This is a genomic window from Prochlorococcus sp. MIT 1011, from assembly GCF_047305235.1.
Taxonomy (GTDB): domain Bacteria; phylum Cyanobacteriota; class Cyanobacteriia; order PCC-6307; family Cyanobiaceae; genus Prochlorococcus_B.
This window is the reverse complement of the sequence record NZ_CP138983.1, coordinates 1,570,491-1,685,833: the sequence shown is the minus strand read 5'-3', so window position 1 is coordinate 1,685,833 and position 115,343 is coordinate 1,570,491. Positions and strand designations below refer to the sequence as shown.

At 35.5% G+C, this 115,343-nt stretch carries 118 protein-coding genes and 3 tRNA genes (2 of these 121 cut by a window edge); 54 read left to right on the top strand and 67 right to left on the bottom strand.

Annotation, left to right across the window (positions count from 1 at the left end):
- Together SIB75_RS10035 and SIB75_RS10030 are read right to left on the bottom strand one after the other, a co-directional pair.
- Window positions 1–1,125 carry the 5' portion of a citrate synthase gene (locus SIB75_RS10035; RefSeq protein ID WP_413683183.1) on the bottom strand. The gene continues 3 nt to the left of window position 1, outside the view, so the window shows 1,125 of its 1,128 coding nt (coding positions 1–1,125); it begins with the start codon at window positions 1,123–1,125; its stop codon lies beyond the left edge, outside the window.
- A gap of 153 nt (window positions 1,126–1,278) precedes the next feature.
- Entirely contained in the window at window positions 1,279–2,844 is a 1,566-nt protein-coding gene (locus SIB75_RS10030) for a DUF3352 domain-containing protein (protein ID WP_413683181.1), read from the bottom strand.
- Between the two features lie 76 nt (window positions 2,845–2,920).
- Here SIB75_RS10030 and SIB75_RS10025 point away from each other — a divergent pair, with 76 nt between their 5' ends.
- Window positions 2,921–3,277, top strand: coding sequence for a rhodanese-like domain-containing protein (locus tag SIB75_RS10025; protein WP_413683179.1), 357 nt, complete (start codon window positions 2,921–2,923; stop codon window positions 3,275–3,277).
- A 12-nt stretch (window positions 3,278–3,289) separates the two neighbouring features.
- Here SIB75_RS10025 and trpB read toward each other — a convergent pair whose 3' ends face one another.
- Complete coding sequence (trpB, locus tag SIB75_RS10020) at window positions 3,290–4,543, bottom strand: tryptophan synthase subunit beta (protein WP_413683177.1); 1,254 nt, start codon at window positions 4,541–4,543, stop codon at window positions 3,290–3,292.
- 40 nt (window positions 4,544–4,583) lie between these two features.
- On the opposite strand from trpB, the gene SIB75_RS10015 reads away from it, so the two are divergent.
- Both SIB75_RS10015 and cysC read left to right on the top strand, forming a co-directional pair.
- Window positions 4,584–4,907, top strand: coding sequence for a translation initiation factor (locus SIB75_RS10015; protein WP_413683175.1), 324 nt, complete (start codon window positions 4,584–4,586; stop codon window positions 4,905–4,907).
- 52 nt (window positions 4,908–4,959) lie between these two features.
- Window positions 4,960–5,598, top strand: a complete 639-nt coding sequence (gene cysC / locus SIB75_RS10010; RefSeq protein WP_413683173.1) for an adenylyl-sulfate kinase — start codon at window positions 4,960–4,962, stop codon at window positions 5,596–5,598.
- 24 nt (window positions 5,599–5,622) lie between these two features.
- On the opposite strand, the gene purE is transcribed toward cysC, so the two are convergent.
- Complete coding sequence (gene purE / locus SIB75_RS10005; protein ID WP_413683171.1) at window positions 5,623–6,159, bottom strand: 5-(carboxyamino)imidazole ribonucleotide mutase; 537 nt, start codon at window positions 6,157–6,159, stop codon at window positions 5,623–5,625.
- A gap of 78 nt (window positions 6,160–6,237) precedes the next feature.
- Here purE and SIB75_RS10000 point away from each other — a divergent pair, with 78 nt between their 5' ends.
- Window positions 6,238–7,398, top strand: coding sequence for an N-acetylglucosamine-6-phosphate deacetylase (locus SIB75_RS10000; protein WP_413683169.1), 1,161 nt, complete (start codon window positions 6,238–6,240; stop codon window positions 7,396–7,398).
- A 28-nt stretch (window positions 7,399–7,426) separates the two neighbouring features.
- On the top strand, window positions 7,427–8,128 hold the full coding sequence (gene bchM, locus SIB75_RS09995) for a magnesium protoporphyrin IX methyltransferase (RefSeq protein ID WP_413683168.1): 702 nt from the start codon (window positions 7,427–7,429) through the stop codon (window positions 8,126–8,128).
- A 31-nt stretch (window positions 8,129–8,159) separates the two neighbouring features.
- Here the strand turns inward: bchM and SIB75_RS09990 are convergent, their stop codons facing one another.
- Window positions 8,160–8,888, bottom strand: coding sequence for a response regulator transcription factor (locus tag SIB75_RS09990; protein WP_413683167.1), 729 nt, complete (start codon window positions 8,886–8,888; stop codon window positions 8,160–8,162).
- A gap of 77 nt (window positions 8,889–8,965) precedes the next feature.
- On the opposite strand from SIB75_RS09990, the gene SIB75_RS09985 reads away from it, so the two are divergent.
- Window positions 8,966–10,111 (top strand): cysteine desulfurase family protein, encoded by a 1,146-nt coding sequence (locus SIB75_RS09985; RefSeq protein ID WP_413683165.1) that lies wholly within the window; start codon window positions 8,966–8,968, stop codon window positions 10,109–10,111.
- Between the two features lie 10 nt (window positions 10,112–10,121).
- Here SIB75_RS09985 and rsmH read toward each other — a convergent pair whose 3' ends face one another.
- Window positions 10,122–11,036: a 16S rRNA (cytosine(1402)-N(4))-methyltransferase RsmH gene (gene rsmH / locus SIB75_RS09980; protein ID WP_413683164.1), complete on the bottom strand. Its 915-nt coding sequence runs from the start codon at window positions 11,034–11,036 to the stop codon at window positions 10,122–10,124.
- 41 nt (window positions 11,037–11,077) lie between these two features.
- On the opposite strand from rsmH, the gene SIB75_RS09975 reads away from it, so the two are divergent.
- Both SIB75_RS09975 and SIB75_RS09970 read left to right on the top strand, forming a co-directional pair.
- Window positions 11,078–12,262 carry an NAD(P)H-quinone oxidoreductase subunit H gene (locus SIB75_RS09975; RefSeq protein ID WP_413683163.1) on the top strand — a complete coding sequence of 395 codons (1,185 nt, stop codon included), beginning with the start codon at window positions 11,078–11,080 and terminating at the stop codon, window positions 12,260–12,262.
- Window positions 12,263–12,266: 4 nt separating this feature from the next.
- Entirely contained in the window at window positions 12,267–12,719 is a 453-nt protein-coding gene (locus SIB75_RS09970) for an acyl-CoA thioesterase (protein WP_413683162.1), read from the top strand.
- On the opposite strand, the gene SIB75_RS09965 is transcribed toward SIB75_RS09970, so the two are convergent.
- Genes SIB75_RS09965 through menA form a run of 3 tightly spaced genes read right to left on the bottom strand, consistent with a single transcriptional unit; the run spans window position 12,716 to window position 15,862 of the window.
- Complete coding sequence (locus SIB75_RS09965) at window positions 12,716–13,951, bottom strand: AMP-binding protein (protein ID WP_413683160.1); 1,236 nt, start codon at window positions 13,949–13,951, stop codon at window positions 12,716–12,718. The genes SIB75_RS09970 and SIB75_RS09965 overlap by 4 nt on opposite strands.
- Window positions 13,948–14,919: an o-succinylbenzoate synthase gene (locus tag SIB75_RS09960; protein ID WP_413683159.1), complete on the bottom strand. Its 972-nt coding sequence runs from the start codon at window positions 14,917–14,919 to the stop codon at window positions 13,948–13,950. The genes SIB75_RS09965 and SIB75_RS09960 overlap by 4 nt, the downstream gene beginning before the upstream one ends.
- A gap of 19 nt (window positions 14,920–14,938) precedes the next feature.
- Window positions 14,939–15,862, bottom strand: coding sequence for a 2-carboxy-1,4-naphthoquinone phytyltransferase (menA, locus tag SIB75_RS09955; RefSeq protein ID WP_413683158.1), 924 nt, complete (start codon window positions 15,860–15,862; stop codon window positions 14,939–14,941).
- Between the two features lie 99 nt (window positions 15,863–15,961).
- Here menA and SIB75_RS09950 point away from each other — a divergent pair, with 99 nt between their 5' ends.
- Window positions 15,962–17,362 (top strand): isochorismate synthase, encoded by a 1,401-nt coding sequence (locus SIB75_RS09950; protein WP_413683157.1) that lies wholly within the window; start codon window positions 15,962–15,964, stop codon window positions 17,360–17,362.
- Here the strand turns inward: SIB75_RS09950 and gshB are convergent.
- Entirely contained in the window at window positions 17,340–18,269 is a 930-nt protein-coding gene (gene gshB / locus SIB75_RS09945) for a glutathione synthase (RefSeq protein WP_413683156.1), read from the bottom strand. The genes SIB75_RS09950 and gshB overlap by 23 nt on opposite strands.
- 3 nt (window positions 18,270–18,272) lie before the next feature.
- On the bottom strand, window positions 18,273–18,563 hold the full coding sequence (gene grxC, locus SIB75_RS09940; protein WP_413389685.1) for a glutaredoxin 3: 291 nt from the start codon (window positions 18,561–18,563) through the stop codon (window positions 18,273–18,275).
- A gap of 58 nt (window positions 18,564–18,621) precedes the next feature.
- Between grxC and prfB the strand changes: the two genes are divergently transcribed.
- The 5 genes from prfB to SIB75_RS09915 all read left to right on the top strand — a co-directional run bounded on the left by prfB (window position 18,622) and on the right by SIB75_RS09915 (window position 21,627).
- Window positions 18,622–19,732, top strand: a protein-coding gene (gene prfB / locus SIB75_RS09935) for a peptide chain release factor 2 (RefSeq protein WP_413684857.1) whose coding sequence is annotated in 2 segments (ribosomal slippage) — window positions 18,622–18,696 and window positions 18,698–19,732 — 1,110 coding nt in all. Because the reading frame shifts where the segments join, the coding sequence is not laid out codon by codon here.
- Window positions 19,733–19,743: 11 nt separating this feature from the next.
- Complete coding sequence (locus SIB75_RS09930; RefSeq protein ID WP_413683155.1) at window positions 19,744–19,935, top strand: DUF3285 domain-containing protein; 192 nt, start codon at window positions 19,744–19,746, stop codon at window positions 19,933–19,935.
- Between the two features lie 4 nt (window positions 19,936–19,939).
- The gene (ybeY, locus tag SIB75_RS09925; protein ID WP_413683152.1) at window positions 19,940–20,488 is read left to right on the top strand and encodes an rRNA maturation RNase YbeY; all 549 of its coding nucleotides are present in this window, start codon (window positions 19,940–19,942) and stop codon (window positions 20,486–20,488) included.
- 70 nt (window positions 20,489–20,558) lie between these two features.
- Window positions 20,559–21,017, top strand: a complete 459-nt coding sequence (locus tag SIB75_RS09920) for a diacylglycerol kinase family protein (RefSeq protein ID WP_413683150.1) — start codon at window positions 20,559–20,561, stop codon at window positions 21,015–21,017.
- 13 nt (window positions 21,018–21,030) lie between these two features.
- Window positions 21,031–21,627 carry an anthranilate synthase component II gene (locus SIB75_RS09915; protein ID WP_413683148.1) on the top strand — a complete coding sequence of 199 codons (597 nt, stop codon included), beginning with the start codon at window positions 21,031–21,033 and terminating at the stop codon, window positions 21,625–21,627.
- A gap of 39 nt (window positions 21,628–21,666) precedes the next feature.
- On the opposite strand, the gene SIB75_RS09910 is transcribed toward SIB75_RS09915, so the two are convergent.
- The 4 genes from SIB75_RS09910 to mnmE all read right to left on the bottom strand — a co-directional run bounded on the left by SIB75_RS09910 (window position 21,667) and on the right by mnmE (window position 27,237).
- Window positions 21,667–22,782 (bottom strand): pyridoxal phosphate-dependent aminotransferase, encoded by a 1,116-nt coding sequence (locus tag SIB75_RS09910; RefSeq protein ID WP_413683147.1) that lies wholly within the window; start codon window positions 22,780–22,782, stop codon window positions 21,667–21,669.
- Window positions 22,782–24,605 (bottom strand): arginine--tRNA ligase, encoded by a 1,824-nt coding sequence (gene argS, locus SIB75_RS09905; RefSeq protein WP_413683146.1) that lies wholly within the window; start codon window positions 24,603–24,605, stop codon window positions 22,782–22,784. Before argS ends, SIB75_RS09910 begins: the two co-directional genes overlap by 1 nt.
- A gap of 67 nt (window positions 24,606–24,672) precedes the next feature.
- Complete coding sequence (gene nadC, locus SIB75_RS09900; protein ID WP_413683144.1) at window positions 24,673–25,536, bottom strand: carboxylating nicotinate-nucleotide diphosphorylase; 864 nt, start codon at window positions 25,534–25,536, stop codon at window positions 24,673–24,675.
- A 306-nt stretch (window positions 25,537–25,842) separates the two neighbouring features.
- Window positions 25,843–27,237 carry a tRNA uridine-5-carboxymethylaminomethyl(34) synthesis GTPase MnmE gene (gene mnmE / locus SIB75_RS09895; RefSeq protein WP_413683142.1) on the bottom strand — a complete coding sequence of 465 codons (1,395 nt, stop codon included), beginning with the start codon at window positions 27,235–27,237 and terminating at the stop codon, window positions 25,843–25,845.
- Window positions 27,238–27,310: 73 nt separating this feature from the next.
- Here mnmE and SIB75_RS09890 point away from each other — a divergent pair, with 73 nt between their 5' ends.
- Entirely contained in the window at window positions 27,311–27,766 is a 456-nt protein-coding gene (locus tag SIB75_RS09890) for a DUF2062 domain-containing protein (RefSeq protein ID WP_413684855.1), read from the top strand.
- Window positions 27,767–27,826: 60 nt separating this feature from the next.
- Here the strand turns inward: SIB75_RS09890 and SIB75_RS09885 are convergent, their stop codons facing one another.
- Window positions 27,827–30,163: a RelA/SpoT family protein gene (locus SIB75_RS09885; protein WP_413683140.1), complete on the bottom strand. Its 2,337-nt coding sequence runs from the start codon at window positions 30,161–30,163 to the stop codon at window positions 27,827–27,829.
- 55 nt (window positions 30,164–30,218) lie between these two features.
- Between SIB75_RS09885 and SIB75_RS09880 the strand changes: the two genes are divergently transcribed.
- Window positions 30,219–31,823, top strand: a complete 1,605-nt coding sequence (locus SIB75_RS09880; RefSeq protein WP_413683138.1) for an ABC transporter ATP-binding protein — start codon at window positions 30,219–30,221, stop codon at window positions 31,821–31,823.
- Here SIB75_RS09880 and SIB75_RS09875 read toward each other — a convergent pair.
- Window positions 31,795–32,787, bottom strand: a complete 993-nt coding sequence (locus tag SIB75_RS09875; RefSeq protein WP_413683137.1) for an RluA family pseudouridine synthase — start codon at window positions 32,785–32,787, stop codon at window positions 31,795–31,797. The genes SIB75_RS09880 and SIB75_RS09875 overlap by 29 nt on opposite strands.
- Window positions 32,787–33,650: a ribosome biogenesis GTPase YlqF gene (gene ylqF / locus SIB75_RS09870; RefSeq protein WP_413683135.1), complete on the bottom strand. Its 864-nt coding sequence runs from the start codon at window positions 33,648–33,650 to the stop codon at window positions 32,787–32,789. The genes SIB75_RS09875 and ylqF overlap by 1 nt, the downstream gene beginning before the upstream one ends.
- A gap of 480 nt (window positions 33,651–34,130) precedes the next feature.
- Here ylqF and SIB75_RS09865 point away from each other — a divergent pair, with 480 nt between their 5' ends.
- Window positions 34,131–35,336, top strand: a complete 1,206-nt coding sequence (locus SIB75_RS09865) for a phosphoglycerate kinase (RefSeq protein WP_413683134.1) — start codon at window positions 34,131–34,133, stop codon at window positions 35,334–35,336.
- A 38-nt stretch (window positions 35,337–35,374) separates the two neighbouring features.
- Here the strand turns inward: SIB75_RS09865 and SIB75_RS09860 are convergent, their stop codons facing one another.
- Window positions 35,375–36,040 (bottom strand): hypothetical protein, encoded by a 666-nt coding sequence (locus SIB75_RS09860; RefSeq protein WP_413683132.1) that lies wholly within the window; start codon window positions 36,038–36,040, stop codon window positions 35,375–35,377.
- A 109-nt stretch (window positions 36,041–36,149) separates the two neighbouring features.
- Here SIB75_RS09860 and SIB75_RS09855 point away from each other — a divergent pair, with 109 nt between their 5' ends.
- Window positions 36,150–37,208: a UDP-N-acetylglucosamine--N-acetylmuramyl-(pentapeptide) pyrophosphoryl-undecaprenol N-acetylglucosamine transferase gene (locus SIB75_RS09855; RefSeq protein WP_413683131.1), complete on the top strand. Its 1,059-nt coding sequence runs from the start codon at window positions 36,150–36,152 to the stop codon at window positions 37,206–37,208.
- Here SIB75_RS09855 and SIB75_RS09850 read toward each other — a convergent pair.
- From SIB75_RS09850 to SIB75_RS09805, 10 genes are all read right to left on the bottom strand, one after another.
- Entirely contained in the window at window positions 37,201–38,283 is a 1,083-nt protein-coding gene (locus SIB75_RS09850; RefSeq protein WP_413683130.1) for a pyridoxal phosphate-dependent aminotransferase, read from the bottom strand. The genes SIB75_RS09855 and SIB75_RS09850 overlap by 8 nt on opposite strands.
- Window positions 38,284–38,345: 62 nt before the next feature.
- A complete protein-coding gene (locus SIB75_RS09845) occupies window positions 38,346–39,503 on the bottom strand; it encodes a quinone-dependent dihydroorotate dehydrogenase (RefSeq protein ID WP_413683129.1) in 1,158 nt (385 codons plus the stop codon).
- Window positions 39,493–39,975: a ribonuclease HI gene (gene rnhA / locus SIB75_RS09840; RefSeq protein WP_413683127.1), complete on the bottom strand. Its 483-nt coding sequence runs from the start codon at window positions 39,973–39,975 to the stop codon at window positions 39,493–39,495. The genes SIB75_RS09845 and rnhA overlap by 11 nt, the downstream gene beginning before the upstream one ends.
- 67 nt (window positions 39,976–40,042) lie before the next feature.
- Complete coding sequence (rplL, locus tag SIB75_RS09835) at window positions 40,043–40,438, bottom strand: 50S ribosomal protein L7/L12 (RefSeq protein ID WP_413683126.1); 396 nt, start codon at window positions 40,436–40,438, stop codon at window positions 40,043–40,045.
- A 51-nt stretch (window positions 40,439–40,489) separates the two neighbouring features.
- Window positions 40,490–41,017 carry a 50S ribosomal protein L10 gene (gene rplJ / locus SIB75_RS09830; protein WP_413389706.1) on the bottom strand — a complete coding sequence of 176 codons (528 nt, stop codon included), beginning with the start codon at window positions 41,015–41,017 and terminating at the stop codon, window positions 40,490–40,492.
- Between the two features lie 223 nt (window positions 41,018–41,240).
- Entirely contained in the window at window positions 41,241–41,948 is a 708-nt protein-coding gene (rplA, locus tag SIB75_RS09825) for a 50S ribosomal protein L1 (RefSeq protein WP_413683125.1), read from the bottom strand.
- A 70-nt stretch (window positions 41,949–42,018) separates the two neighbouring features.
- Window positions 42,019–42,444, bottom strand: a complete 426-nt coding sequence (gene rplK, locus SIB75_RS09820; protein ID WP_413683124.1) for a 50S ribosomal protein L11 — start codon at window positions 42,442–42,444, stop codon at window positions 42,019–42,021.
- A 103-nt stretch (window positions 42,445–42,547) separates the two neighbouring features.
- Window positions 42,548–43,156, bottom strand: coding sequence for a transcription termination/antitermination protein NusG (gene nusG, locus SIB75_RS09815; RefSeq protein WP_413684853.1), 609 nt, complete (start codon window positions 43,154–43,156; stop codon window positions 42,548–42,550).
- 101 nt (window positions 43,157–43,257) lie between these two features.
- On the bottom strand, window positions 43,258–43,500 hold the full coding sequence (gene secE, locus SIB75_RS09810; protein WP_413683123.1) for a preprotein translocase subunit SecE: 243 nt from the start codon (window positions 43,498–43,500) through the stop codon (window positions 43,258–43,260).
- Window positions 43,501–43,572: 72 nt separating this feature from the next.
- The gene (locus SIB75_RS09805; protein ID WP_413683122.1) at window positions 43,573–46,341 is read right to left on the bottom strand and encodes an ATP-dependent Clp protease ATP-binding subunit; all 2,769 of its coding nucleotides are present in this window, start codon (window positions 46,339–46,341) and stop codon (window positions 43,573–43,575) included.
- 187 nt (window positions 46,342–46,528) lie between these two features.
- On the opposite strand from SIB75_RS09805, the gene eno reads away from it, so the two are divergent.
- Window positions 46,529–47,830 (top strand): phosphopyruvate hydratase, encoded by a 1,302-nt coding sequence (gene eno / locus SIB75_RS09800; protein ID WP_413683121.1) that lies wholly within the window; start codon window positions 46,529–46,531, stop codon window positions 47,828–47,830.
- Between the two features lie 6 nt (window positions 47,831–47,836).
- On the opposite strand, the gene SIB75_RS09795 is transcribed toward eno, so the two are convergent.
- Together SIB75_RS09795 and SIB75_RS09790 are read right to left on the bottom strand one after the other, a co-directional pair.
- Entirely contained in the window at window positions 47,837–49,516 is a 1,680-nt protein-coding gene (locus SIB75_RS09795) for an ABC1 kinase family protein (protein ID WP_413683120.1), read from the bottom strand.
- The gene (locus tag SIB75_RS09790) at window positions 49,513–49,791 is read right to left on the bottom strand and encodes a hypothetical protein (RefSeq protein WP_413683119.1); all 279 of its coding nucleotides are present in this window, start codon (window positions 49,789–49,791) and stop codon (window positions 49,513–49,515) included. The genes SIB75_RS09795 and SIB75_RS09790 overlap by 4 nt, the downstream gene beginning before the upstream one ends.
- 302 nt (window positions 49,792–50,093) lie before the next feature.
- Between SIB75_RS09790 and SIB75_RS09785 the strand changes: the two genes are divergently transcribed.
- Entirely contained in the window at window positions 50,094–51,050 is a 957-nt protein-coding gene (locus SIB75_RS09785) for an NAD(P)/FAD-dependent oxidoreductase (protein WP_413683118.1), read from the top strand.
- A gap of 20 nt (window positions 51,051–51,070) precedes the next feature.
- Here the strand turns inward: SIB75_RS09785 and SIB75_RS09780 are convergent, their stop codons facing one another.
- The 3 genes from SIB75_RS09780 to SIB75_RS09770 are packed head-to-tail and all read right to left on the bottom strand — an operon-like array spanning window position 51,071 to window position 54,070.
- Window positions 51,071–51,352: a P-II family nitrogen regulator gene (locus tag SIB75_RS09780; RefSeq protein WP_413683117.1), complete on the bottom strand. Its 282-nt coding sequence runs from the start codon at window positions 51,350–51,352 to the stop codon at window positions 51,071–51,073.
- A gap of 9 nt (window positions 51,353–51,361) precedes the next feature.
- Window positions 51,362–52,357 (bottom strand): sodium-dependent bicarbonate transport family permease, encoded by a 996-nt coding sequence (locus tag SIB75_RS09775; protein WP_413683115.1) that lies wholly within the window; start codon window positions 52,355–52,357, stop codon window positions 51,362–51,364.
- A 45-nt stretch (window positions 52,358–52,402) separates the two neighbouring features.
- A complete protein-coding gene (locus SIB75_RS09770; protein WP_413683113.1) occupies window positions 52,403–54,070 on the bottom strand; it encodes a SulP family inorganic anion transporter in 1,668 nt (555 codons plus the stop codon).
- Window positions 54,071–54,213: 143 nt separating this feature from the next.
- On the opposite strand from SIB75_RS09770, the gene SIB75_RS09765 reads away from it, so the two are divergent.
- The 6 genes from SIB75_RS09765 (at window position 54,214) to SIB75_RS09740 (ending at window position 60,432) form a co-directional block, all read left to right on the top strand.
- Entirely contained in the window at window positions 54,214–55,149 is a 936-nt protein-coding gene (locus SIB75_RS09765; RefSeq protein WP_413683112.1) for a DnaJ C-terminal domain-containing protein, read from the top strand.
- A 49-nt stretch (window positions 55,150–55,198) separates the two neighbouring features.
- Window positions 55,199–56,200 (top strand): porphobilinogen synthase, encoded by a 1,002-nt coding sequence (gene hemB / locus SIB75_RS09760; protein WP_413683111.1) that lies wholly within the window; start codon window positions 55,199–55,201, stop codon window positions 56,198–56,200.
- 47 nt (window positions 56,201–56,247) lie between these two features.
- Entirely contained in the window at window positions 56,248–56,652 is a 405-nt protein-coding gene (locus SIB75_RS09755; RefSeq protein WP_413683110.1) for a VOC family protein, read from the top strand.
- 15 nt (window positions 56,653–56,667) lie between these two features.
- Window positions 56,668–59,082, top strand: a complete 2,415-nt coding sequence (locus SIB75_RS09750) for an endonuclease MutS2 (RefSeq protein WP_413683109.1) — start codon at window positions 56,668–56,670, stop codon at window positions 59,080–59,082.
- A gap of 100 nt (window positions 59,083–59,182) precedes the next feature.
- Window positions 59,183–60,172, top strand: coding sequence for an Obg family GTPase CgtA (gene cgtA / locus SIB75_RS09745; protein WP_413683107.1), 990 nt, complete (start codon window positions 59,183–59,185; stop codon window positions 60,170–60,172).
- A 77-nt stretch (window positions 60,173–60,249) separates the two neighbouring features.
- Window positions 60,250–60,432: a hypothetical protein gene (locus SIB75_RS09740; RefSeq protein ID WP_413683106.1), complete on the top strand. Its 183-nt coding sequence runs from the start codon at window positions 60,250–60,252 to the stop codon at window positions 60,430–60,432.
- A 73-nt stretch (window positions 60,433–60,505) separates the two neighbouring features.
- Here SIB75_RS09740 and SIB75_RS09735 read toward each other — a convergent pair whose 3' ends face one another.
- From SIB75_RS09735 to SIB75_RS09725, 3 genes are all read right to left on the bottom strand, one after another.
- Complete coding sequence (locus tag SIB75_RS09735; protein WP_413677231.1) at window positions 60,506–60,724, bottom strand: CP12 domain-containing protein; 219 nt, start codon at window positions 60,722–60,724, stop codon at window positions 60,506–60,508.
- A gap of 167 nt (window positions 60,725–60,891) precedes the next feature.
- Window positions 60,892–61,554 (bottom strand): DUF2301 domain-containing membrane protein, encoded by a 663-nt coding sequence (locus SIB75_RS09730; protein ID WP_413683105.1) that lies wholly within the window; start codon window positions 61,552–61,554, stop codon window positions 60,892–60,894.
- 9 nt (window positions 61,555–61,563) lie between these two features.
- A complete protein-coding gene (locus tag SIB75_RS09725; protein ID WP_413683104.1) occupies window positions 61,564–62,538 on the bottom strand; it encodes a glutathione S-transferase C-terminal domain-containing protein in 975 nt (324 codons plus the stop codon).
- A 42-nt stretch (window positions 62,539–62,580) separates the two neighbouring features.
- On the opposite strand from SIB75_RS09725, the gene SIB75_RS09720 reads away from it, so the two are divergent.
- The 3 genes from SIB75_RS09720 (at window position 62,581) to aroC (ending at window position 66,122) form a co-directional block, all read left to right on the top strand.
- On the top strand, window positions 62,581–63,498 hold the full coding sequence (locus SIB75_RS09720) for an aspartoacylase (protein ID WP_413683103.1): 918 nt from the start codon (window positions 62,581–62,583) through the stop codon (window positions 63,496–63,498).
- Between the two features lie 323 nt (window positions 63,499–63,821).
- Window positions 63,822–64,904 carry a photosystem II q(b) protein gene (gene psbA, locus SIB75_RS09715; protein WP_413683101.1) on the top strand — a complete coding sequence of 361 codons (1,083 nt, stop codon included), beginning with the start codon at window positions 63,822–63,824 and terminating at the stop codon, window positions 64,902–64,904.
- 129 nt (window positions 64,905–65,033) lie between these two features.
- On the top strand, window positions 65,034–66,122 hold the full coding sequence (gene aroC / locus SIB75_RS09710; protein WP_413683099.1) for a chorismate synthase: 1,089 nt from the start codon (window positions 65,034–65,036) through the stop codon (window positions 66,120–66,122).
- A gap of 35 nt (window positions 66,123–66,157) precedes the next feature.
- Here aroC and SIB75_RS09705 read toward each other — a convergent pair whose 3' ends face one another.
- The 5 genes from SIB75_RS09705 to coaBC all read right to left on the bottom strand — a co-directional run bounded on the left by SIB75_RS09705 (window position 66,158) and on the right by coaBC (window position 72,292).
- Window positions 66,158–66,793, bottom strand: coding sequence for a bifunctional 4-hydroxy-2-oxoglutarate aldolase/2-dehydro-3-deoxy-phosphogluconate aldolase (locus SIB75_RS09705; protein ID WP_413683098.1), 636 nt, complete (start codon window positions 66,791–66,793; stop codon window positions 66,158–66,160).
- 17 nt (window positions 66,794–66,810) lie between these two features.
- Window positions 66,811–68,658: an ATP-dependent zinc metalloprotease FtsH gene (gene ftsH, locus SIB75_RS09700; protein WP_413683096.1), complete on the bottom strand. Its 1,848-nt coding sequence runs from the start codon at window positions 68,656–68,658 to the stop codon at window positions 66,811–66,813.
- 42 nt (window positions 68,659–68,700) lie between these two features.
- Entirely contained in the window at window positions 68,701–69,873 is a 1,173-nt protein-coding gene (gene sat, locus SIB75_RS09695) for a sulfate adenylyltransferase (RefSeq protein WP_413683094.1), read from the bottom strand.
- A 132-nt stretch (window positions 69,874–70,005) separates the two neighbouring features.
- Complete coding sequence (locus tag SIB75_RS09690) at window positions 70,006–70,809, bottom strand: photosystem II manganese-stabilizing polypeptide (protein WP_413683092.1); 804 nt, start codon at window positions 70,807–70,809, stop codon at window positions 70,006–70,008.
- Window positions 70,810–71,035: 226 nt separating this feature from the next.
- Entirely contained in the window at window positions 71,036–72,292 is a 1,257-nt protein-coding gene (coaBC, locus tag SIB75_RS09685) for a bifunctional phosphopantothenoylcysteine decarboxylase/phosphopantothenate--cysteine ligase CoaBC (protein ID WP_413683091.1), read from the bottom strand.
- Between the two features lie 207 nt (window positions 72,293–72,499).
- On the opposite strand from coaBC, the gene SIB75_RS09680 reads away from it, so the two are divergent.
- Window positions 72,500–72,841 (top strand): DUF565 domain-containing protein, encoded by a 342-nt coding sequence (locus tag SIB75_RS09680; RefSeq protein WP_413683089.1) that lies wholly within the window; start codon window positions 72,500–72,502, stop codon window positions 72,839–72,841.
- Window positions 72,842–72,847: 6 nt separating this feature from the next.
- On the opposite strand, the gene SIB75_RS09675 is transcribed toward SIB75_RS09680, so the two are convergent.
- On the bottom strand, window positions 72,848–73,867 hold the full coding sequence (locus tag SIB75_RS09675; RefSeq protein WP_413683088.1) for an aspartate carbamoyltransferase catalytic subunit: 1,020 nt from the start codon (window positions 73,865–73,867) through the stop codon (window positions 72,848–72,850).
- Entirely contained in the window at window positions 73,864–74,433 is a 570-nt protein-coding gene (locus SIB75_RS09670; protein WP_413683086.1) for a DNA-3-methyladenine glycosylase, read from the bottom strand. Before SIB75_RS09670 ends, SIB75_RS09675 begins: the two co-directional genes overlap by 4 nt.
- 243 nt (window positions 74,434–74,676) lie before the next feature.
- Here SIB75_RS09670 and gatC point away from each other — a divergent pair, with 243 nt between their 5' ends.
- On the top strand, window positions 74,677–74,964 hold the full coding sequence (gene gatC / locus SIB75_RS09665; protein ID WP_413683084.1) for an Asp-tRNA(Asn)/Glu-tRNA(Gln) amidotransferase subunit GatC: 288 nt from the start codon (window positions 74,677–74,679) through the stop codon (window positions 74,962–74,964).
- Between the two features lie 9 nt (window positions 74,965–74,973).
- Here the strand turns inward: gatC and crtR are convergent, their stop codons facing one another.
- Window positions 74,974–76,008, bottom strand: coding sequence for a beta-carotene hydroxylase (gene crtR / locus SIB75_RS09660; RefSeq protein ID WP_413683082.1), 1,035 nt, complete (start codon window positions 76,006–76,008; stop codon window positions 74,974–74,976).
- Window positions 76,009–76,057: 49 nt separating this feature from the next.
- A tRNA-Leu gene (locus tag SIB75_RS09655) sits at window positions 76,058–76,140 on the bottom strand.
- Window positions 76,141–76,342: 202 nt separating this feature from the next.
- Here SIB75_RS09655 and SIB75_RS09650 point away from each other — a divergent pair.
- Together SIB75_RS09650 and ileS are read left to right on the top strand one after the other, a co-directional pair.
- Window positions 76,343–76,861 (top strand): hypothetical protein, encoded by a 519-nt coding sequence (locus SIB75_RS09650; RefSeq protein WP_413683080.1) that lies wholly within the window; start codon window positions 76,343–76,345, stop codon window positions 76,859–76,861.
- Between the two features lie 51 nt (window positions 76,862–76,912).
- A complete protein-coding gene (gene ileS, locus SIB75_RS09645; RefSeq protein WP_413683078.1) occupies window positions 76,913–79,816 on the top strand; it encodes an isoleucine--tRNA ligase in 2,904 nt (967 codons plus the stop codon).
- A gap of 19 nt (window positions 79,817–79,835) precedes the next feature.
- Here ileS and SIB75_RS09640 read toward each other — a convergent pair whose 3' ends face one another.
- Window positions 79,836–80,447, bottom strand: a complete 612-nt coding sequence (locus SIB75_RS09640) for a DUF3177 family protein (protein ID WP_413683077.1) — start codon at window positions 80,445–80,447, stop codon at window positions 79,836–79,838.
- A 247-nt stretch (window positions 80,448–80,694) separates the two neighbouring features.
- On the opposite strand from SIB75_RS09640, the gene trmB reads away from it, so the two are divergent.
- Together trmB and SIB75_RS09630 are read left to right on the top strand one after the other, a co-directional pair.
- Entirely contained in the window at window positions 80,695–81,339 is a 645-nt protein-coding gene (trmB, locus tag SIB75_RS09635) for a tRNA (guanosine(46)-N7)-methyltransferase TrmB (RefSeq protein ID WP_413683075.1), read from the top strand.
- An 82-nt stretch (window positions 81,340–81,421) separates the two neighbouring features.
- On the top strand, window positions 81,422–81,997 hold the full coding sequence (locus SIB75_RS09630; protein WP_413683074.1) for a thioredoxin domain-containing protein: 576 nt from the start codon (window positions 81,422–81,424) through the stop codon (window positions 81,995–81,997).
- Here SIB75_RS09630 and thyX read toward each other — a convergent pair.
- Genes thyX through SIB75_RS09615 form a run of 3 tightly spaced genes read right to left on the bottom strand, consistent with a single transcriptional unit; the run spans window position 81,994 to window position 83,825 of the window.
- On the bottom strand, window positions 81,994–82,632 hold the full coding sequence (thyX, locus tag SIB75_RS09625) for an FAD-dependent thymidylate synthase (protein ID WP_413683073.1): 639 nt from the start codon (window positions 82,630–82,632) through the stop codon (window positions 81,994–81,996). The genes SIB75_RS09630 and thyX overlap by 4 nt on opposite strands.
- A 2-nt stretch (window positions 82,633–82,634) precedes the next feature.
- Entirely contained in the window at window positions 82,635–83,228 is a 594-nt protein-coding gene (gene dcd / locus SIB75_RS09620) for a dCTP deaminase (protein ID WP_413389744.1), read from the bottom strand.
- Window positions 83,229–83,234: 6 nt separating this feature from the next.
- Complete coding sequence (locus SIB75_RS09615) at window positions 83,235–83,825, bottom strand: cob(I)yrinic acid a,c-diamide adenosyltransferase (RefSeq protein WP_413683071.1); 591 nt, start codon at window positions 83,823–83,825, stop codon at window positions 83,235–83,237.
- A 304-nt stretch (window positions 83,826–84,129) separates the two neighbouring features.
- Between SIB75_RS09615 and ntcA the strand changes: the two genes are divergently transcribed.
- The 3 genes from ntcA to SIB75_RS09600 are packed head-to-tail and all read left to right on the top strand — an operon-like array spanning window position 84,130 to window position 86,277.
- Window positions 84,130–84,861, top strand: coding sequence for a global nitrogen regulator NtcA (ntcA, locus tag SIB75_RS09610; RefSeq protein WP_413683070.1), 732 nt, complete (start codon window positions 84,130–84,132; stop codon window positions 84,859–84,861).
- Window positions 84,862–84,912: 51 nt separating this feature from the next.
- On the top strand, window positions 84,913–85,839 hold the full coding sequence (locus SIB75_RS09605; protein WP_413683068.1) for a DUF3084 domain-containing protein: 927 nt from the start codon (window positions 84,913–84,915) through the stop codon (window positions 85,837–85,839).
- Window positions 85,840–86,277, top strand: a complete 438-nt coding sequence (locus SIB75_RS09600) for a hypothetical protein (RefSeq protein WP_413683066.1) — start codon at window positions 85,840–85,842, stop codon at window positions 86,275–86,277.
- Here SIB75_RS09600 and SIB75_RS09595 read toward each other — a convergent pair.
- From SIB75_RS09595 to psbH, 4 genes are all read right to left on the bottom strand, one after another.
- Complete coding sequence (locus tag SIB75_RS09595) at window positions 86,261–86,518, bottom strand: DUF3146 family protein (protein WP_413683065.1); 258 nt, start codon at window positions 86,516–86,518, stop codon at window positions 86,261–86,263. The two genes, SIB75_RS09600 and SIB75_RS09595, sit on opposite strands and share 17 nt — an antisense overlap.
- A complete protein-coding gene (gene pth / locus SIB75_RS09590; protein WP_413683064.1) occupies window positions 86,511–87,140 on the bottom strand; it encodes an aminoacyl-tRNA hydrolase in 630 nt (209 codons plus the stop codon). Before pth ends, SIB75_RS09595 begins: the two co-directional genes overlap by 8 nt.
- 63 nt (window positions 87,141–87,203) lie before the next feature.
- Entirely contained in the window at window positions 87,204–87,419 is a 216-nt protein-coding gene (locus tag SIB75_RS09585; RefSeq protein WP_413683062.1) for a TatA/E family twin arginine-targeting protein translocase, read from the bottom strand.
- Between the two features lie 33 nt (window positions 87,420–87,452).
- On the bottom strand, window positions 87,453–87,650 hold the full coding sequence (gene psbH / locus SIB75_RS09580; protein WP_011294251.1) for a photosystem II reaction center phosphoprotein PsbH: 198 nt from the start codon (window positions 87,648–87,650) through the stop codon (window positions 87,453–87,455).
- Between the two features lie 402 nt (window positions 87,651–88,052).
- On the opposite strand from psbH, the gene SIB75_RS09575 reads away from it, so the two are divergent.
- Entirely contained in the window at window positions 88,053–88,181 is a 129-nt protein-coding gene (locus tag SIB75_RS09575; protein WP_011294252.1) for a photosystem II reaction center protein I, read from the top strand.
- Window positions 88,182–88,261: 80 nt separating this feature from the next.
- The gene (locus SIB75_RS09570; protein ID WP_413683060.1) at window positions 88,262–90,247 is read left to right on the top strand and encodes a DUF3769 domain-containing protein; all 1,986 of its coding nucleotides are present in this window, start codon (window positions 88,262–88,264) and stop codon (window positions 90,245–90,247) included.
- On the opposite strand, the gene SIB75_RS09565 is transcribed toward SIB75_RS09570, so the two are convergent.
- The 5 genes from SIB75_RS09565 to SIB75_RS09545 all read right to left on the bottom strand — a co-directional run bounded on the left by SIB75_RS09565 (window position 90,244) and on the right by SIB75_RS09545 (window position 95,033).
- Entirely contained in the window at window positions 90,244–90,864 is a 621-nt protein-coding gene (locus SIB75_RS09565) for a 3-isopropylmalate dehydratase small subunit (RefSeq protein WP_413683058.1), read from the bottom strand. The genes SIB75_RS09570 and SIB75_RS09565 overlap by 4 nt on opposite strands.
- Window positions 90,865–90,888: 24 nt before the next feature.
- Window positions 90,889–92,298, bottom strand: a complete 1,410-nt coding sequence (gene leuC / locus SIB75_RS09560; protein WP_413683057.1) for a 3-isopropylmalate dehydratase large subunit — start codon at window positions 92,296–92,298, stop codon at window positions 90,889–90,891.
- A 23-nt stretch (window positions 92,299–92,321) separates the two neighbouring features.
- Window positions 92,322–93,614, bottom strand: coding sequence for a competence/damage-inducible protein A (locus tag SIB75_RS09555; RefSeq protein WP_413683056.1), 1,293 nt, complete (start codon window positions 93,612–93,614; stop codon window positions 92,322–92,324).
- Window positions 93,601–94,836 carry a serine hydroxymethyltransferase gene (gene glyA / locus SIB75_RS09550; RefSeq protein ID WP_413684851.1) on the bottom strand — a complete coding sequence of 412 codons (1,236 nt, stop codon included), beginning with the start codon at window positions 94,834–94,836 and terminating at the stop codon, window positions 93,601–93,603. Before glyA ends, SIB75_RS09555 begins: the two co-directional genes overlap by 14 nt.
- A gap of 123 nt (window positions 94,837–94,959) precedes the next feature.
- Window positions 94,960–95,033, bottom strand: a tRNA-Arg gene (locus SIB75_RS09545).
- A 182-nt stretch (window positions 95,034–95,215) separates the two neighbouring features.
- On the opposite strand from SIB75_RS09545, the gene SIB75_RS09540 reads away from it, so the two are divergent.
- Both SIB75_RS09540 and SIB75_RS09535 read left to right on the top strand, forming a co-directional pair.
- Window positions 95,216–95,512 carry a DUF3181 family protein gene (locus tag SIB75_RS09540; RefSeq protein ID WP_413683055.1) on the top strand — a complete coding sequence of 99 codons (297 nt, stop codon included), beginning with the start codon at window positions 95,216–95,218 and terminating at the stop codon, window positions 95,510–95,512.
- A 40-nt stretch (window positions 95,513–95,552) separates the two neighbouring features.
- A complete protein-coding gene (locus tag SIB75_RS09535; RefSeq protein ID WP_413683054.1) occupies window positions 95,553–95,801 on the top strand; it encodes a cytochrome-c oxidase in 249 nt (82 codons plus the stop codon).
- Here the strand turns inward: SIB75_RS09535 and murJ are convergent.
- Window positions 95,788–97,395: a murein biosynthesis integral membrane protein MurJ gene (murJ, locus tag SIB75_RS09530; protein ID WP_413683053.1), complete on the bottom strand. Its 1,608-nt coding sequence runs from the start codon at window positions 97,393–97,395 to the stop codon at window positions 95,788–95,790. The two genes, SIB75_RS09535 and murJ, sit on opposite strands and share 14 nt — an antisense overlap.
- Before the next feature lie 63 nt (window positions 97,396–97,458).
- Between murJ and sfsA the strand changes: the two genes are divergently transcribed.
- From sfsA to SIB75_RS09510, 4 genes are all read left to right on the top strand, one after another.
- A complete protein-coding gene (sfsA, locus tag SIB75_RS09525) occupies window positions 97,459–98,223 on the top strand; it encodes a DNA/RNA nuclease SfsA (protein WP_413683052.1) in 765 nt (254 codons plus the stop codon).
- A 263-nt stretch (window positions 98,224–98,486) separates the two neighbouring features.
- Window positions 98,487–99,977: an ammonium transporter gene (locus tag SIB75_RS09520; protein ID WP_413683051.1), complete on the top strand. Its 1,491-nt coding sequence runs from the start codon at window positions 98,487–98,489 to the stop codon at window positions 99,975–99,977.
- A 119-nt stretch (window positions 99,978–100,096) separates the two neighbouring features.
- Window positions 100,097–101,302: a 4-hydroxy-3-methylbut-2-enyl diphosphate reductase gene (locus tag SIB75_RS09515; protein ID WP_413683050.1), complete on the top strand. Its 1,206-nt coding sequence runs from the start codon at window positions 100,097–100,099 to the stop codon at window positions 101,300–101,302.
- A gap of 62 nt (window positions 101,303–101,364) precedes the next feature.
- On the top strand, window positions 101,365–101,898 hold the full coding sequence (locus SIB75_RS09510) for a DoxX family protein (protein WP_413389764.1): 534 nt from the start codon (window positions 101,365–101,367) through the stop codon (window positions 101,896–101,898).
- Between the two features lie 28 nt (window positions 101,899–101,926).
- Here the strand turns inward: SIB75_RS09510 and purH are convergent, their stop codons facing one another.
- Window positions 101,927–103,483 (bottom strand): bifunctional phosphoribosylaminoimidazolecarboxamide formyltransferase/IMP cyclohydrolase, encoded by a 1,557-nt coding sequence (gene purH, locus SIB75_RS09505; RefSeq protein WP_413683049.1) that lies wholly within the window; start codon window positions 103,481–103,483, stop codon window positions 101,927–101,929.
- 64 nt (window positions 103,484–103,547) lie between these two features.
- Here purH and SIB75_RS09500 point away from each other — a divergent pair, with 64 nt between their 5' ends.
- Window positions 103,548–104,153 carry an alpha/beta hydrolase gene (locus tag SIB75_RS09500; RefSeq protein WP_413683048.1) on the top strand — a complete coding sequence of 202 codons (606 nt, stop codon included), beginning with the start codon at window positions 103,548–103,550 and terminating at the stop codon, window positions 104,151–104,153.
- Here SIB75_RS09500 and SIB75_RS09495 read toward each other — a convergent pair.
- The gene (locus SIB75_RS09495; protein ID WP_413683047.1) at window positions 104,150–104,518 is read right to left on the bottom strand and encodes a DUF3155 domain-containing protein; all 369 of its coding nucleotides are present in this window, start codon (window positions 104,516–104,518) and stop codon (window positions 104,150–104,152) included. The genes SIB75_RS09500 and SIB75_RS09495 overlap by 4 nt on opposite strands.
- 310 nt (window positions 104,519–104,828) lie before the next feature.
- Between SIB75_RS09495 and SIB75_RS09490 the strand changes: the two genes are divergently transcribed.
- Entirely contained in the window at window positions 104,829–105,950 is a 1,122-nt protein-coding gene (locus tag SIB75_RS09490) for a sensor histidine kinase (RefSeq protein WP_413683045.1), read from the top strand.
- Here SIB75_RS09490 and SIB75_RS09485 read toward each other — a convergent pair.
- On the bottom strand, window positions 105,931–106,614 hold the full coding sequence (locus SIB75_RS09485) for an adenosylcobinamide-GDP ribazoletransferase (protein WP_413684849.1): 684 nt from the start codon (window positions 106,612–106,614) through the stop codon (window positions 105,931–105,933). The two genes, SIB75_RS09490 and SIB75_RS09485, sit on opposite strands and share 20 nt — an antisense overlap.
- A 172-nt stretch (window positions 106,615–106,786) precedes the next feature.
- Between SIB75_RS09485 and tgt the strand changes: the two genes are divergently transcribed.
- The gene (gene tgt, locus SIB75_RS09480) at window positions 106,787–107,917 is read left to right on the top strand and encodes a tRNA guanosine(34) transglycosylase Tgt (protein WP_413683044.1); all 1,131 of its coding nucleotides are present in this window, start codon (window positions 106,787–106,789) and stop codon (window positions 107,915–107,917) included.
- Window positions 107,918–107,951: 34 nt separating this feature from the next.
- Entirely contained in the window at window positions 107,952–108,095 is a 144-nt protein-coding gene (locus SIB75_RS09475; protein ID WP_413683043.1) for a photosystem II reaction center protein K, read from the top strand.
- Window positions 108,096–108,229: 134 nt separating this feature from the next.
- Here the strand turns inward: SIB75_RS09475 and SIB75_RS09470 are convergent, their stop codons facing one another.
- The 3 genes from SIB75_RS09470 to SIB75_RS09460 all read right to left on the bottom strand — a co-directional run bounded on the left by SIB75_RS09470 (window position 108,230) and on the right by SIB75_RS09460 (window position 110,628).
- On the bottom strand, window positions 108,230–109,252 hold the full coding sequence (locus SIB75_RS09470; RefSeq protein ID WP_413683042.1) for a Gfo/Idh/MocA family oxidoreductase: 1,023 nt from the start codon (window positions 109,250–109,252) through the stop codon (window positions 108,230–108,232).
- A 20-nt stretch (window positions 109,253–109,272) separates the two neighbouring features.
- A complete protein-coding gene (locus tag SIB75_RS09465) occupies window positions 109,273–110,541 on the bottom strand; it encodes a hemolysin family protein (RefSeq protein ID WP_413683040.1) in 1,269 nt (422 codons plus the stop codon).
- A 14-nt stretch (window positions 110,542–110,555) separates the two neighbouring features.
- Window positions 110,556–110,628: transfer RNA gene (locus SIB75_RS09460), tRNA-Ile, on the bottom strand.
- A 111-nt stretch (window positions 110,629–110,739) separates the two neighbouring features.
- Between SIB75_RS09460 and pyrE the strand changes: the two genes are divergently transcribed.
- Window positions 110,740–111,318 carry an orotate phosphoribosyltransferase gene (gene pyrE, locus SIB75_RS09455; protein WP_413683039.1) on the top strand — a complete coding sequence of 193 codons (579 nt, stop codon included), beginning with the start codon at window positions 110,740–110,742 and terminating at the stop codon, window positions 111,316–111,318.
- Window positions 111,318–112,166 carry a tRNA-modifying protein YgfZ gene (locus tag SIB75_RS09450; protein WP_413683037.1) on the top strand — a complete coding sequence of 283 codons (849 nt, stop codon included), beginning with the start codon at window positions 111,318–111,320 and terminating at the stop codon, window positions 112,164–112,166. The genes pyrE and SIB75_RS09450 overlap by 1 nt, the downstream gene beginning before the upstream one ends.
- Window positions 112,167–112,181: 15 nt before the next feature.
- Here SIB75_RS09450 and SIB75_RS09445 read toward each other — a convergent pair whose 3' ends face one another.
- Complete coding sequence (locus SIB75_RS09445; protein ID WP_413683035.1) at window positions 112,182–113,636, bottom strand: TM0106 family RecB-like putative nuclease; 1,455 nt, start codon at window positions 113,634–113,636, stop codon at window positions 112,182–112,184.
- A 52-nt stretch (window positions 113,637–113,688) separates the two neighbouring features.
- Here SIB75_RS09445 and SIB75_RS09440 point away from each other — a divergent pair, with 52 nt between their 5' ends.
- Both SIB75_RS09440 and rdgB read left to right on the top strand, forming a co-directional pair.
- Window positions 113,689–115,149 carry a phosphoglucomutase/phosphomannomutase family protein gene (locus SIB75_RS09440; RefSeq protein ID WP_413683034.1) on the top strand — a complete coding sequence of 487 codons (1,461 nt, stop codon included), beginning with the start codon at window positions 113,689–113,691 and terminating at the stop codon, window positions 115,147–115,149.
- Window positions 115,142–115,343: the beginning of an RdgB/HAM1 family non-canonical purine NTP pyrophosphatase gene (gene rdgB, locus SIB75_RS09435; protein WP_413683032.1), read on the top strand. It continues 389 nt past the right edge of the window; the window shows 202 of its 591 coding nt (coding positions 1–202); its start codon is at window positions 115,142–115,144; its stop codon lies off the right edge, out of view. Before SIB75_RS09440 ends, rdgB begins: the two co-directional genes overlap by 8 nt.

Genomic DNA, 115,343 nt, shown 5'->3' with positions numbered 1-115,343 from the left:
TCTGCTCTCAAGAGGCTGCCAATTTCTAATTTTTGATCCTTCATAAATTTGTGATGGTCTGAAAATTCTATTTGCTCCAAGTTGCTCTCGCCAGTGAGCCAACCAACCAGCAACTCTGGAAATCGCAAAAACAGGCGTAAACAAATCTCGAGGAATACCAAGCTTTCGGTAAACAAGTCCGGAATAAAAGTCAACATTTGGGAATATACCTTTTGGCCCCAGCTTGGAAATAGCCTCTTCTTCGAGTGCTTTGGCTACTTCATACATTTCATCTTTACCAAATTCCAAGAAAAGTTCTTCTGCGAAGGCTTGTAAAATTGTTGCTCTAGGGTCTTTGACACGATACTCCCTATGCCCAAAGCCCATGATTTTCCTTTTTTTTGCAATTGCATCATTGAGGAATGAAGTGGCTCTATCAGGTCTTCCAATCTCTTCCAGCATTGCTATCACATCTTCATTGGCCCCTCCATGAAGAGGTCCAGCTAATGTGCCAACGGCAGATGCCACAACAGCATACGGATCAGTTAGTGTGCTTGCAGTTACTCTTGCGCTAAATGTACTTGCGTTGAGGCTGTGCTCGGCATGAAGGATTAAACATCTGTCGAAAACTCTTGCTGCAAGAGGATTTGGTTCCTTCTCAGTGAGCATGTATAGGAAATTGGAGGAATAAGGTAAATCATCCTGGGGTTGAATGGGATCATCTCCTTTTCTTATTTGCTCAAAAGCAGCAACCATAGTTGGGATTTTTGCAATTAACCTCACTACTGCGTCGTAGATATATTTTGGATCATCAATTGCCCTTCGAGAATAAAAAAGACCCAGCGATGCAGCACTTGCCTGTAGAGCATCCATAGGATGCCCAGATTCTGGAAAACACTTCAACATATCTCTAATTCGAAAGCTAACTCGTCTATGCATTTGAACGTCTTCTTCAAATTTTCGGAGCTCTTTTGGAGTAGGAAGTTCCCCCCATATCAATAAAAAAGCAGTCTCTAGAAAACTACTTTTTTGGGCTAGTTCAGATATTGGATAACCTCTGTAATTAAGCTTTCCTTCTGATCCATCGATTTCACATATTCCTGATTTCGTCACAGGGACTCCTTCTAAGCCTGGTTTCAGAGCCAAATGTGTTGTTTTTTCTTGTGCGTTATCTATGGCTTTAGCTCCTGCAAAATAATTTTTCTGTTCAATAGGAAAAAATAATTTTCTTTTTGAACTTCATTTTATAGAATTAAGCTAGCTGGTAAATATAATACTTTCAACTTTTTATTAACTTGGTTATAAGTTGATTTTAAATTTAACGAAATCCGGATAATTAATTGTAGGTGTTGCAACCGATATATCAATATTCTTAGGAAAGTCTAATTTATTTCCTAGCATCGTTTTAAGTAAGACATATGGATAAAAATTATTTAAAAATACTTCAGTTTTCTCTTTCCCTAAGTGTATTCTTATGATTTCATTGAAATCGTTAATTTCTTCTTCTCTATCATTGTTCTTTTTATTATCTGCCAGATAATCTTCCTTAGTAAAATTTGAAATAGATGACAGATTTTGACTCCAAAGATATATATCTTTATTCTCTTGGATAATTGCCTCAATACTTTCTTTTAGCTCAACTTTTTCATTCTCAACTGTAGTAAATTTTGACCAAATTTCTAGATTCTTATTTTGAAAATCAAGATTTGAACTTATAAATTTGTCTTGTTTTAAGATATCATTGATCTCTTTTTTATTTGTATCTGATTTGTTCGTCAAAGTTAACCATTCTTTATCGTTTAGCCAAATTAAATTTCCTGTAGTATTTTGGAGAATGATTTTGAATAAATTAGAATAATCATTTGTTATTGCGTTTTGAATAACTGATGTTACTAGCTTTTGAAAAGGATGTTTTGAACTTGATCCGAAATATTGTTTAGGATTATCAATTAATATATAATCATTAAATGATTGCAATTGTTTTTCTTTGTCAATAAAATAATCGTCGAGACCATTGCCTATATTCTCTTTTTTAATATCAAAAGAAAGAATCCCCTCTATAGATAATTGTTTATTTTCAACGTTCATTGATGAAATTAATTTGTTTGCTTTATTTAATTCAAAAATATCTTTTTCCTGACCTATTAGATCAAAAATTTTATTTGGAGACGTTTCAAATAATAAAATACCATCATTCAGATTATCTTTTAACTTTAGATCTTCATACTTTTCTTTTGTGCTTAATTTGTTCATTGCTATTTTATTGATTGACAATTTTAGTATTTCTGGGTTAGATGAAACTAGAATATGATTTTTATTATTCAAAAAGTAAATTGATTGATTTGAATTAATTATTTTTGATTTTGAGATATTTAATTTATTAGAGTAATCAATATTTTCATTAATATTTTTTTCTATTGAAATTGTTTCTAATACATCTTCAGGATTTAAATTTTTGTTTATATCTAAAACTATAAGCCAATCATCAAGAGAACGATTTTTGGTATTAAATAATGCAAAGCTTCCATATTCTCCAACCCATTTTGAAATATCTCTTTCAAAATCAAGACTTATTAATTTTAAGGAGGAATCTCTGATTAAACTTACTTTTTTACTAGTAAGATTTTTATTTATTTTTCCTTGGAAACTAGCTACATAGCTTGGTAGAATTGTTGGATTTATTTTCCAGTGAAAAACTAGTTCAGCATTTTCTGGTATATATTTTGCGGAAATTGGAGTACTATAAGAATTTTGATTTAGTTGACTAACTTCATTAATTTTTTTATTACGCCAGATGAATATTCCTACTGAAAATGATGTAATGATGATCGCAGATATTAGAAAAAATGATAGACGTGATTTCATTTCTTATTATTTGTGCATTTGCATGTTTTTTGAGCTTTGATGTGAGAAAGTTTAGTCTTTATTTTGAATTTTAATTATGAATCAGCATATTCCTTTAAATATATCTCCAAAAGAGTTAAAAAAATTATTAGATGATGATTCTTCTCAAAAACCATTCATTGTAGATGTGAGGGAAGACGATGAAATTACTATTGCTTCATTTTCTTTTTCAGTATTGCATCTACCTTTAAGTAAGGCTGAAAATTGGTCAGGGAAAATAGAAGAACTTTTACCTAAGAATGCTCCTATTGTTGTCGTCTGCCATGCAGGTGTAAGAAGTCTCAATTTTGGTATTTGGCTACTTGAGCAAGGAATCAGAAAAAACGTTTGGAACCTCGCAGGTGGAATCGATGCTTGGAGTAGTGATGTGGATCAATCTGTACCAAGGTACTAATGGTTTTTCAATTTATATTTTTGATCCTAATTTTTCCGCAACTGTATTGACATCTTTATCTCCTCTGCCAGAGCAGTTAATTACTATTTCGGAATTATCATTGAGAGTTGGGCAAAGTTTCTCGAGATATGCAAATGCATGAGAAGTTTCGAGAGCAGGGATAATCCCCTCTAATTGACTAACCAATTGCAGAGCTTCTATTGCTTCACTATCGGTAACAGCTGCATATTCAGCACGTCCTATTTCTTTTAAGTAACTATGCTCTGGCCCTACACCTGGATAATCAAGACCTGCGCTAATGGAATGGGCCTCTTCAACCTGACCATCTTTGTCCTGTAGTAAGAGACTCATGGCTCCATGAAGAACTCCTATCCTTCCTTGAGTGATTGTTGCTGCATGTCGACCAGTTTCAACTCCATCCCCAGCAGCTTCAACTCCAATCATTCGTACACTTTTGTCTTCAATAAAAGAATGAAAAAGGCCCATCGCATTCGATCCGCCACCAACACAAGCTAAAAGGATATCTGGAGACCTGCCAAAAGCTTGGTTGCATTGTTGCTTTGTTTCTTCCCCAATAACTGCATGAAAATCTCTGACCAACATTGGATATGGATGTGGACCAGCAACAGATCCGAGAATATAGTGAGTCGTTTCAACATTGGTAACCCAATCCCGAATAGCTTCGCTTGTCGCATCTTTGAGTGTCGCAGTTCCACTTGTTACTGGTCTAACTGAGGCTCCAAGTAATTGCATTCGGAATACGTTTAATGCTTGTCTTCTCATATCTTCTTTGCCCATATAGATAATGCATTCCAATCCAAAACGAGCGCAAACTGTCGCAGTTGCAACTCCATGTTGACCAGCTCCAGTTTCAGCAATAATTCTTTTTTTTCCCATCCGTATGGCAAGAAGAGCTTGGCCAAGTGCATTATTTATTTTGTGAGCACCTGTGTGATTTAAATCTTCTCTTTTCAGCCAAATACGAGGTCCTTGTAATGTATTTTTTCTATAATGTTCAGATAATCTTTTAGCTTCATAAAGAGGAGTGGATCTTCCTACGTATGTTTGTAGTAAATGATTCAGTTCTGAATTGAATGAAGAGTCTTTCCATGCCTCCTTGGCAGCTTGCTCTAATTCAATAAGCGCAGGTATTAAAGTTTCTGGAACATATTGCCCCCCGTACTTACCAAAACGACCAAGAGCATTTGGCCTTGTTAATGGAGATAAATCCGAATCTTTAAATTGTGTTGGGAGTGTACCTGTCACCTTAGATTAAGAAAATAGTTCCCAGCCTGTAAGAAAGAAAATGTCCAAAGGAGGCTGGAGTGAATTTAATGACCCTTTAAAGACAATAGGGAATGACACTCAAAATAGTGTTACTCCTAAAGGAAAGCGACAAGTTCGTTTAGAAAGAACTCGATCTGGAAAGAAAGGAAAACTTGTTACTGTTATTAAAGGATTGGAATTAAAGCAAGAAGAGGCAAAGACAATTCTTAAGAATCTAAAAATAGCTTGTGGGACAGGAGGCGCTTTGAAAGGTGATTTTCTAGAGTTACAAGGTGATCAAATATCAAAAGCTCAAGATTTTCTTTTCAAAGAGGGTTTTCGACCAAAACAGAGCGGAGGTTGACAATAAACTGTGTCGATCAACATGGAGAATAGTAAACAATTAGTTTGAATTCATGGAACAAAACTCTAAAAGTCCTCTATCAAAAGCCACCAATATAGTTTGGCATCAATCTTCAGTTAATAGAGAAGCTAGATCTCAGCAAAGAGGACATCGCAGCGCAATACTTTGGTTTACAGGTCTATCTGGTTCTGGGAAAAGCACACTAGCCAATGCAGTAAATGTAGCGCTACATGAAAATGGTTATTCAACTTACGTGTTAGATGGTGACAACATCAGACATGGTTTGTGCAAAGACTTAGGTTTTTCAGATCTCGATAGAGAAGAAAATATTAGAAGAATTGGTGAAGTCTCTAAACTTTTTCTTGACGCTGGAATAATTGTTTTAACTGCATTTGTTTCACCATTTAGAGTCGATCGCGACAATGCAAGATCATTAGTTGGAGAAAATGATTTTATAGAAATATATTGTTCAGCTGATTTAAGGATTTGTGAAACAAGAGATACTAAAGGACTTTATGCCAAGGCAAGAAATGGAGACATTAAAGATTTTACTGGGATCTCAAGTCCTTATGAAGATCCTCAGTCTCCAGAATTGAAAATCGATACTGGCAATCTAGAGATTGATCAATGTGTAAATATTGTTATTAATTTGCTTGTTGAAAGAAAGATTATTTCAAAAATTTCTAAGTAAATTAGTAAGTTAATGGAAAATTAATTACATTTTTTCTAGATAAGTTTTAGCTCCAATCTCTTTAAGTGTGTGATCTTTTTTTACGACAAGGTCGTGCAGCTCACATCTGTAGGCGTTTAATTTATTTTTTAATTCAGTATTGTTGATGGCCAAAATTTGAGTAGCTAAAAGGCCAGCATTTAGGCCACCTTCTATGGCAACTGTTGCTACGGGGATGCCTGAGGGCATTTGCAAGATTGAATACATAGAATCTATCCCTGAAAGTGCCTTGCTTTTAACTGGAACGCCTATTACAGGAAGGGTTGTAAGAGATGCGATCATTCCTGGTAGATGAGCAGCCCCGCCAGCCCCAGCAATAATCACTCCAAAACCATTTGATTCTGCCATTTGAGCAAAATCCATCATTTCTTTTGGAGTCCTATGAGCAGACAGAATCCTTACTTCATTAGATATGCCAAATTGATCTAGAATTGCCACCGCAGGCTTAAGAGTTTTAAGATCTGAATCACTACCCATTACTACAGCTACTTGCTTAAATGTATTAGCTTCAGTTAAAGACAATTGTCAATTCTATAAATCTCATTTTTATAATGCCAATTATTTAAGAATTCTGCATTAATTATTTTTAGTTTTTAAGAAATGAGAAAAATTACAAACATTAAAGTACCTCAACCAGATAAAAGCGGAGATGAAAATAATTTATTTTCACTAGTTTTAGATGAACATGGAATTATTCTTTCTATTGATAAAACTTGCAAGAGGGAATCAAGTTATGACGAAGATTGGCATGGAGATTGGCTAAGTCCTAGAGCGATTGATCTTCAAATGAATGGAGGTTTAGGGATCTCATTTACAGATTTAAATTTTAATAAAATACCTAAATTATTAACATTGCTTGATCAACTTTGGCTAGATGGAGTTGAAGGAATTTGTCCAACTTTTGTTAGTTGTTCTCTAGATCAATTTCAATTAGGAATGGAGGTCTTAAAGGAAACGAAAAAATATACTTCAATAAATCGATGTCGACTTCTTGGTGCCCATATGGAAGGACCTTTTTTATGTGAAACATATTCTGGAGCACATGACAAAGGTAGTATTTGTAGACCTAGTATTTCTGCTTTAAATGAGAGGATAAAGGGATTTGAAGACGACATAGCACTAATGACATTGGCACCAGAATTAAAAGGTTCTTTGGATGTAATTTCTCGTCTAAGAGAATTAAATATCGTTGTTTCACTGGGACATTCTTCAGCTGATTTTGATTCAGCGATAAAAGCTTTTAATCATGGTGTGAGCATGATTACGCATACTTTTAATGCAATGAAAGGTTTACATCATCGAGCTATTGGACCTATAGGAGCGGCTGCAAGAAGAGACGATATTTTCCTAGGATTGATAGCTGATGGTGTTCATGTTCATTCAGATATGATTAGGCTTTTAAAGATACTTGCACCAAAGCAAATTGTGTTAGTTAGCGATGCAATATCAGCTTATGGTTTAGGAGATGGATCGTTTAATTGGGATAAACGCTCCATAACAGTAGAAAATGGTTTATGCAGACTTCCAAATGAAACAATTGCAGGATCCACTTTGCCTTTACTTGACGCATGCAAAAAAATAGCAAATTGGATTAATGATCCTTCTGCTGCTATTTGGATGGCAACACTTGCTCCACGTATGGTCTTAAGTCAGAACAAAATGACTGCAAAATCTTTTTTTATTGGAAAAAATATTAAGTCTTTACTTAGATGGAAAATGAATTCTTGTAATCATCAGTTGTCTTGGCAGTTGGCTGCGTAAGATTGGTAAGAGGTAATTATCTGATTAAATGACAACGCAAATTGAGAACAATGAAAAGGCGGAAGTTACTGAATATTTTAATGGGACTGGGTTTGATAGATGGAATCGAATATATAGCGAAAGTGATGATGTAAATAAAGTGCAAAAAAATATAAGGATAGGTCACCAAAAGACAGTTGATGATGTCATTAGTTGGTTGAAAGAGTATGACAATATCAAGGATCAAAGTTTTTGTGATGCTGGCTGTGGTGTTGGTAGTTTAAGTATCCCATTGGCAAAATTGGGTGCTAAATCAATACATTTAAGTGATATTTCTGAAGCCATGATAAACGAGACAAAAAGTAGGGCAAAGGAAGAAGGTTTGGACTTCAATAAGCTGAATTTTCGAACATCTGATTTAGAAAATTTAAAAGGTTCATTTAATACAGTTATTTGCTTAGATGTTTTCATTCACTACCCTCAACAGGAGGCTGAGGCAATGGTGAAACATCTATGTGAATTATCTGATGAGAGATTAATTGTTAGCTTTGCTCCATATACTCCTTTACTAGCCCTTTTGAAAGGTATTGGTCAGCTATTCCCTGGACCAAGTAAAACTACTAGGGCCTATACATTAAGGGAGTCCGGAATTATCGAAGCTGCAAAGCAATCTGGCTTTGAAGTTGTCAAAAGCAAGTTGAATCAAGCTCCTTTTTATTTTTCAAAATTAATAGAATTTGTTAAATCCTAGAGAACTAAAATTTTAATTTATCAAAACACATTTAGGTAACTAAATGATTTTCAAGTGCATATCTAACTAGTTCTGTTCTACTGGAAGTACCGGTTTTAATAAATAATCGACTCACATATTTCTCTACATTGCGGATAGAAGTCTCAAGTTGTCTTGCAATTTCTTTGTTCATTAAACCTTCCGCTACTAGTTGCAAAACGCTTGCCTCTCTTGGGGTGAAATTAGGAATCGAATCATCTTTGCGTGAGTTATTTTTATCCCCATGGCTAAGCATGGATTTTATTTCTGTAATTTGTTTTGCCATTTGGCCAACATCAGCATTCGCAAATCTGGCTGCTTCACTTAATAGTCGCTCTTGCCGCTGAACTACATTCTTAACTCTTGCAACTAGCTCATCTGGATCAAATGGTTTTGGCATGTAGTCGTCTACGCCTGCTTGATACCCCTGAGTCCTATCAGCAGTCATACCTTTAGCAGTAAGGAAAATGACAGGTGTACCTCCAAGTCTTTCATCTTCTCTAATCCTTTTTAAAAGTCCATAACCATCACATCTAGGCATCATGACGTCACTGATAATTACATCAGGGATCATTTCTTGAGCTTTTTCCCATCCCTCTTCTCCATCGACAGCGGTTGTAACTTGAAATCCTTCATCTTCAAGATAAGCCTGAACAGCAGTTCTTAAACCAGGCTCGTCATCGACAAGTAGTATCCTTGGAGTTTGAGAAACTTCTTGTGTTGATGGATTTGGGTCACTCATAAAATTGGACTTCTAGAGCTTTCAGGAGGATATTAACCTTTATTCCTCTCTTATTATTTAGCTTAACGAATGAATCAATGGATAATAAACACCTAATTTTTGATTTTCAGTCTTCAACACCATGTTGTACGAAGGTTGTTGAGGAGATGGCTCCTTATTGGAATGAGTTGTGGGGGAATCCCTCTAATACTAATAATCGATTCGGTGTTTTTGCTTCAGCTGCAGTAGAAGTATCTCGTGAAAAAATAGCTTCATATTTGAATATCAATCCGAAAAGATTAATTTTCACTAGTGGGGCAACAGAGGCGAATAATTTGGGTTTAGTTGGACATGCAAGAGCTAAAGCACAACTGATTGGAAAACCTGGACACATAATTACTGTTTCAACTGAACATCATGCAGTCCTTGATCCGCTTAGGCAGCTTCAAAAAGAAGGGTTTCGCTTGACAGAATTACAACCGAATAAAGAGGGTTTAATTAATGTTGAACAACTTTCTGAAGCTTTTGAAAAAGATACTTTTCTGGTTAGCGTCATGGCTGCAAATAATGAGATAGGGGTTTTGCAACCTATTGGTGAAATTGGGTCTTTTTGTAAGAGAAAGGGAATCGCTTTTCATACTGATGCCGCTCAAGCCTTTGGATACTTAGATTTAGACCCCGATAAATTTCGCATTGATTTGATGAGTTTGAGTGCTCACAAAATCTATGGACCTAAAGGTATTGGGGCTTTGGTGATTAGTGAAGGATTCCCTCTTGAACCATCTCAATATGGAGGAGGTCAGGAGCTTGGATTAAGATCTGGCACGCTCCCTGTCCCGTTAATTGTTGGCTTTGCAAAGGCAGTCGAAATAACAAAAAATGATCAGGATCAGAGGAACAAGAGACTTTTGTTTTTTAGAAACTTATTGTTGAGTGGATTAAAAAAGAATATTTCCGGATTGATAGTTAATGGATCTATTGATCAAAGATTGCCTCATAATCTCAATATCACTTTCCCTGGCGTGAAGGGAAGTCAATTACATGCTCAATTAAGAAGGTTTATTTTTTGTACTAGTGGTTCAGCTTGTAGTAATGGTGATGCTTCTCATGTTCTGCAGCAGATAGGGCTCTGCAAAAAAGATGCTGAAGCATCGATAAGGATGAGTATTGGGAGAAATACTACTGAGAAAGATATCAATAAGGCTATTGATATTATTACAAATATAGTGATTAATCTTAGATAATAATTTAAGCCTAAGTTAAGAGTTTCTTTGCGGAAATTCTTAACTTTGCACTTTTACTTCTTGGATTTAATTCTATCTCTTCTGGGCTTGCTCTGATAGGCTTTTTAGATAGTACTTTCAATCTATTGTCTGTTTTAAAGTTCGATTTTACTCTTCTATCTTCTAGTGAATGAAAACTCATTACCATTAATAATCCACGCTCTAACAACCAGTTTGGAGCTTTTAAAAGTAAACTTTCTAGAGAGTCTAATTCATTATTTACAGCTATTCTTAAAGCCTGAAAAGTTCTTGTTGAGGGATGAATTCGACCATATCTTTGCTTGGGGGGGAAGCATCCTGCAATTGCATAAGAAAGGTCTTGAGTTCCAGAGTATGGCCCATTTTCAGCTAGATCATTTTTTATTTTTCTTGCAATACGCCTAGAGCGTTTTTCTTCGCCTAATTCATATATTAAATCAGCTAGATTTTGCTCAGAGAGAGTTTCAATAAGTTCGGCTGCACTTGAACCCTCTTTGGGATTCATGCGCATATCTATTGGACCATTTAAACGAAAGCTAAAACCTCGTGAAGGCTCATCAAGTTGATGACTACTAACTCCAAGATCCGCTAGGACACCAATAGCTTGTTCGTGAGGTGAAAAGTCTGCGAAGTTTGTAGAGATTATTTCTATTCTTGTCCCGAATTTAATTAATTTTTTTGATGCTGCTTTTATAGCCATTGGGTCTTGATCAAGACCAATAATTTTGATTCCAGGGAAATTTTCGAGTATTTGAGCTGAATGTCCCCCGCCTCCAATGGTGGCATCAATAATTAATCCTTTTTTTGTTAATTCACTTGGTAATTCCTTTAATGATCGAATTATTTCTTTCCCCATTACAGGGATATGATTAAAGTTAGAACTTGAACTAATTGGCACTTCTTTCATAAGTTTTTATTAGTATTTAGACATTGCTTTGTTTGGGCCCTATGACGCAGCTTGAAACGCGTACGGAGCCAATGGTGGTCAACTTTGGGCCACATCATCCATCAATGCATGGGGTATTGCGATTAGTAGTAACCCTTGATGGAGAGGATGTTGTTGATTGTGAACCAGTTATTGGTTACTTGCATCGAGGGATGGAGAAAATTGCTGAGAATAGAACAAACGTTATGTTTGTTCCTTACGTGAGTCGCATGGATTATGCGGCTGGTATGTTTTATGAAGCCATTGTTGTTAATGCCCCTGAGCGTTTAGCAAATATAAAGGTACCCAAGAGAGCAAGTTATATCAGAGCGATAATGCTTGAGTTGAATAGGATCGCTAACCATTTGCTATGGTTAGGTCCATTTTTGGCTGATGTCGGAGCTCAAACTCCTTTCTTTTATATTTTTAGAGAAAGAGAGATGATTTACGATTTATGGGAGGCTGCAACTGGTCAGAGATTGATTAATAATAATTATTTTCGTATTGGTGGCGTTGCATGCGATTTGCCTTGGGGTTGGTTAGAAAAATGCAAAGATTTTTGTGACTGGTTTGGTCCCAAAATTGATGAGTATGAAAAATTGATTACTAATAATCCTATTTTTCGTAGACGTATAGAAGGTTTAGGAGTTATAGGAAAAGAGCAAGCGATTAACTGGAGTCTTTCTGGCCCAATGCTTCGGGCTGCAGGTGTCCCGTGGGATTTGAGAAAGGTAGATCACTATGAATGCTATGACGATTTTGAATGGGATATTGCATGGGAGAAAGAGGGTGATTGTTATGCAAGATATAGAGTTCGTATTGAAGAAATGAGACAATCATTAAAAATATTACGACAAGCTTGTGAGATGATTCCTGGAGGGCCAACAGAAAACCTTGAGGCACAAAGAACAGTTGAGGGAAAAAAAGGTGAATTATCGGGATTTGATTATCAATATGTAGCTAAGAAAGTTGCACCGACTTTTAAGATTCCTAATGGTGAATTATATACACGCCTTGAGTCTGGGAAAGGAGAGATAGGAGTATTTATTCAAGGTAATAATGATGTAACCCCTTGGCGGTTTAAAATTAGAGCAGCTGACTCAAATAATTTGCAGATACTTCCTCACATACTGAAGGGAGCCAAGGTCGCTGACATAATGGCTATCTTAGGTTCGATTGATGTGATTATGGGTTCTGTTGATAGATAGGTTTTTGGACAAGCGTAATCCTAGAGAATGGTTATGTTTGAAACGAACAGTTCGTTTTGGTGAGACAGATGCTGCTGGTGTGGTTCACTTTCTTGAATTATTTAGATGGTGTCATGAAACTTGGGAAGAAAGTTTAGAAAAATATGGAATAGCTTTGAAAGATATTTTTCCTACAAACGAAATCAATACAAGCCAACTAGATGTAGCTTTACCAGTTGTTCATTGTGAAGCAAATTATTTTCAACCACTTTATGTTGGAGATACTATAAATATTGAACTGAATACAGAGAAGATAAATGAGTCTTCATTCATACTTCGATTTAAATTTAAAAAGAATGGAGAGCAAATCGGTACGACAAATATAAAACATGTATCGATAAATCCAATTACTAGAAAAAAATGTGCATTATCTAAGCAAATAAATTTGTGGCTTTATGAATCTAGTTTGAATTTTTAGTTAATAGGTCTATTAAAGGCTATCCAATCTTGCCATTTTTTTATTTCCCATTTTTTATTGATATTTCTTGAAAGTTTTGGACAATCGTACCATTTCATTGGTTTTTTGGATGGTTGCCAGTCTTCTATGAGATCATTCAGAAGTGAGATTATTGGATATCTGTTGAGTTCTTTCTTTTTGAATTTTGTTAAGGCAACTAAACGTTGTCCCCATTTCTTGTCACTAACTCCTAGTACAAAAATGTCTTTAATTGGGATTTGATTTTTCGAGATTATTTTCATTAATTCCATTTCGATATCTTCTGGAAAAATCGTTTCACCGCCCGAATTTATAGCTGAATCTTTTCTACCTAGGATTTGTATTGCTTTTCTATTGTCGAGAGTGATGTATTGCGCTAGATCGCCTGCTTCCCACCATCCATTTGAGTCTTTAATTGATTCGAATTTATCATTCTTCCATTTTGAAGTTGCAAGTCTACTGGTTTTAATTTTAAGTGAATTTCTTTTGTTGATTTCTATCTCAACATCTTCGAGAGGGAATCCAACACTATTACTTCCATTTAAAAAGTCTTTAGGACTCAGACAAGTCACCATTGCTACTGTTTCGGTGGCCCCATAACAAGGAGCTATATTAATAGACTTTCTGCGTGCTTTTTCAGCAAGGTCTATAGGGATGGAAGCTCCTCCAACCCATATTATAGCAAGGGATTGAAGCCATTTCAAACCATCAGTATTATTAATTAAAGATAATAATTGGGTTGGAACTAGGGATGTAATCAATGGACGTCTATATTTCTTAGTTAACTCTTCACTAAACTGCTTAAGTTGAAGTGGTTTATGCATTATAGAATTTGAAATCCAGTAATACCCAGATCCCCAAGTCTTATGTCTCCACCAAGGCATGAAACCACTTATATGGTGCAAAGGTAGTGAATTGAGAATGATGCATTCATTTGGCTTAAGGTCATGATTTTTTAACCACTTTCCGGTTGATAAAGCCGAATTAGTTAGATTTTTAAGTGATTGTAAACAAAGATTTGGCCCTCCAAGGCTGCCCCCGCTTGAAATGATTATTCCTTCTCCTTCAGGTAAGGTTGACGATGTGGGGATTTTCGTATGATCTTTTGGAGGCGCTAGATATACCCAGTTATGTTTTTCAAAATTCTTTAAAATTTCTTTTGAACAGTCCAGGTTTTTTTCAGGAATACATTCTACAACTGCAATTTTGGTCATACGGCTTCCCAGACTAATTTTGGATTGTTGTTAAAGAGTGGGCCTTTGGGGCACCATCCAGGTGCAAGTCCAGGTGCACAAGGATTTCCTCCTTTGACTTGCCTGGCAGCGAGGTGATTAACCCACCTTCTCCCAATACCAGTTTCAAAAGCTGTGCTTATGACTGTTTGACTATTTTCTTGTTCTATTTCTTTTAACAGTAATCTCGGATCACCATCTAATGCAGGGCGACGTATTTGCCAACTTTTCCATGTTTTTCGTAAATATGGAAATTCAACTAAAGATTCATCTAGTGCGATTGGAATTTGATTGGCTAATGAAAATAAACCTTCAATATCTTTTGATGGGAGTGGCTGTTCAATCCATTCCAAACGAGGTTCGTTTTTGAGTTCGTTAATCCATTCTTGTGCTTTTTGGCGACTCCAACCTCCATTTGGATCAATTCTAAGTTTAAAATTATTTGGTAAAATGTCTAAGATTTTTTGTAATGTTTTTTCTTCCTTAAAGTTATTTTCTAGGTGAGATACTTTCCATTTTATTGTACAAGAACTTTTCTTGTCATTTGATTCATCTACATATTTAATTATTGACTCTAATGGATCAATATCTGTCGGTAAAAGATAAGCTGATTTTACGACGTCAAAACCTTCAAGATTTAACTTCCTTTGAGTGAGATTTTCTAAATCGGCTAAGCAGGATCCTAATCCGAAAGCAAGGGCTCCTGGTAATTCAAATAAATAATTTTCTATTGAATCTTTTGTAGTTTGTTTCCCAATAAAATCAAGACTTTCTATACTTTTTTGTAATTCCTTTTTCTCAATAGGTGAAACTTCCCCCCATCCGTAATTTCCATTTGAGTCTTTTATTTGCAACAATAAACCTACCTTGTTATGAATAATTCCTTGCGAGGTTGTTAACTTTCTTGTTAGTTGAAATGTAAATGGCTTGATATTAATTATTAATTTCATGATTCAATAAAATCAAAAATTAATTATAAAAAAATGAGGATATCGCAAAACCTATACTCAAGCATAAACCATTAATTGTCTGAAAGCGTAAAGCTAAAAACTTACTGTTTTTAATACGCTTAGGTTGGTTGTGATGTCTTTTAATTAATTTAATAAGATCTATACCTGAAGGAAGGCTAATTAAACATATAAGAGTCGTTATTGGCCATAATCCAAGTAGTACAGGTAATAATTCTAATAAAAATATTAGACCAACAAACCACGGTAAAAATTCTGCCGCTCGATGAGTGCCTAAAATAACTAAGGGTGATTTTTTACCGACAGCAGCATCTTGATTGATTTGATGAAAATGCGAACAGAATAGAACTAAAGTGGTCGCCATCGCTGGACCTGCTCCAACCATCAGTGCTGTTCCCCAGGGGATGGTATGAAAATTGGATTTTGGAGAAACAACAATTAGTGCTGCAGCTGTAGCAAGTGGGCCAAAGGCAATCCAGCAGAGGGGTTCTCCCAACCCCTTATATCCCAGCCTAAATGGTGGCCCTTGATATAAATATCCAAGGAAACAACAAAGTAAGACCAAAAAAAGTACTGTTATTTTACTTTTTAGAGCAAGGATAAATATGATAAATAAACCAAAAAAAAGAGAAAAATATGCAACTCGACTTACAGTGGTTTTATTACCTGTTAAAGCTACTACAGAGTGGAATTTGTATTTGTCAACTCCAGTTTCATCGTCAAAAAGATCATTGGTAAGATTCTCCCAAAGCAAAATCAAGATAGAGGCAATTAGAAAACCGATGAATTGCCCCAGACGAATATTGTCGCTATTCCCTAGTACCCATGCTGCAGATAAAATTACAGGCATTATTGCGACTGAATATAATGGCCACTTTATTGCGGCTTGCCAAAGCTGTTTCTTTTCAGTTCTAGAAGATTTCACTGATAAAATAACCTGTTCTGTTTTTTTCTTGTTTCCTTCCTTAAGCCTAGGCAGCAGTTCATGTATTGGTTTATTTGTGTCTAAAGGCTCTAATTGGTTATGAATTTAGAACCCGTCTTTAGTGAGCTTTTAGTTAGTTCTCTTCGGAACTGGAGTGAACGAAATGTTGATGAATGTATCTTGAGCATTTCTGTTCCTGTAAGCCAAGCAGACCCTTTAACGACATTACCTTTAATTGCTGAAAAACATCAGTTTAGATTTCTTTGGGATCTATCTCCCGGATTGTGCATTTCTGCTGGAGGACATTGTCAATCTTTGGATTTATCTGGACCAAAGAGGTTTGAAAATGCACAAAGGTTTAGTGATGAGATTTTTACTCGATTGATAGATATTTCTCCAAGTCCAGAATTTTCAGCATCAAAGATTCTATTTTCATTCTCTTTTTTTGATCAAATTAAGAGTAATGAAAAATCAATTGATGATCAATTTTCCCTGCAGGCGGTTTTGCCTAAGTGGCAATTAACTGCAAAAGATGGATTGACATGGTTACGTTTGAATTCAGTTGCCCTAAATCCTTCAGATGTTCGTGAATCAGTAGAAAGATTATGGTCAATTCGAGAAAAGATAAATAGATCACCAGTCCGAATTTCCCATGATGTAAAAGAAAATTTCTTAGTCGATAATTGTTCTAATGATTGGAAATCTCAATATCGAGATGCCTTGGCTAAAGGGATCGAATTAATCAATGCAGGTGATTTGGATAAGCTTGTATTGGCTACAAGACAACGCCTTTTACTCGGGAAACCATTAGATCCGCTGAACTTACTTGCTCGCCTAAGAGTTCAGCAAACTAATAGTTGTCGATTCCTATGGCAAAAAAATCATGATGAGTCATTTTTTGGGGCATCACCTGAGAGATTGATAAGTCTCAATCATAATCAATTACTAATCGATGCTTTGGCTGGTACTGCAAAAAAGGGTGATGATGGGAAAGAATTACTTGCATCTTCTAAAGATTTAAGAGAACACCATTTTGTAGTTAACTCTATTGTCGAACAACTTTTAAGAAAAGGTATTAAAGCAAGTTATTCCCCTCAACCAAAATTAATGACTCAGGGCCATTTAATTCATTTGCATACTCTTATTCAAGCGTGTGTCAAAGAAAAATCTCCTCTTGACTTAGTTGAAGCTCTTCATCCAACTCCTGCAGTTGCCGGATTACCTTTGAGTAAATCTTTGAGTTGGTTGCGAGCTTTGGAACCATTTGACCGTCAAACATATGCTTCTCCAATTGGATGGATAGATAAAAATCAAAATTCAGAATTTAGGGTGGCCATTCGTTACGGACATGTGAAAGGCTATGAACTTAAATTATTTGCTGGTGCTGGTCTAGTAAAAGGCTCAACTGTTGAGGGTGAACTGCAAGAGGTGGCTTTGAAATTTGAAGTTTTAAGAAATCAATTAAACTTAGATCGGGTTAATTGTTCAAATGATCTATAAGATAATTAATTACTTGATCTGCTAAGGGAATATCCATTAGATTTTCTACTTCTTTAATGCCAGTTGGACTCGTAACATTAATCTCACTAAGCATCCCTCCAATAACATCTATACCAACAAAAAAGAGCCCTTCATCTTTTAAAGCAGGCTTTATATGATCGCATATCTCTATTTCTTTAGGAGTTAATTTAGTTATCTCAGCTTTTCCACCTAAAGCGAGGTTGCTTCTAAAGTCTCCTTTTTTGGGACGTCTATTAATTGCACCTAATGGCTCTCCATTAACCAAAAGTATTCTTTTGTCACCATTTATTACTTCTGGTAAAAATTGTTGCATCATCACTGGTAAATGTTCTTGTGAAGTAACCAGTTCGAGTAATGCCTCTAAGCCTGGAGCATCTTTTGCAATTCGTATAACTCCTTGTCCACCTTTCCCTCCTAGTGGCTTCAAAACAACTTCTCCGTACTCTTTTGCAAATGTAATGAGTTGTTCCACCCTACTCGCCACAAGAGTGGGAGCCATTAAATCACTAAACCTTAAAGCTCCTAACTTTTCATTCCAAGCTCTCAGTGATGCAGGTTTATTAATTACATTGACACCATCTCTTTCTGCAACTTCTAATAAATGAGTTGCATATAAGAAAGCCTCATCAACAGGAGGATCTTTGCGCATCCAAATGCATGAGAAATCTCTTAAAGGAAGGCTTTGAGATGAATGGACAGTGATCCATGGTTCACAATTGACTTTATTAGCAACTACCCATGCATCGTCCCCTCGGGCTTGCAGGTCCGAGGGAGTACAAATCCAAACATCTATGTTGGCTCTAGATGCGGCTTGCATAAGTGCTGCTGATGAATCCTTGTTGGGATTAATATTTTCAATTGGATCTAGAACAAATAGTTGCTTCATGAATCAATTCCCAATTCCAATCAGTTCATTTAATTTGTTATTACTCTCAAGTTCATAGAGTTCGTCGCAACCTCCAATACTTTCTCCATTAATAAAAATTTGTGGAACAGTTCTGCGACCTCCTGCTCTTTCAGACATTTTTGTTCTTGCATCATTGTCTCCATCAATAGAATATTCTTTGAACTGGACTCCTTTTTCATTTAGCAGTGCTTTTGCACGTAGGCAAAATGGGCAAAATCTCCAAGTGTATATTTCCACTGTAGGGATGCCTGAATCGTGAATTGATCTGTTCATTTATAGTTTTTGGGTTGATATGCTGATAACTTTTAATGTATTGATTCTATTACCTCGTTTGCAAGACCTGACAGATTTTAAAAGAGACCTTTCTTTATTGACTGATCGCCTGGGTGCAGCCCAGGATTGTCTTTGACGAAACTGCATTGCTAGCTAGAAAAAAGGATTTAGAGCAAGTTGCATCGCAACCTGAATTTTGGAACGATCCCAAAAATGCACAAAAACAGATGCGTCAACTTGATGAGGTTAAAGCAGAGTTAGAAAAACTCATTACATGGAGAGGTGCTATTGAGGATGCACATCTTTCGTTAGAGCTTTATGAGTTAGACCCTGATGAAGAAATGCTTGCGGAGGCTCACCATGGACTTGAGAAATTAAAGCAAGAACTTGAACGTTGGGAGATGGAGCGTCTCTTGAGTGGCACCTATGATAAGGAGGGTGCAGTTCTCTCAATTAATGCTGGTGCTGGCGGAACTGATGCCCAAGATTGGGCCCAAATGCTTCTACGGATGTACACCCGTTGGGCTGAAAACAATGGTATGAAAGTAATTATTAATGAACTTTCTGAGGGAGAGGAAGCGGGAATCAAAAGTGTCACCATCGAGATAGAGGGTGTATACGCATATGGTTTTTTACAAAATGAAAAAGGGACCCATCGTTTAGTAAGAATTTCCCCTTTCAATGCAAATGGAAAGCGACAAACCAGTTTTGCTGGAGTTGAAGTCATGCCTAAACTTGATGAAGAGGTTGAACTTGAAATCCCTGAAAAAGATTTAGAAATCACGACAAGTCGCTCAGGTGGTGCAGGAGGACAAAATGTAAATAAAGTTGAGACTGCAGTTCGGATTCTTCATGTGCCTACGGGTATTGCCGTTCGATGTACACAAGAAAGATCTCAGCTTCAAAATAAAGACAAAGCAATGGCTCTACTAAAATCAAAATTGATGGTAATAGCAGTTGAGCAAAGGGCTGCAGAGATTGCTGATATTCGAGGGGATATTGTTGAGGCTGCGTGGGGCAATCAAATTAGGAATTATGTTTTTCACCCATACCAAATGGTAAAAGACTTACGCACTGAACAAGAGACAACAGATGTAGATTCAGTCATGAATGGGGAAATAGATATTTTTATTCAGTCTCTTTTAAGGCAAAATATTGAAGAAGCATAAATCAACTAGATATGAATAAGAAAAATATTTCTGATGACGTCACCAAGAAAGCAACTCCACCTCCAAGCTTTGTCAAACTTGCGATGAAAAATATGGTTCGGAAAGGTAGTCAAAGCCTTTCTCACTTTGGGTTAACAGCTTTGGGTTTCCTTGGATTTATTTTATTAGTTGCTCTTCTTGGGAAACCTCATATCCCTCAATAACTTTATGGAGAATTTTTCGACTAGCTCTTCTAAATTGGATGTTGATCTTTCTTTTACACCCTTCCCGGTTCAAGATTTAGATGTCTTTGTGAACAGTGAGTCTTTGGAGTTGATGAAAAATCCAAGTCAATGGATTGAGGGAATAGGAAGCTGGATTAGATTCATACAAGTAAATTCAACACTTAAGTGTCCGGAAATTGTCCTAAATGCGTCTCAATTTAGCCTGGGGTTGGAATTAACAAATGATAAGAAAATTCTTGATTTGAATCAGGCCTGGCTCGGGCAATCAAAAAGTACAGATGTACTTTCATTCCCCATAATTGATGAAACATTTTTTGATGTAAGTAATGAATGTATTGAATTGGGTGACATAGTTATTTCAGTCCCGACAGCAATCAGGCAAGCCAAAGATAATAAAATTGATTTATTTCGAGAACTTAGATGGCTGGCAACTCATGGCCTTTTACACCTTTTGGGGTGGGACCATGGTGACGAAGAGAGTCTTGAAAAAATGCTTTTAATTCAAGAACAACTTATAGACTTAAATTGTTAATGAAGAGAAAATCTACTCTAGCTAGAATAGCTAGCTGTTATTCTTTAAATAGGAATGAATAGTGATAAGAATGGCTCCTAAGACTCCTAGTGAATCTGAGAGAGAAGTTTGGGGTAGGGCTAAAACTCTTACAAGACCAAATAAAAGGTCATCATGGAAGATCGCTAATGATCTTCCAGCAAGCTTTTTATATGCAGCCAAAGGAATTGGATATGCTTTCTCGACTCAGAGGAATTTTCGGATTCATGTTGGTTTTACATTAGGTGCGTTTGGCTTAAGCTTTTTTCTAGGCCTTAATAAAACTGATTTAGCAATAATGGCCCTTACAGCTACTAGTGTGTTAATAGTTGAATTGCTGAATACAGCGATTGAATCTGTTGTTGATTTGGCTATTGGGAAACGATTTCATCCTCTCGCGCAAATCGCTAAAGATTGTTCGGCTGGGGCGGTTTTATTAGCTTCAATTAGCTCGGTGCTGATTGCTGTTTTATTATTATTACCACCATTACTTAAACAGTTAGGAATTTAATGGCTTAAAAATTATGTTTTTGGTGATCGACAATTATGACAGTTTCACTTATAACCTCGTTCAATATTTGGGCGAATTGGCTTCTCAGCATCCAATTGCATCAGAAGTAAGAGTCGAACGTAATGATGCTCTGACGATTAGTGAGATTAAAGAGCTAAATCCTGATGCCATTTTGTTATCTCCTGGACCAGGAGATCCTAATCAATCTGGAGTTTGTTTGGATATTTTATCTGAGTTATCAATTGAAATACCAACTCTTGGAGTCTGTCTTGGTCATCAAGCTATTACTCAAGCGTTCGGTGGAAAAATAATTAGGGCTAAAGAATTAATGCATGGTAAAACATCTAATGTTTTGCATAGTGGTACTGGAATATTCAAAGATTTGCCTAATCCCTTAGTAGCAACTAGATACCATAGCTTAATTGCGGAGAGAGAGGGGTTTCCAGAATGCTTAGAGGTTATAGCCTGGTTAGAAGATGAAACGATTATGGGGATAACTCATAAAGATTATCCGCACATATACGGGGTACAGTTCCATCCGGAGAGTGTATTGACTGAAGCTGGTCATAAGTTACTCTCTAATTTCTTGGAGATAGCACAAGCTACCTAGATTGTCTCAAGTTGTACAGACGTAATAAATTAATCTAAACTAAACTTCATCGACAATCTTGAAAGCTGACCAGAATTTTTTCATCTGCTCAATTGTTCCAATACTCACTCTTATAGATCCTTTTAAATTTTTTTTCTTATCCATATTTCTAATTAGAATGCCATATGACTTTAACTTTTGCTCAACTTGTTTTGGGTTTGATTTTGGCCAAAGTAGAAAATAGTTTCCTCCATCAATATGATGCTTAACGTGGTACTTATCGAATTGATCTTTGATCCAATTACGAGCCTCAAGTACTTCGTTCACATACGAATCAATATAGGATTGATCTTTAAGTGCTGCAAAAGCAGCAATCACAGCAAAGCTATTGACGTCATAAGGACCAGTAACTCTATTAACTATATTAATTACTGTAGAATGACCAATGGCAAACCCAATTCTTAAACTTGCTAAACCAGCAGTTTTAGAAAGCGATCTTAATACAACAAGATTAGGTGTCTTTTGGAAATTTATAATTGGTAGAACACTATCACCTGTAAACGCCTCATAAAGTTCATCGACGACAACTAGTGTTTCAGATGAAAGTTTAGCGATCTCTATAATTCTTTCTGGACTTAACCTTGTTCCAGTGGGATTATTGGGGTTGCAGATGAGTAAAATTTTTGGATGATTTTCAGTAATGAATTCGCAAATGCTATCAAATGGATATTGAAAATTTTTCCCCTCATAAGGTATTGAGTTGATTTTCATTCCTCGCATTTGTGCGCAAGGAGTGTAATATCCAAAAGTAGGCGATGTTGTTAGCATTACATCATCAAAGTCGCCATAGGCATGAAAAATAGCATTTATTGCTGCATCTACACCATTAAAAATACCAATTTCAGATGATTTTATATTCACTCTTGAATTTTGTTTAGTGAGAGCTTCTACTACTTTTTCTGTTAAACCTGAGTATTCAGGATAAATAGAGATTTCATCTCTGCTTATTTCTCTGAGAGATTTAAGTACTAGTGGGCTTGGTCCAATAGTGTTTTCATTAAAGTCTAGTCTTAGTAAATTTCGTCTTCCTTCCAGTGGTGCTGAATATGGCTGTAAATCCTCGATATCTTTCCTGGGATTTGGTAGATCAATAAATGAATTTTCTGTTTTTTCCATTACATTCTTTCCAGAGTGGGGATGCCTAGCAAAGTCATCCCAAGTTTAAGTGTATCTGCAGTGATAGAGCATAACGCAAGTCTACTAGTTCTTAAAGGTTCACTTGCTTTTAAAATAGGAACTTGATCATAGAATCTGTTAAAGACCTGACTTAATTCAAATAAATACCCGCATAGACGATTAGGAAGCAGTTCTTTTTCGACTTCAGCGATAGTACAATCAAGTTCCAATAGTTTGCGAATCAAGGCCCACTCTTGTGGTTCATTGAACTGAATATTCTGATCCAATACATTTAAATCTCCACCTTTGCGAGATATTCCCGCTATTCGTACCAATGCATAAAGTAAATATGGTGCTGTATTCCCCTGCAAAGAGAGCATCTTATCAAAACTAAATTGGTAATTAGAAACTCTATTTTGACTTAGATCCGCATACTTGATGGCTGCAATCCCGACAGTCGTAGAAACTTTATCTATAAAACTTTCATTCTCTGATCTACTTTCAGTGTTGAGACGATTTTTTAGATCTTCTCTTGCTCGTTGAATTGCTTCATCTAGAAGATCTACTAATTTAATTGTTTCTCCAGAACGAGTTTTTAACTTCTTACCATCTTCTCCTTGGACAAGACCAAAGGGGACATGCTCGATTTGGCAATCTGTAGGAATCCAATTTGCAAGCTTTGCAATTTGAAAAACTCCAGAGAAATGTGATGCTTGCCCGGCATCTGTGACATAAATCAATCGGAATGCTCCATCTCCATGCGGGGGAGTAGTTACTCTGTATTTAATGGCTGCTAAATCAGTGGTTGCATAATTAAAACCCCCGTCACTTTTTTGAATAATTATTGGTTGAGGTTTTCCGTCTTTTCCTACTACTCCATCAAGGAAAATACATTGAGCTCCTTGATCATTTACTAATAAATTTTTAGTTTTTAAATCATTAATAACATCTACTAAAAATTTATTATAAAAGGATTCACCTCTTTCAGTCAGCTTGATATCAAGTCGATCGTAGATCTTTTGAAACTCTTTTCTGGATTGATTGCAGAGCAATTGCCACGCTATTAGACTTTTTTGATCACCTGCTTGTAAATTAACAACCTCACTTCTAGATTTATTTTGAAAGATTTGATCTTCATCAAATCTTTTTTTTGCTTGACGATAGAAATTTACAAGATCACTTATTTCTACGACATCTTTTGTATGTAGAGCCTCTGGTACAACCTCTTTCAGATGAGTGATGAGCATGCCAAATTGTGTACCCCAATCTCCCACATGGTTGAGTCGTAAGACTTCATAACCGCAGAATTCAAGAACCCGAGCTAAGGAGTCTCCAATAATTGTTGATCGTAAGTGCCCAACATGCATTTCTTTAGCAATATTTGGACTGGAAAAATCAATAATCACGCGGTTATTGCTTTTCCCATCTTCTATTTTTTCACTATTGAATTGTTTTAGAGGGACTCCCAATCTTTTATCATTTAGACGAAAATGGATTTCCGATATAAGTGTTTTTGAATTTATAGATAGGTTTATAAAACCTGGACCTGCAATGAGTGGTGGATTACATATTTTAATAAAATCATTATCTTTTTGTAGTTGATCAGCTATTTGTTGTGCAATATTACGAGGAGGTTGTTTTATTTCTTTTGCGAGTGCTAAAGCACAATTTATTTGAAAATCTCCAAATTCCGGCTTGGATGCGGGGACTAAATTAGGACCTGTGAGTATTGAAGAAGTTTTTGAACTTCGACCCTCTTTTGGGAATACTTTAATGAAAGCTCTATTCAGGGCTTCTTCTAATCTGGTGGATATTTCAAGCATGATATTTATGGTTAGGTAGATACGTTTAAGATTTTTTGGATAATGTCAGAAAACTGTTTTTCATTTTTTAGTCAAAGCGCATACTAAAATCTATCCATTTGCTTTTAGTGATTGGTGCACTAGTTGAGATTAGATCAATACCTGTAAAAATATAGTCTGACAAATTATTTGCGTTGATTCCAGAAACTTCAATCACAATATTTTGTGAGACGTATTTGGAATTAATATTTTTTGAAAGTTGACGTAATTCTGGTACTAATCTCGATATGGTTTGAATAGACATTTCATCAAGTAAAACACCATCAGCGCCTGCCTCTACAGCTTCTTTTGCTTGGGTGGGAGTTTCTGCTTCGACAATTATTTTTTTTGTCCATGGAATAGTATTTCTTAAAATTTTGATACTCTCGCTAATCCCCTGAGACCACTCAATATGATTCTCTTTCAACATGGCAGCATCATCTAATCCAAGTCTATGATTGACTCCACCACCACAATGGAAAGCATATTTTTCGAATATTCTTAGGCCTGGAGTGGTTTTACGGGTGTCTGCTAACTTCACATTGGATCCTGATAGTTTAGTTACCAGTAAAGCTGTAGATGTAGCAATACCAGAAAGATGCATGGCTACATTTAAAGTTACTCGCTCACCTGCTACTAAGGAAGAGGATGACCCCTTTAATTCTAGGAGTCTTTGATTCTTTTCAAACTTCTGACCATCCTTTATTAGCAGTTGAATATTAACTTGTGGATCAATCTTTCTAAAAATTAGTTTGACTAGATCTCCACCACAAAAAGTTCCATCCTCTTTTGCAACCCAGTGAGCTGATGCACTTCTGTCGTTGAGGACAAATCTTGTGAGATCTCCATCACCGAGATCTTCCTCAATCCAGGTGTCTAATATTTTATGTAGCTTTGGTGAGCGAAGATCCACAATACAATAAATACATTTATTACTATACCAATGCTAAAACCATTTATAAAAAATATTTTTTTCTATTTTTTAAATTTCTTAAGCTAATTTTGTTTTAAATATTTTTAAGAAAATAGAAACTTTTTAATATTTTTTCTTTGTTATATGTTAACCATATGCTTTAATTAACTTAATCTTTGCTCTTTGGATCAAGTGGACGTTGTTCATAGTGTAAATATTATGGTTGCATTATTGATTGGAGGAGTTTGCTATTACTTATATTATATTTTTACAATCGACAATAATTAGTAGATAGAAATTGCTTGATTATTTACCAATACAGAATTTTGAAAATATATTATCAAGTAAGTTTTCTGTTAAATCTTCACCTGTTAGCTCTCCTAAATAATTAATAGCTTGTCTTAAGTCTATGGTCCAGAAATCCCATGGAAGATTTTCATCGAAAACTTTATTAATATTTTCCAATGATTCCATTGTTGATTTTGCTAGATCAAGTTGTCTTTCATTTAGAGCAATATCCAATCCATGGGTTTGAGAAGAACCACATTTCTTTAAGAGGTAATTAATTAGATTTTCTTCTCCATTTCCAGTTTTTGCACTTATAATAACTAGATTTTCTTTTTCTAATATATTTTTTGGAACTTTTTTAAAAGATTGATTACTCTTTAAATCAGATTTATTTCCAACAATCAAGAGTGGAATATTAACGGGTAATTGTTTTAGTATTGATTCATCTTCACTAGTCCATCCGTTTGAATAATCAAAGATTAATATGATGAGGTCAGCTTGAATTAAAGTTTTTTTTGTTCTAGAAATACCAATTTTTTCGATGATATTTTTAGTCTCTCTTAGACCTGCTGTATCAATAAAAGTTACTGGTATTCCCTCTAAGACAATCTCACTTTCCAAAAGATCTCTAGTAGTTCCAGGTAGGTCAGTCACAATGGCTTTTTCTTGTTTGGAAAGCCTATTCAATAAGGAGCTTTTCCCTACATTAGGCTTCCCAGTTAGTGCAACTTTTAAGCCAGAGCGAACCCAAGATCCTCTTTTTGCATTATCTATTAGGTCGTTGATTTCTTTTTTGATTGCGATGATTTCATTCTTTACATGTTGTTCATCTAGGATTGGAAGATCTTCTTCAAAATCTATTCTTGCTTCAATTTCCGTTAGTTGCTCAATCAATCGTTGCCTGATTGATTGAATCGTAGTTTGAATATTTCCTTCAATTCCATTAATCGCGAGTTCTGCTGCTTTTCGACTTCTTGCTGACACCAGTTCACTAATTGATTCTGCTTGAGTAAGGCTAATGCGACCATTAAGCACTGCTCTTTGACTAAACTCACCTGGTTCTGCTCTTCGAACGCTTGGGATATCCAGTATTCTTTCAAGGATCTTTTGGACTGCAATGATTCCACCATGGCAATGTATTTCTACTACATCCTCACCCGTGAAGCTTCGTGGCCCTTTCATTATTAATATTAATACTTCATCGATATACATTGTTTGATCTGCTTCGGTTACATATCCGTAAAGCACTGTGTGAGTGCTCCAATCATGCGTTCCTGGAATATGAACAATAGCTTTAGTTATCTCAATTGCTGAGGAGCCAGAAATCCTAATGACAGCGACGCTTCCTTGGCCGGGTGAAACGGCCGTCGCAATTGCAGCAATAGTATCTTCAGTAGGGGAAAACGAATTCATTAATCAATAATCACGCAATCTTCACTAAGATCAAATCTAGGTTTCTTTTTTGGACCAAGATTTTTTTAAAAATATGAAAAAAATCTTTCTAAATCTAATACAAAGAATTCGTAATTTTATCTCTTGGCTCTGGAATCAGGAAGGTTCTCCTTCTAAGAGAGCGTTAGGGTTTGGCGTGGGGATATTTAGTGGTTGCTTTCCATTCTTTGGTTTGCAAACCTTGATGGGTGTGTTTTTAGCAAAAATCTTAAAAGGAAATAGTATTTTAGCGGCTGTTGGAACCTGGATTAGCAACCCATTTACTTATGTGCCTCTTTATTATTTTAATTATAGACTAGGTTCTTTAATGCTTAATAAAGACAAAATAATTGTAGATTTTAGCCATATAACTACCAATGAGTTGTGGTATCAAGGTTGGTATTTGAGTTCTCGACTGATATTAGGCTCGATATGTATGGGGCTACTGACTGGAGTAGTTGGTGGGCTTGGTTTATATTTTTTACTCAAAAAACTTTCTAATAAAATTTAAATTTTTAGACATTATATATTATTTATTTGTTTTCAATAGTCTTTCGGATGATTTGAAATGCTAATTAATTCCTGTTCTGGCGATATCTAAGACATCAACCATTGAACGTATTTGATTGATAGTAATTTCTAATTGATTAACACTTTCAAGTTCAACTCTAAGGTCTATACATGCAGGTTTGCCATGAGATGTCTTAACTCTTGCATCGATTACATTAATACTTCTATCAGAAAGTCTCATTAATATATCTTTAAGCACTCCGACCCTATCAATAACTTCAATTCTTAATTGAATAGGAAATTTCTCTTCTTTGATATGTGTATTGCTATTCCACTTAACCGATAATCTTCGATTGTTAGGTACTGATTGTATATTGACACAATTAGTTCGATGTATCGTGATCCCATGATTACCAAGTGCAACTGTCCCAACTATTGATTCTCCTGGTAAAGGGCTGCAACACCCCCCTAGTCGATAGTCAAGCCCTTCTAAACCGGCTATTGGCGAATATTTTGTTTTAGATATTTTTGATTTATTTGAAGCTGGATTTGCTTGTGACCCAATTTGGCTCGCTAGCTCAATATCGCTTAATTCAGCCTCGGGTGGCTGGTTTTGTATTTTTATCTCTTCTTTAAATTTATTAATTACTTGATGTAGGGTTAATGCTCCAAATCCAAGTGAAGCTAATAAATCTTCCGTAGACTTTAGATGACATCTCTCGGTAACTTTTGTTATTGCTTCACCTTTTAGTAAATTATCAAATCCTTTACGACCAAACTCTTGTTCTAGTAGTTCCTTCCCTCTTAATATTGTTTCTTGACGATGACTTTTTTTATACCATTGTCTAATGCGATTTCTAGCTGTGGGTGTGGCTACATAATTTAACCAATCTAAGCTTGGATGAGAGCTCTTATGAGTGAGGATCTCAACGAAATCCCCATTTTCAAGAGGTGTTGATAGCACACAAAGACGATCATTAATTCTTGCACCATTGCAATGATTCCCTACTTCAGAGTGAATACGATAAGCAAAATCGATTGCTGTTGAACCATTTCTTAGTCCCAAAACATCTCCTTTTGGAGTAAAAACAAATACTTCTTCATCAAATAAGTCCTCTTTTATTGATGCAAGATAGTCATTGTGATCATTAACCCCATCTTCTTGCTGCCATTCAACTAATTGGCGTAACCAATTGAATTTTTCCGAATCCGGATTAGCAGGAGATCCTCCCTCTTTATACTTCCAGTGAGCTGCGATTCCAAATTCTGAAACTCTATGCATTTCAGGAGTTCTGATTTGCACCTCAATAGGCCTATGGCTACCTATTACGGCTGTATGTAGAGATTGGTAGCCATTTGGTTTTGGGAGGCCTATATAGTCTTTAAATCGACCAGGTATAGGCCTGAATGTGTCATGGACAACAGCAAGAGCTCGATAGCATGTCTCGACATCTGAGACAAGAATTCTAAGAGCAGCAACATCAAAAATTTCATGGAATTCTTTTTGTTGTCTTTGCATTTTGCTCCATATTCCGTATAAATGCTTTGGTCTTCCACTAACTTCGCATTGGCTAAGCCCTGCTGAGTTCAAGCGATCTCTTAGCAATTGAACAGTTATATTTAATCTCTCTTCTCTTTCACTACGTTTACTAGCTATTTGTTGTTGGATTTCTCTAAAGGGATCTGGCTCTAAAAGTTTAAATGCTAGGTCCTCTAGTTCCCATTTGAAGCGTCCTATTCCTAAACGGTTTGCGAGTGGAGCATAAATTTCTCTCGTTTCTTTTGCTATTCGAGTTTGCTTCTCTTTCTCTAAGAAACTAATAGTTCTCATATTGTGAAGCCTATCTGCAAGCTTCACAAGTACAACACGAATATCGCTAGCCATAGCTAGAAACATTTTACGGAGGTTTTCTGCTTGAGCTTCTGTTCGATTATTAAAATGAATTCCGCCTAATTTAGTAACACCTTCAACTAGATATCTAACTTCATTGCCAAAATAACCCTCAAGTTGTTCTGGTGTTATTTCTGTATCTTCGACGACGTCATGTAAAAAACCTGCTGCAATCACACTAGCGCTTGCACCTATCTCTCTTAGTAAGTCAGCTACTGCAACTGGATGTGTTATGTAAGGTTCACCACTTTTTCTGTATTGCCCTTTATGCAATTGAAATGCAAGATCAAAAGCGGCAACTAAAAGTGCTTCAGAATCTCTTGGGCAACTTGCTCCTATCCCCGGCGGAATATTTTCAATGCAATTTTTTAACCACTCTGGCAAAATAATTTCATAATCATCAATATTTTTGATCTGATGAGTTCTAAGTGCCGGTTGGCCATCAAAAAAATCATCACAGACGTTATGTGTCTGGTTTGAATTGTGTGCAGAGGTGACTTTAGGCATCAGCACCGGAGCTTAATTTATTTTATTCAAACTCAACATTTCTTGCTACCTTTTTATGAATAATTCATCAAAAGAAGTTCTAAAGATAAATAAACTAAATGCTATCTATCCAAATAGTACAACTTCCGTGTTGAGAGGCTTAAATCTGAATATTAATCGTGGCGATAGGCTTGCATTAGTTGGTAGTTCTGGATGTGGTAAAAGTACTGTTGCTAAGGCTGTAATGCAGCTTCTTCCTAAAGGATGTTTTTGTGATGGTGAGATTCTTCTAAATGGAAAAAATGTATTAGATCTAGACAAGGTTGCTTTACAAGCTATTCGAGGGAAAGAGGTTGGATTGATATTTCAAGATCCAATGTCACGTTTAAATCCTTTGATGACTGTTGGTGATCATTTGGTTGATACTTTTAAAGCTCATTACAACTCTGAACCAATTTACAACTTAGTAACAAAAGCTAAAAACTTATTAGAAAAAGTTGGAATAGATCCTTTAAGATTTAATTCTTTTCCACATGAATTTAGTGGAGGGATGCGACAACGTGTAGCAATAGCTTTGGCAATTTGTTTAAGACCTCCTTTGATAATTGCTGATGAACCTACAACTAGCTTGGATACAATAGTTGCTGATCAGATCATGAGCGAATTGAGTTTACTTTGTGATGAGATTGGGACTGCTTTACTATTAATTAGTCATGATTTATCTATGGTATATAAATGGTGTAATAAAATTGCAATACTTGATTATGGGCAAATAGTGGAATCTGGTAATATTAAAGATATTGTTGGTAATCCAAAAACTGATATTGCTCAAAGATTAGTTAATTCAGGAAGAATTTTAGAGGGTTCTGAGAGAGAAATAATTAATAAAAGTACTGTATTATTGAGAGTGAATAGATTACGTTGCTGGCATAATTTAGGCTTTTGGCCCTTAAATTCTTTTTGGTTGAAAGCTGTTAATGAAGTTACCTTTTCTCTGTATGAAGGCGAAACTCTTGGTATCGTAGGCCCATCAGGATGTGGTAAGAGTACTCTATGTAGAGCGTTGACTGGTTTATTGCCTACGAGAGGTGGAAGTGTTTTTTTCCTTGGAGAGAATATTTCAACTATCAATAGGAAATCTTTAAAACAATTACGTAAGTATATTCAAATTATTTTTCAAGATCCTTCAGCTTCTTTGAATCCTAAGATGTCAGTAATGGATGCAATTATAGATCCAATCCTTATCCATAAATTGTCAAGTAGATCTCAAGCTAGAGAAAAAGCTCGTAATCTTTTACAACTAGTAGGTTTAACGCCCACAGCAATGTATGAACAACGCTTACCTACACAACTTTCAGGAGGACAACAGCAAAGAGTTGTTATCGCAAGAGCACTTGCAGTTGCTCCCAAAATACTTATCTGTGATGAAAGTGTCAGTATGTTAGATGCAGAAATTCAAGCAGAAGTTTTGGAGTTGCTACGCTCGCTGCAAGAAAGATTAAAACTGTCCATGCTATTCATAACTCATGACTTGTCAGTTGCGGCAGGCTTTTGTCACAGAGTATTAGTGTTTGATAAGGGAAAAATTATCGAAGAGAATTCTGGTAAGAATTTGTTAAATAATCCTCAAAAATACTTAACAAAAAAGATGGTTAAGGCATGTCCAAGACTTCCGAAATAATATTATTTTTAGGTTGTAATACTTTTAAAAGTCGTTCAAAATCTTTTGGCAATGGAGCTGTGAATTTCATTTTCTCTAATGTTATTGGGTGTATTAAACCCAATTCAATTGCATGTAATGCTTGGCCACTAAGTTTAATAGGCAATTTTTTGCACCTACTGTAAGTTTGGTCTCCAATAATAGGGTGACCAATATGTGCACTATGAACACGAATTTGATGCGTTCTACCTGTATCAAGTTTGAATTTAAGTAGAGAAAAACTTCCTAGATTTTCAATTAATTTCCAATGTGTACAAGCATATCTACCAGAGTCCTCATCAACCACAGCATATTTTTTTCTATCTTTTGGATGGCGGCCAATACACCCGACAATCATGCCTTCATTGTCTTTAACAGCACCATGGACAACAGCCATATAATTTCTTGAGGCTACTCTTTTTTGTATTTGAATTTGTAGTTTAACTAAGGCTTCTTGAGTCTTTGCTACGACGATGCATCCAGTTGTGTCTTTATCTAAGCGATGAACTATTCCAGGTCTTAATTTACCTCCGATGCCAGGTAAGTCTGGACAATGATTGATTAATCCATTGACTAAAGTTCCTGATTTGTTCCCTGGCGCAGGATGCACTGCTATTCCTGCTGTTTTATTAATGACTATTAAATGATTATCTTCATATAAGATATCTAAATCAATTTCTTCTGGTTTTAAGTAAGGAAGAGGCTCAGGCGGCGGGACCCAAAGTTGAATTATGTCACCTGGCCTGACGGGTGTTTTAGCTTTTCCCGTTTTACCGTTTACTTTTGCGAAACCTGCTTCAATGAATTTTTGAATATGAGCTCTACTTTGTTCAACTCGTTGACTTACCAGCCATCTGTCAAGGCGCATAGGCAAAGGCTTCTTATATTCACCCTCAAATATTTCACCTGGTCCCTGCCCAAATTGATGCTTGATTTCTTTATCCATTAGGGAAGTTCAAGAGAGATATTGCCCAATAGATTTTTGCGAAAATCATCAAGTAATCTTTGAGACATTCTTCTAGTATCTCCAGAAGTGTGACGTTCTGCTGCTGAAAGTAGCCATGAAGATTTGTCTTTAATAGTTTCATTGACAAATACTCCGTATCTTTTTTGAAGACACATTGACTTGATTCCCGCTTCTTGGGAATTTTCTAACGTTTCAAGAAGTTTCATAAAGTTAATGGCTACCTGTTCCGTATCGTATGCGGCTTGACCAATATCATCACAAATAGCGAGTTTTAATGCGGCATTTTGATCTTCGAATTTAGGCGGTAGAACTCCAGGAGCATCCAACAGATCCAGATCTTGTCCCAATCTTATCCATCTCAAACTTCTCGTGACTCCAGGTTTTCTAGAGCTGGACACAACCTTTTTTTTAACTAGTCTGTTAATGAGAGCAGATTTTCCTACATTTGGAAAACCAAGAGTTAGCACTCTAATTGCACGATTTTTCATCCCTCGGTCAATACGCCTTTGATTCAATTCTTGCCCAGCGCGAATGGCGGCCTGTTTTATTTGGAGAACGCCTGTTCCAGCTTTTGCATCACACCACCACGGGACTTTTCCCTCTGATCTTAATTTTTTATCCCATGCTTTATGGGCATCGACATTGATCATGTCTTTTCTATTGAGAACTAATATTTGCTTCTTTCCTTTTAACCATTTTTGGAGATATGGATGAGAAGTGGCAAGGGGTATTCTTGCGTCTCGCACTTCGAAAACTAGATCAACTTTATTCAGATTTTCTTTTAATTGTTTTTCGGCTTTAGCAATGTGCCCTGGATACCACTGTATAAGTTGCTTGTTCACGGAATTTTAAAAATAATTTGGTTGAAATTGATTAATCTAAAAATTGTAAAAGTTGATTTTTGATTTATTTTGGAAGTGTAGTTTTTTAAAATTCTAAGCTCAACTCATTATCTGAAAAGATTAAATAAGTTGATAATCATAATTGGATTATTCATAATATCCTGATGAGAGTTCAATTTTATTGATAAATGTAGATTGATAGAATTACAATATTTGATAAATACCGATGAATCACTATTGCTCATAGTGTAAGTTCAAAAAAAATTAGATTTCTATCTTTAAATTGTAAGTTTATATTTTCCTGTAATTGCAGGTATTTTAGGGGCAATTAATTATTTTAACTATAAATTTTTAATATCTAAAAATTCGTTCTTAGGTTCTCAAGGGGTTAGGTAGATTTTTTCTGTGTCTTAGTAATTACCCAATTGGTGCCTTTGAAGAGCTATGGTCACTCAGTTTCCTTTCTGAATCCCATACATTATGTCTAAGCGTTCCCTGTCAAGTCTCGGCGCTGAAGACTTATGCGGCAAACGTGTTTTAGTGAGAGTTGATTTTAATGTCCCACTAGGAGATGAGGGGCAAATAACTGATGACACAAGAATTCGTGCTGCTTTGCCAACTATCAATGACCTTCTTGAGAAGAGTGCAAAAGTTGTTCTCTCTGCTCATTTTGGGAGGCCAAAAGGAAAGGTTAATGAAACAATGCGTTTGACTGCTGTTGCTCAAAGACTAAGTGAATTGCTTGGTAAAACAGTTGTAAAAACTGAAAGTTGTATAGGAGCAGAAGCTAAGTCAAAAGTAGATGCTATGTCTAATGGTGATGTTGTCCTTTTGGAAAATGTTCGATTTATTGCTGGGGAAGAAAAAAACGATACTGAATTTGCCAAAGAATTAGCTTCTTTGGCAGAAGTTTATGTTAACGATGCTTTTGGAGCTGCCCACCGTGCGCATGCCTCTACTGAGGGGGTTACAAAGTTCTTAAGTCCTTGTGTTGCAGGCTATTTAATGGAAAAAGAGCTGCAGTACCTTCAAGGAGCCATAGATCAACCTAAAAGACCATTGGCAGCAATAGTTGGGGGTTCAAAAGTAAGTAGTAAGATCGGTGTCTTGGAATCTTTGATTGATAAATGTGACAAGATAATTGTTGGTGGAGGTATGATATTTACCTTTTATAAGTCTAGAGGATTATCGGTTGGTAATAGTCTTGTAGAGGAAGATAAGCTTGAATTAGCTAGTGCTTTGGAGAAGAAAGCAAAAGATAAAGGAGTTGAGTTTCTTTTGCCAAGCGATGTTGTGTTGGCTGATAATTTTTCTCCTGATGCAAATAGTAAAATTTCAAAAGTAGACTCTATTAGCGAAGGTTGGATGGGATTGGATATTGGTTCAGAATCAGTTGAACTTTTTCAGAATGCTTTGAAAGATTGCAAAACTGTTATTTGGAATGGACCGATGGGTGTCTTTGAATTTGAGAAATTTGCAAATGGAACAAATGCAATAGCAAATACTTTGGCTGAATTAAGTGCTAAAGGATGCTGCACGATTATTGGGGGTGGAGATTCAGTGGCAGCAGTTGAGAAAGCAGGTTTAGCCAAAAATATGTCTCATATCTCGACTGGGGGTGGAGCAAGCCTTGAGCTTTTGGAAGGTAAAGTTCTTCCTGGAGTTTCTGCTCTAGATGATGCTTGATAATTACAATCAAATTTTCTAATTGTTAAAAGTAGGTTTTATAAACCTACTTTTATTTTTTTTGTAATTGAATAAATCCCTTCTGGATGGGTAATTATAGCTGAAATAGTTTGAGTACCAGGTTCTAATGGTGCTTGAATATATTTAAATAACCCACCTGATTGATTAGGTTTAATCCCAAAGAAATCATTTGATATATTCATTTTCTCATTGTTTTCAAGTAAAATCATTCCACTAGCAGTTAATGAATTATCAAGGGGTCCTTCAATGATCAAATTTATTTCATATCGTTCACCAGTACGGACTTTCTCAGGAGAAATTACTTTTACAATCAATGGAGAATTTTGACTATTAAGAATTGATTCTTCATCTATAACTTGATAGCTTTTTATTTTGTTTTTGTAAGTTTCTATTTTAACGGTTTGTATCGTATGTAGATTATAAATTTGGTCTCCAATTGTTCTTCTAGATTTAATTTTTATATCTAGAAGTGATTGACTTGGATCATTTCTAATCGTTTTAATTGACCATTTTGAATCTTTGTATTTGTTCCTAAAAGCTAAAGACTGTTTATTAAATTTATTGAATGATTGTTTTGAAAATAGGTCTTTCAGTAAATCATCATTTCTCTCGTTGAGAATTTCCTCTAATTGATTGCTTAATAACTGATTATTTATATTCTTACTTAAAGCAGAATTGATCACTAATGGATATAGCAATAAAAAACCTATTAATTTGGTTGTCAGTGAATGTCTCACGCCTACCTTTTTTACTCAATATAACTTAGCCTCAAAAGATAAAGTTATTTAATTTATGCCTCGCCTTTTAATTGCTGCAAGCGGAACGGGTGGGCACATTTATCCTGCATTATCATTCGCTGATTCACTTTCAAATTCTTGGGAAATAGAGTGGCTAGGAGTACCAGATAGGCTTGAGGTTGAACTGGTTCCAAAAAAATACAATTTAATAAAGTTAAAAGTTGGAGGATTACAAGGAAATATTTTTCGGAAAATGTTTGATTTATGTAAATTACTCTTCGCTTCTATTCAAGTCTCTATATTGTTACGTCAAAAAAAAATTAACGTTATTTTCACCACTGGTGGCTACATATCTGCACCTAGTATTCTTGGCGCAAAAATAGCTGGCATCCCGGTTTTATTGCATGAATCTAATGCTATCCCTGGCAAAGTAACTAGGCTTATGGGGAGATTTTGTGATCATGTGGCTTTAGGGATCCCATCAGCATCTGAGTATTTAGAAAGATGTAGAACAAGTTTTACTGGAACACCTGTAAGGTCAGAATTTTTATTAGAACACTCTCTACCAAGTTGGGTCCCTTCAGGAGAGGGGGTATTGATTGTGATCATGGGAGGTAGTCAAGGAGCAATAAAAATGAATGAGATGGTAAGGAATGTCTTGCCTTGTTTGATTGAGCAGGGTTGTAGAGTTGTTCACTTGACCGGTAAGAAAGATTGTTTTTATAGAAATCTAGATAAAGATAAAAGCCACCCTAATTTGGTTGTAAGACACTTCAGTGATGAAATTCCTGCATTGCTTCAACATGCTGACCTTGCAATAAGTAGAGCAGGATCTGGTGCAATTTGTGAACTAATGGTAACTAAAACACCTTCAATTTTAATACCTTTCCCGAATTCCACCGATCAACATCAAGAGTTTAATGCTGCTTATATGGCTAGGTATGGAGGTGCTGTAATAGTTAATCAGCATGATCCAGAAAAAAACATATTAAAGAACATTATATCTAATTTGATAGATTCTAATTCTCTTAGCCAAATGAAATCAAATATGAATAATTACAATTGCATCAATTCTGAAAATAAGATATTTGATATTATAACTTCGATTAGTTAATGTAATCTTTTAATGTATTAATAATTTGAATATTTTGGCTTCTTTTTTGGAGACTTATTCTGATCCAATTTTCACCCAGATTTATAAATGATCTACAGTCTCTAACTAAAACCCCTCTTTTTTTTAAATTCTCAATAAGATTTAATGTTGAACTATCACTTTTAATTAATTGAAAGTTTGTAGTTGACGGTAGAGGCTTAATAGTAGAGAAATCTGATAAACTTTTATTTAACCACTTCCCTTCTTCCTCTATCCAGCTATGGATTTTATTTAACCTTTTTTTATGCATTTTAGAATCTTTCATGATTAAATTAGTTGCATTTATAGCTAGAGTATTTACTGGCCAAGGATCTCTTATTTCTTTCCATTTTAATAATCTATCTGAGCTTGCGACTGCGTATCCAATCCTTAATCCAGCAATACCTAGGAACTTAGTTAAACTTCTTATCACGATAAGGTTTTTATAGCTTTTAGTTAAATCTATTATTGATTGATTTTCACCTCCGGGTGTAAGAGAAATAAATGCCTCATCGCAAATTATAAGTTTATAATTATCTAATAATCTTTTTATTGAAGAACGACTCCATAATTGTCCAGTTGGATTGTGTGGATTTGTAATCCATAAGACATTGGTTTTTGGTTCAATTGGAAATGGTTGAGGTTTTCTTGTAGTCCAACATAAGGGTAAAGTGTTATAAATATAATGCGCATTCCAGCATTTTAATGCTCTTTGATAGTCTCCAAAACCAGGCGATGGTAAAGAGCTTATTCCATTTAAACTTGCATCTCTTGCGGCCCAAGTAAATAATTCAGAGGCTCCATTACCAGGTAAAATCATTGAAGGATCAATATTATGCCATTCTGAAATGGCGTTTTTTAATTCAAAATAACTTCTATCTGGATAAAATCTAATAGAACCATTCTTTATACTATTAATAAGATAATTGTTTAATTTTTTAGGTAATTTGAAAGGGACTAGTGATGCACTTGCATCGATTATATTATCTGTAGATAAACCTAATTTTCTGGCTTCTTTTTCTATATTACCTCCATGATTATCGAAGTCTACTTTCATTAAATTTAAGATAATATTATTCTAAGTTTAAAAGATAGTTATACTCATTTATTGTTTTATTTTTATTTCCATGGCTCTTCTGAACCGATGACCTCTGTAATGTTTCGGAATCCGTGTTTTTCCATTTGCAAGGTTAATCCATCTAAAATGTCAGGAACTAAATTTGGTCCCTCAAATATCCAACCAGTATAAACTTGAACCAATGATGCCCCAGCTGCAATTCTTTCCCATGCTGCTCTTGCTGAACTAATTCCACCTACGCCAATCAGAGGTAAATCATTATTCGTACCAATTCTTAGCCTTCTAATAACTTCTAGTCCTCTTTTTTGTAAAGGTAGTCCACTCAAACCTCCTTTCTCTTGGCCAAGAGTATTTCCGGTTTTGATTTTTAGGTGTTTCAAATCAAACCGATTTACACTTGTATTAATTGCAATGATTCCGTCTATCCCATTTTCCATTGCAACTCTTAATATCTCATCAATTTCTTCATTTGAAAGATCAGGCGCGATTTTTACAAGTAAAGGAGGACAATTGGATATATCTTTAAGTGTTCTTATTAATTTTTTGATTTGTTGTGTTCCTTGTAATGAACGAAGGCCTGGGGTGTTGGGCGAGCTAACATTGATTACTGCATAGTCTGATAAAGGAGCTAATAGTTTTAGAGATAAAGAATAGTCTTTATGAGCTTCATCGAGAGGGGTGATTTTTGACTTTCCTAAATTTATTCCTAGGACACAAGGTCTATTTCCTGGAGCAGGGATTTGTTGTTTTTCTAAGGTTTTTAAAAATTTTTCTGCTCCTTCATTATTAAATCCCATTCGATTCAATGCAGCTTTCTCTTGTGCAATTCTGAAAAGTCTGGGTTTTGGATTACCTTTTTGGGGATGCCAAGTAATAGTTCCTAATTCGGCGAAACCAAATCCAAAATAATTCCAAAGACCTGCTCCTACTCCATTCTTATCAAAGCCAGCGGCAAGCCCTATAGGGTTTTTAAAGTGAGAGCCAAAAACAATTTGACTTAAGCTCGAGCTGTTTCTTTGAAAATCATTTGATGCTTTTAAAAGGATATTAGAAATTATTGGAAAATTTCTATTAAGTGATGCGAATTTAATTGCATTAAGAGCTGAATTTGTAAGAATTTCTGCATCAATACCCTCATCTTGAGATAGAAGCTGGCCAAGAAGAATATTGTATAAGTCGTTTTTTTTATTATTTGACAAAATCTTTTAGTTGTATTTTTCGACCTTTTGAAAAAGCTACAGCAATTGCGTCGACTCTATCATTATCCCTCTCTCCACTATGACCTTTGACATATTGAAGTTTGATTTTTGGTAGCTCAGGGTTGTCAAGAGCTTTCCATAGATCTTGATTCAGAACTGGCTTGCCAGATGCAGTTTTCCAGCCTTTCTTTTTCCAATTTGACATCCATTTTTCCATCCCATCAATTAAATATTTGCTATCAGTTTTAATAGTTATTGAGGGTGCAAATTTTATTTTTTTAAATTTTTCTAGAACAAATAATGCAGCCTGTAATTCCATACGATTATTTGTTGTTTCTGGGCTGAAACCTCCAAATTCAACTTCACTCCCATCTTGGAATCTAATTAATGCTCCCCAGCCGCCTGGGCCAGGATTACCACTACATGCACCATCCGTTGCTGCAGTAATCGCAAATTTTTCTTCTTTAGACATAAAAAAACCGGTCTAAATAGACCGGTTTCATATAAGCAGAAAACAGGTGTTTTTCCAGTAAAGATACTTATTTTAAAGTTACTTTTCCGCCAACAGCCTCAATTGCTTTTTTTAGAGCCTCAGCATCTTCTTTCGTTGCTCCTTCTTTTATTGTTTTTGGAGCAGCTTCAACTAAGGCTTTTGCTTCGCCAAGGCCTAAACCTGTGGCATTTCTAACTTCTTTAAGGACTTTGATTTTAGATGAAGCGTCAAAGCTTTCTAAAACTACCTCAAATTCAGTTTTTTCTTCGGCAGCATCACCACCATCGCCACTAGCAGCAGCTCCAGGAGCTGCCATGACAACGCCAGCAGATGCGGCAGCAGATACACCAAAAGCCTCTTCTATTTGCTTAACAAGCTCTGAAGCTTCAAGCAAAGATAGGCTTTTTAATGAATCTAAGATTTCATCGGTTTTTGCAGACATGGTTTAAATCAGCAACTTAGTAAGTAGAAAACAAATTGTTAAACATAAGTATCAGCTCTCGCCGCTCTCAGAATGTTGTTTAAGAGACCTTGCAAGTCCAGATGGGACCTCATTTATACCAATAGCGATTTTGCTTGTTATGGAATTCATTGCACCTGCAATTTGTGCCATAAGTGCTTCCTTGCTAGGAAGTTTTGCAATCGCCTTGATCTCATCTTGAGACAAAAGTTTGCCTTCGAAAAGACCTCCTTTAGTCTCAGACTTTTGAGTTTCCTTTTGAAATGCTTGTACAGCTTTAACAGCACTCCCAACATCTCCTTTGATTAAAACAAAGGCGTTAGTTCCAGTGAGCAATGACTCCAAACCAGTCCAGGAATCTTTTCCTTTTATGGCTTGACGCATTAAGGTATTTTTAGTGACCTTGCAGACGCCATCGCTTTTATGCAATCTTGAGCGCAAGTCAGACATCTCTTTTGTGGATAAGCCCTTGTAATCAAGAACTAAAGCCATTTCGGAGTTGTCTAGTAGACCCTCTAATGTTTCGACGATCTGTTTTTTGCTTTCCAGCGTGCGGCCCATAATAATTGGATCGAATCGGGGGAAGAACTGGACATGCGGCCATATTCCTCTTGAGGAATCGAGGCCGCTAACGATTCAATCCAAAAAGATAAAACCCTGCGTATGCCTCGGCGGGATTTATAGATTCTATTAAAACAAAAGTTTAATAGCTTCAGACCTGCTGTCTTTGGCTGGGCGCATGCCCTTGTGGTTATGCCACTCACTTAATTTACAACAATGCGGGTCACTTTTCTTTCTGCAAGTCTTGTAATTCGTTGATATCTACTTCTACTGATGGTCCCATGGTAGATGTAATAAAAAAGCTTCTCCAGAATTTTCCTTTTGCTCCGCTTGGTTTATTTTTTTCGATTGTTAATTGCAATGTCTTCAAATTTTCAAGAAGAGCTTCTTCCGAAAAACTTGCTTTACCAAATCGAACATGCACAATTCCAGCTTTATCTGCTCTAAATTCAAGTTTTCCTGCTTTAAATTCTTTAATAGCCCCTGCTAAATCAGTTGTAACTGTCCCAGCCTTTGGATTAGGCATAAGTCCTCTAGGCCCAAGTACTCTTCCAAGTTTTGCCACTTTGGGCATCATATCCGGAGTAGAAATTAGCAGGTCGAAGTTCATTTCCCCTTTGTTTATTGAATCAACTAGATCTTCCTCTCCAGCTAAATCTGCGCCTGCTTTAGTCGCTTCAGATACTTTTTCACCACGCGTAACTACTGCTATTCGTATTTTCTGGCCAGTACCACTTGGTAGGGCAACTGTCGTCCTGAGTTGTTGATCAGTATATTTTGGGTCAATACCTAGCCTTATATGAGCTTCAATAGTCTCATCGAATTTTGCATTTGCATTCTCCTTGACTAGCTTTATGGCTTCAATTGGAGAATATGAACGCTCTTCCACTTTGGAAAGTAACGTTGTCATTCGTTTAGAAAAGTTTTTCATAATAAATTGGGGTCCATTCGACTTTTAGTCTCCCCCTTTAAAGAGAACGTTTGATGATTTTACGATTTAATTAGTCCTTTATGGAAACCCCCATATTTTTGGCAGTTCCCTCAATAACTTTCATCGCTGATTCGATGTTGCTGCAGTTGAGATCTGGAAGTTTTGTCTTGGCAATTTCTTCAAGTTGACTTTTGCTAATCGAACCAGCATCTCCTTTCGCTGACTCTCCTGACCCTTTTGCAATACCTGCTGCTTTAGTTATCAAAACAGAAGCAGGAGGAGTTTTTGTTATGAAAGTAAAACTTCTATCTTCGAAAACGGATATTTCTACAGGAATAACAAAGCCAGCTTTGTCTTGGGTGCGCGAATTGTATTCTTTACAAAACGCCATTATGTTCACCCCATGTTGACCTAGCGCAGGTCCAACGGGAGGGGCTGGGTTGGCTTTGCCAGCCTGTAAGGCCAACTTGATCAGGGCTACTACTTTCTTTGCCATCGGCTGAAAATTGAACTAATACGGTAAATCTGAAAATAATCAGATAAATTATCTAATAAACTTAACTCCTAGACTGACCAGACAGCAAAGGGAAATTAAAAAATCAATTTTGTTTGCTTATTTGAGAAAATTCAAGTTCTACAGGAGTTTCTCTTCCGAAAATTGATAAAAGCGCCTTAAGTTTGTTTCTTTCTCCTGAAACTTCGATTACTTCTCCTTGGAAATCTTTAAAAGGACCTGAAGTTACAACAATCTGATCGCCTTCTTCTACATCCAACTTGACAACAGTTTTCTTCTCAGCTGCGCGTTTGAAAATTCTATTAACCTCTTGTCTGCTAAGAGGGCGAGGTTTTATATGCCCTCTTGCTTTACCAGTAGCTCTTCGGTCTTCTGCACCAACAAAATTAATTACATTGGGAGTACTTCTTACTGCCATCATTGTGTCTTCATCTAAAACCATACGAACCAACACATATCCAGGGAACACCTTTTCTTCTGTGGTCTGCCTACTACCATCTTTTTTTAGCTTGATTGCAGGTGTTTGAGGGATTTCTATCTCTATGATTCTGTCACTAACACCAAGAGTAATAGCCCTTTGTTCAAGTGTCGCTTTTACCTTCTTTTCGCAGCTGGAGGCAACTTGAATAGCGTACCAACGTGCAATATTTGTTTTTATTGCTTGGTTTGCAAAATGTGATTGATTATCTTCAATTGTCTCTGATTTATTAATAATTTGTGAATCTTTAGTAGGGGTGGTTTCAATATCTGACACTGGAAAAAATTGTTAGAGGTTTAAAATTTAGATTAATGAACTCAGCGGAATATCTGAGTAGAGGCCCATCCATAAAAACGGCTTACAGCAGCAATAGATACTGCTGATAAAGTGACCATTAAAATCACAGCAACAGATTCGCTGAAAAGTTGTTGGCGTGAAGGCCATACAACAAGTTTCATTTCATCAATTGTAGAGGATAAAAAACTTTTTTTTAAGGCAGTCTTTTCCTGTTTTGCAGGAATTACCTTTTCTTGATCCTCTTGAGAGGTTGGACTTGTCAATTTGGGAAGATTAAAAGGAGGGGGCTTTTAAAAATAATGGCTATAAACCTAGACTAACTTATGTTTGATGGATTAGTTATCTATTAAAAAAAGAAGTTTTTTATCCTCATCATCTTTTGTCTCTACCCTTATTGATCTGGCACCTTCAAAAGCCTCTTCTAAAATTTGCGTTGCCAGTGGGTTTTCTAATCTTCTTCGAATTACTCTTCTTAGCGGCCTGGCCCCATATTCAGGTTCATAGCCTTCATCAGCAAGAGTTTTAATAGTGTTTTCGTCAACATAAAGATCTAAACCTTGGTGCTTGAGAAGCTTCTTTAGTTCTTCAAGTTGAAGTCGCACTATTTGTTCTAAACTTTCAGGCTTTAGTGGACTAAATCTTATTACTTCATCAATGCGGTTCAAAAACTCTGGTCGAAAATGGTTTGTCAGAGCTTCGTTGATTTTTTGATCTAATTCTTGTGCAAGAATATTATTATTTGCATTCTCTCTTTGAACCTTAAGTGAATTGTTTAAGATTGCTTTGCTAGCAAGATTGCTGGTCATAACAATAACTGTATTTCTAAAATCTATTGTTCGACCTTGAGAATCGGTGAGTCTTCCATCATCTAACACCTGTAAAAGGATATTAAAAACTTCTGGATGAGCTTTTTCTATCTCATCAAGGAGTAAAACGGCATAAGGTCTTTTTCTAATGGCTTCTGTTAATTGCCCACCTTCTTCGTAACCAACGTATCCAGGCGGTGCCCCTAAGAGTCTTGAAACAGCATTTCTCTCCATATATTCACTCATGTCAAGTCTCAATAAAGCCTCCTCTTCATCAAACAATGAACTTGCTAATGATTTAGCAAGTTCAGTTTTTCCTACACCTGTAGGGCCTAGAAAAAGAAAGGATCCTATAGGCCTTCTTATGTCCTGCATGCCAGCTCTTGCTCTACGAATTGCTGCTGAGACTGCTTGAACAGCATTTAATTGACCAATAACTTTTTTTTCTAAGTCTTGTTCTAAATTTAAAAGCTTTTGTCGTTCACCTGATAAAACTTTGCTAACAGGAATTCCTGTCCATCTTGAGACAACATCAGCTATGTCTTCTGGGTCAACTTGGTCTGTTATCAATGAATTGCCATATTCATTATCTTCTTGAATAGAAGCTTCTATTTCTTTTATTCTTTCTTTGATTTGAAAAAGTTGTTCATATTTAAGTCTTTCTACCTCTTCAATATCACCAGACATTTCAGCCTCTCTTATTAAATTTTTGAATTCTTCAGCTCTTATTTTTAGTTCTTGTAATTCAGCTGATTTCTCAATCTGATCTTGCCATTTTTGTTTGATCTGAGCCAGTTCATAGAGTAGCAATTCTTTCTGTTCTTCAAGATTATTTATGATGTCTAATGTCGTTTCTTCGGTTGCATTTTGGATTGAAGACTCTAAATTATTAACCTGAGATTCTTTCTCTTCAATGATTTTTGGTTTTGATGCAGATTCGATTTTTACTTGAGCTGAAGCCTCATCAATTAAGTCAATAGCTTTATCAGGTAGGCATCTATCACTTATATATCTATGAGATAGACGATTCGCTGTAATTAGTGCTTCATCAGTAATAGTAACTCCGTGATGAAACTCGTAATTTTTTTTAAGTCCTTTTAGGATTTCTAAGCTTAAATGCAAGCTTGGCTCTTTGATTGATACTTGTTGAAATCGTCTATCAAGTGCCAGATCTTTTTCGATCGTACGTCTATAATTATCAGGGGTAGTTGCACCAATACAACGTAAGTCCCCACTAGCTAATAATGGTTTTAATAGACTGCCAGCATCAGTGTTTGACCTGTCTTTACTTACAATTGAGTGTAATTCGTCTATAAATAGAATTACTCCTTTTTCGCTATTGCTGATTTCACTTAACAATGATCTAAATCGTTCTTCAAATTGCCCTCGGAATTTAGCTCCAGCTATTAATGCACCTATGTCAAGTGAAATTAGTCTTAAACCTTGAAGAGAATCAGGAAGTTCGTTGGCTATGATTTTTTGAGCTAATAATTCTGCAACTGCTGTTTTCCCAACCCCTGGAGCGCCAATTAGTACTGGATTATTTTTACCTCTTCGAGATAAAACTTTTGTAATTGCTTTAATTTCCGACTCTCTTCCGATCACAGGGTCTAACTTCCCATCTTCAGCTTCGGCTGTAAGGTCTTTGCAGTATAAATCCAATGCACTAGGCGTTTCATTAAGCTTTAAAGGTTCTTGTTTTGATTTGATCTCTTCCTTGTTTATAGGACTAAGTAGCTCGGGGTTAGAATCTCTTGAAGTGTTTTTGGTAGAGTTAGAAGATCTTGAATCTTTTTGTGCTTTAGTTTCTTGTTGTTGTTGTGTTGTAGTTCTTGTTTTTTGTTTAAATGATTTAGGTGCTGGTAGTCGTCTCAATTCCGCTTCAAGAATTTCACTAGGGAGACCTGCTTGATAAAAAAGATCTTCTCCTAAGCGATTGTCTCTACCAATTGCGATAAGAATATGAGATATTTCTATTTGGTTAGATCCCCATCGAGAGCGAAAATCATCAGCTGTTTCAAGAAGTATTTCTAAATCTTCTCCAATAAATAAGTCTGATTGGCTGTTCATTGGAAGTTCAGCGATAAAGTTTTCTAAAACTTCATTTAATTCTTCATGGTTTACAGGTAGGGAATTTGTATATTTGTGAAATTTTTTATTTCTAAAAAGGACTTGAATAAGATGTTCAACATCTAAATTCTCATGACGCCACCTTTTGGCTGATTGTTCAGCTATTAGTAAAAGACTCCAAGCTTCGTTGCTAAAAGAATCTGGTTCTGTAGTTAGACTTCCATTCATTTTAGATCAATTTTGATTCAAAGTGGTCATTTGCCTTCTGAATGTTGATTGAGACCTTGTTGTCGATATGTTTATTTCTTGTTAAGACAAATTTGATTGATTAGGTCTTGGAAAGCAAGCTAGATTAGCAATTCAGGAACATATAGGAATAATGTAGTTCATAAGATCTAAAAATCATTTTAAATTCGTGGCTGACTCTCTAGAACTAGTAATTGATACCATTATGGCCCGAGAAGTTTTGGATTCTCGTGGCAATCCAACGGTAGAGGCTGAAGTGCTTTTAGAAGGTGGAGCTATTGGACGCGCGATTGTTCCAAGTGGCGCAAGTACTGGAGCTCATGAGGCTCATGAATTAAGAGACGGTGGAAAACGTTATATGGGTAAAGGAGTTATCAAGGCCGTTGGTCATATAGAAGAAACTATTGCGCCTGCTCTGTGTGGACTTTCTGCTTTAGATCAAGCCACAGTTGATTCTGTAATGAAACAACTCGATGATACAGATAACAAATCAAATCTTGGTGCAAATTCAATTCTTGCTGTCAGCATGGCTACAGCAAGAGCAGCGTCTAATGGATTGGGTTTGCCTTTGTACAGGTATTTAGGTGGACCAATGTCATCTCTATTGCCAGTGCCATTGATGAACGTCATTAATGGAGGAGAACATGCTGCAAATAATTTAGATTTTCAGGAATTTATGTTAGTTCCGCATGGCGCTGAAAGCTTCAGAGAAGCATTAAGAATGGGTGCTGAGGTCTTTCATACGCTTAAAGATTTATTGAGTAAGAAAGGTTTATCAACTGCTGTTGGTGATGAAGGAGGATTCGCTCCAAATCTTGAAAGTAATAAAGCTGCAGGTGATCTTTTAATGCAAGCAATTGAACATTCTGGATTTAAAGCAGGAGAGCAAATCTCTTTGGCTTTGGATGTTGCAAGTACGGAGTTTTATAAGGGGGGTCAATATCATTATGGTGGGAATGCATATTCCAGTGAGCAAATGGTTGAGGAATTGGCTGGGTTAGTTAATTTATTCCCAATCATTTCTATTGAAGATGGATTAGCTGAAGATGATTGGGATGGTTGGAGCTTGCTTACGAAAAAGCTTGGCAAAAGTGTTCAATTGGTTGGGGATGATTTATTTGTCACCAACACACTTCGTTTGCAAAGAGGAATTGATGAGAATATTGCAAATTCAATATTAATTAAGGTTAATCAAATAGGTTCTCTGACTGAAACACTTGAAGCTATTGAGCTTGCCTCAAGATCAAGTTATACAACTGTCATAAGTCATAGAAGCGGAGAAACTGAAGATACAACTATTGCTGATTTGTCAGTAGCAACTAAATCTGGTCAAATTAAAACAGGTTCATTGAGTCGGAGTGAAAGGGTCGCGAAATATAATCAGTTACTTCGTATTGAAGACGAGTTAGGGAGTCAGGCGACATATGCTGGACTTGTCGGATTGGGACCAAGAGGTATCTCTCAGAGTTGATTTCCACTATTTTAAGCTTTTTCTTCCTTGGAAATTATCTAAACGACTATCGCTTCTCATCTTGAATTTTAATTTAATCCAGCTTAGAGCTATTGGAAATCCAACAGCTACTGGTACGAGAAATAAAAAAGGTCTATTGGTTGAAGCTAGTAAAGCTGAGGATATGGCAAGTGAACCGAGAAGAACAGAATTACCTAATGATTGTTGAGCATTAATCATTCTTCTGAGTTGTCTGTCTGATTCACCCATTCGCACTTGAAGTTGCAAGTCGCCTTGTTCTAGTCTCTCTAGATTTTCATCCAAGCGCTTTGGTAACCCAACAGCTTTACTGCCTATTTCAGTAACTTGTCTTCCTAATTCATTAAATAAGTCATTAGAGTCTGGATTTCTTGAAGTCATTAGAGGGAGAAGGAATGGTTTCGCTATTGCTATTAAGTTAAATTCTGGATCTAAATATCTTCCAACACCTTCAAAAGTTGATAATGCTCTAAAAACAAAAATCAACTCAATTGGTATTCTAAAGGGTTTCCCATAAGCTAGTTCAGATATATCCCCAGAGAGCTTTTCTATAATTTTAGAATCAAATGGAGGAGTGAGAGCTTCATTTAACATTATCCTTATTAACCTCCTAACGGGACCTATTTCGACATCTTTTTCTATTAACCCAGCGATTTGAAGTTCTTTTACTAGTCCACTAACGTCTCTGAGAGCTGCGGCTTTGATCATTGAATTTAACCTGCCTCTAATACGCTCAGAGACAAATCCCATCATCCCAAAATCATAGTAAATAAGAGAACCATTCTTAGAAACAGCTAGATTGCCGGGATGAGGATCAGCATGAAAAAAACCGTAATTAACTAATTGTTTTAAATAACTTGTAGCTCCAATCTTTGCGATTAAAGAAGTATCAATATCATTGCTTTTTAGAGATTTAATATCATTTATCTTTATTCCTGGTAAATACTCCAAACATAAAACCTTACTCGTGCTTAAATCCCAAAATACACTGGGGATTAAAATTTCTGAATCATCTATAAATTGTTGTTTAAATCTTGCAGCATATTGCGCTTCAATTCGAAAATCTAGTTCTCTTAGTAATACTCTTTTAGACTCTTTGGCAATACCTACCCAGTCATTACCTCGACTTAGAGACTTTATTTTTTGTACAACTTTTGCAACTTGATTCATTACATCTAAGTCAAGTCTGAAAAACTTTTCTATGTCTGGTCTTTGAACTTTAAAAATAATATTTTTTTCATTAATTAATATGGCTTTATGAACTTGAGCAAGTGATGCTGAGCCAATAGGAATTTGATCAATACTTATGATTTTTTCATATGAATTTCCAAGTTGCTTTTTTAATATTTCTTGAACTTTGTCAAACGCAAAAGGTGGAACTCTATCTTGTAGAGAGGTAAGTTCATTAACCCATGCAGATGGAATAACATCAGCTCTTGCAGATAAAAGTTGGCCTAATTTAATAAATGCTGATCCTAGATGAACTAATTCTTTCGTAAGCCATTTTGCTCTTAGAATATTTCGCTTTTCTCTTCTTTTAACAGTATATCCTTTTAAATAAGTCCATTTTTTAGAATCAAACCATAAATAGAAAAGTAAACCTAATAATATTGTCCAAATCTTAAGGGCTCTACCAAATCTTTGAAGTTGACTAGCTAGAAATATCAATTTTTATCCTCAATACATTTATTAATATCGATAACCTTTGATCTGAGATCATCTATTTGTTTTTGAATTAAATCTTCTTTACTTAATTGTTCCTTAGAACTTTTCTCTTTTGATGCATTAGTCTTTTTTTCTAGACGTTCAGATTCTTCAATAACCTCTTGTTTAAAGCTAGACCATTCATTTTGGAGCTTATGAGGTAATTCTTCAGCAATTTCAGTGAATTCCTGGGCAGAATTGAGCACTTTCTCAGTTATCCGAGCTGCTATCCGGTTCATGGCTGCTTTTAGCAGTATTTCTGAGTCACTCAATGATCTAATTAATCAGCTTTCACTTTAGAAGATCCAGGGTTTTTTGTGTCTTCACATTGAAACTGGATATATGCAGATTTGCTCTTAATCAATTAAATCTATTTAGAAGATTGTTTGTTATCTCTCAACCTAGAATATTTTCATTAGAGTTGAAGAATACAAACATTTGATTTGATTTGGGGTAAAAGTCTAATCTATTAACCCAAGTGATCTCAAAACATCTTTTTCTCTTCTTGAAAGAGAGCAAAACCTAACTAAGAGATTTTCCATTGGAAACCATTGAAACCGATGTTGTCATAGTTGGTGGTGGGCCTGCTGGTTGCAGTTGTGCGCTTTACACTTCCCGAGCAGATTTAAGAACAGTAATTCTTGATAAGAATCCTGATGTAGGGGCCCTAGCAATAACACATCAAATTGCCAATTATCCAGGAGTTTCTAGTGAAATGAGTGGTGAGGCTTTGTTGAAATTGATGAGAGATCAAGCTACTCAGTATGGGGCTGATTATCGCAGGGCTCAAGTTTTTGGTATTGATGCTAGTGGTGACTGGAAAACTATTTATACCCCTGAGGGGACTTTTAAAGCAAAGGCACTTGTCGTAGCTAGTGGTGCAATGGGAAGGCCAGCATCATTTAAAGGTGAGGCTGAGTTTTTGGGTAGAGGAGTAAGTTATTGCGCCACTTGTGATGGAGCTTTTTATAGAGATCGTGAAGTCGCCGTTGTTGGTATTAACAAAGAGGCAATTGAAGAAGCAAATGTTCTTACAAAATTTGCTTCCAAAGTTCATTGGATAACATCCAATGATCCAAAATCAGATGATCATCATGCGCAAGATCTATTATTAAAACCAAATGTGAACCATTGGAGCAAAACGAGGTTAATGCAGATTGAAGGTAATGATTCAGGGGTAACAGGTATTAAGGTTAAGAACCGTTCAATTGAGACTCATCAAGAAATAGCTCTTGAGGGCGTTTTTGTCTATATGAGCGGTTCCAAGCCTATTACCGACTTTCTTGGTGAACAGGTTGCTTTTAAGGAGGATGGTGGAGTCTTGGTGGATGACTTTATGTCCACAACAGTCGAAGGGGTTTGGGCAATTGGCGATATCAGAAATACTCCATTTAAACAAGCTGTTGTTGCAGCATCTGATGGATGTATAGCTGCTATGGCAATAGATAGATATTTAAATAGTCGGAAATCAATTCGCGTCGATTGGGTTCATGCTTGATTCACGCAATTGATAAGTTTTCAAAGAGGAATTGCTTCAGAAACATAGGCAACACCACCGTAGTAGCTAAGCACAGTTTTTATATTTTCTCTTATCTTGTCGATTATCTTTTGCTCACAAAAAATAATTACGTGTGCATTTGATCCAAATCCAGTGAATTCCATGTCTTCAGTGACAATTCTTTCTGGACCTCTTCCAGTAGCATGCTTCATAACCGTATAACCAGGAACTTCAGCTTTTTCTAATGCTGAGAGAACATCATCTAGTTCTCTTTCGCTAAAAATCAAGTCAAGTCTTTTCATGAAAATGAGTTATCCAATTGATGGAATCATTGTGTTTACTAAGCCCATATATACTGGTATACCTATGATTATGTTGAAAGGAAAGGTTAATCCAAGAGTGGTCGAAATGTAATAACTAGGTCTTGCTTCAGGAACAGTCATTCTCATTGCTGTTGGTACAGCTAAGTATGAAGCACTAGCGCAGAGAACTACAAATAAAAGAGCATTGCCTGGATCTAAATTTAGAAATCTAGCTACCATTGATCCTAGTACAGCATTAACTATAGGCATAAATATTGAAAACAAAATGAGAAAGGCACCAGTCTTGTTTAGGCGAGCGAGACGTTGAGCAGCCACAATTCCCATATCAAGAAGGAAAAAGCATTCTGCGCCATAGAACAATTCAGCTGTGAACGGTTCCATTTTTTTTATGTCAGATGGATCAATCGCGGATGTTAAAAAACCTATTAAAAGGCTTCCGAGTAATAAATAGACAGAACCATTTAACATCGACTCATGCAAAATTGATCCCCATTTCATTTTTCTTTTGATGGGCCTTTCTTTGGGGGCTCCAAATTTGACTAAGAGAAGACCAATTATTATTGCTGGAGACTCCATTAGTGCTAAAGCTGCAACCATAAAACCATCAAAGGGTATATTTTGACTTTCTAGAAAACTTTCAGCAGTAATAAATGTCACTGCACTTATTGATCCATATGCTGCTGATATTGCTGCTGCATTAAAAACATCGAATTTAAATCTCAGTACTAAAAAGCAAATGAGTGGGATTAGTAGTGACATTAATATTGCTGCTATCACAGTTGGAAGAACTGGATAACCTAAGCCACTTTTTTGAAGCTCAATTCCACCTCTGAATCCTATTGCAAGTAAAAGATATAAAGAAAATAATTTTGGTAGGGGCGCAGGAATCTCAAAATCAGACTTTAATGCATATGCAATTGCACCCAAAAAGAAAAACAGTATTGGGGGACTTAAAGCATTTTGAATGAAAAGGTTTTGTCCCATTTCTTGTTAGTACTTAAAGCAATCGATTAGATAAAATATTGATTATCAGATATTTAGGCTATCAATTGCAGCTGTGAGAGCTTCTTTCCTTGTACCAATTACATCGACTCCAAATTTAGCAAGTCTGTCTTTTACTCTTCCTGTTGCACCGGCTACATATGCTTTCCTTGAATTGTTTAGCGCTTCCTGAACCATATCTTCTATTGCGAGGGTTGCAGTAACTCCAAGCCTTGGAACATCAGTTATATCAAGTATTAGAACTTTATAGTTTCTTACAAGCATCATTCTTTCAGTAATTCCTTTTGCTGCTCCAAAACTAAGAGGTCCTTTCAATCTAAATAGCATTACTTCTCCCGCACAACGATCTAATAGTGCTTTTTCATCTGAGGGGAGTTGTGCATTTGCTGCATTGTTACTGTATGTTGAATCAAATGGGTTGTCAGCTTCCATACCCTCCAATTGTGTCTCTGTAATGGAATCTATCGTGAGCATATTTGCTATGAATACACCAACTAGTACAGCCCATATCAAGTCCCAGAAAACTGTCATCAACAGGACTCCATACATCACACTTGCGGTTTTAAGTGAAAGTCTATGAGCTCTTAATAAAAATCCCCAATCAATAATGTCTAAGCCAACTTTTATTAAAATCCCCGCAAGAAGTGCTGTAGGTATCTGAGCTGCTAGAGGACCAGCACCAACTAGAACGAATAGCAATACAACTGAATGAACCATCCCTGAGATTGGTGTGGAACCTCCAGATTTGACATTTATTACTGTTCTCATGGTTGCCCCTGCTCCAGGCAAACCTGTGAAAATCCCAGCTACTGCATTTCCAATACCTTGTCCAATTAGTTCTCTATCAGAATTGTGCCTGGTTTGAGAAATATTATCGGCTACAAGAGATGTAAGAAGAGAGTCAATAGCGCCAAGAACAGCAAGGACGAGTCCGGCTTTAAGAATTATTGGGAAGAAATTGTCAAAGCTGGGATCTGGAAGACTTAAAGAAAGACCACCCTCTGGTATTGCACCTATTCGGTCTATCGAACTATCGCCAAAGAGAAGAATTGATAAAGGAGTAACTATTAATAATGCTAAAAGAGGAGACGGGACCCATTGACTTATTTTACGGGGGGTAAGAAACACTATCGCAAGTGTCATTAATGCCACTCCTATCGCAGCCCCATTTGGTTCGAAATTGTTAACTAAAATTGAAAGAGAGTCTAATACTCCTCCTCGAGTTGATATTCCAAGTAAAGGACCTAATTGAAGCGTGATGATGATTACTCCAATTCCAGACATAAAGCCTGAAACGACAGAGTATGGAACAAGTGTTATGTATTTACCAAGTCTTAGTAGACCAAATAAAATCTGAAATAATCCTCCAATGACTACCGCAGCCATTACTAGGGGAAGAATTTCACCAGCAGATAAATCTCTAGGTACTCCTACGGCCGCCAAACTCGCAACTACTCCAGCAACTGTTACGCTCATCGGCCCAGTAGGACCACTTACTTGAGCAGGAGTTCCTCCAAACAATGCAGCGAGAAATCCAACTACGACTGCTCCATAAAGGCCGTAAATAGCGCCTCCAGGGCCAAGTGCCGCATTGCCAAACGCTAAAGCTAGTGGTAGGGCTACAACTGCGGCAGTCAAGCCGCCTAATACATCACCTCTAATATTTTTTAGGTGAAAGCCATTAATTAACGCCAATCGACTCTCCTAACTTGATTTAACTTGAACAAGCCTATCTCTTCAAGGTTCCATTAAGTTTTGGAATCTCTACTTTTAAATACTTATATTGAATAAGAATTATTGAAAAAATTGATTTTTTCTAAGAATGCAGCGTGATTTCGATGGTATTAGATGATTTTAAGGATTATTTCAAAATCCTTGGCGTTAGTAGAAATGCTACCGATAAAGAAATCAAAAGTGCTTTCAGGAAACTTGCTAGAAAATTTCATCCTGATTTACATCCACATGACGAGAGGGCAGAGTCAGAGTTCAAAGAAATAAATGAAGCTTATGAGATTCTTTCAGATGAGGATAAAAAAAAGTCTTATGAACAATTTCTAAATTATTGGTTCAAAAATAGAGATGGAAATTCGAGAGATTTTTCTAGGGAAAATAATGATCAGCAATTTGATGAATATCTAAACTTTGATGATTTTTTGAGTGATTTAATTGGAAGATTTAGTGATGTTGGTAAAGAAATTTACTCAAATATATCTTCAGATAATAGTGATCAATCATTAAATCTTGATGCTGCATTTAATTTGCAGATTAGTTTTCGAGAGGCTTTGAATGGAACAAAAAAGACTCTTTTAGTGAATGATGAACGTATCGAGGTGAAAATTCCAAAAGGAACTGAAACAGGATCAAAAATACGTCTTGAAAATAAGGGTAATATACAGTCCGGGAAAGGGAAAAGAGGAGATTTATTGATTGAAGTCAGCATTAAATCTCATCCAATTTGGAAAGTGAAAGGTTTAGATGTGTATGCAGATTTACCTATTTCTTTAGATGAATTAGCTTTGGGAGCGAATATTTCGGTTGCATCCCCCCAAGGAGTCACATATTTATCAATACCTTCAGGAAGTTTACCTGAGCAAAAATTGAGATTAAAAGGTCAAGGATTACACAACTTAGATACCCAAGGAGATTTGTTTTTTACTCTAAAATTGCAGTTCCCTAAAAATTGGTCAGACAAGGAGTTGAGACTTCTTGAAAAGCTTAGATCTGTTCGAATAGATGAACCTCGTTCGACTTGGTTCGATCAGGCTAGGACTTAAAGGAAGTAAAATGTAGTTATCTCTCATGTAGTTATCTCTATTGGTCAATATGGATCTTACTTATCGGCCCCGTCGTCTTCGAAGAACAAACTCTTTAAGAGATATGGTTAGAGAGCATAGTGTCTCTGCCTCAGACTTTATTTACCCTCTTTTTGTTCATGAAGGTTCAGATATTCAAGAAATAGCAGCGATGCCAGGTGCATTTCGCTGGTCAATGGATAGCTTGGTTGATGAAGTTAAACGTGCTTGGAATCTAGGTATTAGATGTGTTGTTCTATTCCCAAAAGTTCCAGAAGAGCTGAAAACAGAAGATGGAGCTGAATGTTTTAATGAAAAAGGTTTAATACCAAGGGCTATTGAAAGATTGAAAATAGAGATACCTGAAATGTGCATCATGACTGATGTCGCTTTAGATCCTTATTCTTGCGATGGTCATGATGGAATAGTTAGTAATCAAGGAATAATTTTGAATGATGAAACCGTTAATTATTTATGTAAACAAGCAGTTGTCCAAGCACAATCAGGAGCAGATTTAATTGGACCTAGTGACATGATGGATGGAAGAGTAGGAGCTATAAGAGAAGCCTTAGATGATGAAGGTTTTGAACATGTAGGAATAATTAGTTACACCGCAAAATATTCATCTGCCTATTACGGGCCTTTTAGAGAAGCTTTAGATTCTGCCCCTAGATCATTATCAAATAAGCCTATACCGAAAAATAAAAACACCTATCAGATGGATCCAGCGAATGCTAGAGAAGCCATAACAGAAGCTCAACTTGACGAACAAGAGGGATCTGACATCCTAATGGTTAAACCTGGTTTGGCTTACTTAGATATTATTTATCGTTTAAGGGAAGAATCAGAATTACCAATCGCTGCATATAACGTTAGTGGAGAGTATTCAATGGTTAAAGCTGCTGCTCAAAGAGGTTGGATTGATGAAAAGGCAATAGTTTTAGAAACTTTATTGAGTTTTAAAAGAGCTGGAGCAAATCTGATCCTTACGTATCATGCGTGTGATGCCGCAGGATGGTTAAAAGAAGAATAGAGTTAATTAAGAAAATTATTAAAAATTTCAATTTTCAATCAAAAGTAATGCTAGAAAAACACTCTGACTTAAATAATGAAAGAGTTCATCGGCTCGGCCATGTAGCTATAAGAGTGGATGATGTTGATAGGGCTAAAAGTTTTTATTTGAGCTTGGGAATGAAGCTTGTTTGGGATGATCCTGATTGGTGTTACTTAGAGACAGGAGAGCACAAAGATGGCCTAGCTTTGCTCGGTCCGAGCTATAAAGCGGCTGGTCCACATTTTGCATTTCACTTCACTAAAAGGGATGAAATAGAAAGAATTCATTCTTCTCTAAAAAATCAAGGTGTACAGGTTGGCGCTTTGCATGATCATCGAGATGGAACTTCTTCTTTTTACTTGAAAGATACAGAAGGTAATTGGTTAGAAATGCTTTATCACCCATCAACAGGAATTCCAACAAATCAATAGAATTTAGGTAGACGAATGGAATTTACAATAAATCATGATGATTCTGCAAAAACACAAATAATTCTAGAGTCTTTGGAGTTACTTGAATGGCCAACTGTTTGTAATCATTTGTCTACATTCGCGGTTACCCAACAAGGTCGTAATAAATGTAAAAGCTTTGATTTGCCATTAGATATATCTCTTAGCCAAGAGCTATTGTCCCAAACGTTAGAAATTGGATCATTAGATATTTCTCTTGATGGAGGAATATCTTTTGAAGGTATTCATGATTTGGAAAATATTCTTTTGATATGCTCCAAAGGTGGTGTCGCAATAGGTGAGGATTTATTAAAAGTTGCTGATACTTTAAGAGCTGCTAGAAAATTACGAAAACTAATATTTGATCAATTCATACGTCCACGACTTTCTGAATTACTCAAAGACGTTGCAACTTTGCCTGATTTGCAAAAACTACTTGAATTTGGCCTGGATGAAGGTGGGCGAATTGCAGATCGTGCTAGTCCAAAACTTTCTGAATTACGACGCCATAGGAATTCGGTACGTCTTCAAAGAAAAGATATTCTTCAAGATATTATCCGGAAATATGGTGGATTACTTCAAGATAATATTATCTCAGAGCGGTATGGAAGACCTGTTTTAGCATTTAAAGCTGGGACTTCCGACCAGATTAAGGGAATGGTTCATGATAGTTCCGCTTCAGGAAATACGATCTATGTCGAGCCACAAGTTGTCATATCAATAGGGAATCGTTTGGCAAAAATAGATTCTGAAATCTCAGATGAAGAGAGGAGACTTTTAGCTAATTGGAGTAAAGAGGTTGGGTTTAATGCCGATGTAATAGCTTATTTAGGAGAGATTCTTTTACAGATTGAGTTTGCATTGTCACGAGCTCGTTACTCTAAATGGCTTAACGGGGTACCAGCAATTCTTGATGAGAATGAGAATACACTATTTGAAATTAAAGATTTTCGTCATCCTTTATTAGTATGGAATGATTTTCATGAGAAAAAAAATACAGTAGTTCCAACCACTTTTGATGTTCCGTCTGATTTGAAAGTTGTTGCAATTACAGGTCCTAATACTGGAGGCAAAACAGTTGCGTTAAAAAGTATTGGTCTAGCAGTTTTAATGGCAAAAGCAGGAATACTTTTACCATGTAATGGCGTACCAAGATTGCCCTGGTGTAAAAATATTTTAGCCGATATTGGTGATGAGCAATCATTACAGCAAAATTTATCTACATTTAGTGGACATATTCTTCGTATAAGTCGAATACTCGATGCTATAGCTTCTTCCCGTGGGACGACTCTTGTTCTTTTAGACGAAGTTGGAGCAGGAACTGATCCCTCTGAAGGTACAGCTTTGGCTATGGCTCTGTTAAAGATAATGGCGGATAGAGCACGACTAACTATTGCTACTACTCATTTTGGAGAATTAAAAGCACTGAAATATAGTGATTCAAGGTTTGAAAATGCTTCAGTTTCTTTTGATAGTGAAACAATAAAACCAACCTTTCATTTGCAATGGGGCATTCCTGGTAGGAGTAATGCAATTGAGATTTCACAAAGACTTGGTCTTGATTCGGAAGTGATAAAACGTGCTCAAGAGTTTATCAATCCTGCAAGCGTTGATAATGTTAATCAAGTTATTAAAGGCTTAGAAAAACAACGTGAGCGGCAACAATCAGCAGCTGAAGATGCTGCGGCTTTATTGGCAAAAACTGAATTATTACATGAAGAATTACTTGATAGGTGGCAGAAACAACGTCAACAAACGGAGAGGTTTAATGAACAAGGAAGGTTCAAACTGGAGTCGTCAATTCGAGAAGGTCAAAAAGAAGTTAGACATTTGATTAAACGTTTGCGCGATCAAAATGCTAGTGGTGAAACAGCAAGAATTGCTGGTAAACGATTACGGCAAATGGAGAAGGGATATCGAAGTAATAGGCGGGTTCCGCATGTGCCGGGCTGGGTTCCAAAAATTGGGGACAAAGTTAGATTGTCTTCTATAGGTAAAGCAGGTGAAATAATTTCTTTCTCAGATGATGGAATGCAATTAACAGTATTGTGCGGGGTATTTCGAAGTAAAGTCAGTTTAACGGAAGTCGAAAGTCTTGATGGTCAAAAGGCCGAAATAAATCCAAGTGTGCAAGTAAAAACCTCGCAGGTAAGAAAGAATTTATCTTTAGTACGTACTAAAAAAAATACCTTAGATGTAAGGGGGTTACGCGTGCATGAAGCCGAGGGGGTAATTGAAGAAAAATTGAGAAATTGTTCCGGAGCTTTATGGGTTATTCATGGAATTGGTTCTGGAAAACTAAAAAAAGGTTTGAGGAAATGGTTTGATTCACTTTCATATGTTGAAAAAGTAGCCGATGCTGAACCTCATGATGGAGGCCCTGGATGTAGTGTTGTGTGGATGGTTGATTGAAATTGAGGTGAAAGTTATAAACAGTGTTTTCAGTTCTTTAATTGAGCAAGGATAAATGTAAGAATTATTATTTAGTTAATTGATTAGAGATATTTTTTAAATGCAATTTATTGATCAGGCTATTATTGATGTCAAAGCAGGTTCAGGTGGTGATGGTATCTCTGCTTTTAGAAGAGAAAAGTATGTTCCAGCAGGTGGCCCTGCGGGAGGAGATGGAGGGCAAGGAGGAAATGTTGTTTTAGAGGCTGATGATAATTTGCAAACTCTTTTGGATTTCAAATTTCAGAAATTAATTTCTGCCGAGAATGGTCAACGAGGTGGTCCCAATAAATGCACTGGAGCATCAGGAAAAGACACTGTACTTAAAGTTCCATGCGGAACAGAGGTAAGACATCTCTCTACAAACATTATTCTTGGCGATTTAACTCATAAAGGCCAACAACTTGTTGTCGCGTTTGGTGGAAAAGGAGGTTTCGGGAACGCTCGCTATTTATCAAATAGCAATAGAGCTCCAGACAAATTTACTGAAGGAAAAGCAGGTGAAGAATGGTCATTGCAATTGGAATTAAAACTTTTAGCAGAAGTAGGAATTATTGGTTTGCCTAATGCAGGCAAAAGTACTTTGATTTCTGTACTCTCTTCTGCAAGACCAAAGATTGCTGATTATCCATTTACAACTTTAATTCCTAATCTCGGAGTAGTAAGAAGACCCTCAGGAGATGGAACAGTTTTTGCAGATATTCCTGGTTTGATTTCTGGAGCCTCAAAAGGTATTGGATTAGGGCATGATTTTCTTCGGCATATTGAACGTACAAAGGTTTTACTGCATTTAATTGACTCAGCATCAATCGACCCGATAAATGATTTTAAAACTATTAATGAGGAATTAACGTCTTACGGTCATGGTTTGATTTCTAGGCCTAGAATTTTTGTTCTCAATAAAAAAGAACTCTTAAAAGAGAATGAAATTAAAAAACTTCTAAATAAAATTGAGAAACTAACTATGAAAAAGGTACATATAATTTCCGCAGTAACGAAATTTGGTCTGGATGATTTGTTGAGTTCTATTTGGAAAGAACTTGGATATTAATTAATTGTTATGAGTGAATCATACCTACTTGTCTTACAGTTGATTTTTGGTCATAACTAAAGAGAGTTATTAAAATTATGGATTTTTACAGTTGTTTTGATGGACAAGGAGAAATTATTGCTCGCTGCCAGACTGATCAAGATATTCATGTACTAAAGAAAATGGGTAGACCAATCGCTGAAGTACGTCAGATGAAAAATGAGGAGGCAGTTGTCTGTTCTTTAACTGGAAGTCCTTCAGATTTTAATATGGATTATTAATAGGATCTAATAGAAAAAAAGGGGGAGGCTATCTATAGCCTCCCCCTTTTTTTCTGTTGATTGTTTTTAAATATTAATCGTCGTATACCAAGCACTCAGGTTCGTCAGGGTTGGCGTCGCAGAAAAGTTCCAGAGCATTTGGATCATGCTTGTCTTCAGGATGATGCTCCTTATATTCCTTGAGAGAATTAAGTTCATCTTCTAAATGATGGAGCTTGGATTCATTTCCCTGAGCTTTTGCTTCTTGGATCTCGGATTCATCCTTTTTAATATGCTCGTCAATAGTTTTCATAGCGTCTTTTAAGAGCAGGATCGGTTGACTAACACATTAATTATGACGGAGGAATATTGCACGTGGTTTGTAAATTTGGTTGGATTTCCTCACCATTCCCTGACTTAAGACCTACAAAAAGATCTTTGTGTGGGTTTTCTCTTTTAATTGATAATTGGTTGATTTATTTAAGCATCAGACACTTTTAGCTTCCTTTGGCTTTCTAAATAATCAAAAACGCTTTTATCTCCAATATCAGCTTCTGCTGGCAGGTTGAATTTCCTTATTCCCATTGATAGCAATAGCAAGGACGCCACAACTAGAGTTGCAAAAGTAAAACTTTCATTGGCTAATTCAGTTAAATATCCAATTAAAGCAATTGGGATGAGAATCGTTATCCCAATTGCTTCCATTCTTCTGAAACAAAAAAACTCTTTGAAACCTATCCCAGTTAAAGAAGCAAAAAGTGGACCGATAAGTAATATCGATTTTGGATTTTCTCTGAGACCATACATTAGATTTGTTACTCCAAAATGATATGAAAGTATCAATAATCCAATACAACCTACTGCCCAGAAAATTATTAGTGTTTGATGTAAAGGTCTTAAATATATATGTATCCACTTCAGGCTGAAACCTATACTTATTGACATGCATAATAGCCAAATCCATATTTGATGAGATCCATTGAAAAACCATTGAGCTATTCCTATTGAAAAGAATAATCCGCAGAAAAGAATTGATAATCGATAAAATAAAACTTCTTTTTTATCATTAGAAGTAACTATAAAATCTCCATAGACTCCTTTAATAGGATTTGAGGATTTAAAGTAAGAATTTTTTTCTTCCATAGTTGAAAATTAATTGTTGATAGTTGTTTTAATATCCTCTCCTTTAGGAATAATACTACTTGGATTTAAAGGAAATAAAGCTCCAAAATAATCTTTTCTCCAAGTGTCAACATCACATGTTTTTTTAATATTGTACATATTAAAAATCTTTTTTCTCCATTTAATTATATGTGGGAAAGATTTAATTGGTTTATTACTACATTTAAATAGTGGGTAATAAATTGCTTCCCATCTAATAAGGGTAGGGAAAAGTCTTATATCAGCAATTGAAAGATTTTCCCCGCAAAGCCAAGGACCATTTGATTGAAGATGTTGTTCAATAATATTTAGAGCTGAGAACAAATCTTTAGAAGCTTTTTCATAAGCTTTTTGATTTCTAGCAAATCCACATTTATAAACTCCATTATTAATATTTTCTTGAATTAGATTCTGCCAATTAATTATTTGTTTTTTATATTTGCTTGGGTTAAGGTTTATTTCTTGATCGTATATAGGCCAGTTATTTAATATTTCGACAAGCTCAGCGCTTTCATTGTTTATAAGTCTGAATTTTGATTCAGTCTCCTTGCCTGGATCGAAAAGCATTGGTACTGTTGCTCTTCTTGATTGATAATTTCCGCATTTTTTATAAAGTTCTTGAAGGGTTTTACAACCTTTTATTGGTGGATCTAATCTCCATCTTCCTCCCTCATTGTCTACTTGAGCAATGTGAAGATTGATTGACTTATTTAATCCTTTGATTTCGTAAATCATCCATGCTCTATGAGCCCAAGGACAACTTTTGCCAACAATTAAACCTGGCATTTGATTTGAAGCTCTATTTTTTAAATCTTCCTTGGTCGGGATTTGAATTTTTTTCTGAAGATTTATTGGTCTCTTGAAATTTCCATCAGAATCTGAAGGTGCAAGACCATTCATTAAAATCTGCCACTCGAAATTCCAAATGTGTCTCGCAGCTTTTACAAATATTGGTGGTATGGCCATGAATTTCTTTTAAGATTATTTTTATCTATGTTTTATTGATTAGTGATGCAGCTACAGGTGCTTCTAGTGGCTGGTACCCATGGTAATGAAATAAATGGTATTTGGCTTTTTGATGAATGGAATAAATCACCTTTTTTAATAAACACTCACGGGATTAAGACTTGTCAGGTAATTGGAAATCCTGAGGCGAAAAAGGCTGGAAAAAGATATATAGACCAAGATTTAAATCGGAGTTTTCAAGAAGAATCATTTTTATGTCTTAACTCTTCAAATTTTGAAGGAAGTAGAGCAAATGAATTAGTTAATCTTTATGGAGAAGTAGGAGAAAACCCTTGTCAAATAGCATTAGATTTTCATACAACGACAGCCTCAATGGGAAGTTGCTTAGTTGTTTATGGACGAAGAGATGCAGATTTAGCTTTGGCCTCTTTAATTCAAAATAAATTAGGTTTACCAATTTATCTTCACGAATCTGATCAAAAACAAAAAGGTTTTTTGGTTGAATGTTGGCCTTGCGGACTGGTTGTCGAGATTGGACCCATTGGTCAGGGTCTTTTGAATTCGAGAATTATTTCACAAACAAAATTGATTCTTGAGGCTTTGATGGAACAAATTCATCAAATTAAGAACTTAGATTTCTATTTCCCTGACAAGTTAATCATTCATAGACATATTAAAAGTATTGACTTCCCTAGAGATGAGCAAGGCAATATTGATGGATATGTGCATCCTCTAAGGCAATCAAAGGATTGGCAGGAATTGAAGAAAAATGATGAATTATTTTTTAAGTTGAATGAAGAAACAATTAGATTTGAAGAAGATGAAGCTTACGTGCCAGTTTTTATAAATGAAGCAGCGTATGTAGAAAAAAATATTGCCATGAGCTTTACAAAAAGGGAATTATGGGATTTTAAAAAAGAATGGAAACAATCACTTATTAACCTAGTCCATCAGAAGTAAGTTCTCTCGCTCCAGTAAACAACTGCCCCTTGAGCCTCTAATTCATATTTTCTGTGACGTGCATCACACAAAGGAACTCTCTCTTCAACCCTACGCCCGTTAATCAGCCACTTGATTAGAACCAATTTCCGACCTCAGAGGATGAATCTTAAAAGAATCTTAAGACTCGTTGAGTGCCTATTTAGCCCGACTTACAGATTCTCTTCATAAATTGTCCTACATATTAGCCACAGAAAGGATCATTCTCCTTTAATATCACGGCTGGCAGTCTAATTAGCTGCTCTTAATTACTCGTCCCGTTAGGGACATACACATTCGTCCTCATGACCACCATTCAGCAGCAGCGTTCTTCGTTGCTCAAAGGTTGGCCACAATTCTGCGAGTGGGTTACTTCCACCAACAACCGTATCTATGTCGGTTGGTTCGGTGTATTGATGATCCCTTGCCTTCTTGCGGCAACAACTTGTTTCATCGTTGCATTTATCGCTGCTCCTCCAGTTGATATCGACGGTATCCGTGAGCCAGTAGCTGGTTCATTCATGTATGGAAACAACATCATTTCTGGTGCTGTTGTTCCTTCAAGTAACGCTATCGGCCTTCACTTCTACCCAATCTGGGAAGCAGCAACTCTTGATGAGTGGCTATATAACGGTGGCCCTTACCAGCTTGTAATCTTCCACTTCCTTATTGGTATCTGTGCATACATGGGACGTCAGTGGGAGCTTTCATACCGTTTAGGTATGCGCCCATGGATCTGTGTTGCTTACTCAGCTCCTGTATCAGCAGCTTTCGCTGTATTCCTTGTTTACCCATTCGGTCAGGGTTCATTCTCTGATGGTATGCCTCTAGGAATCTCTGGAACATTCAACTTCATGTTCGTTTTCCAGGCTGAGCACAACATCTTGATGCACCCATTCCATATGGCTGGTGTAGCAGGTATGTTCGGTGGTGCTTTGTTCTCTGCAATGCACGGTTCTTTGGTTACTTCATCACTTATCCGTGAGACCACAGGACTTGATTCTCAGAACTATGGTTACAAGTTTGGACAAGAAGAAGAGACATACAACATCGTTGCAGCTCATGGCTACTTCGGTCGTTTGATCTTCCAATATGCAAGCTTCAACAACAGCCGTAGTCTTCACTTCTTCTTGGCTTCATGGCCAGTGATTTGTGTTTGGTTGACATCTATGGGCATCTGCACCATGGCGTTCAACTTGAACGGTTTCAACTTCAACCAGTCTGTAGTTGATACTTCAGGCAAGGTTGTACCAACCTGGGGTGATGTACTTAACCGTGCAAACCTTGGTATGGAAGTAATGCACGAGCGTAATGCTCACAACTTCCCACTTGACCTAGCAGCTGCTGAGTCTACTTCTGTAGCTCTTGTTGCACCTGCAATCGGTTAAGTCTTTAACTTGATTTTTTTAAAGCCCTCTTTTAGAGGGCTTTTTTTTGCCTTTTTTTGGATATATGATTTGCTTTAGTGGTTTATTTTTTAGCAAGTATTGATTAGCATTTTGTAGATAGGTTTATTTATGGGAAGTAGTTTCGGAAAACTTTTTACTATCAGCACTTTTGGCGAATCTCACGGTGGTGGAGTTGGTGTAATTATTGATGGATGTCCACCAAGGTTGGAGCTTGATATCAATGAAATACAAAATGATCTCAATAGAAGGAGACCAGGTCAAAGCAAAATCACTACTCCAAGAAACGAGAGTGATGAAGTTGAAATTCTAAGTGGCCTTTTAGGGAACCAAACCTTAGGAACACCAATTGCCATGGTTGTAAGAAATAAAGATCATCGGCCTAAAGATTATTCTGAAATCAAAAAATCTTTTAGACCATCTCACGCTGATGCTACTTATCAGAAAAAATATGGAATTCAAGCTTCAAGTGGAGGTGGACGAGCATCAGCAAGAGAAACGATAGGAAGAGTTGCTGCTGGTTCTGTTGCAAAGCAACTTCTCACCAAATACTCTGATACAGAAATACTCGCTTGGGTCAAGAGAATTCATGACATTGAAGCTGAAATTCAACCTAGCGAAGTAACTTTTGATGATATTGAGAAAAATATTGTTCGATGTCCAAATCAATCCGCTGCAGATTTAATGATTCAGAGAGTGGAGGCTTTTGGTAAAGAAGGAGACTCTTGTGGCGGGATAATAGAATGTGTTGTTCGAAATCCGCCTGTAGGCCTTGGCATGCCTGTTTTTGATAAGTTAGAGGCCGATTTAGCTAAGGCATTAATGTCTTTGCCTGCTACTAAAGGGTTCGAGGTGGGCTCAGGTTTTGGAGGTACTTTTCTAAGAGGTAGTGAACATAATGATCCTTTTTTGCCATCGGATTCTGATCAATTGAAAACTGCTACTAATAATTCAGGGGGCATTCAAGGAGGTATTTCTAATGGCGAGGATATAGTTTTGAGAGTTGGATTTAAACCAACAGCAACAATTAGAAAAAGTCAAAAGACTATTGATGAAGACGGTAATGCTACAACTCTCAAGGCAACAGGAAGACATGATCCTTGTGTTTTGCCAAGGGCTGTGCCAATGGTTGAAGCAATGGTTGCATTAGTTTTAGCTGATCATTTACTTAGGCAAGAAGGCCAATGTGCTGACTATTGATTAAATAATTAAGAATTGCTCTTTAGCATCGATTTTCAATAATCTTTTAGCCATATCTCTAAATCTTTATCAGGTATTTGATTTCGTAATTCTCTTCCAATAACCAATGCATTGTATCCACTTTTTAATAACTTGTTTAAATTTTTACTTTTAATTCCACCTGCACCAATAAAAAAAATATCTTTTTTTGTAAAGTCTTTTAATTCGTTTGTAAATTTAATACCTAATTTTGATGCAGGGTAAATTTTTACAATTTTATATCCTAGCTTGATGGCTTCTTTAAAATTTTCAATATTGGATATTCCTGGAATTACTAATTGATTATGTTTTATGGCTTTAAGATGAATTCCTTTGTTGAAAATAGGACTCATGGAATAATTTAGATCTAAGGAGAGGATTGAATCTAAAGATTGTTTTGATGAAATTGACGCAACACCAATATTGATTGTCTTGAAGTTTTTCTTTATTTCTAATATCAAACTTAACCATCCTGGATTTGAATCCCATCCTATTTCAATATTTTTTATACCATAATTAGAGAGCTTTTCGATTCTTAAAAATAAATCATCTCTTTTTTTTGATATATTAAAAAAGTTATATTCGAGTCTGATTACAACTATTAGAGGTTGTATTTTAAGCGATTTTATTAAATTATTTTGCTTAACTTCCAAAAAATAGATTTTTAAAATTAAGCATACTCAGCAACTTTAACTTCATGGCGAATCAATAAATCTTGGAATTCAAGAGAATCAACTGTCTCAGTTTCCATAAGCATTGCTGTTAACTCTTCAAGTACTTGTCGGTTGTCGTTTAAAGCTTTTTTAGCTCTTTTGTATGCAATTTCAACAAGAATTGAGACTTCTGAATCAATAGTTGCAGCTGTATCTTCAGAAAAATCTCTTTCTGCAGAAATGTCTCTACCAAGGAACATACCCCCTTGTGATCGCCCTAGAGCTACAGGCCCTAACTTGTCACTCATGCCAAATTTGGTAATCATTTGCCTGGCAACTGAAGCTACTTGCTTAAGATCATTTGATGCTCCAGTAGTTACTTCATCTTCTCCATAAATAATTTCCTCTGCAACTCTTCCTCCAAGAGCAACAGCCATTTGATTTTGAAGGTAAGACCTTGAATAAAGACCAGATTCCATTCTTTCTTCACTAGGCGTAAAAAAAGTTAAGCCTCCAGCTTGTCCTCTTGGAATGATTGAGATCTTTTGTACAGGGTCATAATCTGGCATTACAGCACCAACTACGGCATGGCCAGCTTCGTGATAGGCAACTAGCCTTTTACGCTTTTCACTCATGACAGTGTCTTTCTTCTCGGGACCAACCATAATTCTTTCAATTGCAGCACCTATCTCATCATTACTGACCTCTGTTAATTCTCTTCTAGCAGCTAATATCGCAGCTTCATTTAATAGATTTGCTAAATCTGCCCCTGTAAAACCAGGCGTTCTTCTTGCTACTTGATCAAGGTCAACTCCCTTTGAAAGGGTTTTGCTTCTTGCATGAACTTTGAGTATTTGCAATCTACCTGAGTAATCAGGTCTATCTACTGTTACTTGCCTGTCAAATCTCCCTGGTCTCATGAGTGCTGAGTCGAGCACGTCAGGTCTATTAGTTGCGGCAACAATAATTATTCCTGAATTTCCTTCAAACCCATCCATTTCAGTTAGTAGCTGGTTGAGTGTTTGTTCTCTTTCATCATTTCCTCCTCCAAGCCCAGCTCCACGTTGACGACCTACCGCATCTATTTCATCAATAAAAACTATACAGGGAGCATTCTTTTTAGCTTGTTCAAAAAGATCTCTAACTCTGCTAGCACCAACTCCAACAAACATTTCTACAAACTCAGAACCAGATATAGAAAAGAAAGGAACTGAAGCTTCACCTGCCACGGCTTTAGCAAGTAAAGTTTTACCTGTACCTGGAGGACCAACTAATAAAACACCTTTAGGAATTTTTGCCCCAACAGCTGTAAAGCGATCAGGATTTTTTAAAAAATCCACCACTTCAGTAAGTTCAAGCTTTGCCCCTTCAATACCAGCGACGTCTCCAAAAGTTATTTTGGTTTCTGACTCCATTTGAAGTCTTGCTTTACTCTTACCAAAATTCATTGCTGGATTTCCACCCCCGCCAGAGCCAGCTCTTCTGAATAGGAAGAATAGACCTCCCAATAAAAGTATTGGGAAAATTAGGCTACTAGCAGCTTGTTGAAGAGGATTTGATTGAGTAGATGGTTGTACAGCAATATCAACGTCATTATCAGTTAATAGTTGAAGTAATTCTTGATCTGGAGCCAAGTTAACTAAAGCTCTGTTCCCATCACTTTCAACAATTTGAGCTGTACCTTTGTCTGGAGATATGAGAACCCTGCTGACCTGTCTCTCTTGAACAGCTTCTATGAAGTCACTATACCTAAGTGTCCTTGATGCTTTTGTTGGACTAGGCTTATCGAAAAAAGCACTTCCGACAAAAATTACAACAACGACAATTAGTACATAAAGACCAATGTTTCTCCAGCGTTTGTTCATGTTTTTCTATATCTATTTAGAGTTTAATAGGATTAGGTCCAACTATGCGGCTCTTAGTACATCAACGACGCTTTTAAATGCAAACCATTCAGGAATTTCTTCTCCACTTCTAAGCATTTTCCTGAATTGAGTGCCGCTTAATTTTTTTATGTGCAATCCTTTTTCTTTAGCATAATCAGCGGTTACATAGCCTTCCTCTTCTGTAAATACTAGATTTAAAGATGGAACTGTTTGCATCCCTAATTCTTCGCAGCACTCGGTTGCAAAATTCTGAGCATCATATGGACCATAAAAATCTTCTCCGCTGAGAGAGGACTTAGAGCCTGCCATGTCTCTTCCAATAATGAAATGAGTGCATCCATAATTTCTCCTTATAATCATGTGTTGAAGAGCTTCTCTTGGACCAGCCATATGCATTGAATAAGGAAGATATGACCACCTGATTTTTGGATTATTAACTTCAGAGGCAAGTTTTTCATAGGTTTGAAACCTTACTGATCCAGGTATGTCATCTTCTTGAGTTGGTCCACAAGTTGGATGAACAAGAACAACACCATTTTTACTGACATTATTTGCTTCTAATGCTCTTGTGAAAAGCTCATAATGGGCTCTATGAATTGGATTCCTGCACTGGAATGCAACTACATCTTCTCCAAGAGGAAGATTTTCTCTTACTTGAGAAGGAGTTTGGCAAGTAAAAACTCTTTTAGGTAGTTCTAGACCTTTTATTGATCCTCCTAAATAATATTTTTTCCGCTCCATAGAGATCATTCTGACTGCAGGATGCTCTAAGGAAGTTGTTCCGTAGCAAAATTTGGCTTCAATCACCTTGTTAGGTGTCCATTTTTCTTTTACTTCTAAAATTGCTAGTTCTTGATCTTTATATTTGAGTAAAACTGAATCTCCTGGGTTTATATCTTCTCTATCTGTATCCATAACAATTGGTAGACCAAACAGTAAACCAGATTCGATTCGATTTTGTTTAACAACTGAGTTGTAATTTTTTTCACTCATGAACCCATCCAAAGGAGAAAAAGCACCTATCAAAAGAAGTTCAATATCACAGGCATTTCTGTCAGAACAATTTAATGTTTTAAAAGAATTTTTTTTCAACTCTTTTGCTTCTTGATCAGATGCCATAAGGTTTATAAGTTCTCCACCATAAGGTTTGATCAAACCTTCGATATTTTTTTTAGAACTTTGCTTGCTAGTCATTTTCCCTTGAAGTAACCCGGCAAATTCTCCCAGATAAAGGGCCCATATTTAAGAAATTGTTTTCATTCAATTCAGCACAAAAAAAAAGAGGGTTTTAACCCCCTTTTTGATTTGATTAGGATGGTTATATTCCTAGCCTTTGCGACCATAGAAAATACCTTTGATTTTGATATCAACAGGATCTTTTGATCCAAGGTCATTATCTGAAGGCTGGATAGCAATAAATTGCCCGCCAAATTCTTCAGTGTCAGCATCAACACTATCGACAGTAAGTGTTATTTCACCTTTACCGCCAAGATCATCTTTAACATTTTCTCTTGCAAGATCCTCATCATCACCACCACGAGCAATGAGAGCTTGAGCATATTCAACACCAGTTGATTTAGCGCGACTCTTTGGATCAAGAAAGTCTGCAGATCTATAACTTGGTGTTGTTGTAGGACCTGAAAATTCTGCTCCTGGTTCAATTGATTTTCCTTTTTTGGATTCAGCAACCATCTCTTTAACAGAGAAAGCAAAAGGAAACTCCTCTCCATTTGGAGCTAGAACTGTAATTAGAGAGAAGTCAATACCACCTTTTTCGGTGAATTTACCACCGGAAAGATCACCATAAACTTCATCAAGACTTGTATTGAAGCGAGGACTGATAATTTTTGCTATTGCAAAATCAGATTTATTTCGCTTGTTAGCTGGAAGTTTTACTGAAACTTCTGTTGGCTGAAGGCATAAGCTTTTGAATTGGCCATCAGCACTAATAGAACCCGATGACCCCGCTGGTAAAACAGTGCAAGCATCAGCTTGGCCAGTATTAACAACATTGCCAAAACGAGCATTACCTTGCTCGCGCCCTTTTAAAGCTGCAGATGCGCTTGATGGGAGAGTTGTAAAGGTGAGACAAAAAGCCAGCATCAAAGCCAGCAGAGGACGAAATCGCATGAGAGGGCTAGATGACTGCGGTCGAAACCGCCCAATTAATTCAGTTGGGATATTACAGGTATCAAATACTTCTTATCACAAGCATTTGATAGCTCTATACAACCCGTAGCTTTTGCGTTGTTGAATTTACCACCTCGATTTTCTTGAAAACCTAATGATAGCAGTCGTTTCTAGAGTTTAGACTCCGATTTTAAAAAAAAAACGAATACGAAAAATATCTATAAATTTACGATTTAAGATTTCTAATTTCATCTAAAAGTTGATGTGATATTGAAAGTTTTGTTGAGAAAGATAAGTTTTTGACCATTTTTTTTGGACCTAACAAAAAACCACTGTTGAAGTTTTTGTCAAATCCTTGTCCAGCTCTATCAATGGGATTGGCCATTAGAAGGTCACAACCTTTTAAAACTCTTTTTTTCTCTCCTTTTTCAATTATTTCATTATCACTTCCTGTTTCAGCAGCAAAACCTAGGAAAATTTGATTTTCTAATTTCTTTCTAGTTTGATTTTTTATTAGGTCTGTTGTCATTTCTAAATCATCAAAAATAGACTTTATAAAAAATTCTTTAGAGATTTTTTTATTGCTTGGACTATTTTTTTTGAAATCTGATACTGCTGCAGCCATTACAATGACTTGAGCAGATGGTTGTAAATCGTCAATTTTTGCTCCCATTTCATTTGAGGTCCTAACTGAATAAGTATTAAGTCCCTCTAGAAGATCTTCTTGAAGGCTTATTGGGCCATGCACTAAATCAACATCTGCACCTCTTAATTTTGCAGCTTGAGATATCAAAACCCCCATCCTTCCACTACTTCGATTCGTTAATTGTCTTGCAGCATCAAGGTCTTCGACGGTGGGACCAGCTGATACAAGAAATCTTATGCCTTTTAGATCTTTGGTAAGAAATTTATTTTTTTCATGGAAAATAAATGCACTTTCAGAGGCCAATTCAATAATGTCTAAGTTGACCATTTTTCCATCACCAAATCTATCGCAAGCTAAAAGTCCCTCAGAAGGTTCAAGACTAATAATTTGGTCATTAGTTTTTGTGTGGTTCCAATTCTTCTTTACTGATTGATTTGACCACATTGAAGTGTTCATTGCAGGAGCAATAATGATTTGTGATTGAGCGGCCAAGAGAATGCTTGCTAAAAGTCCATCGGCATTTCCACTAGTAAATTTGGATAGTGATGTTGCACTCATAGGTGCAACAATAATTAGCTCAGCCCATTCAGCCAAAGCAATATGTAAAGGCTTCGTTTGAGAGTCTTCCCACTGATCTTTATCTTGATAACATTTATTTCTGCTTAAAGTAGATAAAGATAAGGGACTAACTAATTTTGCAGCGCTTTGAGTTATGACGCATCTGACCTCTACCCCAGCTTTGATTAGGCGACTAACCAGAATTGGAGCTTTTACAGCTGCAATACTACCTGTAACAGCAACTAATATTTTTTTCCCAGATAAAGTTGAATTATTCATGATATTTAGATTTTATCTCAAATAGACCTCCAAAAGATATTTTTCAAATTTTAAATAATGCAAATTTTTCATATTAAATAGATATTTCATTTTTTATATCTTGATTAAAAATGATTTTTTGCTTTATAGGATCTTTCATTTATTATGCTTATGTAAGAAGATTCGCTAATGAAAAAAATCTAAAGTAATTTTTTATCTTTGTTTCTTATGCCTTTAAGAATTCAGAAAACAGTTTTATATAAATCATCTGCAAAGATTGTTGATAGATTAGCAAATTGGGCTGCAAATCCTTGGAGAAGATATTCATTGTTAGTAATTATTTTTCTGATAGGTTTTTTTCTAGGTAGTTCTCTAGGTATGATAAATGGTGTTCTAGATTTGATGGATCCAGTTGGGGCATTTATTGTATTAATATTTTTGGAAATATTAATTAAAGCTAGATTTATTTTTTTAAAGTCGAAAAAGCCAAAAATTCTTATTTTGGTCTTTGATATGTTTAGAATAGGTTTATTATATGGCCTTTTTTCAGAGGGATTGAAACTATTATAAATATAATTAATTATTTTTACTCAAGCCTAGTAAATAAAGCAAAGCCATTCTTGTAGGAATACCATTTTCTACTTGTTTGCTTATAAGATTGATTGAAGTATCTTCAACTAATTGACTGCTTATTTCTATGCCTCTATTTACGGGCCCAGGATGTAGAACAGGAACTTTCTTTTCACACCACTTTAAACTTTCATGTGTTATTCCATATTGTGCAAAATAACTATCAAGATCTGTAAGCATATTTTGCTTCATTCTCTCTTTTTGTAATCGAAGTGTCATAACAGCATCACTATTTTTTAATGCATCTTTTAGTGATCTTTTTATAAAAACAGAACCCCTTTTATTAATGGGATCAAAGTTTTGCCCTGGCGGAGGATTGAGAACAAAATCAACAAATTCATCTGGAAGTAGACTTTGAGGTCCACATAGCGTTACCTCGGCTCCACATGCGGTTAGTGCCCAAAGGTTGGATCTGGCAACTCTAGAATGAAGAATATCTCCGACTATTGTGATCTTTTTATTTAAAAGACTATTCGTAGTTGCTTCATTTGGATTAAAGAAATTAGCCAGTGTAAATAAATCCAAAAGTCCTTGACTTGGATGACTATGAAATCCATCCCCTGCATTAAGAATGGATGTATTGATGTTATTTATTTCTACGTAATTAGCTAACTCTGCGGGTACATTTGTTGACTCATGCCTGATTACTAAAATATCGGCCCCCATTGAGATGTATGTAAGGATAGTGTCTAAAGGTGTCTCTCCTTTACTTAGAGAACTTGTTGCTACAGAAAAATTCTGAACATCAGCAGATAGTTTCTTTGCTGCAAGTTCAAAGCTAGTTCGTGTTCTTGTACTTGGTTCAAAAAACAAGTTGGTAATCAGTCGTCCTTGAAGCGCAGGAAGTTTTCTAGAACTTGATTTATGGACATCTTTAAATCTCGATGTTAGTTCTAAAACTGTGTTGTAATCCTCTAAAGAAAACGTAGATAGATCAATAATGTGATTATGTTTCCAATTATTCATAATCCTTCAAAGGTGGGTGGTGACCAACACTTATTTCGTGGAGGAATTCGATCTCCTTTAACCCTTTTGCTAACACTTCTACTACCTTTAAGGTACCAACGCCAAGGTATATCTTTAGCTTGAGATATGCCAATTCTTGTGGTCTGAACAATATTTGCCTTTTCCTTGAAATTCTCTCCCTCTGTTAACCAAAAACCATTTTCAGGTGACAAGGATAAATTATCAAAGTTCCTATTTAATCCAAATTTTTTTGCTAACAACCCTGGCCCAGAAGCAATCCTTTCGTTTTCTCCTTTTATTGCTATCGATCTAAGAAGTACACCATTTGCCCAATTTTTCTTCCCGGTAACAATATTGACGCAATTATTAATTCCGTATGAAAGGTATATGTAAAAATTACCAGGATCACCAAAAAGTGTTTCGTTTCTTTTGGTTTTCCCTGCATAACCATGACATGAAGCTTCCTCTTGAGAATAAGCCTCAGCTTCAACGATTACACCAGCAAGAAAACTATTTTTTGATAAGCGCTTAATTAAAAAACAGCCAATTAGGTTAGGAGCGACCAAATGCGATGGCCTAGAGAAGAATTCTTTTCTAAGAAGAGAGATTTGCTTACCAATTCTTTTGAATTCATATTAGTGACTTAATAATAGTTTTTCTCTATCTTGCTGATTAATCTACTAACACTTAGGATTTCGTAAAATGCATTCCGATGGCAGAATGGTGCACGAACTTTAAAGCACGAAGATCTTTTACTAATAAGGTCTTCCGCTCATCTCTTAAAGATCTTGAAAATTCTCTAACAAATCATGACTAAAATTTCTTCATCTGACGTGCGTAAGGTTGCACATTTAGCTCGTTTAGAACTTCCAGAAGATCAAATAGAAACTTATACAGAGCAACTCGAAGAAATACTTTCATATGTTGATCAACTGCAAGAAATAGATACTGAAAATATCCCTCCAACTACTAGAGCTGTTGAGGTGGTTAATGCAATGAGAGAGGATTTAGTTGAAGTTAATTGTTCAAGAGAAGATCTTCTTAATCAGGCACCTCATAGAGAAGGTGATTTTTTTAGAGTTCCTAAAATACTTTAAATTTATTCACTATCTTTTACTTTCTGTTCTAATTCTTGTTTTATGGATTAATTTTATATATTTTCTCCTCCAATTATTTTTTGGTAATATTCTTGCTATTGGTCTCATGTTGCTTCTTCTTTCTTTGTGACTTCTAATTCCAAAGAAAATATCATAAAGAAAATTTAAACTATCTTTTTTAGTTTCAAAAATCCCCATTCTTTGAGGTGAACCTTTTTGATCTAAAAGTGGTTTTGTGGCTTCATAAGCTGGCTTATATTCAAACCATGGAATAGAGGGCCATAAATGATGAACTAAATGGTAATTTTGTCCCATTATTAGCAAGTTCATTAATTTACTTGGATAAACTCTTGCATTTTTCCATCTATTTCTAGAATCAAAAGGTCTATGTGGTAGATAATCAAAAAATATTCCTAAAGTGACTCCAACCATTAATGCTGGCCCAAACCATAAATTATAAATAACATTCATAAAATTATATTTAACTCCCGCAATGATTATGCAAATAAATATTCCTCTCTCAATTCCCCATTGCATAAGTTCAAACTTTCTCCAAAGTTTTCTCTCAAAGAAAAAATATTCATGATAAAAAAATCTTGGAGCAATTAACCAAATAGGACCAAAAGTACTAACTATGTGATCTGGGTCGTTTTTTGGGTCATTAACGTATTTGTGATGCTCTAAATGTACTCTTGTGAATACTGGGAAACTAAAACCTAGTAATATTGCTGATCCATGCCCCATGAATTGATTTATCCATTTATTTGGATGAGCGGCATTGTGGCAGGCATCATGAATAACGGTCCCTTCCATATGAAGAGCTAAAAAAGCTAATGCAACCAAAATTGGTAATGGCCAGTTCCCTTGATACCACTGCCAAACAGTAACTATTGCAAGCAAATATCCACCTAAGAAAAGCCCTAAAGTTACGTTTAAAGGCTTAGGAGGATCAAGATATTCTTGGATCTCTTTTTGCCAGTCGCGTAATGACTTCAGCTTTTTCGTTGCCTTATTTTTGTCAGACCTCGATAAGCACTGGGTCATTGCTTGATGTGTTTGAGATTAATTGAGCTTGTACAACTTAATTAAAAAATGCCCACCGGGAGACTTGAACTCCCACGACATAAAGCCACTGGTACCTAAAACCAGCGCGTCTACCAATTCCGCCAGGTGGGCCAAAGGTTTTCACCCAATCTTAATTGATTCTAGCAGCTCATTGAAGGCTATTTAAAGACGATCTTTGATTCATGAACGTAAAAAGATTTATGTGATTTTCATCTTTGTATTTGAATTATTTGAGAATCTCTTTTTATGACAAATGATTTTTAGTTGTTTAATAAGCACTTTCACTACAAAATAAACTCATATTGAGGAAAATATGGTTGTTTCTATTTCTGGATACTTATTTCTTTGTGTTGGGACTTTGATATTGGCTTTACCTTTAATACTTGTAGAATTAACTAGGCCTAGGGATTGGTTGTCGGGCGGACTTTTTTTATTTTTAGGATTATTTCTAATAGTGGAGAATGATCTTTTAGGAGGCTCAATAAATTTACTTGTCATTTCCATGGAAATTTTGTATGGGAAAATGATTTTAGAAATTATTCAAACCAGATGGTATCAATTAAGTGCTGAAGAAAAAAAGCGGATTGGATCTTTTGAAAGATGGGTTGAATCTTTTAGACAACTCGGTCAAAGTTTTGCCTTAATGGCTAATGGCTGTTTAAATTTGTTTAAAGGCTTCAAGACAAAATCTGAAAAACCGTTAAAAGAAAAAAAATGGGTTCATCCAGAATTGCAAGAAGAAGTCAAGAAGAAAGTAGTTGCTCGATCTGAATCAATTGGTTCCAATAAGCCCAGAAATCCAGAATTCTCCGAAAATGAAGAAACTTCTTGATAAGGTTAAAAGGCCTAAGGCAACCATGATGACTAATGAATATTTCTAAAAGTGAATAATGTCAATAAAGATTCTAAAAAGGATCGTCCCACTTACAAAGACACTCTCAACCTTTTGCAGACTCATTTTGGGATGAGGGCAAATGCAACTCTAAGAGAACCTGAGTTGCAATCTTTTTGGAGAGAAAAAAAGATAGATTTCGAATTAGGCCTAAACAATTCTGGAGAGACTTTTACGTTGCATGACGGCCCACCATATGCAAATGGGACGCTTCATATGGGCCATGCTCTAAACAAAGTACTTAAGGACATAATCAATAAATTTCAAACAATGAAAGGTAAAAAAGTTTGTTATGTCCCTGGATGGGATTGCCATGGATTGCCTATTGAATTGAAAGTTCTACAAGCTATGGATAAAACACAACGAGCTGAATTAAACCCTATTAAGTTGAGAAAAAAAGCAGCTGCTTATGCAAAAAAGCAAGTTTCGCAACAAATGGATGGTTTTAAAAGATGGGGAATATGGGGGGATTGGGATAAACCATATTTAAGTTTAGATAAAAAGTTTGAAGCCTCTCAGATCAAGTTGTTTGGTGAAATGGTCTTCAAGGGATACATTTATCGAGGTCTAAAACCAGTTCATTGGAGTCCAAGTTCTCAAACTGCTCTGGCCGAGGCGGAATTAGAATATCCGACCGGTCATGTTAGTAAAAGTATTTATGTGGGATTTAAAGTTGATCAAATTCCAAAAATATTAACTCAAGAAATTTCAAAGCAAGCTCCAGATTTATTTAATTCTGAAGGACAACTAAAAGAAGTTAAACTTGTCATCTGGACTACTACACCTTGGACGATTCCTGCAAATGAGGCAATATCTGTTAACCAAAAATTAGACTATGTAATAGCACAAAGTTCTGATGGATTATTAATAATTACTGCTAATAATCTTTTGAAAAAAGTATCTGAGAGTGTGGGCATTAATTATGAAAAAAGGGTATTAATTAACGGGTCAAAATTAGATGGTATTATATATAAAAACCCATTATTTGATAAAAGAAGCCCTGTTGTTTTAGGAGGAGATTATATTACAACTGAATCAGGTACTGGACTAGTGCACACTGCTCCAGGTCATGGCGTTGATGACTTTAATACTGGTAAAAAATATAAGTTACCAATTTCTTGCCCAGTTGATGCAAAAGGTTTTCTAACTAAGGAAGCTGGCAAATTTGAAGGCTTAAATGTATTAAAAGACGCCAATATTGTCATAATAAAAGATCTCATTAGTAATGGATCTTTGCTTAAAGAAATTCCATATGAACATAAGTATCCTTATGATTGGAGAACTAAAAAGCCAACTATTTTTAGAGCTACAGAGCAATGGTTTGCTTCTGTTGAAGGATTTAGGGAAAAAGCACTTTCTGCTATAGAAGATGTTATTTGGTTACCTGAATCTGGGAAAAATAGAATTGATTCTATGGTTAGGGAAAGAGGAGACTGGTGTATTTCTCGACAAAGAACTTGGGGAGTCCCAATACCAGTATTTTATGAAAAAAATGGAAAAGAAATTTTGCTTAATAAAGAAACTATTTCTCACATAGCTGATTTATTTTCTATCCATGGAGCAGATATTTGGTGGGAATCTGAAGTATCTCATCTATTACCTCCTTCTTATTTAAATGAGGCAGATCGATGGCACAAAGGTACGGATACAATGGATGTCTGGTTTGACTCTGGCTCTAGTTGGTCTTCAGTCATTTCTAAAAAAGAAAATTTAAATTATCCAGCAGATTTATATTTAGAGGGATCTGATCAACATCGAGGTTGGTTTCAGTCCTCTTTATTAACCTCTGTAGCAGTAAATGAACATTCACCATTTAAAAAGGTCCTTACACATGGTTTTGCATTAGATGAGAATGGTAGGAAAATGAGTAAATCTTTAGGAAATATTATTGATCCTTTAGTTATAATTAATGGTGGTTCAAATAAGAAATTAGATCCTGCTTATGGAGCTGATGTTTTAAGACTTTGGGTTAGTTCTGTTGATTATTCTGCAGATGTTCCTATTGGGTCAAATATACTTAAGCAAATTTCTGATGTTTATCGTAAGGTGCGAAATACATCTAGGTATCTATTAGGAAACCTCTATGATTTTGACAATATAAATGATACAGTTGAAATTTCTAAACTTCCATTGTTAGATAAATGGATGTTGAATAGAACAGCTGAAGTAGTTGATGAGATAACTGAGGCATACTCTAATTTTGAGTTTTCGAAGTTTTTCCAAACAATTCAGAATTTTTGTGTGGTTGATCTATCCAATTTTTATTTAGATATCGCAAAAGATAGGCTGTATGTGAGCTCTAAATCTGACTTTAGAAGAAGAAGTTGTCAGACAGTTTTATCCTTGGTAATTGAGAAAATCTCTGGCTTAATTGCACCTGTTTTATGTCATATGGCAGAGGATATTTGGCAAAATATTCCATATAGCTTAAAGGAAGATTCAGTCTTTCAAAGAGGATGGCCTCAAGTACCAGAATCATGGCGAAATAATAGTCATAATCTTCATGTGGCTGAACTACGCAAGCTTAGAACAGTTATTAATCGTATGTTGGAGAGCTGTAGAAGTAATCAAGAACTAGGTTCTTCCTTAGAAGCTTCAGTAAGAGTTGATATCTCTGATGAAAAAGTTAAAAAGGCTATAGAATGGTTATCACATAGCGAATCTAATAAGGTTGATGTATTAAGAGATTGGTTCCTTGTATCATCTCTCCAAATTGGAGGAGAGCCCTGGGCTGAAGTTTTAGTTAGTGAGGATAATGATATTGCTTCAGTAGATATTGCTAAAGCTAAAGGATTCAAATGTGAAAGATGTTGGCATTACGAAGTTGAAATGAGCCAGAATCAAAATCATCCAAATATTTGTACTAGATGTGAAAAAGTGGTTTTGGCTATTTAAATATTAAATTAATTATTATCTAAAACTTACCAGCGAAACGTCCATTTTTGGGAAATTGGATAATTAGCCACTGGAGTAGACCTATTAAATATAATATCAGAGCTAAATATGCAAAAAATGTAGCTAATGCCGTAGTCCAATTACCATCTAAAATAAATTTTATAATGATCTTTGTTGTAAGAAAAGAGTTGTATGGGATTTCTCTCCATGTAACACAATAGTTTCCATCTATTGAATTTAAACATCTCCAACTAAATATATGTAGTCCAGTATTTAAAATGCCCCAAAAAGATAAGGTCCAGCGCCAGATTCTTGTTGTTAATGAAATTGGGTTGTATATATACATCTCTTCAATCTCTTCATTCAGATCAACCCAAAACCAAATAGAAGATACCATTAGTATAGGTGAGATTAGTGAGATTAATTGGCCTAATTGGCTCTCACTACTAAGAAATAGAATATTTATGGCGTAAAGACTAGAAACTTTCCAATAAATTGATAAAAGGCGATCAATAGAGCTTGAATTGGAAATTTTTGACCAAATAAAAAGAAATAAAGGGAGCCCAAATGCGAAAGTGGCTGCAACTCGATATGAGAGCCAAACTAGAATTTGGAATTGAGGTTCAGTCAAGAAAATAATTTTATTCATCTGTATTATCAGACTTTATCTATTATTTTCATCTTTATTCCTAATTATTAAAGAGTTTTCTCTATATTCATAGAAAAAACGTAAGTCAAAAAATCAAATGTCTTCTAGATTTTTATTGATGATTAGAAATCTATAAATAATAAAGCTTATCTTCTTAAGATTTTCTTATGAAATTTTAAGTGAACTTGCTAGGATATCAATCTGATTTATTAACATCAGGTTTCATTTTGTGAGACAGCATGTAAATCCTCTAAGTCATTTTTTTCAGCTGCCTTTATCACTACCAAGTAAGTCTATTCTTTTCAAGAATCCTTATCATCCAATTCATTTAGATATCGGATCTGCTAAAGGTGAATTCCTCATGGAATTAGCAACAAGATATCCAAATTGGAATTTTCTAGGGCTTGAGATAAGAGAAGCTCTTGTTAGCTCATCTGAAAGAAAAAGAAAACAATTGGGATTGCAAAATTTAAGATTCTTATATTGCAATGTAAATATTAGCTTGGATGAATGGTTGTCAGATTTAGATATTGATCAATTAAAAAGAGTTTCGATTCAATTCCCAGATCCGTGGTTTAAACGAAAACATTACAAAAGGAGAGTTTTTACAAAAAGTCTTCTTACTTCATTTGCAAGATCTATGAGTAAGGATGGTGAATTATTTATTCAAAGCGATATATTGAAACTTATTGAATATATGTCTCATGTTATTGATGATAGTATTTATTTTGATAAAAAAGTTGTTAGGGGATTCAAATGGCTCAAGAAAAATCCTTATGAAGTATCTACAGATAGGGAATTATTCGTTCTCAACAAGAATTTACCAATATATAGAGCAATGTATATTAGAAATAGTGAACTATTCATAGATTAATTTAATTTATAATTAATTTAATTATATACTTTTTGAATTCAATGATTTTATATATAATTAGTACTAAGAATAATTAAATCTGATGATTGATACTACTAATGCAGGCAAAGACCTTAGTACTTTCCAAAAATATTTTTTGGTTTTTCTTAGTATTTGTCTTGTTATTGCGCTATTTTTTTTACGCAATGGTTTTAAAGCAAGCGAAATGCTTGATCAACTAGCAAAAGAATCCCTTTTACCTGAAAATGCTTTAACAAATGGAAAACCTACAGTTTTTGAATTTTATGCAGATTGGTGTGAAGTCTGTAAGGAAATGGCTCCTGAAATGATTGAGGCAAAAAAACAAAATGCCAATAAAATCGATATTGTTTTATTGAATGTTGATAATTCTAGATGGATTGATTTGATTGAAAAATATGATGTTAACGGTATTCCTAAGATGACTTTCTTTGATTCTAAAGGCGAATTTAAGGGCTTTTCATTAGGGGTGAAAAAATATAATGAACTTAATGAAATATTTCTTGCTTTAATTAATAATTCAGAATTACCTTCTTTCACTAAAGCATCAAATTCAAGTAATTTACCTTCAGTAAATTCCTCTAGCAGGGAAAGTTTTAACAATATTATTAAATCTGAAGCTCCTAGAAATCATAACTAATTTTGCCAATTTAAAGCTGAAGCAACTACTGGATATACTTGCGAAAAAATATTTTTACATTCTTGTGCAATATTCATATGTTCTTTTTGCGTCCCATGGCCAGTTCTTAGATTGATGTAATGAATCCAAGAACGACATGAACCTGTCATATAAATCCTAGTTGGTGTAGCAAGTGGAAGTACAAATCTCGCACATTCTTTTGCTATTCCAGCTTCAAGCATTTCTTCATAAAGTTTTTTATTTAGATTGAATTGACGTTTGATTTTCTCATTAAATTGATTAATAACTTCTTCTGATAAATCTGAAATAGAATTTTGTCTATTTTTATTATCTTGTCTTCTTAATTCTGGTATGGGTATTTCTCCTAATTGTCTGCTATCTGCATATCGTTGAGAGAATTCTTGAAAAGTAAATGACCGATGTCTTAATATTTGCGCGGCGATTCCTCTTGTGGTTTCTATTTGTAAAGTCATATAAGCTTGCTCAAATACACTCCAATGTTCATTTTTAATGCAATATCCCAATAATTTACTAAAATCATTGTTATCTTGATTTTTGGGATTGCTTACTCTAGCTATGTATGCCATGCTTTTCTCGGCATCTGGTGTTGAAGTTATTAATTGAACAAGACTCATATTTAAACTTTTGCTAGAGTTACTTTCTCTTGTTGATGTTGATATTTGCCTTGCCTATCACTATAAGTAGTTTCGCAAGGGTCACCTTCAAAAAACAGTAATTGACAGATTCCTTCATCTGCATAAATCCTGCAATCAGCACCAGAACTATTACTAAATTCAAGAGTTAGATGACCTTCCCAGCTTGCTTCTGCAGGGGTTGTATTGACAATTATTCCCAAGCGAGCGTAAGTGCTTTTACCAAGGCAAATAACAGTAATATTTGGCGGAACTTTCATTTTCTCTAATGCCACACCAAGACCATAAGAGTGGGCAGGTAAAATAAAGTATTTACCATCCTCATCTTCTTTTAAATCAGTAGATTCTAAATTTGCAGGATTAAATTTTTTTGGATTCATTACTGTTCCAGGAACATGTTTGAAAATCAAAAATTCTTTTGAAGAAAGACGCAAATCATATCCATACGATGAGCAACCAAAGCTTAAAACAGGTGATTTTTTTAATTCAGGTTCCAGATGTCTTATTAGTTTTTCCTGAAATGGTTCAAGCATTCCTAAAGAAGCCTGCTGTGAAATCCAAAGATCGTTCTTTAACATTTAATTTCAGCGTAATTCGGTAATTTGATCAGCCATCTCAATCACTTTAGAAGGGATTGATTGTCCTGTAAGAATGACATCTGTAGATGATGGGCGATTATTGATCATAGAAATCAAATCATTTTCTTCAATAAAACCTAGGTTAATTGCTACTCCAATCTCATCAAGCACGATCTTATCTAATCTTTTTTCAACTATACGTTTTTTACAAAATTCCCATAGTTCTTTAATGGCTTTCTCTTCAGATTTTTTCTTTAGGGACAAATTTTCTTCAGGGAACTCTCCTGGCAAGCAAGTTTCAATAGCTGGCCTCAGCCATTCTAATCGACCACAAAGATTGATTGCTCCATTTGGACCTTGATTAACTCCGCCTTTCAAAAATTGAGATATTAAGACTTTGCTTCCTAATCCAGCAGACCGTAAAGCCTCACTTAAAACAACTGAAAAACTACCTCTAAAAGGAGAGGTATGTATTTGTACTTGTCCTTGAGTTTTAACTAGTTGTAAAGGAGGCGTATGGGGAACTGCTCTAAGCGATGAGCCCATGGGCGGTGATAAATCCTTCCTTTGAGCATTAATGCTTGATCCTGCATTCATATCAAATTCGATCTTAATGACCTCTTCTTAACCTAGCGCTATAAAATTTCAAATCAACCAAGACAACACCATCTGTGGTGTATGAAAAAATTTTGGCGTCAAATATGTTTTAGACTTGAAGCGGTTTGAAGCAAGAGATGAAATTTTTTTAATAGTTTTCAATTTTATTTTAAGCTTATAGTATTAAAAGTTAGAATTTTTACAAAGAAAAGGGTTGAGTGGAGGATTAAGGCTGAAAAAAGTCTCTATGGCTACATATCGTTTTTTCACAACTACTTAATGTTCTCAGAACGATAAATTAAATATGGTCACTTCTTTTCGTGGCTTTACGCGTTTCAACCAACCCAAAAATAGCCAGATGGCTGTTAATTCATCATCATCTTTGCCTCCGAACCAAACTTTGTTGGACGTAATTAAGTCTCTTGATGGTGTTTCTACTGAAGTAGTAGATAGGTCAAAAACAATTTTCTTTCCTGGTGATCCTGCAGAAAGGGTTTATTTGATTAGGCGTGGTGCTGTTCGTTTAAGTAGGGTATATGAAACAGGTGAAGAAATTACAGTTGCTTTATTGAGAGAAAATAGTCTTTTTGGTGTTTTATCTTTATTGACAGGAAATAGATCAGATCGTTTTTATCATGCTGTTGCATTTACTCGTGTTGAGCTTGTATCGGCCCCAGCAACATCAGTAAGGAATGCAATTGAACAAGATGCTTCAGTTGGTTTGTTGCTTCTCCAAGGGTTATCAAGTCGAGTACTTCAAACCGAAACAATGATTGAAACGTTAACTCATAGAGATATGTCCTCTAGGCTTGCAAGTTTTTTGCTTGTTTTATGTAGAGACTTTGGTGTACCTGGGGAAAAGGGAGTAACAATTGACTTGAGACTTTCTCATCAAGCTATTGCTGAAGCAATAGGTTCAACCAGAGTCACTATTACACGACTACTAGGTGAGTTAAAAAGCTCGTCATTATTGGCAATAGATAGGAAAAAAATAACTATATTTGATCCAATAGCGTTAGCAAAAAGATTTAATTGAAGCCATTACATACTAAGGTTTAGGAGGTTTGATTAATTCTTCTTCCTCTCTGTGACTGTCTGGCTGAAAATTCTTTTAATATTAATCCTAGGTGGAATACTTTCTACTCTAGGAGATCGTTTAGGTTCTAAAGTTGGCAAGGCTCGTTTAAGTATTTTTAAATTAAGGCCAAAAAGTACAGCTGTTTTAATAACTGTTTTTACTGGAAGTATTATTAGTGCTATTTCATTTGCAACTATGATTGTATTTGATAGGGATTTAAGGATAGGACTATTTCAATTAGAGGATATTCGAGAAAAGATTATAGATAGTGAAAAAGAATTAAAAAAATTAGAAAAAAATCTATATGCTTTTAGAAGTGGAAATGTAGTAATAAGTAGTGGTCAAACTTTAGTTACTAAGACTGTTAAACTAAATAAAAATAGTGATATAAAAAAATTTATAGAAAGTATATTACAGAAGGCTAATCTTTATGCTTTTAACTTATTAAAAACAAATCAGTCTACTTATCGAAGAATATTATTAGTTCGTAAAGATGATATTGAGAAGCTTGAAAATAAAATAGCTGATAATAGGAGTTGGGTAGTTAGGATTAAATCAGCAGGAAATATACTTAGAGGTGAAAATTATGTTTATGCATTTCCTGAAGTCACATTAAATAAAATCATTACAAGAAAAGGAGAAGTTATTGCTCTAGAAAATATATCTTTATCTGATTCTGATGCTGAATCTATTAGTAAAAAGATTAATCTTTTAATTGCTTCAACTTTGGCTGAGGTAAGGCGTCGAGGATCGTTAAGTTCTGAGTTGCAAGTTAATGCTAATCAAATTAATAATTTAGGAAAATATCTAGTTAATCAAAAAAAAGGGGATTTCCAAATTATTGCTAGGGCTGTTGATAATAATCAAAGTGCAGATAAAGTCTCAGTATCATTAGAGCTGAAATCTTTAGAAGGAATTATAAAAAAGAAGAATTAAATGAGTTTTTATATATCAATAGATCCAGGTAAAAAAAAATGTGGCTTATTATTGGCTAATATTCAATCCGGAAAAGTAATTGAGGCAGGCATAGCTTCGTTGAATAAATGTTATGAATTAGTTTCTTTTTGGAATGAAAATTATAATATTAGCAAGATCATCATTGGTGATGGAACTAATTGTAAATTTATAAAGAATGAATTGAAACGAAAAAATCTTTTTAATATAAATTATGTTAATGAGAAAGGATCAACTTTAAGAGCAAGGTTTAGATATTGGGAAATTTGGCCACCAAATTATTTTATTCGTTGGCTTCCAAAAGAAATCCTTTTTCCTCCTGAAAATCTTGATGCAATTGTCGCATTGATTTTATTGGAAGATTTTTTAAAAATTTCATTGAATTGGCCAGATAAAGTAGATATTAAAATTTGGCCCTAACTGTAAAAATGTAATCTCCACCAGACTCAAGTTTATAATCAGCTTTGACTAAATAGCGTTCTAGGGCATCTTTTATTAGTGCTCTTCCAAGTGGAGGTTCTACAAAAAGTTGTCCTTGGTGAAAAGCCCAAATAAAATTCCACTCGAAATTACCAGCACGGACAATCCCTTCAACTTTCTTTTGATTAAAGCATTGCTTATGAATCTGAAGATAAGCAGTAGTTGAGGGTCTGTTATCCATTTTCATAAAGTGATGAAATTTCAGGCTTGTAAGAGTTCAGTCGAGTAGTTGTGTTTTGCCAATTATTAGATGTGACTGAATCAAGACAACTAATAATTTCCTGAATAATCAAATTTAATACTGTAAATTCTTCTTTTGAAAATCGGCCTAAAACGTGAGAGAGAGTCTTAGATTTCCTGTCTTTATGAAGTTCACTTGGCGGACCTATCCCAATCTTTAATCGCTTAAACTCATCAGTACCCAAATGATTGATAATGCTTTTTAATCCGTTATGACCTCCTGAGCTCCCCCTAGAGCGGACTCTTATTTTCCCCAGAGGTAGATCCATATCATCGACTAGGACGATTAATTGATGATTTTCAAAATTAAACCAATCTTTTGCTGATCTTACTGATTTTCCACTTTCATTCATGTATGTATTAGGCATTAGAAGCCTTGTCTTTTCGATACCTGTTCCATATTCACAAGTCCAACCAAAGAGCTTTTTGTTCTCACGAAAACTGCAATTATTTTTTTTTGAAATTTCTTCTAAAACCATAAATCCAACATTATGACGGGTTTTATGGTATTCAGCTCCTGGATTGCCCAAGCCAACTAATAATTTCAAGTCATTGCACAACATACGAAATGGACAGAATCGTTGTTGATTCTAAAAGTTAAATATATCTATTTAGTTTTGGAGAAACTAATTTTCTTTCTCCAAAATGTCATCATTTGAAGATTCTTCTTCTGTCATGGCATTTTTGATTTCACGTTCAAATTCAGTAGAGGCGCTCTGAAGACCTTTTAGAGTTTTTCCAATAGTTCTTCCTAGCTCAGGAAGACGTTTTGGACCAAAAATAACAAGTGCTAATCCAGCAATAACCGCTATTTCAGGTAAACCAACCCCAAAAATATTCATTTGCGAAACTCAACTAATCAGAATTTAATCAATTTAGCCATTCCAGTCGACGGAAAAACCTTGTAAAAGAAGAGACTGGTTATAAATTTGGAGCATAATCACAAGAAAAACTAGAAGTAAAACTCCTATAAAAGCCATTACGGGTACCGCGCCCCATCCTGGTACAACTTTTCCTTGTCCAGAATTGCCAATGGATTTAAGCAAAGATCCAAGTGCTGTTTTTTGTCCCATGTCGTTTCTCTTAGCTCAGATTTGTATGAGTCAAGATATTGTATGAGAACTTGTCCAAAAGAAGAAGAGACTGTAGAAACTTGTGATGGAATGACCTAAAAAAATATGATATTTGAGAAATATGATTTGAAAAAGCTGAAAAAAGCTGAAAAAAGCTGAAAAAAGCTGAAAAAAGCTGAAAATGAGAAAAATTACAAAAACAGGAAAGTTAAAGATGCGAGAAATTCGAATAAGAAAAAATTGATCTTTCTTTCTAGATTCCTTGCATATATTGACTTCCCTAGACTTCTTGGTGATTAAAATTTTTTCCTATTTCCAAAAGTCTGTAACACCTTTGGTTTTTTCATTGGAGTTATTGACTTCATAGGATAGGTTTAACATCTAATTACTTGGTTAGGTTTCATGCTTGCCCTCAAGATTTCCGTATATACGGTCGTCTTTTTCTTTGTTGGGATCTTTTTATTTGGCTTCTTGGCAAGTGATCCAACAAGGACTCCCAATAGAAAGGATTTGGAAAGTCCTCAGGATTAAAAATGACACGCTAATTACTGGACTAAAAAAGCTCCTGTAATTTCTTTTTTCAGTATTATCTCTTCGTCGGATTAACTCATTTGACGGCGAAGAGAAATTTTTTATTTATTGTAAACCTTGGATTGTTAGGGTTTACGACATTTGCGTCCTTTTTTGAGATTGCTATTGGGAAAGATAATATTGTCGAAAATTTATATGTTGATACTTCTAAAAACTCACTTATAGAAAAATTAAAATTAGAACAAAAAGAAAATATATTTCTAACTCTTAAGATTTTTGCAGATAATCAATATGATTATGATCAAGATATTTATCTGGCTCAGGGTAATGTTAAGGCTTTGGTAAATGGCTGGATATTAAGATCTGACATATTAAGTTATCATAAATCAACTGGTATTTTATCTGCTGAGGGTAATATTAGATTTAGTAAAGGAGGACAGTATTTTAGAGGTAAGGAGTTTGAATATAATTTATTAAAGAAAGAAGGAATTATTGAAGATGTATATGGGATATTAGATATTAAAAATATTTTAGATGATTTTAAAATTGATACAATTTCGAATAAAATTATACCTGAAAAGAGATCTAAGAAGAAAGAGAACAATACTTATATTGATGGAATAGAATTTTCTTTTGGAAATGTTAAATTACCAAAAAATAAAATCACTAGATCTGATAAATCAACAGGTTCAATTAACCAATGGAGATTTAAATCTGATTTAATAAATATAAATGAGGATGGATGGGAATCTAGTAGAATTAATTTTACTAATGATCCATTTGATCCTCATCAAATTGCTTTTGAGGGGATAGATGTTATTGCAGAAGAAGACGATGAAGGTAAATTACTTATTACTTCTTCTAAGACTAATTTAATTCTTGAGAATAGAACGAAAATTTTTATTGGTAAAAGAATATTTAAAGATAAGAAAAAAAAGAGAAAATTTAGTTTAATTTTTGATAATAAAGATCGTGATGGATTAGTCTTAATTAGAAGAAGTGATAAAACAAAAATTAATAATAATTTGGAATTAGACTTGCAACCTCAGTTTCTAATTAGCAGATCTCTTTTAGATAAAACATATAGTTACGATAGTCAGAAAATTAAAGAAGGTAAAGCAATTAATCTATCTGATGTTTTTGGTTTGATTATAAAAGTAAATGCAACTTATAAAGATTGGAATTTTGATAGTAAAAATGATTTAAGCACACTAAATACTAAAAGATTTTTTAGTGGTTTAAGACATTCATCCTCTTTAAGAAAGTATTTTAAAATTCCTATTCTAGATGATTCAAGTTTTAATGTTTTTACTACATATAGATCTAGAGCTTGGAATGGAACAATAGGAGAAACAGAGATTAAATCTTCTTATGGAGGGTTTGTTCAAAAGACTTATTCTTTTGAAGCACTTGAAGGTCAACAAAATTTAAATATTCGATTTGGAACTGCTAAATATGAAGCAGAAAAACTTAAAAATACTAAATTAATTAGCCTTTGGCGTTCTAGTTTTTTTGCTTCTTTAGATAGTGAATATCAAATTTGGAATAGTAATAGTAAAAAACTTTATCAAAAGAGTGATATACTTTTTTCTCCTATTTTAATTAATCCTGAATTAGTTTTAAGAACTAATATTAATACAGCATTTTTTAAATATGAAGATGGAAGCGATCAGGGCTTTCTTAAAATTAGTTTTGGCCCTGAAATTAGATTAGGGAGATTGGAGCGGAATTTTTTTGATTATACAAAACTTTTTATCATGCCAGGTTATAAAATTAAAGTTGGTAATAGTCCATTTAAGTTTGATAATGCGATTGATTTGAAAACTTTAAATATAGGTTTTATGCAACAAATATACGGACCTATAATGTTCGATATTACTTCTAACTTAAATATTGATAATAGTTCAGAAAATTATGGAGAATATTATGATACGAAGTTAGGACTTCTATGTCATAAAAGAGCCTATGAATTTGGTATTTACTATCAACCTAACAATGATGCAGGAGGAATATATTTTCGTTTAAATGGATTTGAATTTGGTAATTCTGTAAACACATTATTTTAGATGTTTAATTTGAAATTATTTAGATAAGGCAGATTATTAAATGTTTTGTTTATTTTTTCTTCTTCATCTAGTAGTTGAGATGTCGCATCCCATTTGCCTGAATAAAGCATATTGTAGGGCCCTTGATCAAGATTAAGTTTGAAAGTTTCTTTTTGATTAGAAATGGATAGGTTCTTAATATTAAAATTCCAAATTTGATGGTTAGTTTTTTCAACTAGGTTTTGCAATTTAACTATTTTTTCTTTTGAGGCTGTTAGACAAGGTATCCCGAGAGCTAAACAATTACCAAAGAAAATTTCAGCAAAGCTTTCTCCAATAATTAATCTTATACCCCATCTCATAAGAGCCTGAGGTGCATGCTCACGACTTGAACCACAGCCAAAATTGTCATTAACAACAAGGATATTGGCTCCTTTATTGTGATCAAGATCAAATGGGTGATTACCATTTAGTTCTTTCCTATCATCAGCAAAGACTTGTTCTCCTAAAGCAGAAAAACTTACACATTTGAGAAATCTTGCAGGGATTATTCTGTCGGTATCAATATCGTCGCCTCTAATTGTAAAGCTACGGCCTTGTATTGATTTGATTTCACCTTTTGGGAATTCTTGTTTCATCTTTCAATAAGTTTATGTTTAGTTTTACTTTTGCAGGAAATTTCTTACATCTGTAACCTTCCCATTTATTGCAGCAGCAGCAACCATGGCAGGGCTCATTAATAAGGTTCTCCCATTTGCAGAGCCTTGCCTTCCTTTGAAGTTTCTATTACTCGAACTAGCGCTTATTTGTGATCCCTCAAGTTTGTCTGGGTTCATTGCCAGACACATTGAGCAACCTGGTTCTCGCCATTCAAAACCTGCTTTGAGAAATATTTTATCTATTCCTTTTTCTTTCGCCTCCTTCGCGACTTTTTGAGAACCAGGAACGACAAATGCTCTAATGCCTGTTGCGACTGAATGACCTTGAACAATTTTAGATGCCTCTTGGAGATCACTTAATCTTCCATTGGTACAGCTACCTATAAAGCAAACATCAATTGATTTTCCCTCTATGGGTTCATCTGGTTTTAGATTCATGTATTTGCATGCGTCTTTAGCGATTTGTTGCTCATTTTGGGGAAGCAACTCAGGGTTTGGAATTGTTTCTTTGATTGAAATTCCTTGCCCAGGAGTTATACCCCAAGTAATAGTGGGATCTATTGATGATCCATCTAATTGAATCTCATCGTCGAATGTAGCTTTTGAGTCACTAGCTAAACTTTTCCACCAAGAAACAGCTTTATCCCATTCTGGACCTTTGGGCGCGTGTTCTTTTCCTTTGATATATCTAAAAGTAGTTTCATCCGGGTTGATATAACCGCATCTTGCACCGCCTTCAATAGCCATATTGCATATAGTCATTCTCCCCTCCATTGATAGTTTTTCTATTGCAGGCCCAGCAAATTCATATGCAAATCCAACTCCTCCTTTAACGCCAAGCTGACGAATGATATGAAGAATTAGGTCCTTTGCATAGACTCCCTTTTGTAATGAGCCATCTACCCATATTCTTCTTACTTTTAATTTGTTCATTGCCAAACTTTGACTGGCTAAAACATCTCGAACTTGACTAGTTCCAATACCAAATGCGATTGCTCCAAATGCTCCATGAGTTGAGGTATGTGAATCTCCGCAAGCTACTGTCATCCCAGGCTGGGTTAAACCTAATTCTGGAGCCATAACATGAACAACACCTTGAGAATCACTTCCAATTCCATGAAATTTTATCCCATGAGTTTTGCAGTTATTTTCTAAAGTAACCAACATTTCTTCCGCAAGCGGATCACTAAAAGGACGTTGCTGATTTGAGGTTGGGACTATATGGTCAACTGTTGCGACAGTGAGATTAGGAAACTTGACTCCAAGATTCTTTTCATTAAGAGCCGAAAAAGCTTGAGGACTCGTAACTTCGTGAATTAAATGAAGGCCAATAAAAAGTTGAGTTGATCCCCCAGGTAGCTCTTTTACCTGATGGAAGTTCCAAACTTTGTCGTAGAGGGTTCCAGAACTCAACTTTCAAATCCAATAGTTAGGACTTAATTTTCCATAATTATAGATAAACGTAATCTATCAAGAGCATTTAAAACGCTTAATTTTTGAATATCTTCTCTTGTCTTATTAGATCCAAATCTTTCTTCCCATGTAATAAGGGTTTTCGGACCCTTAATACAAAAATTGACTAAGCCAACTGGTTTTAATTTGCTTCCCCCAGTGGGCCCTGCAATTCCACTGACAGAGATAGCCCAGCTAGCTTTGAATTTTTTTTGGACGCCTTTCGCCATTGCTTCAACAACTTGCTTTGAGACTGCACCATGGGTATTAATTATTTCCTCAGGGACTTCTAATATGTCCTGTTTTATTGAATTGTTATATGCGATGACGCCTCCATAAAAAATTTTTGAAGATCCAGGAATTTTTGTCAGTTTAGAACCTATTCCACCTCCAGTGCATGATTCTGCAACTGCAATTGTTTCTTTTCTGCTAAGTAATAATTTAATTACTACTTCTTCAAGAGTTGTATTGTCTACACCAAAGCATTTTAATCCAGTTAATTTAGTTAATTCTTTTTCTATAGGTTTTATAGATCTATTAGTTTCTTCTAAACTCTCTCCTTTGGCTGTGATTCGTATCTTTACCTCCCCCGTGCTTGCATAAGTTGCGACAGTAGGATTGTTTGCTTTGAGCAAATGTGGAATTTTATCCGCTAGTAATGATTCACTTATGCCCGCAAAATGTAAAACTTTGCTAGAAATAATTTTTTTTGAGAAATTATTATTAATTAACCAGTTTGAAGCTTCTTTTCTCCACATTTCTTTTAATTCACTTGGAACTCCAGGGAAAGTTATTATTGTAAAATTATCTTTAGGGCTCCAAATAATCCCAGGTGCTGTGCCTGAGTAATTGTTTATAATTTTAGCCCCTTTTGGCAGTAATGATTGCTTCTTTTGACTTTCAGATAATTTACTATACTTATTTTTCATTTTGTTTTTTAAGTCCATTAAAATATTATTTCTTTGTTGAAGCGGTGTATTAAAAGCATCAGCAATTATCTTTGTTGTAATATCATCTGGTGTTGGTCCAAGACCACCAGTCGTTATTAGGATTTGAGATCGATTAGATGACTCCAGTATTGCTTCTTTTAATCTTGCAGGGTTATCTCCAATAACGGTTTGTCTAAAATGTGGAATACCTAAAATTGCTAATTGCTCTGCTATCCATTGCGAATTAGTGTTAACAATATTTCCAAGAAGAATTTCACTGCCAATGCATAATATCTCTGCTCCAAATTGATTCTTTTTGTCTATATTAATTTCTTTAGATGTTTTCACTATATAAAGGAAATTTGTTGCAAAGTTCAGATACTTTTTTGATTGATTTTTCCTTTATATCTTCATCGTTAGGGTTAAGCAATCTATCGGCAATTATATTCCCAACATCCTCAAAGGCTTGTTCATCAAAACCTCTAGTCGTAAGGGCTGCTGAACCTAGTCTCAGCCCACTAGTAACAAACGGGGACTCTGGGTCAAAAGGTACAGTATTTTTGTTCGCTGTTATTTTGATATCACTAACCAACTGATCAGCAATTTTACCGGTCATACCTATGCTTCTAAGGTCAAGAAGAACTATATGATTATCAGTCCCTTTACTTACAATTGAAATACCTCTTTTTTGTAATTGATTGGAAAGAACTTGTGCATTTGAGATTACTCTTTGGCTGTAGATCTTGAATTCGGATTCGGAAGCTTCTTTGAATGCAACAGCCTTAGCTGCTATTACATGTTCCAAAGGACCTCCTTGAGTGCCTGGAAATACTGCCTTATCAAGCTTTTTGCCAAGCTCTTCATCCTTTGAGAGGATTAGTCCTCCCCTTGGGCCTCTAAGGGTTTTGTGAGTGGTTGTTGTAACTACATCACAATATGGTATTGGGTTTGGGTGCAGACCACTTGCAACTAAACCTGCGATATGTGCAATATCAGCTAATAAATAAGCGTTTACCTCATCAGCTATTGATCTAAAAGCCTGAAAGTTAATTTTCCGAGGATAAGCAGAGAATCCACAAATAATTAGTTTGGGTTGATTTTCAATTGCTTTTTTTCTAATTGCCTCCATATCAAGCATTTCGGTTCTTTGATCAACTTCGTAGTGGCATGTCTTAAACCACTTACCACTGACATTTACAGGTGAACCATGTGTGAGGTGTCCTCCATGAGATAGGTCCATTCCCATGATTGTGTCACCAGGCTTTAGAAGGCTTAAGAAAACTGCAAAGTTAGCTTGTGCTCCACTATGAGGTTGGACATTTGCCCAGTTGGCACCAAAAAGATTTTTTGCTCTTTCTATTGCTAACTGTTCAATTTCATCGATATGCTCACATCCACCGTAATAACGTTTTTTGGGGAGACCTTCAGCGTATTTATTTGTCAGGACTGATCCCTGGGCTTCCATTACAGCCTTTGAGGCAAAATTCTCGCTTGCAATAAGTTCTAAATGAGTTTCTTGTCTTGATAATTCTTTGTTTATTAACTTTGCAATATTTGGATCACATTCCAACAAAGAAGATTTAATAGTCACTTTATTCCTTTATTTATGATGTGATGGTAAGCATATGTTTAGTCTAATTAGGGAAAACTTTCTCTTATTTTCTGTTTATTTAAGGATTTACATATTTTTAAACGCGCCTGGAGAGATTCGAACTCCCGACCCTCTGATCCGTAGTCAGATGCTCTAATCCGCTGAGCTACAGGCGCACAAAAAAACAATATCAGATTATCTCCCAAACAATAGAAAAATATGTTTGGATCTATGCCTAAAAAATTATTGAAATTTGATTGTGAAAGCTAAAAAGTTGGTTTCTTATTAATTTTTTCAATTTGAGATAGCAACAAATTTCTATCTAAGGTCATTAATAATAGAAAAAACCTATCTTTTTATGTCCACGTCTATTGATTCATCTCAAATTAATGAGCTAGCAGCTTCAGTAGCTGAAAGATTATTTATTCAAGTTGGAAGTTGGAACCTTTATCTAGGAGATGCTGGTCTTGCGAAGGATTTAGCTATTGAATGTCAGGCTTACTTTGAACAAGGTGCAAATGTTGCAGCTAGAAAAGGTCTTGAAGCGATTCAAGTAAAACTTGGCGGAGGTAAAACTACATTGCCATTGTCAAGATTAATTCCACCAAATCAATTTTTTGACCTTGAGGAGATTTTAGAACCCTATTGCGGATAAGATTTGATTAATTGCTTCCTTACTCTTGCTAATCATTCAGGTGACTAATGCTAGAGAGGTTGTAAGACAGCGAATTGGTCGCCTGGGTGAGAGACTTATAGGAAAAATTGCTGATGCTGATGCACAGGTTGAAAAGGAATTAATGAAAGAGATGGAAATAGCTTTTCAAGAGTTTGGTATTGAGGCAAGAATTCTCTCAGTCAGTGGAGTGAAAACTGATGAAATGAACTGTTTAGAAATCCCACTTAAAGTCAGATCAGAAAAAGATGTTTTTCTTAAAGACGAATAAATTTCTCTTTTAAAAACTTATTTAATCTATCAATATCATCAACTTTAAGAATAATTGCTAGACAATAGAATATAATAAGACTAATTCCAGATGACAGTGTAATTTTAAATAGTAAATTAAAGAAAGTATAGGGTAAATATATTGTTTTAAAAATAAAAAATGAGATGATACCAGTAATCAAACCAATTAAAATAATTCTAAGATTTTGATATAGTATTATTGATAATTTTAGGTTATCTAGTTTATTGTTTAACTTTAATAGTAAAAGTATTACAGCAAAGAAATTGACAAATGTAGTTGAATATACTAAACCATTTACTCCTAAGTTGATTGGAGATAGTTCCCCCCATGGACTAGTTCCTCCTATTAAAAACCAGTCAAAAAATAAATTTAATAATATTGCTATAATTGATATTTTAAAAGGTGTTTTTGAATCTTCAATACCATAATATACTCTAACTAATAGATCTCTTACTAAATAAAAAGGCATACCTATTCCATATGCAATCAATAGTTGACTTACAACATCTATAGCATTTTGATTAAATGAACCTCTGCCATAGACTAATATTACTATTGGAGCAGATAATGAAACAAATATCGAACCTAGAAATACCATCGAAGAAGAGGAAATAATTAATCCTTGATGGATTTTTTTTATTAATTTAAAATGATTTTCTCGAGCTTTTAAGCTTACAAAAACAGGTAATAATGGAATTAAAATAGAATTTGATATTATTCCAAGAGGAGCTTGAACTAAAAAGTTTGCATAACTTAGAGCAGCTGCAGCTCCAACTATTTTCGATGCAAAGAATAAATCTGTAAGAACATTTATTTGCATCATTCCTGAAGAAAGTGAAGCAGGGGCTATCATTCTCCAGGCTCTTTTTAGTTCTGAATAATTTGTTTGGATTGAAAAACTTATAGTAAATATTCCTTTTTTAATTAAAAAAGGTATTTGAATTAAATATTGAGATAGCGCTCCTATAAATGTTGCCTTTGCAAGAATTACTCCTCCCCTCAAATCTAATTCATATATATCAGCTGAACTTTCTTTATTTATCCAAAAATTAGATACAGAAATTATAATTATTAGACTTGAAAGTAATGGAGATATAGACGGGATTAAAAATTCTTTTTTTGCATTTAGAGATCCAAAACCCACGCCTATTATTCCAGATAAGAAGATAATTGGAGACATAATTTTTAATTGATAAGATGCTATCTCTTTGATCTCAGGGGTTAAGCTCGGTCCAACTAAATTAATCAATAAATCTGATGAAAAGAAAATAAAAAAACTTATCGTTAATAGAGTTAAAGATAAAATATTATTGATTGAACTTATAAATAATTTACTTTCAACTTTGTTTTTATCTGCCAATAGTGTAACCATTGAGTTATGCAATGGCCCATTAAGACCTCCTAAAAGAACTAAGAAAAATCCAGGTATAATATAAGCATAGTTATATGCATCATATGCAGCACTAATTCCGAAAGCACCAGCAATAACTAATTGCCTTGCCATCCCTCCAAGCTTGCTTAATAAAGTTCCTAAGCTTACTACAAAAGCAATTTCTTTGATTGATTTAAGCATGTTAGATTTAAAAAAAAAGAGCTTTCATTTTTCTAGAATATTTTTAGTTCTTGTTTTAATTAAGTGATTGAGATTGGTGCAACCATTATTGAGTTCCCCCCTCTTGTAGAGGGAATCTTAATTAAGAGATATAAAAGATTTTTGGCTGATGTTGAGTTGGTTAATGGTGAAATTGTTACCGCTCATTGTGCAAATACAGGACCAATGAAAGGGGTTCTTTGGCCTGGTGGTCGAGTCAGGCTTAAGTACTCTCCTTCTCCTAAACGTAAATTAGATTGGTCTTGGGAGCAAGCTGAGGTGCCAAGTCATAATGAACTGAAGAGATGCTGGGTTGGTATAAATACATCTTTACCTAATAAATTGATCAGGAATTTGATTGAGGCGAATGTTTTAGAGAAGCAATTTGGTTTAATTGCCAATATCAAGCCTGAAGTTAAATATGGTTTAGAAGGTAAAAGTCGAATTGATTTATTACTTAAACCAGAAACAAGCAACTCAGATAATAGAAATATTTATATAGAGGTTAAAAATACAACTTGGTGCGACAAAACTTTGGCTTTGTTCCCCGACACAGTAACTACAAGAGGTCAAAAACATTTAAGGGAGCTAATGAGTATTTGTACTAATTCAAGAGCGGTATTAATTCCTTGCATAAGTAGAAGCGATATGGAAATTTTTGCACCTTGTGATTTAGCAGATCCTTTGTATGGTCAATTATTTAGAGAGGCAATATCTTTGGGCGTAGAGGTTATTCCATGTGCATTTGGTTTCTTTTCAGACCACATAACTTGGGAAGGTGTTAAGCCCTTTCAGCTTGCCCAAAAATAGAATATCCAGAACAAACAACTTGGTAGATCTATTTTTGCTATTTGAGCTAGTTTTTTATTTTGATATTTAATCCTGGGATCTAAATAAATTTAAAAAGTTAATCAATTTGCACAAAAAATGTGTAAATAAGAACATATCTGCAGTACCAAACTCTTTTTTTGTAACAACACCTACATCTTTTAAGTATCAGTTGCATTCATATTAATAACTGTATAAATTTTGGATTAACTATCCATTTCTTTTTTTCGAAGTAAGCATCATTTATGACCACTGCTTTGCAATCGCCACCAAGGCGAAATACTTCTCGTCTTCAAGACGCAAGTCTTCTGAACGGGCCAATGCTTCTTCTAAGAAGTATTAAAGGTTTTAGAAGAAGTCAATCTTGGGCATGGCTAGCGTCTATCCCATTGGCACTTTTAGGATTAGGTGTATTCACTTTCTCTGCAAGAGCTGAGGTTGCGCTTTCAGATTTAACTGGACCTCAAGCTGCTTCATTCTTGGCAGATAACCTTTGGTTATTTATTGCCACAATCCTCGTTATTTTTATGAACGCAGGATTTGCAATGGTTGAAGCTGGTATGTGTCGCCAAAAAAATGCGGTAAACATACTAGCTAAAAACTTATTTGTATTTGCTCTTGCTGTTACTGCCTATTGGGTCATTGGATATTCCCTAATGTATGGCGGTTCAGTAATTGATGGATGGCTTTATTTCCAGGGCTTATTTGTTGATCCTGATCCTTCAGGTGCATTAGAGTGTGCAGCTGCTGGTGATACTGGCTGTCTTGTTCCTGCAGTTGATTTCCTTTTCCAATCTGCTTTTGCTGGTACTGCTGCAACCATCGTTTCTGGATTGGTTGCTGAGAGAGTCAAATTTGGTGAATTTGTAGTTTTCTCTGTAGTTTTAACTGCTTTCATCTACCCAATTGCAGGAAGTTGGCAGTGGAATGGTGGTTGGCTTGCTGAACTTGGCTTTATTGATTTCGCTGGTTCATCTATTGTCCACTCGGTTGGTGGATGGGCAGGCCTTGTTGGTGCAATGCTTCTTGGACCTCGTATTGGCAAGTTTGTAGATGGCAAAGCTCAAGCTATGCCCGGTCACAATATGGCTATTGCGACTTTAGGAGCATTGATACTTTGGATTGGTTGGTATGGATTCAACCCTGGCTCTGAGTTGGCTATGGATCAATACGTTGCTTACGTTGCTGTAACAACAACTTTGGCAGCAGCTGGTGGTGCAATCGCGGCTACAGTTTTATCTACAATTACCTCTGGTAAACCTGATTTAACCATGATCATCAATGGTATCCTTGCTGGATTAGTAAGTATCACTGCTGGTTGCGGCAATATGACTTTTGCTGGATCTTGGCTTGCTGGGGCAGTAGGGGGATTAATTGTTGTAGTTGCAGTAGCTGCTTTGGATTCAGCAGGTATCGATGATCCAGTTGGTGCTTTCTCAGTTCACGGTGTTTGTGGCGTTTGGGGAACTATTGTTATCGGCCTTTGGGGCGTTGATGGCATGGATCCAGGTGCTGCAGGAATTGGTCTTCTAAATGGAGGAGGAATTAACCAATTCTTCATTCAAGCTCTAGGTGCAGCTGCTTATGGTATCTGGACTGTTGTTACATGCTGGATTGCTTGGCAAATTATTGGTGGCTTCTTTGGAGGTATCAGGGTTAGCGAAGCAGAAGAGACACAGGGTCTTGATATTGGCGAGCATGGAATGGAGGCTTATCCTGACTTTGCTTCTAGCTAGTTTCCTTGTTTAATTGTCTTAAATTAAATCTAAAAAAGCCCGGAATATATCCGGGCTTTTTTAGTGTGGTTTAATAGTGATGAGATTCCTATCAATTTGTTTTTTACTATTTAATTGAAATGGATACTCAAGCCTTTAAGCAAACGCTTCATAAATCCGATCGTTATAATCGAAGAGGATTTGGCTCTGCAAATAAAAGAGCTCAAGCCCTTGCTGAAGCTTATCAAAGTGGGTTGATTGGATCTATTAGAGAAAATGGAAATCTTTTAGAGCATGGAAGACTAAAAGTTAAACTCGCAGAAGCTTTTGGATTTTGTTGGGGAGTAGAAAGATCAGTGGCAATGGCTTACGAGACAAGGAAACATTATCCAAATGAAAGAATATGGATCACTAATGAAATTATTCATAACCCATCTGTGAATGATCATTTAAGGAAAATGAATGTTCTTTTTATTGCGGAGGAGAAAGGGGTTAAAGATTTTTCAGGAGTAAAAGATGGAGATGTTGTAATTCTTCCTGCATTTGGAGCAACAGTGCAAGATATGCAGCTCTTACACGATCGAGGTTGTCATATCATTGATACAACTTGCCCATGGGTTTCAAAAGTTTGGCATACAGTTGAAAAACATAAAAAACATACTTTTACATCAATTATTCATGGCAAATATAAGCATGAAGAAACTTTAGCAACCAGCTCTTTTGCGGGGACTTATCTTGTCCTATTTGACCTTGAAGAGGCTAATTATGTTGCTGATTATATTTTAGGTAAGGGAAATAGAGAAGATTTCTTAAAGCGGTTTTCAAAAGCCTCTTCAGCAGGGTTTGACCCTGATAAGGATCTGCAAAAAGTTGGAGTAGCTAATCAGACCACAATGTTAAAAAGCGAAACTGAGGAAATAGGAAGATTGTTTGAGAAAACAATGTTGAAAAGATTTGGTCCTGCGGAATTGAACGAACATTTTCTCGCTATTAATACCATTTGTGATGCTACCGAAGAAAGACAAGGAGCAATGTTTTCTCTTGTTGATGAACCTCTTGATCTTATGGTCGTAATTGGTGGATTCAATTCTTCTAATACAACTCATCTGCAAGAAATTGCAATTAGTAGAGGGATTCGTTCATTTCATATTGATACTCCAGAGCGAATTGGTGACGAGACGAATACCATTACTCATATGCCTCTCGAGGGAGGAGAATTGCTAACTGAGAAAACTTTTCTTCAAAAGGGAAATATTAGTGTAGGCATTACTTCTGGAGCTTCAACTCCTGACCGTGTAGTTGAACATGTTATTCACAAGCTAATGAAATTAAGCGAAAATTTTTGATAAGAAAAAAACACAATTTTGTCCCAATCTCTCGTAGGATAGTTAACAGTTTTTAGTAGAAGATGACTCAAGCAAACAAATCTAATCTTAAAGATCCTGATTCTCAAAAGGTTGAAGTCGTTGTTCAAAGCCCTGAAGGGGAAGTAAATATTTTTGGAGAACTGTCAATATTAGTTCTTAGAGTTAGTTTTAGTTTGTTGATGGTTCATCACGGTTTGGAAAAACTAAATGATCCAGGTGGATTTGCTGAATTTGTTGTAGGTAAATACTTTAGTTTTCTTCCTGGAGACCCTGTGATTTGGACTTATATGGCTGCAGTAACACAAATAATTTGTCCAATTGGATTAGCAACTGGAGTATTGGCAAGATTATCCTCCTTGGGTCTACTATCAACAATGGTATTTGCTTTGTATTTCCATTTTATAGATACTGGCTTAGAAGGATTTCCTTTCGCGGTTGTAGAGAATCACAATTACATATTTGAATTGTCTGCTATTTATGCAGCAATATCATTTTATTTCCTATGCGCTGGTCCTGGCAGACTATCACTTTTTAGAAAGTCAAATAAAATAACTTATTATCCAAAAGGAACATAATTAAAATTATTAATTTTAAAGTTAAATATCAATGTAAAAAGTGTCTTTTACCTGTTATTACCATTTTTATACCTAATTCATCGCAAGCTTTAATTGAATCTTCATCTCTAATACTTCCTCCTGGTTGAATAATGGAACTAATACCGTAATCAGCTGCCATTTTTACAGTATCATCGAATGGGAAAAACCCATCACTAGCCAAGACTGCTCCTTTTGATTTACTACCAGAATACTCTAATGCAAGCTTGGCAGAACCTATTCTGTTCATTTGGCCTGCACCAATTCCTAGAGTTTGTTGATTAGATGCAACAGCTATTGCATTAGAACGTATATGTTTTACAACTTTCCATGCGAAGGATAAGTCATTTAGTTCTTCTTTGGTTGGGATTAGTTTGGTAACATTTTTCCACTCTTTTTGATCTATACTTGGTTCATCTAAATCCTGAATTAATAAACCCCCAAGTATGCTTCTAATATGATGTTTAGGTGCTTTTTTAATTGATTCAGCTTTTAATTCTAAGAGCCTTAGATTTTTCTTTTTTGAGAGTATCTCTTTGGCATTGTTATCAAAATATGGTGCAACAATGCATTCAATAAATATATCTTCAAGTTCTTTTGCTGCCGCTTCATCAACAGGACAATTGATAGCAACAATTCCACCAAAGGCACTGATTCTATCGCCATCTAATGCTCTTTTTATAGCTAAATATGGAGAATCTCCAATAGCAACACCACAAGGATTTGTATGTTTTATTACTACTGCTGCTTTTTGATATGAATCATTCTTAATAGTGTTTTCATATCCAAATTCACGGAGAGTAGATAATGCAGCTTCTAGGTCTATAAGATTATTTGTACTTAATTCTTTTCCTTGTAATTGATTAACACCACTCCATCCTTTTTCAGGCTCTCCATACCATGAGGCTTTTTGATGTGGATTCTCTCCGTACCTAAGTTTTTGTTTTAATGGTAAGCCTTGTAACCAAGATCCTTTTTGGGAAGAGATATTTTTAGCAATCCATTTACTTATTGTTAGATCGTAGATAGCAGTATGCTCAAAAGCTTGTTGTGAATATTTTTTTCTTAAGTCTGTAGTTATTTTTTTTGATTTATAAGCATCTATTAGTTCTGAGTATTGACTTGGATTGGTTACTACAAGAACATCTTGGTGGTTTTTTGCTGCTGCTCTGATCATTGTGGGACCACCAATATCAATATTCTCTATGGCCTCTTCCCATGAAACATTTTCTTTTGAAATAGTTTGTTCAAAAGGATATAAGTTAACAACCACCAAATCTATTGGATTGATGTTTTGTTCATTTAAATCATCCCAGTGAGTTTGTTTATCTCTTCTTGCCAATATTCCTCCATGAATTTTTGGGTTTAATGTTTTCACTCTCCCTCCCAGTATTTCTGGAAATCCTGTGTAATCTGCAACTCGTGTGACAGGAATATTCTCTCTCTCAATTAACTTTGCAGTCCCTCCACTTGAAATGATTTTGAACCCCAATTCATTAACTAATGCTTTAGCTAAAGGAATTAAACCAGTTTTGTCTGAGACACTTAGCAGAGCTATAGGTGACATCTTTATTGTTTGAAATCTATTCTCCTCGATAACCTACGCATCAAAGAAGGATATTGCATTCAAGATGACTGAACTTATCTCCTTAAATTCTGAATCCGCAACAAATAGATTGGTTTTACTTCATGGTTGGGGAGCCGATGCACATGATCTATTAACCGTTGGGAAATTATTAACTGAAGGGTTAAAAGATCGTTTTGAAATAGTTTCTTTATCTGCCCCTCAGCCGCATCCAAGTGGATTGGGAAAGCAATGGTATCCCCTATATCCTCATGAATGGGAGCAGGTTCCAAATGCAGTATTAGATCTTGAAAGGCGCCTAAGAAATCTTTGCTTTAAACACATACCTTTAAATAAAACATTGTTATTGGGTTTCTCTCAGGGGGGGGCAATGGCGTTAGAGGTTGCAACAAGAATTAAATTTGAAGGGGTTTTTGCTCTTAGCTCTTATCCACATCCAGATTGGAAACCTCACAAAGATATGCCTCCTATTTTTCTTTGCCATGGAAATATGGATCAAATAGTACCTTTAGGAGCTTCCCAAAAAAGCATTGATATTTTATTGGAAAATGGTGCTAAATCAGAGTTATATCTTTTTGATGGAGGCCACGAAATAAGTAATGATCTAATAAACCATTGTCGTGGAAAAATTGAAGAACAATTTCTAAGCTAAACAAAAGCGTATTCGTACTCTTCGATCTCTTCCCAATCATCTGCTGTGAGTTCTAAACCAGCAAAAATTTTGTCCTCACCAAGAAATTCAACAATAACTCTTAGAGAAGGGAAAAGAAAGTGATTCTCCTCGGCGTATTGAGCACTAAACAAACCTTTCTCTCCCCAGAAGAAGCGATCAGTAGTGTGTTCATTACGACGCACATTTAGTATTGATGGTGCATTCAAGCCCTCTTCTGCAATAAAACGTCTAGCTGCGGTGACAGGTTTATGTTGGCCTGTTCCTAAATGGAAAATAGGAACATGCGACATGACACGCTGACCTGCGAGTCTGCGTCTGCTAATTCTTTTACGCTTCTTTGACATGAAAAAACAACCTTTGTTTTGGGAGAGAGGGTTAGAGACTTTTCTTTTTGTTTGCTCTAGCTGAGGCTAAAGTAATTTGAAAAAAAGTTGAAACTGAGACGGAAAGTTTTTCTCAAATAATTAAAAGTGGACTACGGAGGTTACCCATCAATCTCTGCCGTAGCCTCAAAGTCACTCAAAGTGCTCACTTTTTAATTAGATTTGAGATAACCTCCTAACAAGTAATCTAAATTCTTTATTAACATCTTAATACTTTTTTCAAATTTTTCAAGTTTTTGGGTACTTCGTTTTCCTTGTCTAAAATTAAATAATGAGCTCAACGCATTATTCAGAAAGGTTTTTAAATTTTGTTCAACAGCAGTTGACGAGCTATCAAGCTGAGCATGAGCTTGAGCGTGTTGTTGTCTATGTAGCTAGATCTGGCGATAGTGGATCACCCACTCTAGAAGTGGTAGGCCAGTGTCCAAAGTCAGAAAAAATATTACAACCAGTAGAAACTGATACTGCCCTTCGCACACCTTCATCTAATAGGAGGTGGTACCCCTTGCAAGAAGGATCAATATTATTAGGAGTTATTCGTGCGGAAAGAATTGCTTCTGAAGAAGAATGGCCCGAATCTCTTGATCAGCGCCTGCAATCTATGTCGATTTTATTGGCTAACTCTCTTGCCTCTGAACTTGATAGAAAAAGGTTATTAGATCAACTAGATGATCAAAAGGAACAGATATCTTTAATGGTTCATCAGCTAAGAAATCCATTGGCGGCCCTTGGAACTTATGCAAAATTGCTTTTGAGAAAAATAGGCCCTGAAAGTGAGCATGAGAATCTTGTTAAAGGTCTAATAACTGAACAAGCGCAGGTTAATAAATATCTGTCTGCGCTTGATCAGCTTAGTCAAGTCAAATTACCTCAAGCTGATGGTGGATCAAATAGATTACTCTTGCCTCCGCTTTTGCCAACTGAGACTTACATCAGTGTCAAAAGCTTGATAGAGCCATTGATAGATAGAGCTAAAGCAAGAGCTAATTTGCAAGGAAGAGAATGGTTTAGTCCTTCAGAGTGGCCAGAGTGGATGGAATCAAGATCGATTTCAGAAGGTGTCATTGCTGAAATAGTCGCAAACCTTCTGGAAAATGCATTTCGTTATAGCCCTCCTCAATCCTCTATTGGTATAGATGTGATTGAAAAGGGAATATGTATTTGGGACGCAGGCAATCCTATAAAGGAAGAAGAAAGAGAAAAGATTTTTGAGAAAGGTTTTAGGGGTGAAAGTGGTTCGAAAATGTCTGGCAGCGGAATAGGCCTTGCTCTTGCTAGGGATTTAGCTATGCAATTAGGTGGGGATTTAAAATTAGTTGTTAATCCAAGTGAGTTTAAAAATTCTTTGCCTGAATCAGGGAATGCTTTTATTTTTACTTTGGAACCAAAATGATACTTAATAGTAATAAATTTATTGTTTCAGTTATCACTAAACCTGCTCCATAGCTATCTCCGCTATGACCTCCCAAGCATTTATTTATTAAGTGTGGAATTAATATTGAAGTAATCAAGCCTGAGAAAATACAATATAATAATAATAAAGTATTAGATATATTTAAATTGGTTAAATATAGAAAAAATATTATTCCTATAGAAAGAATTATGAATGATGGTCTTATTTCTTTAGATATGCCTTTCCATTGTTCATGATGAAAGGAAAGAGATTCTTTTTTGAAGATGTATTCATAATTTTCAATTGCAAAAATTTGGGAGAGTCTTCCCCAAAAGGCAGATAAAGGGAATGCATATGGCGCAAGTAAATCAAGTTTCATGATTGCTGCTATTTGAAGAATCAAAATAATTATTAAACTTTGCACACCTATTGCGCCCACTCTGCTGTCTCTCATTGCCTCAATTCGCTTTGATGGACCTGCACCAATCCCATCAGCCGTATCCATTAAACCGTCAATATGAAGCCCACCAGTGATGACAACGCTAATTGCAAAACATATCAAGGCGATGGAAATGTTTGGCCAATTAAAGTATTTCAATAAAAGCCAAGACAAGGATTGTATAAAGCCAATGAAAATTCCTATTAAAGGTGCAAAACGTGCAATTCTTGTAAATTTAGGCTTGACGAATGGCCATGGAGGTAAAATTGTGTAAAAAACCCATGCACCTGCAAGGTCCCTTAGCCAGTTTTTAAAAATCAGAATTACAACCTCAACTGTTTCTTAGATCTCAAATTAGTTATATAACTAATTTAAGTTATGGAAAATTTAGTAATAATTGAAAAAGCCCTTCTTCGATTTTCAAATACAAAGCAGATGCAATTCGACATTAGCTCGGGTCTGCTCTTTTAAAACGCCAAATGGAATTGTAAATACTCCAAGATTTATGCCAGTAGGAACGTTAGGAACAGTCAAGGGCGTTACATCAGAGCAGCTTAAGAGAACAGGAGCGGAAATGATTCTTGCTAATACTTTTCATCTTCATCTGCAGCCTGGAGAAAAGATTGTTCAAGATGCAGGGGGGCTACATAAATTTATGTGCTGGGGAAAGCCAATACTTACTGACTCAGGAGGCTTTCAAGTTTTTAGTTTGGCAAAGTTAAATAAAATTGATAATGAAGGAGTTTCGTTTCAAAGTCCCAGAGATGGTAAACATATTTTTTTGACTCCTGAAAAGGCTACTGAAATTCAAATGGCCTTAGGCTCCGATGTCGCCATGGCTTTTGATCAATGCCCCCCTTACCCAGCTAGTGAATCAGACGTTGAGGAGGCCTGTAAAAGGACTCATCACTGGTTGGAGAGATGTTTAAATGCTCATACCAAAGATGACCAAGCAGTTTTTGGAATAGTTCAAGGTGGGTGCTTCCCTCATTTGAGGGAATTGAGCGCAAAAATTGTCTCAGGATTCGACTTGCCTGGGATTGCTATCGGAGGTGTAAGCGTAGGTGAACCAATAAATCAAATGCACAAAATTGTACGAGAAACCTGTCCGTTATTACCTGATGATCGACCCAGATACTTAATGGGGATTGGAACCTTAAGAGAAATGGCCATAGCTGTAGCAAATGGTGTAGATCTATTCGACTGTGTCATACCAACGCGCTTGGGAAGACATGGGAGCGCATTGGTTAATGGGGAAACATGGAATTTAAGAAATTCTCGTTTTAAAGACGATTACAGACCGTTGGATTCATCATGTAATTGTGAAGCTTGTACTGGATATACAAGGGCATATATTCATCATTTAATTCGCAACAAAGAATTACTTGGTCTTACACTTTTGAGTCTGCACAATCTCACGCATTTGATCCGTTTTACAGGTGCTATGAGGCAAGCAATTATTGAAGGTTGTTTTTCAGAGGATTTCGCTCCGTGGCAGAGTGACTCTAAAGCGCGTCGTACGTGGTAGCGTGCGTGCTAAATACGTCCATTATTTCTTAGGGATGGCACTGATTAATCTCGACTTGCTAGCTGAACTTCCGGTTGCTTACCAGGCTTTTGCACCCACAGTGGATGTACTTCCGCTTATACCTATTTTCTTCTTTCTGCTTGTTTTTGTTTGGCAAGCGGCAGTTGGCTTTCGTTAAAAACGAAGTTTTTCTTCTGATTTTTTTAAAATTTAAGTAATCGATTAAAGGTTCTTAACAAAATAAAACTTTTGTTCGAAATAAAACATCGGGCAAAAGTTTTATTTTTTTTTTGACTATTTGATGTGTCTTATTTAAATCCCTTTTCCCAGTAAAATGTCTTCACTTGGCATTGATACTGCTTTTTCAATTAAATCAGCCAGATGAAGAGCTCTAGATGCTTGAAGCCCTCCAACAGCAGGTTTCTCCTTGCCTCTAACACATTGCAAAAAATGCTCAAGCTCTGCATACAATGGCTCAATTGATGTTGTACTCACTTCTTCAATAAAACCATCGTTTCGATAAAGTAATTCTCCATGATCTGCTGAATACCATTCATGAGCCTTTCTATGGATGTGAATATTGTGGTTTAGGAAATCTGTTTCTATAAGACTTTGTTTGCAATGAGCGCTTAAACTTCTAATTTTTTTGTGACTCATTTTGCTGGCTGTCAGACTCGCAACTACCCCATTTTTAAATCCCAGTGTCGCGTTAACGTAATCCATAGGTCCATCTCCACTACATCCTCCAACTGCAGCAAGCCTTATCACTTTTGAACTTGCAAGTTCAATAACTAAATCAATATCGTGAATCATTAAGTCCAAGACGACTGACACATCATTAGCCCTCTCGGGATGAGGGCTATGCCTTCTGGCCTCAAGAACTACAACTTCTTCATTAGCAACTACTTTTGTTAATTCTCTAAAAGCTGGATTAAATCTTTCTATATGGCCAACTTGTAATAACTTTTTTGCATTGTTTGATGCATTAATCAAAGATGAGGCTTCTTCTTTATTTGCTGCTATCGGTTTTTCAATTAAAACATGTTTACCGGAATTTAGACATTCTAGACCTACTTCATGGTGAAACATCGTAGGTACAGCAACACATACAGCTTCTACTTGATGTAATAAGTCCTTGTAATTCTTGTACCAATTACAATTAAATTGATCCATAGCTAATTTTCCTCTTTCTTCATCTAAATCTGCAACTCCTACTAACTCAGCATCTTTGAGAAGACTAAGAACTCTTGCGTGGTGCCAACCCATATTTCCAATTCCTATTACCCCAACTTTTACAGGGATAATATTTTCGATGATCTTGGAAATTTTGGTCATGTTTACTCTCTTATTAATTATTATTTAGGAAGTATTATTTTTACTTTGTTTATTCTTGGACCTTTCATAGAAATAATTTCAAATATAATTTCATTATGAACGAACGTTTCTCCTGTGTTGGGAATTTCTTGGAGTTTTTCTAAAACAAACCCAGCAAGAGTGTAATGATCATCAGCTTCTGGCAATTCTAATTTAAGCTCTTTATTTAGTTCTATTACTTCTATCTCGCCAGATGTAATCCATATTTTTTTCGAGTCATCAATAGGTCTTAGCTCAGATTCTTTATTATCAAATTGAATCTCATCACCAACAATTTCACCTGTTAAGTCTGCTGATGTTATTAATCCTTCAGTTCCTCCATATTCATCAACAACCAATAGTAGTGGGTTCCCATTTTTGATTAGGGGTAGTAATTCGGCCAAAGTAGAAGTTTCTAGCACACGAATGACTGGTTTTATGTAAGGCTCTAAAGATGAGTTGGCTTGCATTTCCCCTTTGGCTATTGGGTAAGCAAGTTGCCTTAAATCTAAAACTCCAAGAACATTATCAAGTGATTCATCAATTACTAAGTATCTTGCATGACGAGTTTTATGAACTTCTTCCATCATTTGAGCGAAGGAAACCTCTTTAGGAAGAGTAACCATTCCTGATCTAGGAACCATTACCTCTCTGACTTGTGTATCTCTCAAAGCAAAAACACCTTCAAGTATGTTCCTTTCATCAGGCTTTAATCCTGTTACGCCGCCAGTTTCAATTAATTTCTCTAATTCTCCTGCTGAGAATGCAGCTGTCGTAAGACTTTCTGATTGAGTCTTGAGTTTAAATAATCTAAGAATTAATAAAGCAAGTCCTTCTAGTAAAGAAAGAAATGGTGACATCCATTTTATTGCGGCCTCAATTAGAGGAGATAATTTTAGGGCAGAAGTCTCTGGTTGATTAAGAACAAGTGCTTTTGGAAGAAGACCAGATATCAGAGTTGCCAAAAGTACAACAGTAATAAAAAGTCCTAGATCTAAAAAATAGTTAATTGAAGCATTATTTCCCCACCATTGAGTTGCTAAATTTTTGCAGACCCAACCAATTGAAATTAATGAAATAGTTATTCCTAACTCTGCTATTAATAGGGTTCTTCTCAGCCTTTTCTGTAGACGAATTATGGAATTGGAACCTGGAAGTCCATCTTCTACCAGTCTTTGAACCTTAGTTGAACGAAGTCGCAAAATGGCAAATTGACCTGCATTGAAAAATGCTGGTATTACAAGCAATATACAAAGAAGTAATAAACTCATTAATAATTTTTTTATGGGGGTGGCGAGGATCGAACTCGCCTAAGGCGAATTATGAGTTCGCTGCATTCACCAGATTGCTACACCCCCAAAAAAAGCAGAACTAAAAACTTTTTTTGATAATAGTTAATTAGTTTGCCTAAAGTAAATATATATCTAATCCCACCAAGATGTTTAATAATTAAACTTGCATATAAAGATATGACCCCATTGAATTCTTCATTAGATGGAATAAAAGAAAATCTTTTAACTTTATTAGCTCAACAAGCTTATAGGTTTGGCGATTTCTCTTTGGCTTCCGGGAAAAAAAGTTCTCATTACGTCAATTGCAAGCCAGTCTCTCTCTCAGGTCCAGGACTCTTGTCGATAAGTTCACTATTCCTAAAACAATTAAACGAAAGTGATAGTGCTGTAGCTGGACTGACTTTGGGTGCTGACCCTCTAGTTAGTGGCGTTGTAATGTTGGCAGCTCAATCAGGTATTAATTTAAGCGGTTTAATAGTAAGGAAAGAAGCTAAAGGTCATGGAACTGGATCATGGTTGGAAGGACCTTTGCCTCCAAAGGGCTCTGTAATTACTGTCCTGGAGGATGTTGTCACTACTGGTGGCTCTTCTCTAAAGGCTGTTGAAAAACTTAGAAATCAAGGGTATTTAGTTAACCAAGTACTAGCAATAGTCGATAGAGAAGAAGGAGGCGTAGATGCCATGAATAAAGCTGATTTAGATTTAAATAGTCTTTTCTTTTTAAAAGAGATTGTTGAAAGAGCTAAAAGCTTGTAATGACAGAAAATAAATCATTGATTTGGGATGAAACATTCCCTTCATTACTTCTAACAGGAGAAGGTACTACTGCTTTTTTACATGGTCAAACAACCGCTGATGTTTTTGCTAATAAAGAACTAGACCGAATATTCATGAGTTGTTGGCTATCAACTAAAGGATCTTTAAAAGCTCTATTGGAAATTCGACTTTCAGATGATATGGCTGAGATTGTTATTATTAGTGGTCAAATTAATTCTGTAAGAGATGGATTTGAATCAGTGATATTTCCAGCAGATAAAGTTAAGTTAGAAGTTATAGATCCAATCAGAAGAAGACAAGAAATAAGTAATGATAATTCATGGAAGGAATCAACTTTTAATTGGATTGATAATACTGATTTGAGTCTTGAAGAAGTAACTAACTCTAAAAAAGCTACTAAAGAAGAATTAGAAAATTGGAAAATAAGACAAGGAATACCTAGCTTTGATAGAGAGATAAATGGAGAAACGAATCCTTATGAATTAGGATTAGCAGATATAATAAATCTTGATAAAGGCTGTTATCTAGGTCAAGAGGCAATGGCTAGGTTTTTTAGGTCTAAATCTCTAAAATTTCAACTTCGTTATTGGGAAGCTTATGGAGAATCTACTGAGTTTGATATTGGTAAAAAGTTTTTTAGCACTAAGCAAGATGAAGGATTAAAGAAAAATGTAGGAGTTGTTACTTCTTCAATGAGGGTTAATAATAATTTTTTTAATGGACTGGCATTAATTAAGAAAAATTTTCTTGATAACGAATTTTGTTTTTCTGAAAATGGTGAATCTATAACTATAAAAAAAACAATCTCTTTTACTAATCCATTTTAATCTATTGCGATATTCTTATTCGTGATCTATTAACCACTTCGCGATCATTAAGGTTGCTATGCAATCATCACGATTATATTCAAAAATTGAATTTAAATTCCTAGAATACATTTTATTTATTTTACGTGATTTTTTCCATTGTCTCCACCATAAAAGAGCTCTAGCTCCATCTAAATTAGTTTGATTCCATTCAAATCCAATCCATTCTGCGATTGATTTAAGACCATAATTTCTTACTGGAATGCACCAGTGTTCTCTAATTAATAAATGTATATCAATAAATCTTTTTTTTAATGCTTCAATTTCATGAGGACTAGCTCCTTGGCGTAAACCCAGCTTTAGCAAAGATATTGGCTCTGTTTCTCCATAATGGATAATGGGATAGTCTCTATTAAGACTTAATTTTTTAGTTATTCTTTTCCAGAGAAAACTTTCAGTATTTTTTTCAAGATTAAGTAATGGTGAATATTTAGTTTTTTCTAAACTTATTTCGGTTTTAATATTTTTTGGTAATCGTATAAATCCATGTAAAAAGTCATGTTTAATATCTGGGTCAGATTCAATATCATAAATATATAAACCTTTTGCATTCCTTAAATTACTTAGTGTTATTTCTGAATTAAGTTTGATTGCCCCGTTACTCATTTGGGATTGCGATTGTAATATAATTTGTTTGGAAATATCACCATGTTGTGTGCCAAATCTTTCAAGCTTTTCCTTTAAATTATAATGCTTAACCTTTGCTAGATCCTCTATACTATTAATGCCGATTTTGTTTAATAATAACTCTCTTTTTGCACCAATTCCGCTAACTTCACTTAGACTTCCTTCTTTAATTGAAATAGCATCACAATCTTTTCTCCATGAACATATTGTGCATTTTTTTCTATTAGAAGTTATGGGTGGAGGAATTTTTGATTCAATATCTTTCTCTAGATTTAATAATGAGTCGATTAATTCTTTATTTCTATTTTCACTTAATCTTATCTTTTCGACTTTGATATTTTCATTCTCTTTGTGTAATATTAAACCTTTCTCGACTTGACATTTCTGCAAATTATTTATTAATAAACCTTTCATTGCAAGTATTAATCTATGTTCTCTTGTGATTTTTTTACCTTGTCTAGCTAAAATAGGTTGGTAAGCAAAATTACCCCAAATACTTTCTCCTGATGTCTTCCTTAGGATCGGTAAATTTACTTTGATAAGTCTATTTTTAATAAGAGGATATTTAAGTCTGACCCCATAGGCTATGTTTTTCCCGGCTTCACAAGCTTGAATTCCTATCCCATAACTGTTTTGTGAGAGATTACGAAAGCAGTCTATTTGATGATTTAATTGAAGTGTGCTGTGAGCGGTCCACAACTTTTTTTGTTTATCACCATAAATTTCGAGCCAAGCTTTTCTTCTGCATCGAATCCAACTCCTTAAAAGGTGATCATTAATTGGTTTGGATTTATTACATTTCATACTTAGAGATTAATCTGAATTTCTTTAAGAACAAAGTTTCGCCAACATAAAGATGAAAAAGAAAAAGTTGAATCTCACTAAAGACGAAATTTCTTTCGGAACAGATGGATGGAGAGGGATATTAGGCGTTGATTTCACTTTGGAAAGATTGCTTAAAGTTGCAGCAGCAGCAGCTCAAGAGCTTGCTTATGTAAAGGAGAAAAAAAATAATAAAATAATCATTGGTTATGACCGACGTTTCCTAGCGGAGGAGATGGCTGAGGCGATTGCATCTGCAGTTAGGGGCGTAGACTTAGTACCTTTGTTATCTTCTTCTGCGCTGCCAACTCCCTCTTGTAGCTGGGGAATAGTTGAAGAAAGTGCACTTGGTGCACTTGTGATTACAGCAAGTCATAACCCATGCGAATGGTTGGGTTTGAAAATAAAAGGTCCTTTTGGAGGCTCAGTTGATAGCTCTTTCACCGATGCCGTTCAAAAAAGATTAGATGCTGGAGGGATATCAATTCCAATCGAAGACGCAACCGAGAGAGTTGATTTTCGAAAACAACATCTATTGGGGATTAGTCAGAAATTTGACATACCTTTGATTTCTAATGGCTTGAGAAAATTAGGTATGAAAATATTTGTTGATCCAATGCATGGATCTGCTGCTGGATGCATGTCTGAATTATTTGGCTCTGATGGTGATGAGCTTATTTATGAATTAAGAACAAAAAGAGATCCTTGTTTTGGCGGGAACCCTCCAGAACCTATGAAGGCTTACCTATCGCAATTGATAGAAGAAGTTAAGGATTCGTTCAGAGAGGGTAAGTTGTCCATGGGCATAGTTTTTGATGGAGATGGAGATCGAATTGCGGCAATTGATGAAAAAGGTAGATATTGCAATACACAGTTGTTAATGCCTGTTCTAATAGACCATCTAGCAAGATTCAAAAATATGCCAGGTTGTGTTGTTAAAACTGTAAGTGGTTCGGACTTGATGCGATTGGTTGCGGAGGACTTGGGGAGAGAAGTGCTCGAGAAGCCAGTTGGGTTTAAATATATTGCTGAAGAAATGCTTTCAAGAGAAGTTCTCATTGGAGGCGAGGAGTCAGGGGGAGTTGGATTTGGACATCATTTGCCAGAACGTGATGCGTTGTTTACCGCTTTGATTTTGTTGGAGTCAATAGTTGCTGATAGTAAATGTTTAGGTGAGAAAATAGATTCTCTTCATGCTCGTTTTGGTGAGAGTCATTTTGAACGTATTGATTTAACTCTCAAGGATATGGAAATCAGAAGGAAATTGGAAAATTTTTTGAAACAGAAAACTCCATCTTCGATAGGTCACAAATCAGTTTTAGAGGTTATTTCAACTGATGGAATCAAACTTGTACTTGATAAAAGTCATTGGCTTATGTTCCGCTTTTCTGGAACAGAGCCTCTTTTAAGAATTTATTGCGAAGCTCCATCCAGTGCAGAAGTTACTTCAACTTTGTATTATGCAAAGCAACTTGTAGATAATAGTTTTGGATAATTTCCCTCTAGTAATTGCTAGTGGCAATCAAGGTAAAATCGGAGAATTCAAAAAACTTTTGGACGATTTTCCATTTGATTTATTGACTCAACCAGTTGGATTTGAGATTGAGGAAACAGGAAATACATTTATGGAAAATGCAAGAATCAAGGCCATTGCTGTCAGTCAAGCAACAGGTAATTTGTCTCTTGCTG

Bases quoted from the DNA above. Each gene is read 5' to 3' on its own strand.
- SIB75_RS09865 (WP_413683134.1), top strand. From the start codon at position 34,131: ATGTCTAAGCGTTCCCTGTCAAGTCTCGGCGCTGAAGACTTATGCGGC.
- pth (WP_413683064.1), bottom strand. From the start codon at position 87,140: ATGTTGTGCAATGACTTGAAATTATTAGTTGGCTTGGGCAATCCAGGA.
- SIB75_RS09495 (WP_413683047.1), bottom strand. From the start codon at position 104,518: ATGTCAAAGAAGCGTAAAAGAATTAGCAGACGCAGACTCGCAGGTCAG.
- SIB75_RS09740 (WP_413683106.1), top strand. From the start codon at position 60,250: ATGGATTTTTACAGTTGTTTTGATGGACAAGGAGAAATTATTGCTCGC.
- crtR (WP_413683082.1), bottom strand. From the start codon at position 76,008: ATGACCCAGTGCTTATCGAGGTCTGACAAAAATAAGGCAACGAAAAAG.
- SIB75_RS09910 (WP_413683147.1), bottom strand. From the start codon at position 22,782: ATGGAAAAAACAGAAAATTCATTTATTGATCTACCAAATCCCAGGAAA.
- gshB (WP_413683156.1), bottom strand. From the start codon at position 18,269: ATGAAGCAACTATTTGTTCTAGATCCAATTGAAAATATTAATCCCAAC.
- SIB75_RS09875 (WP_413683137.1), bottom strand. From the start codon at position 32,787: ATGGATAAAGAAATCAAGCATCAATTTGGGCAGGGACCAGGTGAAATA.
- SIB75_RS10025 (WP_413683179.1), top strand. From the start codon at position 2,921: ATGAATCAGCATATTCCTTTAAATATATCTCCAAAAGAGTTAAAAAAA.
- sat (WP_413683094.1), bottom strand. From the start codon at position 69,873: ATGACTAGCAAGCAAAGTTCTAAAAAAAATATCGAAGGTTTGATCAAA.
- SIB75_RS09465 (WP_413683040.1), bottom strand. From the start codon at position 110,541: ATGAGTTTATTACTTCTTTGTATATTGCTTGTAATACCAGCATTTTTC.
- SIB75_RS09850 (WP_413683130.1), bottom strand. From the start codon at position 38,283: ATGAAAGTAGACTTCGATAATCATGGAGGTAATATAGAAAAAGAAGCC.
- SIB75_RS09450 (WP_413683037.1), top strand. From the start codon at position 111,318: ATGACAGAAAATAAATCATTGATTTGGGATGAAACATTCCCTTCATTA.
- SIB75_RS09990 (WP_413683167.1), bottom strand. From the start codon at position 8,888: ATGAGTGACCCAAATCCATCAACACAAGAAGTTTCTCAAACTCCAAGG.
- pyrE (WP_413683039.1), top strand. From the start codon at position 110,740: ATGACCCCATTGAATTCTTCATTAGATGGAATAAAAGAAAATCTTTTA.
- SIB75_RS09475 (WP_413683043.1), top strand. From the start codon at position 107,952: ATGGCACTGATTAATCTCGACTTGCTAGCTGAACTTCCGGTTGCTTAC.
- SIB75_RS09725 (WP_413683104.1), bottom strand. From the start codon at position 62,538: ATGGCCATACCACCAATATTTGTAAAAGCTGCGAGACACATTTGGAAT.
- SIB75_RS09440 (WP_413683034.1), top strand. From the start codon at position 113,689: ATGAAAAAGAAAAAGTTGAATCTCACTAAAGACGAAATTTCTTTCGGA.
- SIB75_RS09470 (WP_413683042.1), bottom strand. From the start codon at position 109,252: ATGACCAAAATTTCCAAGATCATCGAAAATATTATCCCTGTAAAAGTT.
- psbA (WP_413683101.1), top strand. From the start codon at position 63,822: ATGACCACCATTCAGCAGCAGCGTTCTTCGTTGCTCAAAGGTTGGCCA.
- argS (WP_413683146.1), bottom strand. From the start codon at position 24,605: ATGCTTGAAATATCCACCAGATTAGAAGAAGCCCTGAATAGAGCTTTC.
- SIB75_RS09630 (WP_413683074.1), top strand. From the start codon at position 81,422: ATGATTGATACTACTAATGCAGGCAAAGACCTTAGTACTTTCCAAAAA.
- SIB75_RS09690 (WP_413683092.1), bottom strand. From the start codon at position 70,809: ATGCGATTTCGTCCTCTGCTGGCTTTGATGCTGGCTTTTTGTCTCACC.
- hemB (WP_413683111.1), top strand. From the start codon at position 55,199: ATGGATCTTACTTATCGGCCCCGTCGTCTTCGAAGAACAAACTCTTTA.
- SIB75_RS10030 (WP_413683181.1), bottom strand. From the start codon at position 2,844: ATGAAATCACGTCTATCATTTTTTCTAATATCTGCGATCATCATTACA.
- dcd (WP_413389744.1), bottom strand. From the start codon at position 83,228: ATGTTAAAGAACGATCTTTGGATTTCACAGCAGGCTTCTTTAGGAATG.
- rplJ (WP_413389706.1), bottom strand. From the start codon at position 41,017: ATGGGCCGCACGCTGGAAAGCAAAAAACAGATCGTCGAAACATTAGAG.
- SIB75_RS09615 (WP_413683071.1), bottom strand. From the start codon at position 83,825: ATGAATGCAGGATCAAGCATTAATGCTCAAAGGAAGGATTTATCACCG.
- SIB75_RS09890 (WP_413684855.1), top strand. From the start codon at position 27,311: ATGAAAAAAATCTTTCTAAATCTAATACAAAGAATTCGTAATTTTATC.
- SIB75_RS09675 (WP_413683088.1), bottom strand. From the start codon at position 73,867: ATGAATAATTGGAAACATAATCACATTATTGATCTATCTACGTTTTCT.
- SIB75_RS09595 (WP_413683065.1), bottom strand. From the start codon at position 86,518: ATGGATAACAGACCCTCAACTACTGCTTATCTTCAGATTCATAAGCAA.
- SIB75_RS09790 (WP_413683119.1), bottom strand. From the start codon at position 49,791: ATGAACCGGATAGCAGCTCGGATAACTGAGAAAGTGCTCAATTCTGCC.
- rsmH (WP_413683164.1), bottom strand. From the start codon at position 11,036: ATGAAAGAAGTGCCAATTAGTTCAAGTTCTAACTTTAATCATATCCCT.
- ntcA (WP_413683070.1), top strand. From the start codon at position 84,130: ATGGTCACTTCTTTTCGTGGCTTTACGCGTTTCAACCAACCCAAAAAT.
- SIB75_RS09920 (WP_413683150.1), top strand. From the start codon at position 20,559: ATGGCTCCTAAGACTCCTAGTGAATCTGAGAGAGAAGTTTGGGGTAGG.
- SIB75_RS09855 (WP_413683131.1), top strand. From the start codon at position 36,150: ATGCCTCGCCTTTTAATTGCTGCAAGCGGAACGGGTGGGCACATTTAT.
- SIB75_RS09930 (WP_413683155.1), top strand. From the start codon at position 19,744: ATGAATAAGAAAAATATTTCTGATGACGTCACCAAGAAAGCAACTCCA.
- SIB75_RS09445 (WP_413683035.1), bottom strand. From the start codon at position 113,636: ATGAAATGTAATAAATCCAAACCAATTAATGATCACCTTTTAAGGAGT.
- ftsH (WP_413683096.1), bottom strand. From the start codon at position 68,658: ATGAACAAACGCTGGAGAAACATTGGTCTTTATGTACTAATTGTCGTT.
- SIB75_RS09805 (WP_413683122.1), bottom strand. From the start codon at position 46,341: ATGAATGGAAGTCTAACTACAGAACCAGATTCTTTTAGCAACGAAGCT.
- mnmE (WP_413683142.1), bottom strand. From the start codon at position 27,237: ATGAATTCGTTTTCCCCTACTGAAGATACTATTGCTGCAATTGCGACG.
- SIB75_RS09730 (WP_413683105.1), bottom strand. From the start codon at position 61,554: ATGGAAGAAAAAAATTCTTACTTTAAATCCTCAAATCCTATTAAAGGA.
- SIB75_RS10015 (WP_413683175.1), top strand. From the start codon at position 4,584: ATGTCCAAAGGAGGCTGGAGTGAATTTAATGACCCTTTAAAGACAATA.
- ybeY (WP_413683152.1), top strand. From the start codon at position 19,940: ATGGAGAATTTTTCGACTAGCTCTTCTAAATTGGATGTTGATCTTTCT.
- SIB75_RS09880 (WP_413683138.1), top strand. From the start codon at position 30,219: ATGAATAATTCATCAAAAGAAGTTCTAAAGATAAATAAACTAAATGCT.
- SIB75_RS09965 (WP_413683160.1), bottom strand. From the start codon at position 13,951: ATGACCAAAATTGCAGTTGTAGAATGTATTCCTGAAAAAAACCTGGAC.
- SIB75_RS09510 (WP_413389764.1), top strand. From the start codon at position 101,365: ATGACTCAAGCAAACAAATCTAATCTTAAAGATCCTGATTCTCAAAAG.
- SIB75_RS09775 (WP_413683115.1), bottom strand. From the start codon at position 52,357: ATGGGACAAAACCTTTTCATTCAAAATGCTTTAAGTCCCCCAATACTG.
- SIB75_RS09765 (WP_413683112.1), top strand. From the start codon at position 54,214: ATGGTATTAGATGATTTTAAGGATTATTTCAAAATCCTTGGCGTTAGT.
- rplK (WP_413683124.1), bottom strand. From the start codon at position 42,444: ATGGCAAAGAAAGTAGTAGCCCTGATCAAGTTGGCCTTACAGGCTGGC.
- rnhA (WP_413683127.1), bottom strand. From the start codon at position 39,975: ATGTCTAAAGAAGAAAAATTTGCGATTACTGCAGCAACGGATGGTGCA.
- thyX (WP_413683073.1), bottom strand. From the start codon at position 82,632: ATGAGTCTTGTTCAATTAATAACTTCAACACCAGATGCCGAGAAAAGC.
- psbH (WP_011294251.1), bottom strand. From the start codon at position 87,650: ATGGGACAAAAAACAGCACTTGGATCTTTGCTTAAATCCATTGGCAAT.
- rplA (WP_413683125.1), bottom strand. From the start codon at position 41,948: ATGAAAAACTTTTCTAAACGAATGACAACGTTACTTTCCAAAGTGGAA.
- SIB75_RS09985 (WP_413683165.1), top strand. From the start codon at position 8,966: ATGGATAATAAACACCTAATTTTTGATTTTCAGTCTTCAACACCATGT.
- SIB75_RS09515 (WP_413683050.1), top strand. From the start codon at position 100,097: ATGGATACTCAAGCCTTTAAGCAAACGCTTCATAAATCCGATCGTTAT.
- SIB75_RS09915 (WP_413683148.1), top strand. From the start codon at position 21,031: ATGTTTTTGGTGATCGACAATTATGACAGTTTCACTTATAACCTCGTT.
- gatC (WP_413683084.1), top strand. From the start codon at position 74,677: ATGACTAAAATTTCTTCATCTGACGTGCGTAAGGTTGCACATTTAGCT.
- cysC (WP_413683173.1), top strand. From the start codon at position 4,960: ATGGAACAAAACTCTAAAAGTCCTCTATCAAAAGCCACCAATATAGTT.
- SIB75_RS09650 (WP_413683080.1), top strand. From the start codon at position 76,343: ATGGTTGTTTCTATTTCTGGATACTTATTTCTTTGTGTTGGGACTTTG.
- SIB75_RS09975 (WP_413683163.1), top strand. From the start codon at position 11,078: ATGACGCAGCTTGAAACGCGTACGGAGCCAATGGTGGTCAACTTTGGG.
- SIB75_RS09600 (WP_413683066.1), top strand. From the start codon at position 85,840: ATGAGTTTTTATATATCAATAGATCCAGGTAAAAAAAAATGTGGCTTA.
- purH (WP_413683049.1), bottom strand. From the start codon at position 103,483: ATGTCACCTATAGCTCTGCTAAGTGTCTCAGACAAAACTGGTTTAATT.
- coaBC (WP_413683091.1), bottom strand. From the start codon at position 72,292: ATGAATAATTCAACTTTATCTGGGAAAAAAATATTAGTTGCTGTTACA.
- SIB75_RS09680 (WP_413683089.1), top strand. From the start codon at position 72,500: ATGCCTTTAAGAATTCAGAAAACAGTTTTATATAAATCATCTGCAAAG.
- SIB75_RS10000 (WP_413683169.1), top strand. From the start codon at position 6,238: ATGAGAAAAATTACAAACATTAAAGTACCTCAACCAGATAAAAGCGGA.
- rplL (WP_413683126.1), bottom strand. From the start codon at position 40,438: ATGTCTGCAAAAACCGATGAAATCTTAGATTCATTAAAAAGCCTATCT.
- SIB75_RS09520 (WP_413683051.1), top strand. From the start codon at position 98,487: ATGACCACTGCTTTGCAATCGCCACCAAGGCGAAATACTTCTCGTCTT.
- cgtA (WP_413683107.1), top strand. From the start codon at position 59,183: ATGCAATTTATTGATCAGGCTATTATTGATGTCAAAGCAGGTTCAGGT.
- SIB75_RS09780 (WP_413683117.1), bottom strand. From the start codon at position 51,352: ATGAAAAGACTTGACTTGATTTTTAGCGAAAGAGAACTAGATGATGTT.
- bchM (WP_413683168.1), top strand. From the start codon at position 7,427: ATGACAACGCAAATTGAGAACAATGAAAAGGCGGAAGTTACTGAATAT.
- grxC (WP_413389685.1), bottom strand. From the start codon at position 18,563: ATGAACAGATCAATTCACGATTCAGGCATCCCTACAGTGGAAATATAC.
- SIB75_RS09540 (WP_413683055.1), top strand. From the start codon at position 95,216: ATGTCCACGTCTATTGATTCATCTCAAATTAATGAGCTAGCAGCTTCA.
- SIB75_RS09500 (WP_413683048.1), top strand. From the start codon at position 103,548: ATGACTGAACTTATCTCCTTAAATTCTGAATCCGCAACAAATAGATTG.
- SIB75_RS09960 (WP_413683159.1), bottom strand. From the start codon at position 14,919: ATGAAATTAATAATTAATATCAAGCCATTTACATTTCAACTAACAAGA.
- aroC (WP_413683099.1), top strand. From the start codon at position 65,034: ATGGGAAGTAGTTTCGGAAAACTTTTTACTATCAGCACTTTTGGCGAA.
- murJ (WP_413683053.1), bottom strand. From the start codon at position 97,395: ATGCTTAAATCAATCAAAGAAATTGCTTTTGTAGTAAGCTTAGGAACT.
- SIB75_RS09735 (WP_413677231.1), bottom strand. From the start codon at position 60,724: ATGAAAACTATTGACGAGCATATTAAAAAGGATGAATCCGAGATCCAA.
- SIB75_RS09490 (WP_413683045.1), top strand. From the start codon at position 104,829: ATGAGCTCAACGCATTATTCAGAAAGGTTTTTAAATTTTGTTCAACAG.
- SIB75_RS09950 (WP_413683157.1), top strand. From the start codon at position 15,962: ATGAATTTAGAACCCGTCTTTAGTGAGCTTTTAGTTAGTTCTCTTCGG.
- SIB75_RS09885 (WP_413683140.1), bottom strand. From the start codon at position 30,163: ATGCCTAAAGTCACCTCTGCACACAATTCAAACCAGACACATAACGTC.
- SIB75_RS09750 (WP_413683109.1), top strand. From the start codon at position 56,668: ATGGAATTTACAATAAATCATGATGATTCTGCAAAAACACAAATAATT.
- SIB75_RS09575 (WP_011294252.1), top strand. From the start codon at position 88,053: ATGCTTGCCCTCAAGATTTCCGTATATACGGTCGTCTTTTTCTTTGTT.
- SIB75_RS09565 (WP_413683058.1), bottom strand. From the start codon at position 90,864: ATGAAACAAGAATTCCCAAAAGGTGAAATCAAATCAATACAAGGCCGT.
- SIB75_RS09585 (WP_413683062.1), bottom strand. From the start codon at position 87,419: ATGAATATTTTTGGGGTTGGTTTACCTGAAATAGCGGTTATTGCTGGA.
- SIB75_RS09755 (WP_413683110.1), top strand. From the start codon at position 56,248: ATGCTAGAAAAACACTCTGACTTAAATAATGAAAGAGTTCATCGGCTC.